This is a genomic window from Sabulicella rubraurantiaca (assembly GCF_017355885.1).
GTDB classification, from domain to species: Bacteria; Pseudomonadota; Alphaproteobacteria; order Acetobacterales; family Acetobacteraceae; genus Roseococcus; species Roseococcus rubraurantiacus.
Genome location: NZ_JAFEUU010000003.1, coordinates 1 through 111,968, shown reverse-complemented (window position 1 = coordinate 111,968; position 111,968 = coordinate 1). Strand labels below are relative to the sequence as shown.

Annotated in this window: 102 protein-coding genes, 1 tRNA gene and 2 pseudogenes (1 of these 105 running past the window's edge); 61 read left to right on the top strand and 44 right to left on the bottom strand. The window is 70.4% G+C overall.

The features are described 5' to 3' along the window. The 4 genes from JTJ31_RS07285 to putA all read right to left on the bottom strand — a co-directional run. Positions 1-425: the beginning of a Bug family tripartite tricarboxylate transporter substrate binding protein gene (locus JTJ31_RS07285; RefSeq protein WP_207537976.1), read on the bottom strand. 547 nt of this gene lie to the left of the window's left edge; 425 of the gene's 972 nt are visible here — the first part of the coding sequence; its start codon is at positions 423-425; the stop codon falls past the left edge of the window. 91 nt (positions 426-516) lie between these two features. Then, entirely contained in the window at positions 517-1,704 is a 1,188-nt protein-coding gene (locus JTJ31_RS07280; protein ID WP_207537975.1) for a uroporphyrinogen decarboxylase/cobalamine-independent methonine synthase family protein, read from the bottom strand. Positions 1,705-1,752: 48 nt separating this feature from the next. Beyond that, positions 1,753-3,708 (bottom strand): alpha/beta hydrolase domain-containing protein, encoded by a 1,956-nt coding sequence (locus JTJ31_RS07275; RefSeq protein WP_207537974.1) that lies wholly within the window; start codon positions 3,706-3,708, stop codon positions 1,753-1,755. A gap of 70 nt (positions 3,709-3,778) precedes the next feature. Next, complete coding sequence (gene putA, locus JTJ31_RS07270) at positions 3,779-6,856, bottom strand: bifunctional proline dehydrogenase/L-glutamate gamma-semialdehyde dehydrogenase PutA (RefSeq protein ID WP_207537973.1); 3,078 nt, start codon at positions 6,854-6,856, stop codon at positions 3,779-3,781. Between the two features lie 121 nt (positions 6,857-6,977). Here putA and JTJ31_RS07265 point away from each other — a divergent pair, with 121 nt between their 5' ends. Then, a complete protein-coding gene (locus tag JTJ31_RS07265) occupies positions 6,978-7,433 on the top strand; it encodes an Lrp/AsnC ligand binding domain-containing protein (protein WP_457852403.1) in 456 nt (151 codons plus the stop codon). On the opposite strand, the gene JTJ31_RS07260 is transcribed toward JTJ31_RS07265, so the two are convergent. Then, positions 7,430-8,731 carry a tetratricopeptide repeat protein gene (locus JTJ31_RS07260; RefSeq protein WP_236019998.1) on the bottom strand — a complete coding sequence of 434 codons (1,302 nt, stop codon included), beginning with the start codon at positions 8,729-8,731 and terminating at the stop codon, positions 7,430-7,432. The two genes, JTJ31_RS07265 and JTJ31_RS07260, sit on opposite strands and share 4 nt — an antisense overlap. Before the next feature lie 5 nt (positions 8,732-8,736). Further along, the gene (locus JTJ31_RS07255) at positions 8,737-9,666 is read right to left on the bottom strand and encodes a serine/threonine dehydratase (protein WP_207537970.1); all 930 of its coding nucleotides are present in this window, start codon (positions 9,664-9,666) and stop codon (positions 8,737-8,739) included. Here JTJ31_RS07255 and JTJ31_RS07250 point away from each other — a divergent pair. The 11 genes from JTJ31_RS07250 to JTJ31_RS07200 all read left to right on the top strand — a co-directional run bounded on the left by JTJ31_RS07250 (position 9,665) and on the right by JTJ31_RS07200 (position 19,966). Then, positions 9,665-10,198, top strand: coding sequence for an HPr kinase/phosphorylase (locus JTJ31_RS07250; protein ID WP_457852402.1), 534 nt, complete (start codon positions 9,665-9,667; stop codon positions 10,196-10,198). The genes JTJ31_RS07255 and JTJ31_RS07250 overlap by 2 nt on opposite strands. Then, entirely contained in the window at positions 10,195-11,169 is a 975-nt protein-coding gene (gene rapZ / locus JTJ31_RS07245; protein ID WP_328805691.1) for an RNase adapter RapZ, read from the top strand. The genes JTJ31_RS07250 and rapZ overlap by 4 nt, the downstream gene beginning before the upstream one ends. After that, positions 11,166-11,615 (top strand): PTS sugar transporter subunit IIA, encoded by a 450-nt coding sequence (locus JTJ31_RS07240; protein ID WP_207537968.1) that lies wholly within the window; start codon positions 11,166-11,168, stop codon positions 11,613-11,615. Before rapZ ends, JTJ31_RS07240 begins: the two co-directional genes overlap by 4 nt. A gap of 74 nt (positions 11,616-11,689) precedes the next feature. Continuing rightward, the gene (locus tag JTJ31_RS07235; protein WP_328805709.1) at positions 11,690-11,986 is read left to right on the top strand and encodes an HPr family phosphocarrier protein; all 297 of its coding nucleotides are present in this window, start codon (positions 11,690-11,692) and stop codon (positions 11,984-11,986) included. After that, positions 11,976-13,817: a phosphoenolpyruvate--protein phosphotransferase gene (ptsP, locus tag JTJ31_RS07230; protein WP_207537966.1), complete on the top strand. Its 1,842-nt coding sequence runs from the start codon at positions 11,976-11,978 to the stop codon at positions 13,815-13,817. Before JTJ31_RS07235 ends, ptsP begins: the two co-directional genes overlap by 11 nt. Positions 13,818-13,874: 57 nt before the next feature. After that, a complete protein-coding gene (locus JTJ31_RS07225; RefSeq protein WP_207537965.1) occupies positions 13,875-14,855 on the top strand; it encodes a DUF808 domain-containing protein in 981 nt (326 codons plus the stop codon). 68 nt (positions 14,856-14,923) lie between these two features. After that, on the top strand, positions 14,924-15,673 hold the full coding sequence (locus JTJ31_RS07220) for an electron transfer flavoprotein subunit beta/FixA family protein (protein WP_207537964.1): 750 nt from the start codon (positions 14,924-14,926) through the stop codon (positions 15,671-15,673). A 2-nt stretch (positions 15,674-15,675) separates the two neighbouring features. Further along, positions 15,676-16,608 (top strand): electron transfer flavoprotein subunit alpha/FixB family protein, encoded by a 933-nt coding sequence (locus JTJ31_RS07215; protein ID WP_207537963.1) that lies wholly within the window; start codon positions 15,676-15,678, stop codon positions 16,606-16,608. A gap of 46 nt (positions 16,609-16,654) precedes the next feature. Beyond that, positions 16,655-17,575 (top strand): 3-hydroxybutyryl-CoA dehydrogenase, encoded by a 921-nt coding sequence (locus tag JTJ31_RS07210; RefSeq protein ID WP_207537962.1) that lies wholly within the window; start codon positions 16,655-16,657, stop codon positions 17,573-17,575. Positions 17,576-17,840: 265 nt separating this feature from the next. After that, positions 17,841-18,791: a tripartite tricarboxylate transporter substrate binding protein gene (locus JTJ31_RS07205; protein WP_207537961.1), complete on the top strand. Its 951-nt coding sequence runs from the start codon at positions 17,841-17,843 to the stop codon at positions 18,789-18,791. Positions 18,792-19,078: 287 nt separating this feature from the next. Beyond that, positions 19,079-19,966, top strand: coding sequence for an NAD(P)-dependent oxidoreductase (locus JTJ31_RS07200; RefSeq protein WP_207537960.1), 888 nt, complete (start codon positions 19,079-19,081; stop codon positions 19,964-19,966). Between the two features lie 185 nt (positions 19,967-20,151). On the opposite strand, the gene mltG is transcribed toward JTJ31_RS07200, so the two are convergent. The 3 genes from mltG to JTJ31_RS07185 are packed head-to-tail and all read right to left on the bottom strand — an operon-like array spanning position 20,152 to position 22,700. Then, on the bottom strand, positions 20,152-21,114 hold the full coding sequence (gene mltG, locus JTJ31_RS07195; RefSeq protein WP_207537959.1) for an endolytic transglycosylase MltG: 963 nt from the start codon (positions 21,112-21,114) through the stop codon (positions 20,152-20,154). A gap of 33 nt (positions 21,115-21,147) precedes the next feature. After that, positions 21,148-22,431, bottom strand: coding sequence for a beta-ketoacyl-ACP synthase II (gene fabF, locus JTJ31_RS07190; protein ID WP_207537958.1), 1,284 nt, complete (start codon positions 22,429-22,431; stop codon positions 21,148-21,150). Between the two features lie 26 nt (positions 22,432-22,457). Beyond that, positions 22,458-22,700: an acyl carrier protein gene (locus JTJ31_RS07185; RefSeq protein ID WP_207537957.1), complete on the bottom strand. Its 243-nt coding sequence runs from the start codon at positions 22,698-22,700 to the stop codon at positions 22,458-22,460. Positions 22,701-22,996: 296 nt separating this feature from the next. On the opposite strand from JTJ31_RS07185, the gene JTJ31_RS07180 reads away from it, so the two are divergent. The 3 genes and pseudogenes from JTJ31_RS07180 to motA all read left to right on the top strand — a co-directional run bounded on the left by JTJ31_RS07180 (position 22,997) and on the right by motA (position 24,876). Next, complete coding sequence (locus JTJ31_RS07180; RefSeq protein WP_207537956.1) at positions 22,997-23,674, top strand: flagellar motor protein MotB; 678 nt, start codon at positions 22,997-22,999, stop codon at positions 23,672-23,674. A gap of 3 nt (positions 23,675-23,677) precedes the next feature. Then, on the top strand, positions 23,678-24,013 hold the full coding sequence (locus JTJ31_RS07175) for an OmpA/MotB family protein (protein ID WP_207537955.1): 336 nt from the start codon (positions 23,678-23,680) through the stop codon (positions 24,011-24,013). Further along, positions 24,010-24,876 (top strand): annotated as a pseudogene (gene motA, locus JTJ31_RS07170) (flagellar motor stator protein MotA). Before JTJ31_RS07175 ends, motA begins: the two are co-directional and overlap by 4 nt. A 4-nt stretch (positions 24,877-24,880) precedes the next feature. Here the strand turns inward: motA and JTJ31_RS07165 are convergent. Further along, complete coding sequence (locus JTJ31_RS07165) at positions 24,881-26,017, bottom strand: GGDEF domain-containing protein (RefSeq protein ID WP_207537954.1); 1,137 nt, start codon at positions 26,015-26,017, stop codon at positions 24,881-24,883. A gap of 355 nt (positions 26,018-26,372) precedes the next feature. On the opposite strand from JTJ31_RS07165, the gene JTJ31_RS07160 reads away from it, so the two are divergent. Then, positions 26,373-28,193 carry a putative bifunctional diguanylate cyclase/phosphodiesterase gene (locus JTJ31_RS07160; protein WP_207537953.1) on the top strand — a complete coding sequence of 607 codons (1,821 nt, stop codon included), beginning with the start codon at positions 26,373-26,375 and terminating at the stop codon, positions 28,191-28,193. Between the two features lie 13 nt (positions 28,194-28,206). Here the strand turns inward: JTJ31_RS07160 and JTJ31_RS07155 are convergent, their stop codons facing one another. Continuing rightward, entirely contained in the window at positions 28,207-30,285 is a 2,079-nt protein-coding gene (locus tag JTJ31_RS07155) for a TonB-dependent receptor (RefSeq protein WP_207537952.1), read from the bottom strand. 193 nt (positions 30,286-30,478) lie between these two features. On the opposite strand from JTJ31_RS07155, the gene JTJ31_RS07150 reads away from it, so the two are divergent. Further along, positions 30,479-32,200, top strand: coding sequence for a cation:proton antiporter domain-containing protein (locus JTJ31_RS07150; RefSeq protein ID WP_207537951.1), 1,722 nt, complete (start codon positions 30,479-30,481; stop codon positions 32,198-32,200). Here the strand turns inward: JTJ31_RS07150 and JTJ31_RS07145 are convergent. Further along, a complete protein-coding gene (locus JTJ31_RS07145) occupies positions 32,197-33,426 on the bottom strand; it encodes a metal-dependent hydrolase family protein (protein ID WP_207537950.1) in 1,230 nt (409 codons plus the stop codon). The genes JTJ31_RS07150 and JTJ31_RS07145 overlap by 4 nt on opposite strands. 98 nt (positions 33,427-33,524) lie before the next feature. On the opposite strand from JTJ31_RS07145, the gene JTJ31_RS07140 reads away from it, so the two are divergent. The 3 genes from JTJ31_RS07140 (at position 33,525) to acs (ending at position 37,590) form a co-directional block, all read left to right on the top strand. After that, on the top strand, positions 33,525-35,090 hold the full coding sequence (locus tag JTJ31_RS07140; RefSeq protein WP_207537949.1) for an ABC transporter substrate-binding protein: 1,566 nt from the start codon (positions 33,525-33,527) through the stop codon (positions 35,088-35,090). 172 nt (positions 35,091-35,262) lie between these two features. Beyond that, positions 35,263-35,529, top strand: coding sequence for a hypothetical protein (locus JTJ31_RS07135; RefSeq protein ID WP_207537948.1), 267 nt, complete (start codon positions 35,263-35,265; stop codon positions 35,527-35,529). Positions 35,530-35,649: 120 nt separating this feature from the next. After that, positions 35,650-37,590 carry an acetate--CoA ligase gene (acs, locus tag JTJ31_RS07130; protein ID WP_207537947.1) on the top strand — a complete coding sequence of 647 codons (1,941 nt, stop codon included), beginning with the start codon at positions 35,650-35,652 and terminating at the stop codon, positions 37,588-37,590. A gap of 79 nt (positions 37,591-37,669) precedes the next feature. Here acs and JTJ31_RS07125 read toward each other — a convergent pair whose 3' ends face one another. Continuing rightward, positions 37,670-38,641, bottom strand: coding sequence for a Bug family tripartite tricarboxylate transporter substrate binding protein (locus JTJ31_RS07125; RefSeq protein WP_207537946.1), 972 nt, complete (start codon positions 38,639-38,641; stop codon positions 37,670-37,672). Further along, positions 38,638-39,990, bottom strand: coding sequence for an LLM class flavin-dependent oxidoreductase (locus tag JTJ31_RS07120; RefSeq protein WP_207537945.1), 1,353 nt, complete (start codon positions 39,988-39,990; stop codon positions 38,638-38,640). Before JTJ31_RS07120 ends, JTJ31_RS07125 begins: the two co-directional genes overlap by 4 nt. Before the next feature lie 110 nt (positions 39,991-40,100). Here JTJ31_RS07120 and JTJ31_RS07115 point away from each other — a divergent pair, with 110 nt between their 5' ends. After that, the gene (locus tag JTJ31_RS07115; protein WP_207537944.1) at positions 40,101-41,072 is read left to right on the top strand and encodes a tripartite tricarboxylate transporter substrate binding protein; all 972 of its coding nucleotides are present in this window, start codon (positions 40,101-40,103) and stop codon (positions 41,070-41,072) included. 13 nt (positions 41,073-41,085) lie between these two features. Then, positions 41,086-42,273, top strand: a pseudogene (locus JTJ31_RS07110) (MFS transporter); the annotation flags it as partial. Between the two features lie 144 nt (positions 42,274-42,417). Here the strand turns inward: JTJ31_RS07110 and lhpI are convergent. After that, positions 42,418-43,329, bottom strand: a complete 912-nt coding sequence (gene lhpI / locus JTJ31_RS07105) for a bifunctional Delta(1)-pyrroline-2-carboxylate/Delta(1)-piperideine-2-carboxylate reductase (protein ID WP_207537942.1) — start codon at positions 43,327-43,329, stop codon at positions 42,418-42,420. 117 nt (positions 43,330-43,446) lie between these two features. On the opposite strand from lhpI, the gene JTJ31_RS07100 reads away from it, so the two are divergent. The 4 genes from JTJ31_RS07100 to JTJ31_RS07085 all read left to right on the top strand — a co-directional run bounded on the left by JTJ31_RS07100 (position 43,447) and on the right by JTJ31_RS07085 (position 47,919). Beyond that, positions 43,447-44,568 carry an amino acid ABC transporter substrate-binding protein gene (locus JTJ31_RS07100; protein WP_328805690.1) on the top strand — a complete coding sequence of 374 codons (1,122 nt, stop codon included), beginning with the start codon at positions 43,447-43,449 and terminating at the stop codon, positions 44,566-44,568. Positions 44,569-44,660: 92 nt separating this feature from the next. Beyond that, positions 44,661-45,863: an amino acid ABC transporter permease gene (locus tag JTJ31_RS07095; RefSeq protein ID WP_207537941.1), complete on the top strand. Its 1,203-nt coding sequence runs from the start codon at positions 44,661-44,663 to the stop codon at positions 45,861-45,863. A 119-nt stretch (positions 45,864-45,982) separates the two neighbouring features. Next, entirely contained in the window at positions 45,983-47,125 is a 1,143-nt protein-coding gene (locus JTJ31_RS07090) for an amino acid ABC transporter permease (protein ID WP_207537940.1), read from the top strand. A gap of 11 nt (positions 47,126-47,136) precedes the next feature. Then, complete coding sequence (locus tag JTJ31_RS07085) at positions 47,137-47,919, top strand: amino acid ABC transporter ATP-binding protein (protein ID WP_207537939.1); 783 nt, start codon at positions 47,137-47,139, stop codon at positions 47,917-47,919. A gap of 156 nt (positions 47,920-48,075) precedes the next feature. Here JTJ31_RS07085 and radC read toward each other — a convergent pair whose 3' ends face one another. Continuing rightward, positions 48,076-48,717: a RadC family protein gene (gene radC, locus JTJ31_RS07080; RefSeq protein ID WP_207537938.1), complete on the bottom strand. Its 642-nt coding sequence runs from the start codon at positions 48,715-48,717 to the stop codon at positions 48,076-48,078. Between the two features lie 249 nt (positions 48,718-48,966). Then, positions 48,967-49,842 (bottom strand): branched-chain amino acid aminotransferase, encoded by an 876-nt coding sequence (locus JTJ31_RS07075; RefSeq protein WP_207537937.1) that lies wholly within the window; start codon positions 49,840-49,842, stop codon positions 48,967-48,969. Positions 49,843-49,989: 147 nt separating this feature from the next. Between JTJ31_RS07075 and JTJ31_RS07070 the strand changes: the two genes are divergently transcribed. The 3 genes from JTJ31_RS07070 to JTJ31_RS07060 all read left to right on the top strand — a co-directional run bounded on the left by JTJ31_RS07070 (position 49,990) and on the right by JTJ31_RS07060 (position 52,697). Then, positions 49,990-50,274, top strand: a complete 285-nt coding sequence (locus JTJ31_RS07070) for a UxaA family hydrolase (protein ID WP_207537936.1) — start codon at positions 49,990-49,992, stop codon at positions 50,272-50,274. Between the two features lie 15 nt (positions 50,275-50,289). Next, positions 50,290-51,465: a UxaA family hydrolase gene (locus tag JTJ31_RS07065; RefSeq protein ID WP_236019969.1), complete on the top strand. Its 1,176-nt coding sequence runs from the start codon at positions 50,290-50,292 to the stop codon at positions 51,463-51,465. Positions 51,466-51,617: 152 nt separating this feature from the next. Beyond that, on the top strand, positions 51,618-52,697 hold the full coding sequence (locus tag JTJ31_RS07060) for an extracellular catalytic domain type 1 short-chain-length polyhydroxyalkanoate depolymerase (RefSeq protein WP_207537935.1): 1,080 nt from the start codon (positions 51,618-51,620) through the stop codon (positions 52,695-52,697). A 33-nt stretch (positions 52,698-52,730) separates the two neighbouring features. On the opposite strand, the gene JTJ31_RS07055 is transcribed toward JTJ31_RS07060, so the two are convergent. From JTJ31_RS07055 to JTJ31_RS07040, 4 genes are read right to left on the bottom strand one after another with little or no spacing between them, the layout of a single operon-like run. Further along, positions 52,731-53,594, bottom strand: coding sequence for a DMT family transporter (locus tag JTJ31_RS07055; RefSeq protein ID WP_207537934.1), 864 nt, complete (start codon positions 53,592-53,594; stop codon positions 52,731-52,733). After that, positions 53,591-53,854 carry a hypothetical protein gene (locus JTJ31_RS25185; RefSeq protein WP_207537933.1) on the bottom strand — a complete coding sequence of 88 codons (264 nt, stop codon included), beginning with the start codon at positions 53,852-53,854 and terminating at the stop codon, positions 53,591-53,593. Before JTJ31_RS25185 ends, JTJ31_RS07055 begins: the two co-directional genes overlap by 4 nt. Next, positions 53,851-54,690 (bottom strand): bifunctional methylenetetrahydrofolate dehydrogenase/methenyltetrahydrofolate cyclohydrolase FolD, encoded by an 840-nt coding sequence (folD, locus tag JTJ31_RS07045; RefSeq protein ID WP_207537932.1) that lies wholly within the window; start codon positions 54,688-54,690, stop codon positions 53,851-53,853. The genes JTJ31_RS25185 and folD overlap by 4 nt, the downstream gene beginning before the upstream one ends. A gap of 2 nt (positions 54,691-54,692) precedes the next feature. Next, on the bottom strand, positions 54,693-55,004 hold the full coding sequence (locus JTJ31_RS07040; RefSeq protein ID WP_207537931.1) for a YggT family protein: 312 nt from the start codon (positions 55,002-55,004) through the stop codon (positions 54,693-54,695). A gap of 135 nt (positions 55,005-55,139) precedes the next feature. Here JTJ31_RS07040 and JTJ31_RS07035 point away from each other — a divergent pair. Further along, positions 55,140-55,215: transfer RNA gene (locus JTJ31_RS07035), tRNA-Ala, on the top strand. Between the two features lie 118 nt (positions 55,216-55,333). On the opposite strand, the gene JTJ31_RS07030 is transcribed toward JTJ31_RS07035, so the two are convergent. The 4 genes from JTJ31_RS07030 to JTJ31_RS07015 are packed head-to-tail and all read right to left on the bottom strand — an operon-like array spanning position 55,334 to position 58,634. Beyond that, positions 55,334-56,296 (bottom strand): Bug family tripartite tricarboxylate transporter substrate binding protein, encoded by a 963-nt coding sequence (locus JTJ31_RS07030; protein ID WP_207537930.1) that lies wholly within the window; start codon positions 56,294-56,296, stop codon positions 55,334-55,336. Further along, positions 56,293-57,366, bottom strand: a complete 1,074-nt coding sequence (locus tag JTJ31_RS07025) for an amidohydrolase family protein (RefSeq protein WP_328805689.1) — start codon at positions 57,364-57,366, stop codon at positions 56,293-56,295. The genes JTJ31_RS07030 and JTJ31_RS07025 overlap by 4 nt, the downstream gene beginning before the upstream one ends. Beyond that, positions 57,363-57,920, bottom strand: a complete 558-nt coding sequence (locus JTJ31_RS07020; protein ID WP_207537929.1) for a carboxymuconolactone decarboxylase family protein — start codon at positions 57,918-57,920, stop codon at positions 57,363-57,365. The genes JTJ31_RS07025 and JTJ31_RS07020 overlap by 4 nt, the downstream gene beginning before the upstream one ends. 9 nt (positions 57,921-57,929) lie before the next feature. Beyond that, positions 57,930-58,634: an IclR family transcriptional regulator gene (locus tag JTJ31_RS07015; RefSeq protein WP_207537928.1), complete on the bottom strand. Its 705-nt coding sequence runs from the start codon at positions 58,632-58,634 to the stop codon at positions 57,930-57,932. Positions 58,635-58,723: 89 nt separating this feature from the next. Between JTJ31_RS07015 and JTJ31_RS07010 the strand changes: the two genes are divergently transcribed. The 4 genes from JTJ31_RS07010 (at position 58,724) to JTJ31_RS06995 (ending at position 62,635) form a co-directional block, all read left to right on the top strand. After that, on the top strand, positions 58,724-59,686 hold the full coding sequence (locus tag JTJ31_RS07010) for a Bug family tripartite tricarboxylate transporter substrate binding protein (protein WP_207537927.1): 963 nt from the start codon (positions 58,724-58,726) through the stop codon (positions 59,684-59,686). Between the two features lie 11 nt (positions 59,687-59,697). Next, the gene (locus tag JTJ31_RS07005) at positions 59,698-60,654 is read left to right on the top strand and encodes a tripartite tricarboxylate transporter substrate-binding protein (RefSeq protein ID WP_207537926.1); all 957 of its coding nucleotides are present in this window, start codon (positions 59,698-59,700) and stop codon (positions 60,652-60,654) included. Between the two features lie 3 nt (positions 60,655-60,657). Beyond that, positions 60,658-61,458, top strand: a complete 801-nt coding sequence (locus JTJ31_RS07000; protein WP_207537925.1) for an SDR family NAD(P)-dependent oxidoreductase — start codon at positions 60,658-60,660, stop codon at positions 61,456-61,458. A gap of 121 nt (positions 61,459-61,579) precedes the next feature. Beyond that, the gene (locus JTJ31_RS06995; RefSeq protein WP_207537924.1) at positions 61,580-62,635 is read left to right on the top strand and encodes an LLM class flavin-dependent oxidoreductase; all 1,056 of its coding nucleotides are present in this window, start codon (positions 61,580-61,582) and stop codon (positions 62,633-62,635) included. On the opposite strand, the gene JTJ31_RS06990 is transcribed toward JTJ31_RS06995, so the two are convergent. The 3 genes from JTJ31_RS06990 to JTJ31_RS06980 form a co-directional block, all read right to left on the bottom strand. After that, complete coding sequence (locus tag JTJ31_RS06990) at positions 62,619-63,554, bottom strand: LysR family transcriptional regulator (protein WP_207537923.1); 936 nt, start codon at positions 63,552-63,554, stop codon at positions 62,619-62,621. The genes JTJ31_RS06995 and JTJ31_RS06990 overlap by 17 nt on opposite strands. 22 nt (positions 63,555-63,576) lie before the next feature. Next, entirely contained in the window at positions 63,577-64,569 is a 993-nt protein-coding gene (locus JTJ31_RS06985) for a Bug family tripartite tricarboxylate transporter substrate binding protein (protein WP_207537922.1), read from the bottom strand. A gap of 86 nt (positions 64,570-64,655) precedes the next feature. Further along, positions 64,656-65,426: a LamB/YcsF family protein gene (locus JTJ31_RS06980; RefSeq protein ID WP_207537921.1), complete on the bottom strand. Its 771-nt coding sequence runs from the start codon at positions 65,424-65,426 to the stop codon at positions 64,656-64,658. A gap of 121 nt (positions 65,427-65,547) precedes the next feature. On the opposite strand from JTJ31_RS06980, the gene pxpB reads away from it, so the two are divergent. From pxpB to JTJ31_RS06950, 6 genes are all read left to right on the top strand, one after another. Continuing rightward, positions 65,548-66,318, top strand: a complete 771-nt coding sequence (gene pxpB / locus JTJ31_RS06975) for a 5-oxoprolinase subunit PxpB (protein WP_207537920.1) — start codon at positions 65,548-65,550, stop codon at positions 66,316-66,318. Beyond that, entirely contained in the window at positions 66,315-67,247 is a 933-nt protein-coding gene (locus JTJ31_RS06970) for a 5-oxoprolinase subunit C family protein (protein WP_207537919.1), read from the top strand. The genes pxpB and JTJ31_RS06970 overlap by 4 nt, the downstream gene beginning before the upstream one ends. Positions 67,248-67,267: 20 nt before the next feature. Continuing rightward, a complete protein-coding gene (locus JTJ31_RS06965) occupies positions 67,268-68,191 on the top strand; it encodes an aminotransferase class IV (RefSeq protein WP_207537918.1) in 924 nt (307 codons plus the stop codon). A gap of 406 nt (positions 68,192-68,597) precedes the next feature. After that, on the top strand, positions 68,598-69,065 hold the full coding sequence (locus JTJ31_RS06960; protein ID WP_207537917.1) for a glycine-rich domain-containing protein: 468 nt from the start codon (positions 68,598-68,600) through the stop codon (positions 69,063-69,065). Beyond that, positions 69,043-70,242, top strand: a complete 1,200-nt coding sequence (locus JTJ31_RS06955) for an aminotransferase class III-fold pyridoxal phosphate-dependent enzyme (RefSeq protein WP_207537916.1) — start codon at positions 69,043-69,045, stop codon at positions 70,240-70,242. The genes JTJ31_RS06960 and JTJ31_RS06955 overlap by 23 nt, the downstream gene beginning before the upstream one ends. Positions 70,243-70,348: 106 nt before the next feature. After that, positions 70,349-71,932, top strand: coding sequence for an ABC transporter substrate-binding protein (locus tag JTJ31_RS06950; RefSeq protein ID WP_408015398.1), 1,584 nt, complete (start codon positions 70,349-70,351; stop codon positions 71,930-71,932). Between the two features lie 18 nt (positions 71,933-71,950). Here the strand turns inward: JTJ31_RS06950 and JTJ31_RS06945 are convergent, their stop codons facing one another. Genes JTJ31_RS06945 through JTJ31_RS06930 form a run of 4 tightly spaced genes read right to left on the bottom strand, consistent with a single transcriptional unit; the run spans position 71,951 to position 75,678 of the window. Next, complete coding sequence (locus tag JTJ31_RS06945) at positions 71,951-72,919, bottom strand: Bug family tripartite tricarboxylate transporter substrate binding protein (RefSeq protein ID WP_207537914.1); 969 nt, start codon at positions 72,917-72,919, stop codon at positions 71,951-71,953. Positions 72,920-72,932: 13 nt separating this feature from the next. Continuing rightward, the gene (locus JTJ31_RS06940; RefSeq protein WP_236019968.1) at positions 72,933-74,084 is read right to left on the bottom strand and encodes a thiolase C-terminal domain-containing protein; all 1,152 of its coding nucleotides are present in this window, start codon (positions 74,082-74,084) and stop codon (positions 72,933-72,935) included. Continuing rightward, entirely contained in the window at positions 74,081-74,503 is a 423-nt protein-coding gene (locus tag JTJ31_RS06935) for a Zn-ribbon domain-containing OB-fold protein (protein WP_207537913.1), read from the bottom strand. The genes JTJ31_RS06940 and JTJ31_RS06935 overlap by 4 nt, the downstream gene beginning before the upstream one ends. After that, positions 74,500-75,678: an acyl-CoA dehydrogenase family protein gene (locus tag JTJ31_RS06930; protein WP_236019967.1), complete on the bottom strand. Its 1,179-nt coding sequence runs from the start codon at positions 75,676-75,678 to the stop codon at positions 74,500-74,502. The genes JTJ31_RS06935 and JTJ31_RS06930 overlap by 4 nt, the downstream gene beginning before the upstream one ends. A gap of 77 nt (positions 75,679-75,755) precedes the next feature. On the opposite strand from JTJ31_RS06930, the gene JTJ31_RS06925 reads away from it, so the two are divergent. After that, a complete protein-coding gene (locus JTJ31_RS06925; protein ID WP_207537912.1) occupies positions 75,756-76,544 on the top strand; it encodes an IclR family transcriptional regulator in 789 nt (262 codons plus the stop codon). A gap of 33 nt (positions 76,545-76,577) precedes the next feature. Here the strand turns inward: JTJ31_RS06925 and JTJ31_RS06920 are convergent, their stop codons facing one another. Genes JTJ31_RS06920 through JTJ31_RS06885 form a run of 8 tightly spaced genes read right to left on the bottom strand, consistent with a single transcriptional unit; the run spans position 76,578 to position 85,302 of the window. Further along, positions 76,578-78,098: an acyl-CoA synthetase gene (locus JTJ31_RS06920; protein ID WP_207537911.1), complete on the bottom strand. Its 1,521-nt coding sequence runs from the start codon at positions 78,096-78,098 to the stop codon at positions 76,578-76,580. Then, positions 78,095-78,958: a MaoC/PaaZ C-terminal domain-containing protein gene (locus JTJ31_RS06915; protein WP_207537910.1), complete on the bottom strand. Its 864-nt coding sequence runs from the start codon at positions 78,956-78,958 to the stop codon at positions 78,095-78,097. Before JTJ31_RS06915 ends, JTJ31_RS06920 begins: the two co-directional genes overlap by 4 nt. Positions 78,959-78,970: 12 nt before the next feature. Next, positions 78,971-79,417, bottom strand: coding sequence for a Zn-ribbon domain-containing OB-fold protein (locus JTJ31_RS06910; protein WP_207537909.1), 447 nt, complete (start codon positions 79,415-79,417; stop codon positions 78,971-78,973). Beyond that, positions 79,414-80,598 carry a thiolase C-terminal domain-containing protein gene (locus JTJ31_RS06905; RefSeq protein WP_207537908.1) on the bottom strand — a complete coding sequence of 395 codons (1,185 nt, stop codon included), beginning with the start codon at positions 80,596-80,598 and terminating at the stop codon, positions 79,414-79,416. The genes JTJ31_RS06910 and JTJ31_RS06905 overlap by 4 nt, the downstream gene beginning before the upstream one ends. A gap of 37 nt (positions 80,599-80,635) precedes the next feature. Beyond that, positions 80,636-81,610, bottom strand: coding sequence for a Bug family tripartite tricarboxylate transporter substrate binding protein (locus JTJ31_RS06900; protein ID WP_236019966.1), 975 nt, complete (start codon positions 81,608-81,610; stop codon positions 80,636-80,638). 11 nt (positions 81,611-81,621) lie between these two features. Then, entirely contained in the window at positions 81,622-82,605 is a 984-nt protein-coding gene (locus JTJ31_RS06895; RefSeq protein WP_207537907.1) for a Bug family tripartite tricarboxylate transporter substrate binding protein, read from the bottom strand. Between the two features lie 25 nt (positions 82,606-82,630). Further along, a complete protein-coding gene (locus tag JTJ31_RS06890) occupies positions 82,631-83,773 on the bottom strand; it encodes a CaiB/BaiF CoA transferase family protein (protein ID WP_207537906.1) in 1,143 nt (380 codons plus the stop codon). Beyond that, positions 83,770-85,302 (bottom strand): acyl-CoA synthetase, encoded by a 1,533-nt coding sequence (locus tag JTJ31_RS06885; RefSeq protein ID WP_207537905.1) that lies wholly within the window; start codon positions 85,300-85,302, stop codon positions 83,770-83,772. Before JTJ31_RS06885 ends, JTJ31_RS06890 begins: the two co-directional genes overlap by 4 nt. A gap of 499 nt (positions 85,303-85,801) precedes the next feature. Between JTJ31_RS06885 and JTJ31_RS06880 the strand changes: the two genes are divergently transcribed. The 3 genes from JTJ31_RS06880 to JTJ31_RS06870 are packed head-to-tail and all read left to right on the top strand — an operon-like array spanning position 85,802 to position 89,777. Next, entirely contained in the window at positions 85,802-86,605 is an 804-nt protein-coding gene (locus JTJ31_RS06880; RefSeq protein ID WP_207537904.1) for an SDR family oxidoreductase, read from the top strand. Between the two features lie 20 nt (positions 86,606-86,625). Beyond that, on the top strand, positions 86,626-88,773 hold the full coding sequence (locus tag JTJ31_RS06875; protein ID WP_236019984.1) for an acetate--CoA ligase family protein: 2,148 nt from the start codon (positions 86,626-86,628) through the stop codon (positions 88,771-88,773). Positions 88,774-88,790: 17 nt separating this feature from the next. Beyond that, positions 88,791-89,777 carry a Bug family tripartite tricarboxylate transporter substrate binding protein gene (locus JTJ31_RS06870; protein WP_207537902.1) on the top strand — a complete coding sequence of 329 codons (987 nt, stop codon included), beginning with the start codon at positions 88,791-88,793 and terminating at the stop codon, positions 89,775-89,777. 12 nt (positions 89,778-89,789) lie between these two features. Here JTJ31_RS06870 and JTJ31_RS06865 read toward each other — a convergent pair whose 3' ends face one another. Next, the gene (locus JTJ31_RS06865) at positions 89,790-90,677 is read right to left on the bottom strand and encodes a LysR family transcriptional regulator (RefSeq protein WP_207537901.1); all 888 of its coding nucleotides are present in this window, start codon (positions 90,675-90,677) and stop codon (positions 89,790-89,792) included. Between the two features lie 135 nt (positions 90,678-90,812). Here JTJ31_RS06865 and JTJ31_RS06860 point away from each other — a divergent pair, with 135 nt between their 5' ends. From JTJ31_RS06860 to JTJ31_RS06820, 9 genes are read left to right on the top strand one after another with little or no spacing between them, the layout of a single operon-like run. After that, complete coding sequence (locus tag JTJ31_RS06860) at positions 90,813-91,442, top strand: TetR/AcrR family transcriptional regulator (RefSeq protein ID WP_207537900.1); 630 nt, start codon at positions 90,813-90,815, stop codon at positions 91,440-91,442. Next, entirely contained in the window at positions 91,429-92,196 is a 768-nt protein-coding gene (locus tag JTJ31_RS06855; RefSeq protein ID WP_207537899.1) for an SDR family NAD(P)-dependent oxidoreductase, read from the top strand. The genes JTJ31_RS06860 and JTJ31_RS06855 overlap by 14 nt, the downstream gene beginning before the upstream one ends. 53 nt (positions 92,197-92,249) lie before the next feature. Further along, the gene (locus JTJ31_RS06850; RefSeq protein WP_207537898.1) at positions 92,250-93,449 is read left to right on the top strand and encodes an ABC transporter substrate-binding protein; all 1,200 of its coding nucleotides are present in this window, start codon (positions 92,250-92,252) and stop codon (positions 93,447-93,449) included. A 7-nt stretch (positions 93,450-93,456) separates the two neighbouring features. Next, complete coding sequence (locus tag JTJ31_RS06845; RefSeq protein WP_207537897.1) at positions 93,457-94,326, top strand: branched-chain amino acid ABC transporter permease; 870 nt, start codon at positions 93,457-93,459, stop codon at positions 94,324-94,326. After that, a complete protein-coding gene (locus JTJ31_RS06840; protein ID WP_207537896.1) occupies positions 94,323-95,258 on the top strand; it encodes a branched-chain amino acid ABC transporter permease in 936 nt (311 codons plus the stop codon). The genes JTJ31_RS06845 and JTJ31_RS06840 overlap by 4 nt, the downstream gene beginning before the upstream one ends. Then, complete coding sequence (locus JTJ31_RS06835; RefSeq protein WP_207537895.1) at positions 95,255-96,004, top strand: ABC transporter ATP-binding protein; 750 nt, start codon at positions 95,255-95,257, stop codon at positions 96,002-96,004. The genes JTJ31_RS06840 and JTJ31_RS06835 overlap by 4 nt, the downstream gene beginning before the upstream one ends. Next, the gene (locus tag JTJ31_RS06830) at positions 96,004-96,699 is read left to right on the top strand and encodes an ABC transporter ATP-binding protein (protein WP_207537894.1); all 696 of its coding nucleotides are present in this window, start codon (positions 96,004-96,006) and stop codon (positions 96,697-96,699) included. Before JTJ31_RS06835 ends, JTJ31_RS06830 begins: the two co-directional genes overlap by 1 nt. 12 nt (positions 96,700-96,711) lie before the next feature. Continuing rightward, positions 96,712-98,346 carry a class I adenylate-forming enzyme family protein gene (locus JTJ31_RS06825; protein WP_207537893.1) on the top strand — a complete coding sequence of 545 codons (1,635 nt, stop codon included), beginning with the start codon at positions 96,712-96,714 and terminating at the stop codon, positions 98,344-98,346. Further along, entirely contained in the window at positions 98,343-99,146 is an 804-nt protein-coding gene (locus JTJ31_RS06820; protein WP_207537892.1) for an enoyl-CoA hydratase/isomerase family protein, read from the top strand. Before JTJ31_RS06825 ends, JTJ31_RS06820 begins: the two co-directional genes overlap by 4 nt. A 2-nt stretch (positions 99,147-99,148) precedes the next feature. Here JTJ31_RS06820 and JTJ31_RS06815 read toward each other — a convergent pair whose 3' ends face one another. Beyond that, positions 99,149-99,586, bottom strand: coding sequence for a MerR family transcriptional regulator (locus tag JTJ31_RS06815; RefSeq protein WP_207537891.1), 438 nt, complete (start codon positions 99,584-99,586; stop codon positions 99,149-99,151). Positions 99,587-99,633: 47 nt separating this feature from the next. Here JTJ31_RS06815 and JTJ31_RS06810 point away from each other — a divergent pair, with 47 nt between their 5' ends. The 4 genes from JTJ31_RS06810 (at position 99,634) to JTJ31_RS06795 (ending at position 104,008) form a co-directional block, all read left to right on the top strand. Further along, a complete protein-coding gene (locus tag JTJ31_RS06810) occupies positions 99,634-100,446 on the top strand; it encodes a glutaredoxin family protein (protein ID WP_236019964.1) in 813 nt (270 codons plus the stop codon). Positions 100,447-100,504: 58 nt separating this feature from the next. Further along, the gene (locus tag JTJ31_RS06805; protein WP_207537890.1) at positions 100,505-101,377 is read left to right on the top strand and encodes a DUF305 domain-containing protein; all 873 of its coding nucleotides are present in this window, start codon (positions 100,505-100,507) and stop codon (positions 101,375-101,377) included. A 400-nt stretch (positions 101,378-101,777) separates the two neighbouring features. Then, positions 101,778-102,836: a radical SAM protein gene (locus JTJ31_RS06800; RefSeq protein ID WP_207537889.1), complete on the top strand. Its 1,059-nt coding sequence runs from the start codon at positions 101,778-101,780 to the stop codon at positions 102,834-102,836. Next, the gene (locus tag JTJ31_RS06795; RefSeq protein WP_207537888.1) at positions 102,833-104,008 is read left to right on the top strand and encodes a radical SAM protein; all 1,176 of its coding nucleotides are present in this window, start codon (positions 102,833-102,835) and stop codon (positions 104,006-104,008) included. The genes JTJ31_RS06800 and JTJ31_RS06795 overlap by 4 nt, the downstream gene beginning before the upstream one ends. A gap of 1 nt (position 104,009) precedes the next feature. Here JTJ31_RS06795 and JTJ31_RS06790 read toward each other — a convergent pair whose 3' ends face one another. Together JTJ31_RS06790 and katG are read right to left on the bottom strand one after the other, a co-directional pair. Then, positions 104,010-105,104: a glycosyltransferase gene (locus tag JTJ31_RS06790; protein WP_207537887.1), complete on the bottom strand. Its 1,095-nt coding sequence runs from the start codon at positions 105,102-105,104 to the stop codon at positions 104,010-104,012. Positions 105,105-105,156: 52 nt separating this feature from the next. Then, positions 105,157-107,379, bottom strand: coding sequence for a catalase/peroxidase HPI (gene katG / locus JTJ31_RS06785; RefSeq protein WP_408015391.1), 2,223 nt, complete (start codon positions 107,377-107,379; stop codon positions 105,157-105,159). Positions 107,380-107,624: 245 nt separating this feature from the next. Here katG and JTJ31_RS06780 point away from each other — a divergent pair, with 245 nt between their 5' ends. From JTJ31_RS06780 to JTJ31_RS06765, 4 genes are all read left to right on the top strand, one after another. Continuing rightward, a complete protein-coding gene (locus JTJ31_RS06780) occupies positions 107,625-108,827 on the top strand; it encodes a hypothetical protein (RefSeq protein WP_207537885.1) in 1,203 nt (400 codons plus the stop codon). Beyond that, positions 108,817-109,740, top strand: a complete 924-nt coding sequence (locus tag JTJ31_RS06775) for a DUF6384 family protein (RefSeq protein WP_207537884.1) — start codon at positions 108,817-108,819, stop codon at positions 109,738-109,740. The genes JTJ31_RS06780 and JTJ31_RS06775 overlap by 11 nt, the downstream gene beginning before the upstream one ends. Next, positions 109,734-111,134, top strand: coding sequence for a hypothetical protein (locus JTJ31_RS06770; protein WP_207537883.1), 1,401 nt, complete (start codon positions 109,734-109,736; stop codon positions 111,132-111,134). Before JTJ31_RS06775 ends, JTJ31_RS06770 begins: the two co-directional genes overlap by 7 nt. Before the next feature lie 116 nt (positions 111,135-111,250). Continuing rightward, positions 111,251-111,703: a cupin domain-containing protein gene (locus JTJ31_RS06765; RefSeq protein WP_207537882.1), complete on the top strand. Its 453-nt coding sequence runs from the start codon at positions 111,251-111,253 to the stop codon at positions 111,701-111,703. Positions 111,704-111,968 lie beyond the last annotated feature (265 nt).

Below are 111,968 nucleotides of genomic sequence, written 5' to 3'. Positions count from 1 at the left end.
ACGTAGTCGCGCAGATTGCGCGCGGGGCTGTTGCCCGGCACCACGAAGACGGTCGGGTAGTCCACCACCAGCGAGATCGGCGTGAAATCCGTACGGATGTCGAAGCCGAGATTGGGATAGAGCGGCGGCGCGGTGGCCAGCGAGTTGTCGGTCAGCAGCAGCGTCGTCCCGTCGGGCGGCGAGCGCACCACCGCGGTCCAGCCGATCACCCCGCCCCCGCCCGAGCGGTTGTCCACCACGAAGTTGCCGCCCGTCGCCTCACCCAGGCGCTGCGCCAGGAGGCGCGCGACGAAATCCGAGGTGCCGCCGGGCGGATAGGTGACCAGGATGCGGACCTGCCGGTTGCCCGGCCACGCCTCCTGCGCGGCAGCGGGCAAGGCGGGCAGCAGCAGCGCAGCGGCGGCGAGCAGCAATCGGCGGATCATGGGTTCCTCCTGTCCTGTGCCGGTTCCTCCGGCTTCTTCGGGGGTGCATCGGCCACCGGTCGCGGCGGCCGCGCGAGGCAAAGCCAGCACATCAGCCGAGCAGTCGGCGGGAGGCGATGTCCGCCCCCTCGCGCATCGAGCGCAGCTTGGCCCAGACCACGTCGGGGGCGACGCGGCCGCGCCCGGCGGCGGTGTCGAAGCCGCAATCCGTCCCGGCCATGAGGCGGGTCGGATCGCCGATGCTGTCGGCAATGCGCTCCAGCCTTTCGGCCACCACCTCCGGGTGCTCGACGAAATTGGTCAGCGTGTCGATCACCCCGGCGACGAGATACTGGTCGGAGGCGAGCGGCAGGCGGCGGAAGGCGCGGTGCTCATGCGCGTGGCGCGGATTGGCGAAGGGCAGCACGAAGCCCGCGACCCGCGCCTGGAGGATGGTAGGCAGGATCTCCTCCAGCGGCACGTCGGCATCATGCGGGGCCTCGTAATTGCCCCAGCACACGTGCAGCCGGATGCGGTCGCGTGGCAGTCCCTCGATGGCGCAGTTGATCGCCGTCACCACCTTCTCGCAAAAGGCGATGAAGTTCGCGAGCGGCTCGTCCCGGAAGGAAGCATGGCGTTCGAGGGCGAGGTCGGGGCAGTCGAGCTGGAGGGTGAATCCCGCCTCCAAGATTGCGGCATATTCGCTGCGCAGCGCGGTCGCCAGCGCCGCGAGATATGCTTCCTCGCTGTCGTAGTGGCGGTTCTGCACCACGGCTGCGACGATGCCGGGCGAGGGCGCGGCCAGGAAGGCGCCGGCGATGCGGTCGCGCGCCGGTTCCAGCGCGGCCTGGAACTCCTCGCACTCGGCGCGCATCGCAGCCTCGCCCACGTAGCGCACCGGGCCGATGGCGGCGGGCAGGTTCGTCGTCATGCTGGCGGTTTCCTTGCCGGCGTAAGCAGCCTGCAACTCCGCCTTGAACTCCGGATAGGCATCCACGTCCTGCCAGCCGGTGCGGCGGCTTTCGCCGCCCAGTCCGGTGAGGCGATCGCGCAAGTAGAGAACGAAGGATTCGCGCCCCTGCTCGCCGTTGTTGGGGATGTCGATGCCGGCACCGACCTGCTTCGGCACGATGGATTCCACCGCCGCGCGGGCGGCCTGAACGAGCGCGGCTTCGTCCACCGCTTCGCCCCGCGCGCGGCGAGCATGGAGCTGGGTCAGGGCGCGCGGGCGCGGCAGGCTGCCCGTGTGCGTGCAAAGGATACGCGTTCCGTCCGGCCGCAAGCCCGTTTCCTCCATCATCGTCGCGCCACTCCACCGCATGCGGCGGGGTGGCGCAATGGCGGTGCCTCAGCGGCGCAGCCGGTCCAGCGTGCCCGCGGCGGCGGCGCTCGCCATGGCATCGGCGTCCTCCGCCAGCAGCAGGCGCTCCGCCACCAGGCGTTCCGCCGCCTCGCGCACCGCGGCGACATAGGCATCGGGGGTCGGGTAGCGCTCCTCCAGCGAAGGGCGCGGGTCGCGCTGCGCCTCGCGCTCCGCCCGCGTCGCGGCGAATGGCACGACGCCGCCGGTGTTGGTGCAAAGCGCCCCGGCGCCGAACCCTTCGGCGCGCGGATTCCAGCCGAGATAGGTGGCGCGCGGCACCTCGATGGCCGGGACGCGGATGCCACCCAGCGCATTGCCATCCGCGTCGGCGCGCGGCAGCAGCACCGCGTATTCGCCGCGCACCGCGGGCGGCATCACATTGTTGTCCACGAGCTGCGCGGGCGCATGGCTGCCTGTGTAGCCGAGGCCGGGAATGGCGGCGTAGAGCCCTTCCGGCGCGGCCAGCGTGCCGTGGGCGCGCATGGGGAAGCGGCTGGCGGGCGGCTCCACCCCCTCGCGCATCCAGCGCTCCATCGCCACCATCAGGGCGCGCAGCGGCGCCCCGGCCTGGAGCGGGTTCACCGGCAGGGCGCAGCGATCGCTCCGCGCCACCGTGGCGGAGGCGAGGGCGAAATGCGGATGTCCGGTCAGCGCATAGGCCCGCACCTCGGGCGGCAGGTCGAGGTGACGGCCGCGCGTGTCGGTGACGAGCAGCGAGGCGCGGGCGCCCCAGAACTCGTATTCGCTGTCGGTCTGCATGATCAGCGGGCAGGTGCCCGTGATGCGGCAGCGGCGCAGCAGCCCGTCGCGGCGGCCGGTCAGGTGGTCCTCCGACTCTGCATAGGCGAAGGGGAACTGGTCCACCGGGTAGTGGCGGTCGCCATGCGGCGTCGGGTTGCGGCTGGGCTGGGCGAAGCGCGCATTGGTGAAGGAGCGCCGCGTGCCCGGGATATGCGGCAGCATGACGTCATAGACGCGCCGCCCCGCCTCGTCCTCGTTGAAGCCGCCATGCAGGAAGTCGCGCACCACGCGACCGGATTGGGAGACGCCGTGCAGGATGGCGCGGTCCACCGAGACGCGGCCGTCGCGCGCCAGCGGGTTCTGCAATCCCTTCTCCCAGCGCAGGAAGGAGGCGATGTCGCGGAAGGCGGCGAAAGCCATGCCCTGCACGGTCGGGTCCTTCGCCTCATAGATGAACTCGTAGAGCGCGGCGGCGTCGAAGCCCTCGGGGCGCGTGATCTCGATGCGGCGGTCGTCGAGGAAGCGGAAGGACAGGCCCGCCGGCGTCTGCCGCGCATCCTCGGTGCGCGCGCGCACGGTCAGCGTCGCGCCCTCCCGCCGCGCGGCGGGATAGGTGAGGGTCGCGGTAACCGGGCTGGTGCGGTTCTCGAACAGGAACTCCTCGCGCGAGGGAGCGGTGATGCCCGGCACCACCGGGGCTTCCATGCGGATGCCGGCGCCGCGCCCCTCGCCGGGCGGGATGTCGCTCTGCCAGCCCACCCAGACGATGCTGTAGCCCTGGCGCAGCAGGAAGCCGTTGCCCGGATTGCGCCCGAGCATGAGGTCGTTCGCTGCCGCGTCGTGATAAAGCTGCCCGGCCAGCTCGCGCCCGCGATTGGGCACCTCGACCAGCAGCGTGCCGTTGCCGCGGAACGGATCGGCGGGGCGGAGGATCACCGCCTCGGCCACCGCCTCCACCTTGCCCTGGGCGTTGCGCAGCGCGAGGCCGAGGTCAGCGATGCCGGCATTGCGCGCATCCTCGGGATCGAGGGCGATGGTGACGCGCGCAGCGATGCGCTCATAGGCGCCGGCGGAGCCGAAGCTCCGCCCCTCGAAGACGGGCTGCGGCGGACCAGAGGGCTCGAAGCGCAGCACCTCGGCCGCGGCCGGGGATGCGAGAAGCGAAAGCCCGAGCAGTGCCCCGGCAGCGCGTGGCGTCATTGGCGTGTTCCTCCGGGTGCGATGCTAGACACGGAAGGCCGCGCCGGGAAACGCCCCTACGGATCAGGATCTAGCCCCGCCCCGCCAGCAGCGCCGCATTGCCGCCCGCAGCGGCAGTGTTCACCGTCTCCACCCGTTCCAGCGCGAAGCGGCGGAGGTAGTCCGGCCCACCCGCCTTGGGGCCGGTGCCCGACAGCCCCATGCCACCGAAGGGCTGCGTCCCCACCACCGCGCCGATCATGGAGCGATTGACGTAGCTGTTTCCCGCCGGCACCGCGTCCAGCACCTCCCGCGCAAAGCTCTCGTTTCGGCTCTGCACGCCGAGGGTGAGGGCGAAGCCGCTCGCCGCAACACCGGCCAGGGTCTCGCCCAGCGCGTCGCGCCGCCAGCGTACGACATGGAGGATGGGGCCGAACACCTCCTCGCGCAGATGCTCCGGCCGCGCGATCTCGAAGATGTGCGGCGCGACGAAGTGCCCATCCCTGGGCGCCGCGCCGTCCAGGATCACCTTCGCCTCGCCGCGCATGCGCGCGATATGCGACAGGAGGCGCTCCCGCGCCTCGGCATCGATGACCGGGCCGATTTCCGTCTGCGGCTCGGCGGGGTGGCCCAGCGCCAATTCGCGCGCTGCGCCTGCGATCATCGCCAGCATGCGGTCCGCCACGTCGTCCTGCACGCAGAGCAGGCGCAGGGCGGAGCAGCGCTGCCCGGCGGAGCGGAAGGCGCTGGCGCAGACATCGTCCGCCACCTGCTCCGGCAGTGCCGTGGCATCCACGAACATCGCGTTGATGCCGCCTGTCTCGGCGATCAGCGGCACGATGGGGCCGTTCTTCGCCGCCAGCGCGCGGTTGATGCGCCAGGCCGTGTCGGTGCCGCCGGTGAAGGCAACGCCCGCGACGCGAGGGTCCTCCACCAGCGCCGCGCCCACCGCCCCGTCGCCGGGGACGAGGTGCAGCGCCCCCGCCGGGATGCCGGCCCGGTGCAGCAGCGCCACGGCACGGGCGGCGACCAGGGGCGTCTGCTCGGCAGGCTTCGCCACCACCGCATTGCCCGCGGCCAGCGCCGCCGCCACCTGGCCGAGGAAGATCGCCAGCGGGAAGTTCCAGGGCGAGATGCACAGCCACGCCCCGCGCCCGTGCCGCGTCAGCACGTTGCTTTCCCCGGTCGGGCCGGGCAGCGCCTCGGGGCGGAAGAGACGTCGCGCGCCATTGGCGTAGAAGCGCAGGAAATCCGCCGCCTCGCGGATCTCGGCCACGCCGTCGTCGAGCGTCTTGCCGCCCTCCCGCGCCAGCAGGGCAAGGAAGGCGTCGCGCTCCGCTTCCAGCAAATCGGCCGCCCGCTCCAGCATCGCGGCGCGCTGATCGGGCGGCGTGCGGTCCCAGCGCGGGGCGTAGGCATGCGCCGCCGCCATGGCGCGCGGCGCCGCCTCGGCGGATTCGGTCACCGTGCCGATGACGCGCCCGGTCGCGGGGTCATGCAGCTCGCGCGTCGCGCCGGGCAGGACCTGCCCATCCACCAGTGGCGCGGCGTGCCACGGGCCGTTCTCGCGCCGTACCCCCTCCACGAGGCGGCGCAGGCTGGCGGCGTGGCCGAACTCCACGCCGCGTGAATTGGGCCGGTCGCCGTAGAGGTCGCGCGGCAGCGGCAGGCTGGGACCGCCCTCGCGCGCCAGCGCCGCCTCGGGACGCTCCAGCAGGCGCTCCACCGGCACGGCGGGATCGGCGGCAAGCGAGACAAAGGAGGAGTTGGCGCCGTTCTCCAGCAGTCGCCGCACAAGATAGGCGAGCAAGTCGGCATGGCCGCCCACCGGCGCATAGGTCCGCACCGCGACCTCGGGGCGGAGCTTGCGCAGCTCGGCATAGAGCGCGTCGCCCATGCCGTGCAGGCGCTGGAACTCGAAGCCCTGCGCGTCGCCCGCGCGCTCCAGGATGGCGGCGACGGTCAGTGCGTTGTGGGTGGCGAATTGCGCGAAGATGCGCGGGCGCATCCGCAGCATCCGCGCGGCGCAAGCCATGTAGGCGAGGTCGGTGGCCGGCTTGCGCGTCCAGACCGGGTAGCCGTCCAGCCCGCGCTCCTGCGCGCGCTTCACCTCTGTGTCCCAATAGGCGCCCTTCACCAGCCGGATCATCAGCCGCCGGTCCAGCCGCTCCGCCAGCGCCTCGGCCCAGTCGAGCACCGCCATGGCGCGCTTGCCATAGGCCTGCACGGCGAGGCCGAACCCGTCCCACCCGGCCAGTTCCGGATCATCCAGCGCGCGCTCCATCACCTCCAGCGAGAGTTCCAGCCGGTCCTGCTCCTCCGCATCCACGGTGAAGTTCAGGTCGTGGGCGCGGGCGGCGCGCATCAGCCGGTTCAGCACGGGGACCAGTTCGCGCAGGACGCGCGGGCGGGCGGTGGCGATGAAGCGCGGGTGCAGCGCCGAGAGCTTCACCGAGATGCCGTGCCGTGCCGGCAGGGGCGCATTGCCCGCCGCGCGGCCGATCGCCTCGATGGCCTCGGCATAGGAACGCTCGTAGCGCCGCGCATCCTCCTCTGTGCGCGCGCCCTCGCCCAGCATGTCGAAGGAATGGCGGAAGGCGCGGCCGGCGGGCGAGGCCGCGCGGCCCAGCGCCTCCTCGATCGTCTGGCCCAGCACGAAATGCCCGCCCAGCAGCTTCACCGCCTGGCGCGTGGCCGTGCGCAGCGCGGGCAGGCCGATGCGCCGCCCGAGCGCGGCCAGCACGCCCTCCGGCGTCTCGCCGGGGCGGATCACCCGCACGGAGAGACCGAGCGCCCAGGCCGAGGCGTCGCCCAGCCAGGTGCCGCCCGTGCGCGGATGCGCGAAATCCGCGGAACCGAGGCGGTCCTCGATCAGCCGGTCCGCCGTCTCGCTGTCCGGCACGCGCAGCAGCGACTCCGCCAGCACCATCAGCGCCAAGCCTTCGCGCGTGTCGAGGGCGTACTGGCGCAGCAACTCCTCCACCCCGCCCAGGCCGCTGCCCGTCCGCACTGCGGCGACGAGGCGGCGCGCCAGCGCGTCCACCGACGCCTCGCGCTCGGGCGGCAGGGCTGGAAGCGCCTCGCGCAGCGGAGCGAGGGCGGCGTCCTGCGGCGGGGCGTAGGGGGCGAGGAGGCCCGGAGCGAAATCCGGTGTGGGGGCGAGGTCCATGACGGGTCCAGCGTGGTGTCCTTCCCAAACTGAACCGGGAACGGGCGGGCTTCATCCCTTTCTGGCGCTGGCGGGCCGCGGAAAACCCGGCCAAAATCCTGTCTCACCGGGGAAACTGCGCGTGATCGACGATACCGACCGGCGCATCCTGCGCCTTTTGCAGAAGGAAGGGCGGATCAGCCTGTCCGAACTGGCGGAGCGAGTCGGGCTCGGCGCCACCGCCACCTCCGACCGGCTGCGGCGGCTGCAGCGCGACAGCTATGTCCTGGGCTTCGGCGCGCGGCTGAATCCGGCCCTGCTCGGACGTGGCCTCCTGGTCTTCATCGAGGTGAGGCTGGAGCGCACGACGCCCGACGTCTTCGAGAGCTTCGCCCAGACGGTGCGCCGCGCGCCCGAGGTGCTGGAATGCCACATGGTGGCGGGCGGCTTCGATTACCTGCTGAAGACGCGGGTGGAGGACATGGCGGCTTATCGCCGCTTCCTGGCCGAGGTGCTGCTCGCCCTGCCCGGGGTGCGCGAGACGCACACCTTCGCGGTGATGGAGGAGGTGAAGGCGACGGCGGAACTGCCGATCTAGCTCCCAGCCCGCTCCAGCAGCGCCGCCGATGCTCGGTCGAACACCCCGTCCCAGGCCAGCGGCCCCGGCGCCATGCGGAACAGCCGCATGGAGGGATACCAGGGGCAATCCTCCCGCCCCGTCAGCCAGAGCCAGTGCGGCGCGCGGCCCAGCAACACCCAGACCGGCCGGTTCATCGTGCCCGCGAGATGCGCCACCGCGCTGTCGGTCATGATGACGAGATCGAGCAGCGTCAGCGCCGCCGCCGTGTCGGCAAAGTCGCGCAGATGCGGCGCGAGGTCGGTGACGGCGCCGCGCATCTTGTGCTGCGCCAGTTCCGCCTCGGGCGGTCCCTTCTGCAGGGAGAAGAGCCGCACCCCGGGCCATTGGAAGGCGTCGAGGAAGCGCCCCAGCGTCACGGCACGCCAGTGGTTGGAGCCGAAGGTGACGGAACCGGACCAGATGATCCCGACCTTCAGCCCCGGCCCCACGATATGCGGCCGCAGCCGTTCCAGCCGCGCCTCCTCGGGCGGCAATGCCGGCAGCGGCGCGACGTGGGGCGAGAAGAGCCCGGGCAGCGAGCAGACATGCAAGTGGAGATCGGCCGCCACCTCGGCGCCGGGGGCGACCACCTCATTCACCAGCGGCGCCACCAGCGCGGCGAGTTCGGGCTTCGCCTCCATGACGACGCGCCCGCCGCGCTCCCTCACCCAGGGCAGGTAGCGCAGGATCCAGATCGTGTCGCCGAAGCCCTGCTCGGTGAGCAGCAGCAGCGTCCGCCCCTCGAAGCGCGAACCGTCCCAGCGCGCGCCGGGGCGGGGCCGGTCGGGGACGAGGCCGGTAGTGATGCGGCACTCATACTCGGCGAAGCCGCGGCGCAGATCGCCCGCCGCCAGCCGCGCGCGGGCGAGGTTCCAGGCCGCCTGGGGGTGGCCCAGCCGCAGCGCCGCCTCGTATTCCGGAATCGCCTCCTCATGCCGCTCCGCGCGGGTCAGTGTGGTGGCGAGGTTGTAGAAGGCGGTGCCGTTCTGCCCCTGCAGGGCCACGGCGCGGCGCTGCGCCGCCACCGCCGTCGCATCCAGCCCCTGCGCGGTGAGGGTGTTGCCGAGGTTGCTCCAGATCGCGCCACGCCCGGGGTCGAGGCGCAGCGCGGCGCGGTAGCAGCGTTCCGCCTCCGGGTAGCGGCCGGCACGGGCCAGCACCACGCCCAGGGCGTTGTGCGTCTCCGGGTCACGGGGGGCGGCCCGGACCGATTCGGCGGCCAGTGTCACCGCCTCTTCCAGCCGGCTTTCCTTCAGCAGCGCTTCCAGCCGCTCCATCCGGCTCACGCGGCGACGCTCCCGGGGTCGGTGTTGCCGCCGCACAGCAGGATTCCGGGACGCGCCCCCGCAGAGGGCGTCCAGCGCCCGGAGAGCAGCGCGGCCAGGGCCACCCCCCCGCCCGGCTCGACGACCAGCCGCGCGTCGGCCCAGAGGCGGCACTGCGCGTCCCGGATTGCCTCGTCAGGGACGAGAATGCTCTGGAGACGTCCGGCGGCGTGCAGCCGCGCCGCGAGTGGGAACATCAATTCGCCCACCTGCCGCGCGCCCAGGCTGTCCGCCGCCACGCCGCCCACCGGCGCGGGCACGGGCCGCCCAGCCTGGAGGGCGTGGGCCAGGGTGGGGCAACCCTCGGGCTCCACCGCGACCAGCGCGGGGCCGGACTCTGCATGCCAGGCAGCGAAGCCGCCGATGAGGCCGCCGCCGCCCACGGCGACGAGAAGGTGCGTCAGTTCGGGCGACTGCTCCTCCCACTCGCGCGCCACGGTGCCCTGGCCGCTGATCACTTCCGCCTGGTCATAGGCGTGGACCATCAGCGCCCCCGTCTCGGCCGCGCGGCGCTCGGCCGCTTCGCGCGCCTCGTCATAGGCGGCGCCGCCCACCACAAGCCGCGCACCAAAGGAACGGATCAGCGCCTGCTTGGCCGGGGCGCTGATCGCGGGGACGAAGATCTCCGCCGCGATGCCGAGGCTCTGCGCCGCCGCGGCGACCGCCGCGCCGTGATTGCCGCCGGAGGCCGCGATCACCCCCGCCGCGCCCGCCCCGGCGGCGCGCAGGCGGTGGAAGGCGCCGCGCGCCTTGAAGGAGCCGGAAAGCTGCGTGTGTTCGAGCTTCAGCGCGCCGAGGCCGGGCAGGGTCATCACCGGGGTCCGCCGGATATCCGCCTCGATCAGGCGATGGGCGGCGGAGACGGAGTCGCGGTTCGGAAGAGTCATGGCTTCCGGGTGCAACCGCCAGTCCCTTCCGCGCAAGACCCAATCCTGCCATATTCAGGACAGTCCAAACTTCTGGACATTCGGAATGACTTTGCACGGAAGCGCCGTCGCCTTGGACGGGGAAGGGGTCTTGCTCCTCGCCCCACCCGGAAGCGGAAAATCCGATCTTGTCCTGCGCCTGCTGGAAAGCGGATGGCGCCTCGTGGCCGATGACCAGGTGGCGCTGCGCCGCATGGGCAGTGCGCTGCTGGCCGCGCCACCCCCGTCCCTTGCCGGCATGCTGGAGCTGCGCGGCCTCGGCCTCGTTTCCGGCCTCGCCTGGGCAGAGGCGCCGCTGCACCTCGTGGCGCGGCTGATGCCGGAAGAGGCGATCCCCCGCCTGCCCACCCCCGAAACCTGGGAAGCAGAAGGGGTGCGCCTGCCCCTCGTCGCGCTGGATGGGCGCGCCGCCTCGGCACCGGCGCGGCTGCGCGCCGCGCTGGATGTCGCGCGCGGACGCCTCGGCATGGTCGCGGGGGCGCTGGCGGCGTGACCCCACCCCGTCCCTTTGTGCTGGTGACCGGACTTTCCGGAGCCGGCCGCGCGACCATCTTGCGCGTCCTGGAAGACCTCGGTTTCGAGACGGTGGACAACCCGCCGCTCACCATCCTGGAAGGGCTGGTGGAGGACGGAACCAACCCGCTGGCCGCCGGCATCGACACCCGCACCCGCGGCTTCGAGCCGGGCGAGGCGCTGGCGGTGCTGGAGCGGCTGCGCGCCTGGCCCGGGCTCGCCGTCTCGCTGGTCTTCGCCACCGCGGAGGACGCGGTGCTGCTGCGCCGCTTCACGGAGACGCGACGGCGCCACCCCCTGGCGCCGGGCGGTCCGCTGGGCAGTCGGGTGCAGGACGGCATCGCGCGCGAGGCGGCCCTGCTGGCTCCGCTTCGCGACGCAGCCGACCTCGTGGTGGACACATCGGGCCTGCCGATCTTCCGGCTGCGCCAGATCATCGAGGCGCGGTTCCGGCCGGAAGGGACGCCGGGCCTTTCGATCCTCGTCCAGTCCTTCTCTTTCCCCCGTGGCCTGCCGCGCGAGGCGGATCTCGTCTTCGACCTGCGCTTCCTGCAGAATCCGCATTACGAGCCGACCCTGCGGCCGCTGACCGGGCTGGACCCGGCCGTGGGCGACTACGTACGCGCCGACCCGGATTTCCCCGGGTTCTGGGAACGTTTAACAGGCTTCCTCGACCCCCTGCTGCCGCGCTATGTGGCGGAGGGGAAGAAATATCTGACCATCGCCCTCGGCTGTACGGGGGGTCGTCATCGTTCTGTCTTCCTAACCGAGGCTTTGGCCGATCACCTCCGCCGGCGGGGCTGGCGCGCGGATTCCGCGCATCGGGAATTGGACCCGGTGCCCCATATCCACGCCCCGGCCACACCTGCGGGCCCCATTCCTTCCGACTCCCTGGGCCAGGAGGCCCCGACGAACACTTCCATGTCCCATTCGCGAGCAATGCCTTCATGATCGGCTTGGTCCTGGTGACCCATGGACGGCTGGCGCTGGAACTGCGCCACGCCATGGAGCACGTGGTCGGCCCACAGGAGGCGGTGGCAACGGTCTGCATCGGCCCTGAGGACGACATGGAGGGAAGACGCGCCGACATCCGCGGCCGCATTGCCGAGGTGGATCAGGGCGACGGCGTCGTCATCCTGACCGACATCCTCGGTGGCACCCCGTCCAACCTCGCCCTGTCGCTTGCCGATCACCGCAGGGTGGAGGTGATCGCGGGGGTGAACCTCCCCCTCCTGGTCAAGCTGGCGAAGATCCGCGGCACCGAGCCGTTGATGGAAGCGGTGGACCATGCCGCCCGCGCCGGGCGCAAATACCTCGCCGCTGCCTGCGAACTGCCGAACGGCGCCGCCGACATGGCGCCGTTGCCGGCCCGCGTTTCCGGGAATGGCGCGTCATGAACGAGTGGCCCGGCGAGGAGGACAGCTCCTCCACCTCTCCCACCTCCCCGCCCCTGGCGGAGTCGCCGTCCTGCATCAGTTGCGACGGAGGCGGCGGTGGCCTCGTCCTGCGCCGCGCCGTGCCCATCGTGAACGCGCGCGGCCTTCATGCCCGTGCCGCCGCCAAGCTGGTGGCGCTGGCTGAGCGATATTCTGCCTGCATGAACGTCTCTAGGGGGGGACAAACCGTGCCGGCCTGCTCCATCATGGGCCTGATGATGCTGGGTGCCGGCAAGGGGAGCGAGATCGTGATCGAGGCTGAGGGCTGGGACGCGAAGGAAGCGCTGGAAGCGGTGGCCGGGCTGGTGGAAGCCGGCTTCCATGAAGACTGAGAAGGCGGAACAAGCAGCCAAGGTCGAAACGAAGGGCGATTCGCCGCGCAAATCGCGGGGCGCCAAGGCGCCGGTGGAGCGCCGTTTCCTGGGCATCGCCGTCTCGCCCGGCATCGCCATCGCCCCCGTCTATGACCTTACCGAGGCGCCGGCCGAGGCGCCGCGCCGCTCCATCCCCGAATCCGAGGTGGAGGCCGAGCGCCAGCGTCTGACCGAGGCCGCCGCCTTTTCGCGCAAGCAGGTCAGCAAGCTGAAGACCCGGCTTTCCATCCTGCCCGAGGAGGCAAAGGAAGAGCTGGAGCCGCTGCTCGATGCCTATGTCCTCATGCTCGGCAATTCGCGCCTCCTGCGGAATGCGCGCCGCCGCATCGGCGATGAGTTGCTGTCCGCCGAGACCGCCGTGTCGGACGAGGCGGATTCCATCGCTGCCGCCATCCTCACGACCAAGGACGACGACAGGCAGGGGCTGAACCGCCGCGCCTACGAGGTGCGGGAGATCGCGCGCCGCCTGATCCGAAACCTCACCGCCACGCCCTTCCGCTCGCTGAAGGAGGTGCCGCACGGTGCCATCCTCGTCACCGACGAGCTCACCCCTGCCGATGCCGCGCTTCTGGAGCCGGGGCGCGTCGCCGGGGTGGCAACGGAGGAAGGTGGGGCGGACGGGCACACCGCCATCATGCTGCGCGCCCTGGGCATCCCCGCCGTGCTGGGCTGCCACGGGCTGACCGAGGCGGCGCAGCGCGGCGACCCTGCCGTGCTGGACGGGCGCGCCGGATTTCTCCTACTGCACCCGAACGCGGAATCCCTTGCCACTGCGAAGGAAGGCCTCACCGCCCAGGCGCGCGAGAAATCCCGCCTGTCCCGCCTGCGCTCCCTCCCCGCCGAGACCACGGATGGCGAGAAGGTCGAGCTGCAGGCCAATCTGGAGATTCCGGCCGAGCTGCCGCTGATCCACCAGGCCGGGGCGGAAGGGATCGGCCTGTTGCGGACCGAATTCCTGTTCATGAACCGCGAGGACCTGCCGGACGAGGACGCCCAGGTCGCGGCCTATCGCTCGGTGGTGGAGGCGATGGCGGGGCATTGCGTCACCATCCGCGTCCTCGACTGGGGCGGCGAGAAGGACATGGAGGCGCTGGCCCAAGGCGTGCCCGTCTCCACAGGGCCGAACCCGGCGCTGGGGCTGCGCGGCATCCGCCTGCTGCTGAAGCGCCCGGAACTGCTCGAGGAACAGTTCGCCGCCATTCTGCGCGTCGCCCCGTTGGGCGATGTCCGCATCCTGCTTCCCATGGTCACCGTGCCGGACGAGGTGGCGGCGGCCCGTGATATTTATGAGCGCGTGGCGAAGCGCCTGCGCCGCCGGGGCGAGACCCTGCCGGAAAAGCTGCCGCCGCTGGGGGCCATGATCGAGACGCCGGGCGCCGCGCTCGCCGCCGATGCCATCGCGCTGGAGGCGGATTTCTTCGCCATCGGCACCAATGACCTCGCCATGTACACGCTGGCGGTGGACCGTGCCGAGGCGGATGTGGCGCATCTGTACGACCCGCTGCACCCGGCGGTGCTGCGTCTGGTGCAGTTCGCCACGGAGGCGGCGCTGCGGCTGCGCATGCCGTGTTCCGTCTGCGGCGAGATGGCGGGCAACCCCTCCCTGGTGCCGCTGCTGCTTGGCCTCGGCATTCGGGCGCTGTCCATGAACGCCTCCGCCATCCCGCGGGTGAAGCAGGCGGTGCGCGTCCTGGACATCGACGATTGCGCCCGCTTCGCCCGAAGGGTGATGGAGCAAAGCGACCCGGCGCGCATCGCCGAGTTGGTGGACGGGTTCGGCAAACACTAAGGCGCCAGCCAACCATTCTGGTCCTGCACGGTTCGGGATGGTCGAGGAGAAAGGCGCATGGCCACCGGATTGCTCGCCCTGCTGGATGATGTCGCGACGCTGGCCAAGGCGGCCGCCGCCTCGGTGGACGACGTGGCCGCCATGGCGGGCAAGGCGGGGGCCAAGGCGGCCGGCGTGGTGATCGACGACGCCGCCGTCACCCCGCGCTACGTCACGGGCTTCTCGCCGGCGCGCGAATTGCCGGTGATCTGGCGCATCGCCCTCGGCTCCCTCCGCAACAAGCTGCTGATCCTGCTGCCGGCCGCCCTGGCCCTGTCCTTCCTGGCACCCTGGGCCATCACGCCGCTGCTGATGCTGGGCGGCGCCTATCTGTGCTTCGAGGGGGTGGAGAAGCTGCACGAGGCGCTCTTTCCCCATGCCGACACCCATGGCGAGGCGGTGCCGCAGGGGCTGGCGGAAGTCGCCGCCTTCGAGGACCGCAAGGTGACCGATGCGGTCCGCACCGACTTCATCCTCTCGGCCGAGATCATGGCCATCACCCTCGCGGCTATCCCGCCCTCGAGCTTCTGGACCCAGGCGACGGTGCTGGCGACCGTCGGGGTCGGCATCACCGTCGCGGTCTATGGGGTGGTGGCCTTGATCGTGAAGGCCGATGATTTCGGCCTGCACCTCGCGACGCGGCCCGGCGCCGGGCCGGCGACGCGGCGCTTCGGCCGCGCCATCGCCGGGGCCATGCCCAAGCTCCTGCGCCTGCTGGGCTGGGTGGGCACGGCGGCGATGATCTGGGTGGGCGGAGGCATCATCCTTCATGGGCTGGAGGAATACGGGTTTGGCGCGCCCTCACATCTGCTGCACGATTGGGGCGTGGCGCTGGCGGGGGCGCTGCCGGCCGGGGGCGCCGTCGTGGAATGGCTGGTCCATGCCGCCGGCTCGGCCGTGGTGGGGCTCCTTGTGGGCGCGGTGGTGATCGGCCTCCTGCGCCTCCTGCCCCGCCGGCACGTGGCGGCCGACGCTCCGGTCGGGCGGCCCTTGCCCTGAAAGGGGCCGAAGTCTAGGGTCCGGCTGCTCATTCTCGCGGCAGCGCAGCAAAAAGGCGGAACGGCCCCATGAAGCTTCTCGTCCCCGTCAAGCGGGTGGTGGACTACAATGTCAAGGTTCGGGTGAAGGCGGACAACACGGGCGTCGAGACGGCGAACGTGAAGATGTCCATGAACCCCTTCGATGAGATCGCGGTGGAAGAAGCCGTGCGCCTGAAGGAAAAGGGCGTGGCGACCGAGATCATTGCCGTCTCCGCCGGGCCGCAGGCTGCGCAGGAACAGATCCGCACCGCCCTCGCCATGGGCGCCGATCGCGGCATCCTGGTCGAGCATGACGGCGTGCTGGAGCCGATCGCCGTCGCCAAGATCCTGAAGGCTTTGGTCGAGAAGGAAGGCCCCACCCTGGTGGTGATGGGCAAGCAGGCCATCGATGACGACATGAACGCCACCGGCCAAATGCTGGCGGCGCTGCTCGGCTGGCCGCAGGGCACCTTCGCCTCCAAGGTCGAGATCAGCGGCCAGGAAGCGACGGTGACGCGCGAGGTGGATGGCGGGCTCGAGACCGTGAAGCTGGCCCTGCCGGCGGTGGTGACGGCCGATCTGCGGCTGAACGAGCCGCGCTACGCCTCGCTGCCCAACATCATGAAGGCACGCAAGAAGCCGATCGAGACGGTGAAGCCCGCCGATCTCGGCGTGGATGTCACGCCGCGCCTGTCCGTGCTGCGCGTGGAGGAGCCGGCGAAGCGCCAGGCCGGCGCCAAGGTGACCTCTGTCCAGGAGCTGGTCGAGAAGCTCCGCAATGAAGCGAAGGTGATCTGACCATGGCGGTCCTGCTACTTGCCGACCACGACGGGTCGGCCGTTTCCCAGCCCACGCGTTCCGCCGTCGCGGCGGCTGCCAAGCTGGGCGAGGTGCATGTGCTGGTGCTGGGCGAGGGCGCTGCCGCCGCCGCGCAATCCGCCGCCGCCCTGCCCTCCGTTGCCAAGGTGCTGCTGGCCGACGACGCCTCCCTGGCGCATCGCCTGGCCGAGCCGGTGGCGGCGCTGCTCGTCTCGCTGGCGCCGAACTACTCGCACCTCGTCGCCCCGGCCTCGGCGGCGGGCAAGAACGTGATGCCGCGCGTCGCCGCGCTGCTGGACGTTCAGCCCATCTCCGACATCTCGGGCGTGGTGGATGCCGACACCTTCGTGCGACCCATCTATGCCGGCAATGCGCTGGCCACGGTGAAGTCCGCCGACCCGAAGAAGGTGCTGACCGTGCGCGCCGCCTCCTTCGACCCGGTGCCCGCCACGGGCGGCTCCGCCCCGGTGGAGAACGTCGCCGCCGCCACGGGCGAGGTGAAGTCCTCCTTTGTCGGCGCCGAGGTGAGCAAGAGCGAGCGGCCGGAGCTGACGGCTGCGCGCATCGTCGTCTCGGGCGGCCGCGCCATGGGCTCGGCCGAGAATTTCCACCTGATCGAGAAGGTGGCCGACAGGCTCGGTGCCGCGGTCGGCGCCTCGCGCGCGGCGGTGGATGCCGGCTACGCTCCGAACGACCACCAGGTGGGGCAGACCGGCAAGATCGTCGCGCCTGACCTCTACATCGCCATCGGCATCTCCGGCGCCATCCAGCACCTCGCCGGGATGAAGGACAGCAAGGTGATCGTCGCCATCAACAAGGACGAGGAAGCGCCGATCTTCCAGGTGGCCGATTACGGGCTGGTGGCGGACCTGTTCAAGGCGCTGCCGGAGCTTGAGGCGGAACTCGCCAAGTGATGGCGCGTAGGGCTGGCGTGGCGGCTACGCGCCAGGGAGAAGCAGCATGACCATTCGCGTCGCCACCCTCCCCGACTCCGTGGTCGAGGTGCCGGAAATCGCCTCGCTGGGCATCATCGGCGCCGGGCAGATGGGCAACGGCATCGCGCATGTCGCGGCGCTGGCCGGGCTGCCGGTCGCCATGGTGGACATCAACCCGGCCGCGCTCGATAAGGCGCTGGGCACCATCGCGAAGAACATGGAGCGCCAGATCGGCCGCAAGCTGATCACGTCCGAGGATCGCGACGCGGCGCTTTCGCGCATCACCACTTCCACGGACTACGCCTCGCTCGGCGAGACGGATTTCGTGGTGGAGGCGGCGACCGAGAAGGAAGCCATCAAGCGCGAGGTGTTCAAGGCGCTCTGCCCACACCTCAAGCCCACCGCGATGGTGGCGTCCAACACCTCCTCCATCTCCATCACGCGGCTTGGCGCCTCCACGGACCGTCCCGAGAAGTTCATCGGGATGCACTTCATGAACCCGGTTCCGGTCATGAAGCTGGTGGAGATCATCCGCGGCATCGCCACGGATGAGCCGACCTTCCGCGCGGTGGATGCGCTGGCGAAGAAGCTGGGCAAGCAGACGGCGGTGGCCGAGGATTTCCCGGCCTTCATCGTCAACCGCATCCTGGTGCCGATGATCAACGAGGCCGTCTATGCCCTCTACGAGGGCGTCGGCGACATTCGCTCCATCGACACAGCGATGAAGCTGGGCGCGAACCACCCGATGGGGCCGCTGGAACTGGCCGACTTCATCGGGCTGGATACCTGCCTTTCCATCATGCAGGTTCTCTATGACGGTCTGTCGGACTCGAAGTACCGGCCCTGCCCGCTGCTGGTGAAGTATGTCGAGGCCGGCTGGTACGGCCGCAAGACCGGCAAGGGTTTCTACGACTACTCGCAGGACCCGCCGGTTCCTTCTCGCTGAGCTTCGCTCAGCGGTTTTTTGTGCCCTCATCGCGGCGGCCCTAAGCCGCCGCTACGCCGGGCGCGGCCTCCGGCCGCTTGGCTTTCGCGCCGCTTCGGTCGCGCTGATTGCGCGGTTCGCCTGGGCGCGCCGGCCGCCTTGCGGTCGGATTCTCCTTTGATGCGCGGCTTTTCTGTGTGAGGCGCCGCTTCCTGTTGCTGGCGGTGTCGCTGGCGTGGAGCGCCGCTCCGCGTCTAGGCTCCCGGCAAAACACCGGAGGCCGTCCATGCTCATCGCCCGCCGCGCGGCGTTGCTGACCCTTGCCCTGCCTGCCCACGCCCCTGCCCAGCCCGGCTGGGCGCCCACGCGCCCCGTCCAGCTGGTCGCGGGCTTCGCGCCGGGCGGCGGGTCCGACGTGATCGCCCGCACCATCGCGGAGGCGGCCGCGCCGCTCTATCCCGTGCCCCTGGTGGTGGTGAACCGCCCTGGCGCAGGCGGCGCTCTGGCGGCGGAGCAGGTGTCGCGTGCCGCGCCGGACGGGCACACGCTGCTTCTGGCCGGCGGTTCCGAAAGCACCTCCGTCCCGGCGCATCGCGACGTGCCCTATGACCCCAAGACCGGCTTCACCCCCGTCATCCGCCTGACGCGGCACGGGCAGTTCATCGTGGCGAAAGCGCGCGGCGGCCGCTTCACCGACATGCGGCAGGTGATCGAGGCGGCCAAGGCACGGCCCGAAGCCATCTCCCACGCCTCGGCCGGGGTGGGGACGCTGTCGCATTCCATCTTCCTGCTTCTCGGCCGCGCCGCGGGGGTGGAGATGCTGCACGTCCCCTTCACCGGCGGCGGGCCGTCCCTGCAGGCTGTCGTGGCCGGGCAGGTGGACGTTTCCGTGGCCGCACCGGAGGAGATGCGCGGCCTGGTGGATGGCGGGGAGCTGCGCGTCCTCGCCGTCGCCTCGCCCGAGCGCCTGCCCGCCTATCCCGATGCGCCGACGCTACGCGAACTGGGCTGGAACGTGCTGGCCGAGAACATGAAGGGCTGGGTCGGCCCGCCCGGATTGATGCCGGAGATCACCACCTTCCACCATGACCGCATGAAGCAGGCCATCGCCACGCCGACCTGGCAGCGCTTCCTGGAACGGGCCGGCGAGGCGGATGGCTACGCCGACGGCCGAAGCTTCCAGGCGGCGATGGACACGCTGCTCGACAGCATCCGCGCCGCGCTGGGCCGCGGCTGAAAGGACCATCGCTTCGCCCGGGCCGTCGCTTCTCGGCGTTATTCTTCGCGCCGCAGGACGAGAAGGGTGTTGGGCGCGAAGAGCGGGAACTTGCAGCCAGGGAAAATGGCTCGCATGAGCAGGGACTCAGCGAGCCCTTCGAGCCCGCGCAGGAAATCCGGGTTGGCTTGGCTGGATTGACGCCGGAGATCACCGCCTTTCACCATGACCACGTAAAGCGGGCCGCATCACAACCCGGTCTGCCTACTGGACAGCACCGTGCCGCCCCGCGTCTGAAAGGATCATCCATGCAGCCAATCGCCCCGCCCGCCCGGGCGGCTTTCATCGGGCTCGGCGTCATGGGCCGTGCCATGGCCGCCAATATCGCCAAGGCGGGCTACGACCTCGCCGTCTCCTCCCGCACCCGCGCCAAGGCCGAAGGTCTCCAGGCGCGCTGGTGCGAAACGGGGGCAGAGGCGGCGCGCGGCGCTGCGGTGGTCGGGCTCTGCGTGCCCGACACGTCGGATGTGGAGGCCGCGCTCTTCGGCCCCGGCGGCATCGCCGAGGGGGTGGAGCGGGGCGCGGTGGTGGTGGATTTCTCCACCATCTCCGCCTCAGCCACGCGCGGCTTCGCGGAACGCCTGGCCCAGCGCGGCGCGACCCTGCTGGACAGCCCGGTGAGCGGAGGGCCGCAGGGCGCCATCGACGGCACGCTGACCTGCATGGTCGGCGGCGACGAGGCTGCCTTCCAGGCGGCGCAGCCCTTCTTCGCGGCAGTGGGCAAGACGATCACCCGCCTCGGTCCCTCGGGCGCCGGGCAGGTCTGCAAATCGGCCAACCAGCTGATGATTTGCGCCAGCCTCGTCGCGGTGGCGGAGGCGCTGAGCATGGGGCGCAAGGCGGGGCTCGATCCGGCGGCGATGCGCGAGGCGCTGATGGGCGGCTCCGCCGACAGCGCGGTGCTGCGCAACCACGCCAAGCGCCTGCTGGACCGGAAGTTCACCCCCGGCTTCCGGGCAGAGCTGATGCGCAAGGATCTCCGCTTGGCCGCGGAGGCGGTGCGTGAAACCGGCACCTTCGCCCCCGCCACCGCCATGGCGCTGCCGCTGCTGGAGCTGCTGGTGAATCGCGGCGCGGGGGGTGAGGACGTGGTGGCGCTGGGGCGGTTGGTGGAGGAAATGTCGGGCCTCGGATAGGCGAGCCGCGCCGCTTCCAACCAACGCCCCGTCACAGAGGAGGCGCGCCGACGGAGAATCCGGCCGCAAAGCGGCCGACGCCGCCAGACCAACTATTCAGCCGGCGCACCCGCAGCGCGGCGAAGCCAAGCCGCCGGAGGCGGCGCCCGGCGTAGCGGCGGCTGAAAGCCGCCGCGTTGAGGGCATCAACGATTCAGCGCTCTCCAGCGCGCCACGTTCCGGTTGTGCTCCTCCAGCGTGCGGGCGAAGGCGTGGCCCCCCGTGCCGTCGGCGACGAAGTAGATGAACTCCGTCGCCTCGGGTCGGAGGACGGCCTCGATAGAGGCGCGGCCCGGCATGGCGATGGGTCCGGGTGGCAAGCCACGGTTGCGATAGGTGTTGTAGGGGTGAGGCTGGTCCAGGTCGGCACGGGTCAGCGGCCGGTCGAGCGGCATTCCGTTGCCGGCACCATAGGCCACGGTGGGATCGGATTGCAGCGGCATGCCGCGCCGCAGCCTGTTGATGAACACTCCGGCCACCAGCCCGCGCTCCGCCGCCACCCCTGTTTCACGCTCGACGATGGAGGCGAGGATCAGCGCCTCCCGCGCCGAGTTCAGCGGCAGGTTGGGCGCGCGGTCCTTCCACGCCTCCTCCAGCGCCGCGTCCATCGCGGTGGTGGCACGGCGGACGAGCGCGGCCCGGCTGTCGTTCAGGGTGAAGCTGTAGGTCTCGGGCAGCAGCGCGCCTTCGTTGATCGTCGGCACCTCACCCGACAGCCCCTCCGTGCGCTCGAGGAGGCTGGCGACCTGCCGCGCCGTCAGCCCCTCGGCGATGGTGAGGCGGCGCTGCACCGGACGCCCCTGGCGCAGGATGGAGAGGATGTCGCGGATGGAGGCGCCGGCCGGGATGCTGAACTCGGCGGCGCGCAACGGCCCCTCGCCGCGCGTGGCCAGCGCCGCCAGGGCGAAGAGCCGGGGCGACTCCACCGCGCCGCGCTCGGCGAGAGTGGTGGCGATGGCCTCCACCCCGCCGCGCGGGATCACGATGTTGGCAGGTTCCGCGAGGGGGCCTGGGGCGCTGGCCTCGCGCCAGGCAAACCAGGCGGCCGCGCCGCCCGCCACCGCGAGCAGGGCGCAGCCCACGACCATGAGCTTGAGGAAACGTCGCATCTCGGGCGCATTAGCGCCCGAGAGGGGAAAAAGTCACGGCGCCCGGCGGAAGATCACCGAAGCGTTGGTGCCGCCAAAGCCGAAGGAGTTGGACAGCGCCACGTCGATCGGGCGCTGCTGCGCCTCCTTGGGGACGCGGTCGATCACCGACTCGCGCGAAGGATCTTCCAGGTTCAGCGTGGGCGGGGCCACGTTGTCGCGGATGGCCTGGATGGAGAAGATCGCCTCCACCGCCCCCGCCGCGCCCAGCAGGTGGCCGACGGCGGACTTGGTGGAGGACATGGCGACCTTCTTGCCGTCCTCCCCGAACAGGCGCTCCACGGCCGAAAGCTCGATGTCGTCGCCCATGGGGGTCGAGGTGCCGTGGGCGTTGACGTATTGCACGTCGCCCGGTGCCAGCCCGGCGGAACGCAGGGCGGATTCCATGGCGCGGAACCCGCCGCTGCCATCCTCGGCCGGAGAGGTGATGTGGTGCGCATCGCCGGAGATGCCGTAGCCCACGACCTCGGCGTAGATCTTCGCGCCGCGCGCCTTGGCGTGCTCCAGCTCCTCCAGCACGAGGACGCCGGCGCCCTCGCCCATCACGAAGCCGTCGCGCTCCTTGTCCCAGGGACGGGAAGCGGCGGTGGGGTTGTCGTTGAAGCCGGTGGACAGGGCGCGGGCGGCGCAGAAGCCGCCAATGCCCAGCTCGCAGATGGCCGCCTCGGCGCCGCCGGCCACCATCACATCGGCATCACCCAGCGCGATCAGCCGCGCCGCGTCGCCGATGGCGTGCACGCCGGTGGCGCAGGCCGTCACGGCGGAATGGTTTGGGCCCTTGAACCCGTACTTGATGGAAACCTGGCCGGAGGCGAGGTTCACCAGGGCCGAGGGGATGAAGAAGGGCGACAGGCGCCGCGTGCGCCCCGACGCCACCAGGGCCGAGGCTTCCTGGATCGTCTCCAGCCCCCCGATGCCCGAGCCGATCATCACGCCGGTGGCGATGCGCGAAGGCTCATCCTCCGGCATCCAGCCCGAATCCTGGATCGCTTCCTCCGCCGCCACCCAGGCGAGCTGGATGAAGCGATCCATCTTCTTCTGGTCCTTGACGGGAATCCATTCGCCCAGGTCCAGGCCGCCCTCGTCCTTCTTCCCGTCCGGCACCTGACCCGCGATCTTCGCAGGCAGGTCCTTCACGTCGAAGTGGGTGATCGGCCCGATGCCGCTTTCGCCGGACACCAGCCGCTTCCAGACATGGTCCACGCCAAGCCCAAGCGGGCTGACGATCCCCATGCCGGTGACGACGACGCGCCGCGGCGCAAGCCCCTGAGCGAACATCCTTTCCCCCCGTCAGTCCCTATGCGTCAGGCCGAAGCCTGCGACTTCTCGATGAAGTCGATCGCGTCCTTCACGGTCTGGATCTTCTCCGCCGCGTCGTCCGGAATTTCCACGCCAAAGGCCTCCTCGAAGGCCATCACCAGCTCGACCGTGTCCAGGCTGTCGGCGCCCAGGTCGTCGATGAAGGAAGCCTCGGGGGTGACCTTGGCCTCCTCGACGCCCAGGTGCTCCACCACGATCTTCTTCACCTTCTCGGCGGTCTCGCTCATCTCGCTCGGTCTCCTGCTGCCGGGGCCGCCCCCCGGGTTCACAGTGGGAGGGGTGCGCCGCGTCTGTGCTGGCCGCCCGGTCCAGCCCCGGGCGGCATCGCGTTATCACGGAAGTGCCGGGCGCTCTAGGCCGCTTGGAAGCCCCTGGCAAGTCCGCAACTCCCCAGTCAGGGCGGCCCTTCGCGGGGCGCATGGCGGGGCGTGCGGACAGAACGCACGGGCGCCGCCGCCGCTGCGCTTCAGGCTTCGGTAACGGGGCTGCCCCAGTGTAGCGTCGGAAGACATGGGGCCCCAGCGTGGCGAAGCGGAAGGGCGCAGGAGGCGGCACCATCGTCCTCAGGCGGATTGAGGAGGGCGGGTACGGCCATCACGGCGGCGCCTGGAAGGTGGCCTATGCGGATTTCGTCACCGCCATGATGGCCTTCTTCCTGCTCATGTGGCTCCTGAACGCCACGACGGAGGAGCAGCGGCGCGGCCTTGCCGACTACTTCAACCCGATGCACGCCCTGGCCAATGGCGTTTCCGGGACCGGCCAGCCCTTTGGCGGCTCCACCCCCCACACCGCCGGGCGCATGGCTTCCGACACCGGGGCGATCCGGCTGGAGCGCGGCCCACGCCCCATCCTCGCTGAGCTGGAGGAGGAGGATGACAGCGCTGCGCCTGCCGAGCCCTTCGCCCGCCGCGAGGGCCCGCGTGGCGAGGAGGAGACCCCTCCCCCGCGCATGGCCACACCGGGCGGGGCGGAACTCGGCCGCGTCCTTCCCGGCCCGGAGGAGAGCGACGCCGCTCGCCTGACCGACGCCGCGTTGCGCGCCGAATTGGCACGGCGGGAGGAGGCCGCGCTTCAGGATGCGGCGGAGGCGCTGCGCGAGACGCTGCGCGACGACCCCGCGCTGTCCGCCGCCGCTGGCCAGTTCCTGGTGGAGGTGACGCCAGAAGGGCTACGCATCCAGCTTCTGGAAGCCGACGGCTAGCCCATGTTCAGCACCGGCAACGCCGCGCCGACAGAGCGGGCGCGGGCGGCGATCCGCGCCGTCGCCCAGGCGGCGCTTCGCCTCCCCAACCCCGTCTCCGTCTCCGGCCACACGGACAGCGCGCCCTTTCGCGGCGGAGGCCGCTCCAACTGGGACCTGGCGGCGGAGCGGGCCAATGCCGCGCGACGCCTGCTGACCGAGGCGGGGCTGCCCGAGGCGCGCCTCGCGCGCGTCAGCGGACACGCGGATCGCGAACCGCTGCTGCGCGACCAGCCGGGGGCAGCGGCCAATCGCCGCGTCGCCATCACCCTGCTGCGGCAAGCGGAGGCGCCGCGGTGACCACGCTGCTCGGCTTCGCCTTCCTCATCATCATGGTGTTCGGCGGCTACACCATCGCCGGAGGCCAGTTCGCCATCATCCTGGGCTCCCTGCCCTTCGAGATGATGATGATCGGCGGCGCGGCGGTGGGCGCCTTCCTGATGGTCAACTCGATGCAGGAGGTGAAGCACACGGCCGGCGCCTTCGGGAAGATCCTCAAGGGGGCGCGCTACCGCAAGGAGGACTACGCCGCGCTGCTGTCGCTGCTCTACTACTTCGTGCGCCTCGCGCAGACCAAGGGCGCCATGGCGCTGGAGCCGCATATCGAGAAGCCGGAGGAAAGCGCCGCCTTCCAGAAATTCCCGCAGATCCTGAAGGACCACCACGCCGCCCTGCTGATCTGCGACTAACTGCGCATGGTCGGCATGAACGCGGACGACCCGCACCAGTTGGAGGACATCATCGCGCGGGAGCTGAAGAAGCTGAAGGAGGAGGAGATGCACCCCTCCCACGCCATGCAGAACATCGCCGATGCGCTGCCGGCGCTTGGCATCGTCGCGGCGGTGCTGGGCGTCATCAAGTCCATGGGCTCCATCGACCAGCCACCGGCGGTGCTGGGCCGGATGATCGGCGGGGCGCTGGTCGGCACCTTCCTGGGCGTGCTGCTGGCTTATGGGTTGATGGGCCCCATGGCGGCACGGCTGAAGGCCATCGTCGAGGAGGAAAGCGCCTTCTACGAAGTGATCCGCGCCGTCATCGTCGCGCATCTGCACGGCAACGCCCCGCAGGTGAGCGTGGAAGCCGGGCGCAAGGTCGTTCCCTCCGCCCTGATGCCCTCCTTCGGCGAGTTGGAGGCGTCGCTGCAGGAACTCCAGATCGCCTGACAGCTCATTCGGCGCGGGCGGCGGCGCGTCCGACCCCGCCGCGACCGATCCGCTTGGCGCGGAGCAGCGCCTGGTCGGCGGCCTCCAGCAGCCCGGTCGGCGTCGCCGCGTCGCGCGGCAGCGCCGCGATGCCCAGCGTGGCGCCCAGGCGCAGCAAGCGCCCATTGATCTCGACCGGGCGGTTCAGCGTGTCGCGCAGGCGGTGCGCCACCGCCTCTGCCGCCTCGTCAGTGCCGGCCAGGACCACCACGAACTCGTCGCCGCCCAGCCGCCCGGCAATGTCGCCCGCGCGCAGGGCGGTGCGGATGCGCTGCGCCGCGGCCCGCAGCAGCGCGTCGCCCACCGCGTGGCCATGGGTGTCATTGGCCAGCTTGAAATGGTCGAGGTCGATGACGATGGCCAGCATCGGCAGGGCCTCGCTCGCCAGGGTCTCCAGCGTCTCCAGCAGGGCCCGCCGGTTGAGGAGGCCGGTCAGCGCGTCGGTGCGCGCCTCGTGCCCCAGGCGCCGCCGCTCGATGGCGGCGAGGCGGAAGCTTTCCAGGGCCCGCGCCATGCGCCCGATCTCGTCGCCGCGCTCCTGGCCCGGCACCGGGGCGCGGTCATCCCCCGCCTCCAGGGCGCGCATCCGTGCCGCCACCGCGTCGAGCGGCGCGATGACGGTCCGGCGCAGCAGCCAGGCGGCGAGGAACAGGGCGAGCAGCACCGCCAGCACGGCGGTGACCAGCGTGACCTGCCAGGCCCGCTCCGCCTTGCGCGTCGCCTCCTCCGAGATCTCGTCCATGCGGCGGTGCAGGCGGGCCACCTCGGCCTGGGCCACCCGGCGGAAGGCCTCGAAGGCCGGAACCCGTTCGTCCCGCAGCAACCGCAAGGCCAGCTCATCCTGGTCCGCCAGCAGCGCGGCCTCGATGCGCTGGCCGGCTTCGAACATGGTCTCGAAGTGGCGGCCGATGTCATCCAGGGCCGCGGTTTCCTGCGGAAGGATGTCCTGGGCGCGCGCGACAGCGTCGCGGAAGCGGCGCTGGGCCCTGTCCCGCTCTCCGAGGATGCGCTGGCGCGCCGGGATGTCCCGTTCTACGAACAAGGCCTGCAGGAGGTGTGAATCATCATGGGCGTGCAGCCCGGCGCGGATGACAAGGACCATTCCCGCCGCTTCCTGTTCCAGGACGCGGGAATAGGTCGCATCGTTGCGCGACAGCTGTGTGACGGCATGGAATGCCCCGCCGAGGCCAACCGCAGCCATCTGCGTCAAGGCCAGGAGGAGGCGTAAGCTGATGGTGAACCGGCCGATTGCCCTTCCGGAACGTCCCAGCCCCGCCTCCGCATCGATCCGCCCCGCCCCACGAGGAAAGTTTGCGCCACCGCCAGAGCGAAAATACGGGAGCATGGGAGTGACCTTTTGCCACCGTTCGGCGTCTTCAATCTAGCTTTTTGCAACCTTGACTGGAAGGCTCAACCTTGGGGGCAACGCACCGAGAGAGCTGGAGGGGAGAAACCGAATGCCTGCAGCGCCCCTGCCCGCCGACGAAGCGCAGCGCTTGGCCGCCCTGCGCTCCTATGACGTCCTCGACACGGCGGGCGAGCAGGCCTTCGACGATCTTGTCGCCCTCGCGGCGGAGCTGACCGGCGCGCCCATCGCCCTGGTTTCGCTGATCGATGCCGATCGCGCCTTCTTCAAGGCCCGGCACGGCATCGAGGCGCCGGAAGCCCCGCGCGACCTCGCTTTTTGCTCCCACGCCATTCTGGACCCGAAGCAGCCTTTGGCCGTCCCGGACCTGCGCGAGGATGAGCGGTTCCGCGACAATCCGCTGGTGACCGACGCCCCCTCGATCCGTTCCTATCTGGGCGTGCCGCTGGTGGGCCCGGAGGGTCACGCGCTGGGGACGTTCTGCATTCTCGACAACAAGCCGCGGCCAATGGATGAGACGACGGTGCGGCTGGTGCGCCGGCTGGCCCAGGCCGCCCAGGCCAACCTCGAGTTGCGGCGCGCGATGCGACGCCTCGGCACCTCCTCGGTCACCGATGCGCTCACCGGCCTGCCCAATCGCGCCGCCGCCATGACGGAGCTGGAATCCCTGTTGGCCGGGGGCGGGCCGGTGGCGGTGATCGCCATGGACCTCGACCATTTCAAGGAGGCCAATGACGCCCATGGCCACGCCGCGGGCGATGCGCTGCTGCGCGCCGCCGCCCAGCGCATCCGCTCCGCCGTGCGTTCGGGTGACCTGGTGGCGAGGCTGGGCGGCGACGAGTTCATGGCCCTGCTGCCCGGCGTCAGCGACTGGGACACGGCCAGCGGCATCGCCGAGGCGATCTGCACCACCGTGTCCCGCCCCGTCCTCCATGACGGGCGGCCGCTGCGACTGGGCGTCAGCGCCGGCGTGGCCCTGGCGCCGGAGGATGGGACGGAGGCGGGGCGGCTCGCCCGGCTGGCGGACGAGGCGCTGATCCGCAGCAAGCGCCGCCGCCGCGGCTCTGTGGGCCGGACGGAGCCGGAGGACGCGGCGCGCATGGCGCGGGAATCCGCCCTGCTCCTCGCCTTCGCGGAGGGGCTGCCGGAGGGGCTGGGCTGCGCGATGCAGCCGGTGATCGGACTGCGGGACGGCGAGGTGCGGGGGATGGAGATCCTGGCGCGCTGGACCCACCCGGAGCTGGGCAAGGTGCCGCCCGGCGAGATCTTCGCCGTGGCCGCGCGGCTGGACCGGGCCGAGGCGGTGTCGCGCCGCGTGCGGGAGATCGGCTTTGCTGCCTATGCGTCGCTGCGGCGCCAGGATCTGGCACCGGGCCGGATCGGGGTGAACCTCGCGGCCGGGGAGCTGGCGCGGTCCGACGTGGTGGAAACGCTGGAAAACCAAGTGGAGCAGGCCGGGCTCAGCCTGTCCTGCCTGACCGTCGAGATCATGGAGGATGCGGTGCTGGACCGCATCGCCCATGCCACCGTGTCGCGCCTCGCCGCGCTGCGCGGCAAGGGGGCGCGGATCGTGCTGGATGATTTCGGCACCGGCACCTCCGGCCTCGCGCAGCTTCTCCGTATCCCGCTGGATGCGCTGAAGCTGGATGGCTCCTTCATCCGCCGTCTGGGCACCGACCCGCGGGCGGAAAAGGTGGTGACGGGGATGATCCGCCTCGCCCAGGCCATGGGGCTCGACGCCATCGCCGAGGGGGTGGAGGATGAGGCGGAGGCGCGCACCCTGGCGCGGATGGGCTGCGATGCGGTGCAGGGGCATTTCTTCGCCCCGCCCCTGGAGCCCGAGGCGCTGACCGCTTGGCTACGCGGCCGGCTGGAGGAGCGGAAAAAGGTGGTGCCGCTCCGCAACGCATGATGGCGCGACCCCCTCAGAAGCTGCGCGACAGTCCGGCGAAGATGCCGCGCCGCAGCCCGTATTGCGGCGCGCCGACGCCGATTCCGGTGCCGTCGCGCAGCTGGTAGCGGCGGTCGAACAGGTTCAGCACGTCCAGCCGCGCCGTCCATCGCCCGCCATCCGGCCCCTCGAAGCGGTGCGCCACGCCCAGATTCACCGTCATGTAGGGCGTGACCGACTCGCTGTTGGCGAAGCCGCGCCGCATGCCTGAGCCATAGACCAGCGTCGCCGAGAGCGTGCCGCCCTCCCAAGCGCGCCAGGACGCACCGGCCGAGGCGGAGACGGCCTGGTCGTGATCGGTCCGGACGAATTTCCGCGCCACCTGCGCCAGCTCCGCCGCCGACCAGAAATACTGGTTGGAGACGAGGCCCTTCCCCTCGGAGCGCGACAAGGTGAGGTTGCCGTGGAAGCTCCACCTCTCGCCGCGCCAAGCGGCAGTCAGTTCCGTGCCGTACACGCGCCCGCGCGCGTAGTTGTAGGGCGAGAACACATAGGCCGTGCCGAACTGACCCAGGTCCTGCAGGTCGCGCACGTCGCGAAAGAACGCCTCCGCGCCCAGGGTCAGGCGCTCGCCGATGCGGTGGCGCAGGCCGAGATTGAGGTAGTGCGCGCGCTCCGGCCGCACCGGGCCGGCCCGCGCCACCTCCGGCTCCAGCGTCGTGCCGGCGTAGCGGGCCAGGTCGGGCCGCACCAGGAGTTCCGCCGGCGGCGGGGTGAAGTAGCGCGCATAGCCGGCGGAGAGGGTGGTGGCGTCCGTGACGTTCCAGACCACGTTCAGGCGCGGCGATAATTGCGAGCCGGAGGCGGGGCCGCGCACCCCGTCCAGACGCGCGCCGAAATTCACCGTCACCCGCTCCAGCGGCCGCCATTCATCCTGGAGGTAGAGCCCGCCGAGACTCTGCGTCACGCGTCCGCTCTCGGTGATGGTGAAGGGTGCGTCGATTGTCCCGCCCGCCCCGTCCAGCGGCAGCACGGTGCTGGCGAGGGCGTTCGTCGTCTCGTCTCGCGACAGGAAGAAGCCGGCGCGCAGTGTGTGTCGCTCCGACACGCGCCAGGCGGCATCGCCCTGCAGCCCGATGGCGATGTTGCGCCGCTCCACCGTCGAGGCGACGCCCGTGCCGAGGAGGTCGACCATGACATTCGGCAGGTAGGAGATGCTGGTGCGCCGGAGGAAGCCGGAAAGCTGCACGTCCAGCGCGTCGCGGCTGTGCTGCAAGGCCAGCACGCCGAAGGCGGTGCGCTGCCATTGCCGGCCACGCGGGTCCAGCCCGTCGAAGCTGTTGCGGCCAAAGGCGGTGAAGGGCGATGGTCCGCTTGCCTGCACCGGCACCTCGTAGCGCGAGGCATTGCCCCCGGCGATGAGGGAAAGGCGCGTGCGGTCGTCCAGCGCATAGGCGGCATTGAGTATGCCGCGGAATTGCTCCGTCGCGTTGTTCGGCACGGTGCGCGCAGAGGTCGGGTTCTCGAAGCCACGGTCGGAGCGCAGCATGGAACCGGACAGGAAATACTCGAAGCGCCCCACGCCACCGCCATAGGACAGGCCAGGCTGGAAGGTGCCGAAGGAGCCCCCATACAGGCTGGCCGAGCCGCCCGGATCCTGCGCGCCGGAGCGCAGGCGAATATCCACGACGCCCGCGGTGCGATAGCCGAACTGCGCCGGCAGCGCGCCGGTGATGAGGCTGACGGAGCGCAGCCCGCGCGCATCGAAGAGCTGGCCGAAGCCGCTGATCGCCTCCGGCATCGTCACGCCATTGATGCGGTATTGCAGGTTGCGGTGGTCGCCGCGCACGTGCAGCTCGCCCTGCGGCGCCTGTACCACGCCCGGCGCCTGAAGCAGCACCTGGTTCAGCGGCGCCTCCTCGCCCTGCGGCAGGCGCTCGATCGCCTCGCGCGTGATCTCGGTGACGCTGGCGCCGAGCGAGGGGGCGATGCGGTTGCGCCCCTCCTCGAAGCGGCGCGACTGCACGACCAGTTCGGGAAGTTCCATCACCGGCTCCTGCGCGCGTGACGCATCGAGGGGGAGCAGGAGCAGGGCAGGAAGCAGGCGGCGCATGGCGTCTCCGTCAGTGGAATGACTGCACATCTGTTCATCTCTGCAAAGGGAAAACCTGTAGAGATGTGCATATTTGCAAGCAAATTCAATAACTTAACCATGACCGTTGCGGGGCCGTGCCGCAAGCCCGCGCCCGCTTCCGGCGTGACGGCACGAGGGGCATCTTTGTCGCGGCGACGGAAAGGATGTGCGCTTGGTTGGGCCAGAACTTCGGGAAGCGGCGGTGCTGCTGGGCGCAGCGGGGTTGGTGGGGGTGCTGGCGCATCGCCTTCGCCTCAGCACGGTGCTGGGCTTTCTCCTGATCGGGCTGGTCATCGGGCCGCATGGGCTGGGCCGCTTCGTCGGCGAGGTGCCCGCACTGTCCTTCCTGGTCCTCCATGAGGCCTCGGTCCGTCTCGCGGCGGAGCTGGGCGTCGCCTTCCTTCTCTTCATGATTGGGCTGGAAATGTCGCTGGACCGGCTGTGGCGGATGCGTGCCCTGGTCTTCGGCCTGGGGGGCGCACAGGTGCTGGTGACCGGGTTGCTGGTCGCCGTAGTCGCCCGGCTGTCCGGCAATGACGCTGCCGCCGCGCTGGTGGTGGGTGCGGCACTCGCCCTTTCTTCCACCGCCATCGTCATGCAGATGCTGGCAGAGGGCGGGCGGCTGGGAACGCCGGTGGGGCGGGCCGCCTTCGGGGTGCTGCTGTTCCAGGACCTCGCCGTGGTGCCGATCCTGTTCGTGGTCGGCGTCCTCGGCGCGCAGGAGGCCAGCGGGCCGGCCGCGCTGATCCTGGGCGTGGCGGGGGCGATGGTGCGCGCGGCGATCGCCATCGTCCTCATCACGGTTGCGGGACGGCTGCTGCTGCGGCCGCTGCTGCGGCTCATCGCCGACACGGGCAGCCACGAGGCCTTCCTGGCCGTGGTGCTGCTGGCGGTGCTGGGCACGGCGGCGGCGACGGAGGCGGCGGGGCTTTCCCTGGCGCTGGGTGCCTTCTTGGCAGGGCTGCTGCTGTCCGAGACCGAGTTCCGCCACCGCGCCGAGGTGGATCTCGGCCCGTTCAAGGGGCTGCTGCTCGGCGTGTTCTTTGTCTCGGTCGGTCTCGGCCTCGACCTGGCCGCCATTCTGGAAGAACCCGTCTGGCTGCCGCTTTCCGTGCTGGGCCTCGTGGCGCTGAAGGCGCTCGTACTGCTCGCGCTGCTGCGGATCGCCGGCGAGCCGGGCGCCGTTTCGGTGGAAACGGCGGTTCTGCTGGCCCAGGGCGGCGAGTTCGCCTTCATCGTCCTGGCGCTGGCGCAGGGCAAGGAGGTGGTGCCGTCCGAAACCGCACGGTTCATGGCGCTGGTGACGGGGCTTTCCATGGCCGCCACGCCGCTCCTCGCCATGCTGGCGCGGAAGCTCGGGCGGCGGCTGGAGGTGCCAGAGGATGCGGCGCGGCCCGGCCCGGCGGAGGCGGGTTTGGCCGACCACGTCATCATCGCCGGCTATGGCCGGGTCGGCCGCGCCGTCGGCGAGATCCTGGATGCGCAGCGCATCCCGCATGTCGCGGTGGATACCAATTCGGCGCGGGTGCGACGCCTGCGGAAGGAGGGCGCGACCCCTTTCTTCGGCGATGCAGCCCAGGAGGAGATGCTGGCGCTGCTGGGCGCGGGCCGCGCCGCCGCGCTGGTGGTGACGATGGATCAGCCCGCCACCGCGCTTAAGGTGGTGCGCGCCGCGCGCGCCGCCTGGCCCCGCCTGCCCATCCACGCCCGCGTCCATGACGAGGCGCATGGCCGCACCCTGCTGGAGGCGGGGGCCAGCGCCGTCGCGCCCGAGGTAACGGAAGCCAGCCTGCAACTGGGCGAGGGGCTGCTGACGGCGCTCGGCGTGCCGGAGGCGGCGGCGCGCGCCGCCATCGCGGAGCGGCGCGACGCTGTGCGGCGGGTCCTTCTCTAGGCCCGGCCGCCCTTCACGAAGCGCCCATTCTGCATGATGCGCGCGATGCGCTCCCCCTGCCCGGCCAGCACGGACAGGTCGCGCAGCGGATCGCCGTCCAGCATCAGCAAATCGGCGAAGGCGCCGGGGGCGATGCAGCCGATCTTCCCCTCCATCCGCAGGAGCTTCGCCGCCTCCAGCGTGGCGGAGCGGATCACCTCCGGCACCGGCAGCACCTCGGCGCGGATGGCGAATTCCTCCGACTGGCGGCGATGCATGTCACCCAGGAGGTCGGTGCCAAAGGCCATGGGCAGCCCGGCCTCGCGCATCACCTCCAGCGAGCGCAGCCCGGCCAGGCGCACGTCGTCGATCTTCGCCACGCTTTCCGGCGGCAGGCCGAGCGAGGCACCCTCCTCCTTCAGCGCCTGATAAGTGACGAGGGTGGGGCAGGCCATCGCCCCGGCGGCGGCGGCTTCGCGCGCGGTGTCCGCCTGGATGAGGTTGCAATGCTCCAGCGAACGGACGCCGCTCCGCACGGCGCGGGCGATGGCGTCGTCCGTGTAGAGATGCGCGGCGACGTAGGTGCCAGCCATCGTCGCCTCCTCCACGATCGCGCGCATCTCCTCCTCAGAATACTGGAGATAGGCGATCGGGTCGGTGGGCGAGGCGACGCCGCCATTGGCCATGATCTTGATGTAGTCGGCGCCGGCCTTCAGCTCCTCTCGCGCCGCGCGGCGGCATTCTGCCACCCCGTCGGCGACGCGGCCCAGGCTGCCGAGCCGCCCCGCGAACCACGTCATCGGCCGCGTGTCGTGCCGACCGCGGAAATCGCCATGCCCGCCCGTCTGGCTCAGCGCCTTGCCGCATAGGACGAGGCGCGGCCCCTCGAACAGCCCCTCCTCCCAGGCCAGGCGCAGCCCGATCGTCGCGCCGCCCAGGTCGCGCACCGTGGTGAAGCCGCGCATCAGCATGCCGCGCATGATGCGCGCGGCGCGGTGCGCCACCAGCGCGTCGGGCAGCAGGGCGTTGGCGCCCACATTCACCAGGGTGCCGATCACGTGGACGTGACAGTCCACGAGGCCGGGCATCACCACCGCGCCCTTCAGGTCCAGCCGGTCGGCGCCCGGCGCGTGGATGGGGCGGTCCGACACCTCGCGGATGGTGTCGCCCTCGACCAGGATCGCCATCCCCTCCAGGGGACGGTCCCGGCTGCCGTCCACCAGGGCGGCGTTCTCGATCAGGATCATGGGGCGAATTGAACGTCCCAAGTGTTCCCTCGACAAGGCCGGTGCCGTCCGGCGATGGTAGGCACAGGCTTCACGAACCCGAACGGGAGACGCTGAGAATGAAACTCACCGCGCTTCGCGGCGCCCTGGCGGCCGCGCTCCTTGCCGGCAGCGCGCTGGCCGCCGCCGCCACCACCTTCACCTGGGCCACGGCCAACGACATCCTCGGCCTCGACCCGCACGCCAACAACCATGGCGTCACCAATGCGATGAAGAGCAACGTGTACGAGCCGCTGGTGCGGCGCGATGCCGACGGCTCGCTTTCCGCCGCGCTGGCGGAGCGGTGGGAGACGCCGAGCCCGACGCTGTGGCGCTTCCACCTGCGTCGTAACGTGCGCTTCCATGGTGGCGAGCCGTTCACGGCAGCCGACGTGGTGCACAGCGTCGAGCGTGTGCGCCAGAACGACATGGCCTACACCGCGCAGAGCATCGCCGCCGTGCGCGCCGTGGACGACCACACGGTGGAGATCGAGACGCGCGGCCCGAACCCGGTGCTGCTGCAGGACCTCACCCTGCTCTTCATCACCAGCAAGGCCTGGATCGAAGCGAACAACGCCTTCTCCGTGGCCCGCGCCGGGCAGCCCGGCGCCGCCACCACCTTCGTCCAGCTCAACGCCAACGGCACCGGCGCCTTCCGCGTCACCGAGCGCCTGGCCGACGAGCGCACCGTGCTTGTGCCCAACCCGAACTGGTGGGACCGCGCGGATCACGGCATCACCCGCGCGGTGTTCCGCCCCGTCGCCTCCGCCCCCACCCGCGTCGCGGCGCTGCTGAGTCGCGAGCTGGACGTGATGTACCATGTGCCGCTGCAGGACGTGCCGCGGCTGCAGAACCAGCAGGGGGTGCGCCTCGTCCAGGGGCCGACGGCGCGCACCATCTACCTCGCCATGGACGTGTCGCGGCCGGAGAGCATCGAGCAGCCGGGCACGCCCAACCCGATGCGCGACGTGCGCGTGCGCCGCGCCATGTACCAGGCGATCGACATGGAGACGATCCGCCGCGTCGTCTTGCGCAACAGCACCACCGCGACCGGCCTGCCCATCGCCCCTGCCATTGTCGGCTTCGACGCGCAGAGCAACGAGCGCCTGCCCTTCAACGTGGAGGAGGCGCGCCGCCTGCTCACCGAGGCCGGCTACCCCAACGGGTTCCGCGTGACACTGGGCTGCCCCAACAATCGCTACATCAACGACGAGGCGATCTGCCAATCCGTCGTCGCCATGCTGCAGCGCGCGGGCATCCAGGCGCGGCTGGACTCCATGCCCTTTGGCCGCTTCCTCCAGCGCGGCGCCAACAACGAATTCCAGTTCTGGATGCTGGGATGGACACCGGGCAATTTCGACATCACCAACCCGGCGCGCGAGCTGCTCGGTGAGGGCAGCTTCAACTGGGGCAAGTTCAACGATCCCCAGATGAACGAGCTGGCCACGCGCATCGGCAACACTGCCATCGGCCCCGAGCGCGATGCCCTGGCCCGGCAGTACTGGGCCCGGTTCCGCGAGCTGCTGCCCATGATTCCGCTGCACCAGGAGCCGCAGATCTTCGGCGTGCGCGACACGGTGCAGGACTTCACCCTGCGCGTGAACGAGGATCTGGAGCTTCGCAACGTGCGGATGCGCGCGCGCTGACGACACGGGCGCCGTGTTCCGATCGGGGCACGGCGCCGCATTCGCCCCGGTTTTGCCACGGGGGCCGCGAAAACACCCCGAAGACGCCGAAACCTCGCCCCGGCGCCCTCGCAACCTCCTCTCACGCGCCGCTCCATTCCGGATCACCGGCGCGGGATGAGGGAGTTCTGACATGACCGTCCGCCGCTCGCTTCTCGCCACCGCCCTGCTGCTCGGCGCGGTTCCCGCCTTCGCCCAGACCCAGGCCCCGGCTGCGGGCGCCGCCCAGGCGCCCCGCCCGGCCGTGACGCCATCCGCCACCGTCCCGGCGCCCGCGACGGCAGCGCCCCGCGCCACCGTGCCGCAGACCACCCAGACGACCGAGCAGCGCCCCGCAACGACGACAGGAAGCGCGGTCACCACCCCCGCCCCTGCCCCCGCTGCGCCGCGGGCCAACTGACACTCCGCCCCCTGGCCGGCCTTCGGCCAGGGGGCACCCTTTCGCGCCCATTGACGGCGCGCGAGGCGCCATGCGGATATCCTGGTCAAGCAGTGCAAGACCAGGGAAGGAACGCGCCGCATGGCCGACGACACGCTGATTGCCGTGAAGGAAACCATCGCCTCCACCGCCCAGGTGAACGAGGCGAAGCGCCGCGACATGGCCGAGCGCGCCGCCCGCGACCCCGAGGGTTTCTGGCGCGAGGAGATGCGGCGAATCGCCTGGATGAAGGCGCCGACCAAGATCAAGAACACCAGCTTCGAGGGCGATGTCTCCATCAAGTGGTTCGAGGACGGGGAGCTGAACGCCTCCGTCTCCTGCCTGGATCGCCACATCGAGGCTGGGCGTGGGGATCAGGTGGCGATCCTCTGGGAAGGCGACGACCCAAACAGCGACAGCAGGACCACCTACCGGGAATTGCACGCGAAGGTCTGCCAGCTCGCCAATGCCATGCGCGGCCTGGGCGTGCGGAAGGGCGACCGCGTCTGCATCTACCTGCCCATGATCGTCGAGGCGGCGGTGGCGATGCTGGCCTGCGCGCGGATCGGCGCGGTGCATTCCATCGTCTTCGGCGGCTTCTCGCCGGACAGCCTCGCCTCGCGCATCCAGGATTCCGAGTGCACCGTGCTCATCACCGCGGATGAGGGGCGGCGCGGCGGGCGCAAGGTGCCGCTGAAGACCAATGCCGACGAGGCGCTGAAGACCTGCCCCAGCATCCGGCACGTGATCGTGGCGAAGAACACCGGCACGCCGGTCGCGATGCAGGAAGGGCGCGACCACCACTGGGCCGCGCTCTGCGACAAGCAGCCCACGAGCTGCGAGCCGGAGCGGATGAACGCGGAGGATCCGCTCTTCATCCTCTACACCTCGGGCTCCACCGGGAAGCCCAAGGGGGTGCTGCACACCACGGGCGGGTACCTGGTCTGGGCCAGCTTCACCCATGACATCGTCTTCGATTACCGCCCCGGCGAGATCTACTGGTGCACCGCCGATGTGGGCTGGGTGACGGGCCACACCTACATCGTCTACGGCCCGCTCGCGAACGGCGCGACGACACTGATGTTCGAGGGCGTGCCCTCCTGGCCGGATAGCGGGCGCTTCTGGCAGGTGGTGGACAAGCACCAAGTCAACATCTTCTACACCGCCCCCACCGCGATCCGCGCCCTGATGCGCGACGGCGAGGGGCCGGTGAAGAAGCACAAGCGCACCAGCCTGCGAGTGCTGGGCAGCGTGGGCGAGCCGATCAACCCCGAGGCGTGGCTCTGGTACTATCGCGTGGTGGGCGACGAGCGCTGCCCGGTGGTGGATACGTGGTGGCAGACCGAGACGGGCGGCATCCTCATCTCGCCCCTGCCGGGCGCGGTGGCGCAGAAGCCCGGCTCCGCCACCCTGCCCCTGCCTGGTGTGCAGCCGGCGCTGGTGGACGGGGACGGCAAGCTCCTGGAAGGGGCGGCGGAGGGCAACCTCGTGATCACCGATTCCTGGCCGGGGCAGATGCGCACCGTCTATGGCGACCATGCGCGCTTCGTGCAGACCTACTTCTCCACCTTCAAGGGGATGTATTTCACCGGCGACGGCGCGCGGCGCGACGCGGATGGCTATTACTGGATCACCGGGCGCGTGGACGACGTGATCAACGTGGCCGGGCACCGCATGGGCACGGCGGAGGTGGAATCCGCCCTCGTCGCCCACCCGAAGGTGGCGGAGGCCGCGGTGGTCGGCATGCCGCACGACCTGAAGGGCCAGGGCATCTACTGCTACGTCACGCTGGTGGCGGGCGAGGAGCCGACGGAGGCGCTGCGCAAGGAACTCGTGGCCTGGGTGCGCAAGGAGATCGGTCCCATCGCCACGCCGGATGCGATCCAATGGGCACCGGGCCTGCCCAAGACCCGATCGGGCAAGATCATGCGGCGCATCCTGCGCAAGATCGCGGCCAACGAGACGGACAGCCTGGGCGACACCTCCACCCTCGCCGATCCGGCGGTGGTGGAGGAGCTGGTGGAGAACCGGGTGGGGCGCTGAGAACTCCCCACGAAATCTGCCGTGCAGATTTCGTGGGAGCCCCGTGGGCGCTGAGCTTTCGCGGGCAGCGCCCCGGGTCCTACTCCTTCTCGATTCCGGCGACGCGCACCACCTCGCCCCAGCGGCGGCGCTCCTCGGCCAGCATGCGGTCCATGTCCTCCGGCGTGCCGCCCACCGGCTCGCAGCCCCAGGAGGCGAGGCGGTTGCGCACCTCGGGGGTCTGGAGGATGCGGTCCACCTCCGTGGCGATGCGGCGGCGGATCTCGATGGGCGTGCCGCCGGGCGCGGCATAGCCCACCCAGGCCGCCGCCTCGTAGCCGGGCACGCCCGCCTCCTCCATGGTCGGCACGTCCGGCAGCAGGGAGAAGCGCTGCCGTCCGCCCACCGCCAGCGGCTTCAGCGTGCCGCGCGCGAAATCCTCCAGGAAGGCGGGCGCCTGCTCGATCACCAGCTGGATGCGCCCGGCCAGCAGGTCGGTGCGCGCCGGGGTGCCGCCGCGATACTGCACCATCTCCAGATCGAGCCCGCCGACGCGGGCGCGGAACTGCTCCACCGTCAGCCGCGACGCCATGCCGGAGGTGGCGAAGTTGATGGAGCCGGGCCGCGACCGCGCCAGCCGGATAAACTCCTCCACCGTATTGACGCCGAGGCTGGCGGGCACGGCCATGACGTAGGGGATCAGCGCGATCATGGAGACGCCGATCAGGTCGCGCTCCGGGTCATAGGGCAGGGTGCGGTAGACGAACTGGTTCACCGCCATCGGTCCTGGGCTGGCGGCGAAGAGCGTGTATCCGTCGGGCGCCGCCTTCGCCACGGCGTCGGCGCCGAGGATGCCGAAGGCCCCGGCGCGATTCTCCACCGCCACCTGCTGCCCGAGCGGCCCGGCCAGGCGCTCCGCCACCAGCCGGGCGCCGAGATCGGTGGTGCCGCCGGGCGCGAAGGGCACCACGACGCGCAACGGCCGCGTCGGCCAGTTGCCCGGCGCCTGGGCGCGGGCGAGCCCGGGCGCGAGCAGCGAAAGGGCGAGGGCGGAGCGGCGGGTCGGGCTCATTCGGCGGCCTTTGCGGTCTGGGGGAAGAAGCGGTTCGCCGGCCGGGCGAGGCCGAGATTGTCGCGCAGCGTCCGGCCTTCATACTCGGTGCGGAACAGGCCGCGCCGCTGCAGCTCCGGCACGACGAGGCGGATGAAGCGCTCCATCCCCGTCGGTACGACGGGGGCGGCGACCATGAATCCGTCGCAGGCCTCCTGGCGGAACCACTGCTCCATCTGGTCCGCGACTTCCTTCGCGCTGCCCTTGAACAGATTACCGGCCATCTGCGGCAGGATGGAGCGGTAGGCCTGGCGCACCGTCATCTTCTGCTCCAGCGCCTTGGCGACGATGGCCTTGCCGATGCCGGTCGGGCCGACATGCTCGCCGGAGAGGTCCGGGAAGGGACCGTCCAGCGGATAGTCGGACATTTTCGTGCCGGTCATCTTGGACAGGTAGTCGAGCCCCACGGCGGGCGGCACGAGGTCGTCCAGTTCGTCCGAGATGCGCTGCGCCTCTGCCGCCGTCTCGCCGACGATGATCGTCACGCCGCTCAGGATCTTCAGGCTGTCGCGGGAGCGGCCGTATTTCTCCAGCCGGTCCTTCAGGTCCTTGTAGAGAACACGCGCCCGCTCGATCGTGCCCTCGATTGCGAAGACGCAATCGGCGTGGCGGGCGGAGAGCTCCTTGCCCGTCTCCGACTGGCCGGCGGAGAAGACGACCGGATGGCCCTGCGGCGGACGCGGCGCGTTCAGCGGACCGGCCACCTTGAAGTTCTTGCCCTCGTGCTTCAGTGCCCGGACCTTGCTGGGGTCGAGGAAGCGGCCCGATGCCTTGTCCTGCGGGAAGGCGTCGTCGGCCCAGCTATCCCACAGGCCCTTCACGATCTCGGCGAACTCGAAGGCGCGCTCGTAGCGGTCGCTGCGCTCGACATGCGCGTCGTGGGAGAAGTTCAGCGCATCGCCGGGGTTGGAGGTGGTGACGAGGTTCCACCCCGCGCGCCCGCCACTGATGTGGTCGAGCGAGGCGAAGCGCCGCGCGACGTGCCACGGCTCGTCATAGGTGGTGGTGGTGGTGGCGACGAGGCCGACATGCTTCGTCACCATCGCAAGCGCGGAGAGCAGCGTCACCGGCTCGAACACGCCCGGCCGGTCGGAGGGCGAGGTGGCAGCGAAGAGATCCGGCTTGTCCATGTTCCGCACGCCATTGCCGTCGGCGAGAAAGAGCAGGTCGAGCTTGCCTTCCTCGGCGATGCGGGCGAGGCGGATGGCGTTCTCGATGTTGCTGGCCGGGCGGTCCCAGGCATCGGGATGACGCCACTCGCCGACATGGCTTCCCTGGGCATTGGCGTTGGCGGCGATGATCATCGGCATGGGCAGCGATCTTCTTCGGTCTTTCCTTGCGCCGCAGCATCCACCTCTTCTTCGCCATGGCGCAAGGCCCCGAAGCCTCGCTAGTCTCGCGACAACGAGGAGGAAAGACCATGTCCATGAACCGCCGCGCCACGTTGCTGGCCGCGCCCGCCCTGCTTCTCGCGGGCCGCGCTGGGTCGCAGGATTTCCCGACGCGTCCCATCCGCATCATCGTGCCCTACACACCGGGCGGCGTGTCCGACATCACCGCCCGCCTCATCGCCGAGCCGATGGCGGCGCAGCTTGGCCAGGCCGTGCCGGTGGAGAATCGGGCCGGCGCCGACGGGGTGATCGGCACGGACGTGGTGGCGAAGTCACCGCCAGACGGCTACGTGCTCGGCCTCGTCTCCGTGGGGCATCCGGTGAACGCGGCCTTCTATCGCCTGCCCTTCGACACGGTGCGCGACTTCACCTTCCTGACGATGACCACGCGAACGCCGCTGGTGCTGGTGACGGCGCGCGGCTTCCCCGCCAACAACCCGGCGGAGCTGGTGGAGCACGCGAAGCGCCAGGGCGCAGGGCGCGTCACCTTCGCCGGCACGGCGGGCGTCGTGCGCCTCGCCCCCGTGCTCTTCGCGCAGCGCGCGGGAGTGGAGATGACCTATGTACCCTATCGCGGCTCGACCCAGGCACATCCGGACCTGATCGCGGGGCGTACCGACATCATGTTCGACACGGTGCCCGCCGCCCTGCCTCACATCCAGGCCGGCACGTTGAAGGCGCTCGCCACCACCGGCGCGGCGCGCGCTCCGCAGCTTCCCGACGTGCCGACCATGGCCGAGGCGCTGCTGCCCGGCTTCGAGGCCTCGACCTGGGGTATGGTGATCGGCCCGGCCAGGATGCCACGCCCGGTGCTGGACCGGCTGCACGGCACGATCGTCACCGCGCTGCAGCGGCCGGAGGTGGTGGCGCGCCACCGCACCTTGGGAGCCGAGGTGGTGCACTCCACCCCGGAAGAGGCGCGCGACTTCGTGCAGTCGGAGATGGAGAAATGGGGCGCGGCGGCGCGCGCCGCCGGCATCCAGCCCGGCCAGGCGGGGTAGCCACCGGCCGCGGCGGAGGCATGATCGGCGCGTGTCCCATCGCGCGCTGATCCTCACCTTCGGGCTCGCCGGCTTCGCGGCAGCCTTCGCCACCAGGCTGACCGACCCGCTGGTGGCCGTGCTGTCGGTGGATTTCGCGGCCGATCCGGCGCGGGTGGCGCTGCTGGCCACCGCCTTCGCCCTGCCCTTCGCGCTGGTGCAGCCCGTCCTCGGCCCCGTGGCGGATGCCTGGGGCAAGCAGCGTGTGGTCCGCTTCGCCCTGGCTTTCCAGTCAGTGTTCCTGTTCGCCTCCGCCCTGGCGCCGGCCTTGCTGGTGCTGCTGGTCCTGCGCGCGCTGACCGGCATGGCGGGCGGCGGCATCTTCCCGGTCACCCTGGCCCTGTTCGGCGACCGCGTGCCCATGGCCGAGCGGCAGGTCGCCATCTCCCGCTTCCTGGCCTTCGCGATCGCCGGGCAGATAATGGGGGGCTTCGCCGCCGGGTTGCTGGAGCCGATCCTGGGCTGGCGCGGGCTGATGGCGCTGTGCGGCAGCGCCTCCGCCCTCGCGGCGCTGGTGGTGTGGCGCGACCGCGCGGCGCCGGAGGCGAGCGGCGTGCTCAGCCTGGGCGGAGCCCTGACCCGCTACCGCGCCCTGCTGTCGCATCGCCCCGCCACGCGGCTGTTCCGCGCGGTGGGGGTGGAGGGGATGCTGGTCTTCGGCGCCTTTCCCTTCTTCGCTAACCATCTCCACGAAGCCGGCATGGGCGGCACGCGGGAGGCCGGGTTCACCGTCGCCGCCTTCGGATGCGGCGGCTTCCTCTACGCCGTGCTGGCCCCGCTGCTGGTGCGGCGCCTGGGGCCGTGGCGGATGATGCGGCTGGGGGCGGGGCTCGCGGCGCTGGCCATGCTGGGCTTCGCCGGGGCGCCGGGGGCCGCGATGTTCGTGGCGGCGGGGCTGCTGCTCGGTCTCGGCTTCTTCATGCTGCACAACACGCTGCAGACCCGCGCGACGGAGGTGGCGCCGCAGGCCCGCGCCTCGGTGGTGGCGCTGCACGCCTTCCATTTCTTTCTGGGGCAGGCGGCCGGGCCGCTGCTGTATGGGGCGCTGCGCGCCACGCTGGGCGTGCCCTTCGCCCTGGCCCTCGCCGCCATCGGACTAGGCCTGCTGGGCTGGGTCATGGGACGCCCTGGAACGCCCAGCGAACCCTTGCACGGGACGTGACCGGCAGAAACAGGGCAAATCAATCCACTGCGCCGAGTCGCGCGAACGAATCGCCAACTAAGCGAATCGGATCGTTGCGACGCCGTGATCCACAAGCTGTGGGATGATCCAGACCTTCGGACCACAAGCGCGTTCCCTGAAGGTTCATGCCCCCACGGCCAGCACGGCGGCCGCGAGATCCTCGCCGGCCCATCCCACCGACTTGAACAGGGTGATCTCCTCGGGCCTGGTCCGGCCCAGATGGGTGCCCCGGCACAGATCGGCCAGTTCCGCCACCACATGCGCCTCGGCCACCACGCCCTCGGCGATAGCCTGCACCACGTCGCCGCCCTCGGCCAGCACGCCGGCGCGGGTGTCGGCGACGACAAGAGCGCGCCGCACCGCCTCCGCATCCACCTCGCGCATGCCCTTAGTGAAGGCGCCCACGAGGTCGAGATGCTGCCCGGGCTGGAGATCGCGCCCATGGATGATTGGCGCCGTGGCGAGGGTGGCGGCGCTGACGATGTCGAAGCCGCGCGGATCGGGCGTGGCTGCAGGCCGCGCCGGCACTCCATGCTTCCGCAACCCGTCGCAGAGCGAGGCCGCCTGCTCGGGCCGGCGGGACCAGATCGCGACCTCGTCCAGCTTCCAATGCTCGTGATGCGCCTCGGCCAGCGCGGCGGCGACCTTGCCGGCACCGAGCACCAGCAGGCGCCGCGAATCCGGCCGCGCGAGAAACGATGCGGCTAAGACAGAGGCGGCGGCGGTGCGCCGGTCGGTCAACTCGCCGCCATCCAGCAGGGCCAACGGCACGCCCGTCACCGCGTCGGAGAGCAGGTACTCGGCATGGACGGCGGGCAGGCCGCGCGCTGCGTTGCCCGGCGCGACATGGACGATCTTGACCCCCGAATGAGTCGCGTTGAGCGCGGGCATCAGCAGCAAGGTTCCGCCTTCGGGCAGGGCGTGGCGGTGGCGCAGCGGCGCGGTGCACCCGTCGTGGAACATGGCGCGCAATGCGGCAACAAGCCTTGGCCAAGGCAGCGCGGCGGCCACCGCCGCCTTGTCCAGTTGCCGCAAGAGCGAGCCTCCCCCATTGCGTGATTGATCGGGAATCCTTCATAGCGCAGCATCGTCCAGCCGACGAACCGGTCCCGCCGGGGGCCCGGAACCAAGCATTTTGGGGAGACTTCGAACGTGACGACGCCCAAGCGGCATATTCTCGCCGGCGCATTCGGCGCCGCCGCCATTCTGGCCACCGCCCTTCCCGCCGTCGCGCAGCAGCGCCCGGCGCAGCAGCCCGCCGCCCCCGCGGCGCAGGCCCAGCCCGCCCCGGCCGCGCAGCCCCAGCAGCAGGCCACGGCCCCCAGCGGCTCCACCATTGACGCGATCCGCGCCCGCGGCACGCTGGTCTGCGGCGTGACCACCGGCCTCGCCGGCTTCGCGGCGCCGAACAGCCAAGGCGTCTGGGCCGGCTTCGATGTGGATTACTGCAAGGCCGTCGCCATCGCGCTGTTCAACGACGCGAACCGCGTGCGCTACGTGCCCACCACCGCGCAGAATCGCTTCACGGCGCTGCAGTCGGGCGAGGTGGACATGCTCGCGCGCAACACGACCTGGACGCTGTCGCGCGACACCTCGCTGGGCTTCGATTTCGGCGGCATCAACTTCTTCGACGGCCAGGGCTTCATGGTGAAGCGCGCGCTGAACGTGCAGAACGCCCGCCAGCTGGATGGCGCGACGGTCTGCGTGCAGCCCGGCACCACGACCGAGCAGAACCTAGCCGACTGGGCCCGCGGCGCCCGCATCCAGATCCGCCCCGTCGTGATCGAGCGGCTGGAGGACAACGTGGCCGCCTATATCGCCGGCCGCTGCGACGCCTACACCACGGACGTGTCCGGCCTCGCCTCCACGCGCGCCGTGCAGCAGAACCCCAATGACCACGTCATCCTGCCCGACGTGATCTCCAAGGAGCCGCTGGGCCCGCTCGTGCGCCATGGCGACCAGCGCTTCGCCGACCTCGTGCGCTGGGTGCATTTCGGCCTTGTCGCCGCCGAGGAGTTCGGTGTGACCTCCCAGAACGTGCAGGAGATGGCGCAGAACGACCCGCGCCCCGAGGTGCAGCGCATGCTGGGCCGCACCGGCGGGCTGGGCCAGATGCTCGGCGTGGACAATCTGTGGATGATCAACATCATCCGCACCCTCGGCAATTATGGTGAGATGTTCGAGCGCAACCTGACGCCGATCGGCCTGCAGCGCGGCCCGAACGCGCTGTGGACCACGCCGGGCGGCCTCCAGTACGCGCCTCCCTTCCGGTGAGGCGAACGACGCGGTCCGGCCCTTTCCGGGCCGCGTCACTTTCTTCCGAGGGCGAATACGCCCCGGCGACGTGAACAGGGATAAGGCTTTCCATGTCCGACGTACCCGCCGACCCGCGCTACGCGCGACAGGCGCCCCGCCGCCCCCTGCGCCTGTCCTGGTCGGATGAGCGCGTCCGCAACATCGTCTGGCAGGCGCTGGTGGTGGGCGGGGTGCTGGCGGTGTTCTACTGGCTCTACCGCAACACCTCCTACAATCTGGAGGTCCGGCGCATCGCCACCGGCTTCGGCTTCCTGGAGCGGGAGGCGGGCCTGCCCATCGCCGAATCCCTGATCGAATACGACCCCTCGATGACCTATTTCCGCGCGCTGCTGGTCGGCGTGCTGAACACGCTCAAGGTCGCCATCGTGGGCATCGTGCTGGCGACCATCCTCGGCACGCTGCTCGGCATCGCGCGGCTGTCGCGCAACTGGCTGCTGGCACGCATCGCCGGTGCCTATGTGGAACTCGTCCGCGACCTGCCGCTGCTGCTCCAACTGCTGTTCTGGTACGCGCTGCTGCAGGCCCTGCCCGGGCCGCGCCAGGCGCTGAACCCGGTGGAAGGCGTGTTCCTCTCCAATCGCGGCCTCAAGCTCCCCTTCTTCCGCTGGGAGGACGCACATAGCTGGGCGATGATCGCCTTCGTGCTCGGCGTGGTGGGCACCTTCCTGTACCGCCGCTGGGCTCGGGCGCGGCAGATGCAGGACGGGCAGCCGCGTGCCGTTTGGCCGATCGGCGCGGCGCTGATGGGCGCCCTGCCGCTGGCGGTGTGGTGGGCGTTGGGTGCCCCCTTCCAGCCAGATATCCCCTTCCTGCGCGGCTTCAACTTCCAGGGCGGCCTGACCGTCAGCCCCGAGTTCTTCGCGCTGCTGCTCGGCCTCACCCTCTACACCGCCGGCTTCATCGCCGAGATCGTGCGCGCCGGCATCCTGGCGGTGAACCAGGGCCAGTGGGAGGCGGCGCAGGCGCTGGGCCTGCCGCGCGGGCGCGTCATGTCGCTGGTGGTGCTGCCGCAGGCGCTGCGCGTCATCATCCCGCCCATGACCAGCCAGTTCCTGAACATCACCAAGAACTCCTCCCTCGCGGTCGCCATCGGCTACCAGGACATCGTGTCCATCGCCAACACGACACTGAACCAGACCGGCCAGGCGATCGAGGGCATCGCCATCATCATGCTGGTCTACCTGACCATCTCGCTGAGCATCAGCCTCTTCATGAATTGGTACAACGCGCGCATCGCGCTGGTGGAAAGGTGACGCCGATGAGCGCGTTGTCCCTTCCCGCTTCGCTGGCCTGCGGCCAGCAGCACATTCTGACTTCGCTGGCCTTCGGCCAGCTACGTGCGGCGCGCATCGCGCTGGTGGAGCGCTGAGCCATGAGCGACGTCGCCCTCAACGAGAACATGCCCAACGACGCGCTGCCGCGCACCGCGCCGAAGCGCTTCCTCGGGCCCGCAGCCTGGGCACGGGAGAACCTGTTCAGCACCTGGTGGTCCACCGCCATCACCCTGGCGCTGGCCTACCTGCTGATCCGCTACGCCGTGTCCTTCGTGGACTGGGCCTTCGTCAACGCGATCTGGACGGTGCCCTACAACGCCGCCGGCCAGCCCGACGCCAGCGCCTGCCGCGACAACAAGGGCATCGGCGCCTGCTGGGCCATCATCGCAGACAAGCACCGCTTCATCCTCTTCGGCACCTACCCGTATGACGAGCACTGGCGGCCTTTGCTGGTCTGCATGCTCTTCGTTGGGCTCTACATCGTCTCCGCGATGCGGCGCTTCTGGAACTGGCGCCTCGCGGTGATCTGGGCGGTGACGCTGACCGCCATCGGCATCCTGATGTGGGGCGGCGTGTTCGGCCTCACCTATGTCCCGCAGGAGCGCTGGGGTGGGCTGCCCATCACGCTGATCCTCGCCACCTTCGGCCTCGCCTTCGCCTTTCCGCTGGCGATCCTGGTGGCGCTGGGACGGCGCTCGCAGCTTCCGGCCATCAAGGCGCTCTGCGTCCTCTACGTCGAGCTGATCCGCGGCGTGCCGCTGATCTCCCTGCTCTTCATGGCGAGCGTGATGTTCCCCCTCTTCCTTCCCGAGGGGATCAACATCGACAAGCTCCTGCGCGCGCAGATCGCCATCATCCTCTTCGCCGGCGCCTATCTGGCGGAGGTGGTGCGCGGCGGCCTCCAGGCCCTGCCGAAGGGCCAGTACGAGGCAGCCGACGCGCTGGGTCTGTCCTACTGGAAGAAGACCGGGCTGATCATCCTGCCGCAGGCGCTGCGCCTCGTGATCCCGCCCTTGGTGAACACCTTCATCGGCTTCTTCAAGGACACCTCCCTCGTGCTCATCATCGGCATCTTCGACCTGCTGACCGCGGGCAAGACGGCGCTGATCGAGCCGCAATGGCAAGGCTTCGGCGTGGAGGTCTACATCACGCTCGGCCTGATCTACTTCATCTTCTGCTTCGCGATGAGCCAGTATAGCGCCGGGCTCGAGGCGGAGTTCAACCGCCACCGCCGCCGCTGAGGAGACCCCGCATGTCCGCCGCCGAAACCCTCACCTCGGCCGTCAAGGCCAATGCGCCGCCCGCCATTTCGCTGGAGCGAGTGAACAAGTGGTTCGGGTCGCTGCATGTGCTGCGCGATGTCAACCTCAGCGTCGCCCATGGCGAGCGCGTCGTGGTCTGTGGCCCCTCCGGCTCGGGCAAGTCCACGCTGATCCGTTGCATCAACCGGCTGGAGGAGCACCAGGAAGGGCGCATCACCGTGGACGGCATCGAGCTGTCCGACGACCTGAAGGCGCTGGACGCGATCCGGCGCGAGGTCGGGATGGTGTTCCAGTCCTTCAACCTCTTCCCGCATCTCACCATCCTCGAGAATTGCACCCTCGCCCCGATCTGGGTTCGCAAGATGCCCAAGAAGGAGGCCGAGGCGCTGGCGATGGAGTACCTCACCCGCGTCCGCATCCCGGAGCAGGCGAACAAGTATCCGGGCCAGCTCTCGGGCGGGCAGCAGCAGCGCGTCGCCATCGCGCGCGCGCTGTGCATGCAGCCCAAGATCATGCTCTTCGACGAGCCGACCTCCGCCCTCGATCCCGAGATGATCAAGGAGGTGCTGGACACGATGGTGATGCTGGCGGACACCGGCATGACCATGATCTGCGTGACGCACGAGATGGGCTTCGCGCGCCAGGTGGCGGATCGCGTGGTGTTCATGGATCGCGGCGAGATCGTCGAGCAGGGCGTGCCCGAGACGATCTTCAACAACCCGCAGACCGAGCGCCTGAAGCTGTTCCTTTCGCAGATCCTGCGGGGGCATTGATTTTGGCGGCACGAAGGCTTGGCCTTCGTGCCCCTCAGTCGCCGGGCGCGCCGCATCCGCGGCGCTTGGCTTCGCCGCGCGTCGGATGCGCCGGCTAAATGGTTGGTCTGGCGGCGCCGGCCGCGTTGCGGCCGGACTCTCGGTCGGCGCGCAGCCCTACATCATTCCCATCTGCTGCAGGCTGACCCAGCTGCCGCTGCCCATGATGACGTGGTCATGCACCGCGATGTCGAGCACGGCCGCCGCCGCCTTCACCGAAGCCGTCATCTCGATGTCGGCGCCGCTCGGCGTCGGATCGCCGCTCGGGTAGTTGTGGACCAGGATCAACGCGGTGCTGTGCAGTTCCAGAGCGCGCTTCACCACCTCGCGCGGAGAGACCGGGGCGTGATTCACCGTGCCCCGGTGCAGCACCTCGTCGGCGATCAGGCGGTTGCGTGGGTCGAGGAACAGGACGCGGAACTGCTCCGTCCGCTCTCGCGCCAGGGCAGCGGTCAGGTATTCCATCAGCCGGTCCCAGTTGGACAGGATCGGCATCTCCATCACCTCCGCCTGGACGAGGCGCAGCGCGGCGGCATGGACCAGCTTGATCGCCGCCGCCCCGTTCACTCCCAGCGACGGCTCCCTCGCCAGATGGTCCGCCCGCGCCGCCAGCACCCGGCTGAAGGAGCCGTGGCGGTTGATCAGCGCCTTCGCGAGCGGCTTGGTGTCGCCCATGCGGAAGGCGGCATAGAGCAGCATCTCCAGCCGCTCGTAGTCGGCGAGGGAGTCGGGACCGCGATGCACCAGCTTGTCGCGCATGCGCTGGCGGTGGCCCTGCGGCCGGTGCCGGGGAAAGGGCGGCCAGGGCTGCTGGCCGGCGCGTCGGCATAGGCCTCGGGCGGAGCGAAGAGGTGCTCATCGGGCACGGCATGGCGGAAGCCTGCGCTGGCCTCGGCCACGCCCATCGGCACGGTTCCCGCGCCGTTTTGCGGATACTCCAAACCCAGCCCCCGGCTTACCCTGCCATTAGGGTAACCTTGGGTTGCGCCGGGACGTCAAGCCGCTACGCTATTCTGCGGCCTGGGCCTCGCTCACCACCCGCGGTTGCGACTGCATCCAGGCCCAGTAGAGCTCGCGCGCCCGCGTCGCCACGGGGCCGACCGGCAGGGCGCGGCCATTCATGGCGTTACAGGGCTGCACCTTGGCGTAGTTGCCGGTGGAGAAGATCTCATCCGCCGTGTCCAGCTCCTCCGGCCGCACGGCGCGCTCCTCCACGGTCATGCCGTCGGCCCGCAGGAGGCCGAGGATGCGCGAGCGGGTGATGCCGGCCAGGAAGGTGTGGTTCGCCGCCGGCGTCACCACCACGCCATCCTTCACCAGCCAGATGTTGGAGGCGGCGAACTCCGCCACATGCCCCAGCGCGTCGCAGAGCACCGCCATGTCGGCGCCGCGCTCCACTGCCCAGGCCGTGGCGCGGGCGCCATTGGGATAGAGGCAGGCCGCCTTGGCATCCGTGGGCGCCATGTCCGTCGCCGGGCGGCGGAACGGCGCCAGCATGGCGGAGAACCCGGCCCAGGCCGGGATGGGTGCCTCGTAGAGCGCCAGCAGGAAATCCGTGCTCTCCGGATCGGGCCGCGAGGCGCCCAGGCCGCGGCGGATGAAGAACATCGGCCGGATGTAGAGCGTGGCCTCCGGCCCCATGCGGCGGATGCCCTCGCGGCACAACGCCTCGATCTCCTCGGGCGTCTTGATGGGCTTCATCCCCATGACGCGGGCGGAGCGCACGGCGCGGGCGCAATGCTTGTCGAGATCCGGCGCCCAGCCGGTGATGGAGCGCGCCCCGTCGAAGATGACGGAGCCGAGCCAGAAGCAATGGTCCATCGGGCCGATGATCTTCGGCTCCTCGGTGCTCCACTGCCCATCATACCAATACACGCCGGCCATGCGCGTTCTCCTGTCCCTTGGCCCGATCCTGCCATGTCAGGCGGGTGCCTTGAAGCCCTCCGGCGCGCGTTCCGCCTCCCGAGGGGATGTTGCCGCCCCGGCCGAATGGGTCCAGTCTTGTAACTCAGTCAAAGAGGAGGGCGCGCGATGACCATCCATTTCGTCGTGCATGACGAGGGGGATTCGGTAGGGGTGGTAGTGGTCGAGGGGCTAAAGGCCTCCAACCGCATCAACGGCTGGATCATGGATCAGGACAAGATGATCGAGTTCGACGCGAAGTCGGACATCCCCATCGGCCATAAGCTGGCGATCAAGCCGATCAAGGCGGGCGAGACCATCATCAAGTACGGCGTGGATATCGGAAAGGCCGTGTCGGACATCCAGCCCGGCGAGCACCTGCACGTCCACAACGTCAAGACCAAGCGCTGGTAAGGAAAGACGCGAGCAATGGCGATTGACCTGAAGGGTTCCAGCTTCGAGGGCTGGCGCCGCGAGGACGGGCGCATGGGCGTGCGCAACCACGTCATCATCCTGCCGGTGGACGACCTGTCCAACGCGGCGGCCGAGGCGGTGGCGAACAACATCAAGGGCGCGATGGCGATCCCGCACGCCTATGGCCGCCTGCAATTCGGCGCCGACCTGGAGCTGCATTTCCGCACGCTGATCGGCACGGGCTGCAACCCCAACGTCGCCGGCGTGGTGGTGATCGGCATCGAGCCGGGCTGGACCGGCAAGATCGTCGAGGGCATCGCCGCCTCGGGCAAGCCGGTCGAGGGCTTCGCCATCGAGCAGAATGGCGACATCAACACCATCGCGAACGCCTCGCGCGCCGCCTACAAGATGGTGAAGCACGCCTCGAAGCTGAAGAAGACCAAGGCCCCGCTGGTGGAGCTGTGGGTCTCGACCAAGTGCGGTGAGAGCGACACGACCTCCGGCCTCGCGTCCTGCCCCACCGTCGGCAACGCCTTCGACAAGCTGTGGGAAGCCGGGCACACGCTGGTCTTCGGCGAGACGACGGAGCTGACGGGCGGCGAGCACCTGGTGAAGGCGCGCTGCAAGACGCCCGAGATCGCCGAGAAGTTCCAGGCGATGTTCGACCGCTATCAGCGCGTGGTCGAGACCAACAAGACCAACGATCTTTCCGAGAGCCAGCCCACCAAGGGCAACATCGAGGGTGGCCTGACCACCATCGAGGAGAAGGCGCTCGGCAACATCCAGAAGATCGGCAAGAAGTGCACCGTGGACGGCGTGCTGGACAAGGCCGAGCGTCCGGACGGGCCGGGGCTGTGGTTCATGGACTCCTCCTCCGCCGCGGCGGAGATGGTCACGCTCTGCGCCGCCTCGGGCTATGCCGTGCACTTCTTCCCGACGGGCCAGGGCAACGTGATCGGCAACCCGATCCTGCCGGTCATCAAGATCACGGCCAATCCGCGCACCCAGCGCACCATGGGCGAGCATATCGACGTGGACGTGACCGGGCTGCTGCAGAAGCGCATGAACATGGATGACGCCGGCGAGGCGCTGCTGGACTGCATGATCCGTACCGCCGATGGCGAGCTGACGGCGGCCGAGCTGCTCGGCCACCGGGAGTTCAGCCTCACGCGCCTCTACGAAAGCGCCTGAACCGGATCGGAGGGGCGCACCCGGCGCGGGTCGCCTCTCCCCCCCCTTCATGTTGCAGCGCACACTTTTTATGTTGCAGCGCACAACGAGACTCCCCACGTCACGTTCCTTCAGGGGCGCCTTCTCGCGCCGCTATTGAAAGGAACAGGCCGGTGCGCAAGCCCTTTGCCTCGCTTGACGATCTGGTTCGCCGGCACGTCGCTTCTTCCGGCCACTCCGGCCCCTCCCCCCTGTCGCGTCTTGTCGGGTTCGGCGCCAATCCGGGCGCGCTGGATGCCTATGCCTTCGTGCCGCCCGGGGCGCGCGGCCTCGTGGTCATCCTGCATGGCTGCAAGCAGGATGCGCGCGGCTATGACCGTGGCACCGGCTGGACCACCCTGGCCGAGCGTGAGGGTTTTGCCGTCCTCGCCCCCGAGCAGCGCGGCCCCAACAACCCCATGCGCTGCTTCAACTGGTTCGACCCGGAGCGCGGCGCGGCCGAGGCAGAGAGCATCGCGCAGATGGTCCGCCACCTCGTCGCCACCGAGGGGCTGGATGGGCGGCGCGTCTATGTGTCCGGGCTTTCCGCCGGCGGCGCCATGGCGAATTTCCTGCTCGCCACCCATCCGGCGCTGTTTGCAGGCGGCGCCATCCTGGCCGGGCTGCCCTTCGGCGCGGCGCGCAGCATGGAGGAGGCATTGCTGGCAATGCGCGGCGGCACCCGCCATGCGCCGCGCGAATGGGGCGACATGGTCCGCCGCGCCTCCGGCCATCGCGGCCCCTGGCCCATGATCTCCATCTGGCAGGGCGCCGCGGACACCACCGTGGCCCCGCGCAACGCCGCCGACCTCGCCGCACAGTGGCTCGACCTGCACGGCATCACCTGGGCGCCGCGCTCCAGCGTCATGGTGGATGGCGCGCGCCGCCTGCAATGGCACGACGAGGCGGGGCGACCGGCGGTGGAGGCCTGGACGCTCGAAGGGCTGGCGCATGGCGCGCCCATCGGCCCAGGGGTGGAGGAGGCGGTGCGCCGTGGCGGCGTGGCCGGTCCCTTCATCCTGGATGCGGGCATCCATTCCACCTGGCACAGCGCCGCCGCCTGGGGCCTTGCCGATCCAGAGCGGGTTATCCCCGACGCGCCAGAGGCCACGCCACGCCCGCGCGAGATGCCGCTGATGCCCGACCCGCTGGAATGGGCGCAGATGTCGCCGGAACAGGTGATCGAGCGGGCGATGCGGCTGGCGGGGCGTTAGAAGCGCCACTTGGCTGTGCGGCCGGGCCGGGGCTCAGCCCCGCGCCCGCGCCCGGAACATCAGCAGCAGCCCGCCCAGCGTCAGCGCGCCGCCCACCAGATCGCCCCAGATCAGCCGCTCCCCGAGCAGGGACCAGCCGATCAGCGCCGCCACGGGCGGCGAAAGGAGCTGCAACGCCGCCGCGTTGCTGGGCCCGAAGCGGCGGATCACGATGAAGAACAGCGCGTAGCCCCCGATCCCGACCACGACGCAGGAATAGACCATGCCCAGGATGAAGGGGGTGGAGGCGGTCATGGGCAATGGCCCGCCGAAGGGCACGGCCAGGAGGATCAGCACCAGCGCCGCCACCGCCGTCTGGCCGAGATTGGCCACCCACGGGTCCATCCGCGCCCGCGCTGGGGCGTAGATCAGCACTCCGGCCGCCTGCAGCAGGGCACCCAGCAGCGTCAGCCCGATGCCCCAGGCCTCTGCCGCCGCCAGCCCATCGGCCGAGCGCGACAGCCCCAGCACCGCGACGCCCAGCCAGCCCAGGGCAAGCCCCACCCAGCCCAGCCGCGCCATCCCCTCGCCGCGCAGCGCCGAGCCGAGCGCGACAAAAAGCGGCGAGGTAGCGGCCAGCAGCGCCACCAGCCCGGAAGGGACGTGCTTGGACGCCACCCAGGCGCAGGCGAGGTAACCGCCCATGCCCAGCGTCCCCATGCCGAAAAGCCGCCATGCGTCGCCGCTGCGCGGGAAGGAGGCGCGGCGCAGCGACCGGATCACCGCCAGGGCCGGCACCGACAGGGCGAATCGCAGGGCCAGCGCCCAGAGCGGCGACCATTCCAGCGCCACGACCCGGGCCGCGTTGAAGGCCGAGCCCCAGATCAGGATGTAGAGGGCGGCGAGGAGAAGGCTCACCCGGCGCGGTCGCGCAGCAATGCCTCCAGCCGCGCCAGCGCCTCGCGCATCTCGGCGGCCTGTTTCTCGGCCCGCGCCAGGGCGATGCCCAGCCCGCCGATCGCCACCAGTGCCAGGGCCGAAACCAAGCCCGCCATGGCATAGAGCATCCGCGCGCGCGACCAGCCATCGCCGCCCAGCGGCGAGGCCTCCCAGGCCAGCTCGAGGCACATCAGCACCGCCAGCACGCCCACGACCTGCAGGATGCGGTGGAGGATCACGCGCGCCTCGCCAGCGCGGCTTCCAGCGTGTTCTCCAACAGGCAGGCGATGGTCATGGGGCCGACGCCGCCCGGCACCGGGGTGATGGCGGCGGCCATCTTCGCCGCCTCGGCAAAGGCGACATCGCCGACGAGGCGCCCATCGGGCTGGCGATTGATGCCCACATCCACCACCACGGCGCCGGGCTTGATCCAGCCGCCGCGCACCATCTCCGGCCGCCCGACCGCCGCCACCAGGATGTCGGCGCGGCGGCATTCGGCCGGCAGGTCATCGGTACGGGAGTGGGCGATGGTCACGGTGCAGTCGGCGCCCAGCAGAAGCTGCGCCATGGGCCGCCCGACGATCTGCGATCGCCCCAGCACGATGGCGCGCGCCCCACGCAGCTTCACCCCGGCCTCCCGCAGCAAGTGCATCACGCCGCGCGGCGTGCAGGGCACGAGGCCCGGCAGGCCAGACGCCAGGCGCCCGGCATTGACCGGGTGGAACCCGTCTACGTCCTTAGCCGGGTCCACGGCGGCGATCGCCGCCTCGGCCCGGATCTGTGCCGGCAGGGGAAGCTGCACCAGGATGCCGTCCACCGCTGGGTCGGCGTTCAGCGCTGCGATCTCGCGCAGCAGGGCGTCCTCGGTCGTGTCCTCGGGCAAGTGCAGGGTGCGGCTCTCGAACCCCGCCTCCCGCGCCGCGCGGTCCTTGTTGCGGACATAGACGCCGCTCGCCGGATCCTCTCCCACGCGGACCACGACGAGGCCGGGGCGGAAGCCGAGGCCGGCGACGCGCTCCTTCAGCCCGGCGCGTAGCCGCGCCGCCAACTCCTTGCCGTCGAGGATTCTCGCCATGGTCAGAAATACACCCCGCCGCGGATCATGTAGCCCTGGATGGCCGCGACCAGCAGCATGGCGGCCTGGATCAGCAGCAGCACTACGAGAGGCGACAGGTCGATGCCGCCCAGGTTGGGCAGCCGGTCGCGCACCGGGCGCAGCGCCGGTTCGGTGACGCGGTAGAAGAAGTCGCCAATGGTCCAGACCACGCGGTTGCGCGTGTCCAGGATGCCGAAGCCGGTCAGCAGCGACAGCACGGCGGCGATGATGATGGCCCAGAAATACAGGTTCAGGCCGGCCATCACGAGGAAGAACAAGGCATCGAGGATCATGGTGTCCGGAGTTTCCCTGGCGTGGCCCGGTTTGTCGCGGATAGGGGGGCTGGCCGCAAGGGGCGCTGTTGACTCCGCGCGCGGAACGGGCCACACACCGGCCCCACGCCGCGCCCCATCGCGGCGCGTGGATACGGGGCTGTAGCTCAGTTGGGAGAGCGCGTCGTTCGCAATGACGAGGCCAGGGGTTCGATTCCCCTCAGCTCCACCATCCTCCCCCGCTGTAAAGTGCTGAGTCCGTTGAACCACAGAGCGTGAATAGCTTTTGTGACGGCCCTCAACTCAACCAGGGTGTTGGCAGCTGGGTCCAAGGCCGGATGAACACTCCCTCAGTCCGGCGCGATCCGGTTACGGCGGATCACATCGGCCCATTTCGCGTTCTCGTTGCGGATGAAGGCGCCGAACTCCTCAGGCGAGTTGCCGCCCGGGATGGCGCCCTGCTGGGTCAGGCGCTCGCGCAATTCAGGGTCCTGCAGCGCCGCGATCATGGCGCGGCGGAGGGTGGCGAGCGGCCCTTCGGGCATGCGGGCCGGGGCGACGAAGCCGTGCCAGTTGCTGGCATCCACCGAAGGAAGGCCGGATTCACGGAAGGTCGGCACGTCGGGAATCCAGGGCAGGCGCGTCTCCGTGCCCACTGCCAGCGCGCGCAACCCGCCCGCCTGGATGTGCGGCAGCAGGACCGGCAGGTCGGCGAAGCCCAGCTGCACCTCGTTGCGCAGGATCGCCGTCGCGAGCTGGCCGCCACTGTTGTAGGAAATGTGGACCAGCTCGATCCCCGCCGCGGCACGGAATTGCTCGGCCGCCAGATGCGGCATGGAGCCATTGCCGGTTGAGCCGTAGTTGAGTGTGCCAGGCCGTGCCCGCGCCCCTTCGATCAACTCGCGCAGCGTCCGGAAGGGCGAGGAAGCGGGCACCACCAGCGGTTCCGGCACCAGCACGCCCAGGGTGAGCGGCGCGAGGTCGCGCACGGGATCGTAGGGCGTGCGGCGGTCGAGATTGGGCGCGATGGCGAGGCCGCCCGCGCTGGCGATGCCGAAGGTCAGCGCATCGGTGGCGCGGACGATCAGGTCCACGCCCGTCACGCCGCCCGCGCCGGCGCGGTTGTCCACCACGACCGGCTGGCCCAACGTCGCGGCCAGATGTGGCGCGACGATGCGCGCCACGATGTCGGTCGGGCCGCCCGCCGCGAAGGGAACGATCAGTCGCAGCGGGCGTGCGGGCCATGCCTCCTGAGCGAAGGCCGGGGCGGAGAGCGGGGTGAGGGCAGCGGCGAGGAAGCTGCGACGATTCATGGCGTGTCGTTCCTCCGTTGTGGGTCCAGTCCCGGAATGTCGAGCCGGTAGAAGCGGGCAGCGCTGCGCCAGAACAGGTCCTGCTTCTCGTCGGCGCTGGCGCCCGCGGCGATGCGCTTCATCGCGTTCCAGCCCACCCCATAGGAGAAGCCACCCTTGTCCACCGGGAAGTTGCTCTCGAACATGCAGCGCGACGCACCGAAGGTCTCGATGCAATGCTCCATCCAGGGCCGCCACGCCTCGGCAAGGGTGATGGAATCCGGCGCGCGCTCGCCACGTTCGAGGCCGAAGCCCGGCAGGCGCATGCCCAGCCCGCCCAGCTTGACCATCACGTTCGGGCAGGTGGCGAGGTCGCGCATCGCCGCCGACCACTCGCGGAACACTTCGTCGCGCCGTCCGGCATAGCGGCCGATGCCCAATATGCCGCCGCAATGGTCCAGCACCACCGGCGTGCCGGGGAAGGCTCGCGCCAGGGCAGCGACGCGCGGGATCTGGTGGAAATAGACCCAGGCGTCGAAGGAAAGCCCGAGACGCCCCAGCTCGGCATAGCCGGCGCGGAAGCCCGGGCTGTCCAGCATGTCCTCCGGCGGCGCGTAGGCCGGGTTCAGCATGGTCGGATCGGGATCCCAGGTCGCGGTCAGGCGGATGCCGCGCAGCCTGCCGCCGCCTGCCCGCTCATGCGCCTCCAGCACGGGCCGCACCGCCGCACCGAGGCGCAGATTGGCCGTCGCGACGAGGCCCGCGCAGGCGCGCAGTGCGCCGTAGCGGCCGCTGGCACACATGGCGGCGACGCCGTTGGCGAACTCCGTCTCGCCCACCGCGCGCATCTCGGGCGGGCCGTCGGCGCGCAGCATGGAGCGGGCGGATTGCACGTAGACCGTGGCGCGCACGTCGTGTCCGCTGGCGATGTCGGCGCGCAGCTCGTCCAGCAGGTAGCGCCAGCCCGGCTCGTCCCACAAATGGTGATGGGGGTCCACGATGGGCTGCGCTGGATCCAGCGCCTCCTCCACCGTCGTGGCGAGCCACTCCTCGCGCACCGGGATCTGGTGGGTGTGGGAGGGCGCGCTCACGCCGTTTCCTCCAGCTCGGGCGCGAAGCTGCCGGGCAGGCCCAGCTCGAAGGTGTTCAGCGTCAGCGCGACGAGGCAGTAATAGCCCAGGATCCCGACCAGCTCGACGAGGCCGCGCTCGCCCAGCACCGCCAGGGAGGAAGCGTAAAGCGCTGGCGGAACCCGTCCGGTCGCGAGGAGGGTGCGCGACACCTCGTACACCGCGCGTGCGCGATCATCGGGAAGCATCGGCTCGCGCCGCGCGGCGATGGCGGCCACTACCTCCGGCGCGATGCCGGCCTTCAGCCCCTCGCGCTTATGCGCCGTCCATTCGTGGTGCGAAGTCCAGTGCCGGGCGCAGACCAGGATGGCCAGTTCCGAGAGGGAAGGCTCCAGCGTGGTCTGGTAGCGCAGCAGCTCGCCCAGCTTCTGGCCGCGCCGCGCCAGTTCGGCGTTGCGGATCCAGGCGATCATCGGCGCCGGCACGCGGCCGCGCACCCCGGCCACCGCCTCGGCGCAGGCTTCGCGCTGCTCGGGGCTCATTGCCTCCTCGGGGGGAAGTTCCAGGCGCGGCATGGCGTCTCCTCAGCGCAGGGGGGCGGGATCGCCGCCCAGGGAACGGGTCAGGGCAATGGCCTCGCGCAACACCAGCGCCGCGCAGCGCGCCTCGGCGGCCACGTCGCCGCGGAACAGCGGCAGGGTGATGCCGACCGATCCGGCGACACGCCCATGCGCGTCCAGCACCGGCGCGGCGATGGCCATCACCTCGGGCAACCTCTCGCCGCGGCTCACGATGGGAAGGGTGGGGCGCGGCGTGACGTCCATTCCCAGCAGGGCGCGGCCATGCGCACCGATGCCGAGGGGCGCCACCTCTCCGACCCGCGCGACGGTGCGGACCGGCTGCGGGCTGTCCAGCCGGAACAGGCAGCGCCGCGCCGCGCCCTCGCGCACGAAGAAGGCCGCGCTTTCCTGGCTCTCCGCCCGGAGCCGCTCCAGGGCGGGCAGCACCACCTCCTCCAGCCGCAGGGAGCGGCGGAACCGCTCGCCCAGCACCAGCAGCTGCGGGCCGAGCGCGAAGGCGCCGGAAGCCTGTCGCGCAACGAAGCCATGCGCCTCCAGCGTCGCAAGCAGGCGCAGCGCCGTGGACAGGTGCAGCCCGGCGCGCCGCGCGATCTCGGCGGGCGGGAGGGCGCCATCCTCATCCGTGAAGGCGGCGAGCAGGGCGAGGGCGCGCTCCACTGCGCGCACTCCGCCATCGGTGTCTCGCGGCGCTGGGATCGCGACGGGCATGGCGCGATCCCTATCACGGACTTTCATCTGATGAAAGCAACTTGCGCGGAACGGGAGTAGGGCATAGACCGGCGCCAGGAGGAAATTCCATGCCCGCCATCGCCCGCCGGCTGCTGCTGGCCCTCCCAGCCCTTTCCTGCCCCGCCGTCGCGCAGACGGCGCGGCCCCTGGTGCTGCTGGTGCCCTTCGCGCCGGGCGGCGCCTCCGACATCGCGGCCCGTGCCTTCTCCACCCGCCTCGCCGAGCGCCAGGGCCGCCCCGTGGTGGTGGAGAACCGACCCGGCGCCAACGGCCAGCTGGCCGCGCGGATGCTGGCGCGCGCCGCGCCGGACGGGCAGACGCTGCTGGTGGGCTCCATCGGCGTCTTCGCGCTGAACGCCGTCCTGTCGCGCAATCCGGGTTATGACCCGCTGACCGACTTCGCTCCCGTGACGCTCGCCATCACCACACCGAACATCCTGGTCGTGAACCCGCGCCGCGTCCCGGCGCGCAACCTTTCCGAACTCGTCGCCTGGATGCGCGCCAACGCGGCGGAAGTCAGCCACGCCACATCCGGCATTGGCTCCTCGCCCCACCTGACGATGGAGCTCTTCACCCAGCGCACCGGGACGCAGGCGGAGCACGTCCCGGCCCGCGGCGGCGCGACCGCGGTGATCGACCTCGTCGCGGGCACGGTGCCGCTGTCCTTCCAGGGGCTGGGATCGGTGATCGGGCCGGTGCGCGAGGGACGCCTGCGCGCCCTCTTCGTCACCTCTCCCGCCCGCGCGCCGTTGCTGCCCGATGTGCCCACCGCCGCCGAGGCGGGGCTGCCGGATTTCGAGGTCGGCTCCTGGCAGGCGGTCATGGCCCCCGCGGGAACCCCGCCCGCCCTGCGCGCGCAGCTCGCTGAGGAGATCACGTCCATCCTGCGCGAGCCCGCCGTGTCCGGCCCGCTGGAGGCTGGCGGCTACACCGTCGTCGGCGGCACGCCCGAGGAATACGACGCCTTCCAGCGCGCGGAGATCGCCCGCTGGCGCCGCGTCGCCGAAGCCTCCGGCATCGTGCTCGATTGAAGAACCCAGCCATGCTCCGCCGCACCCTGCTGCTCTCGCCCGCCCTCGCTGCGCCTGCCCTCGCCCAGTCGACCTGGCCCAGCCGCCCGGTCCGCGTGGTCGTGCCCTTCCCGCCCGGCGGGTCCAACGACGCCATCGCGCGGCCGCTCGCGGAATCGCTGGCGCGGCAGATGGGCCAGACCTTCGTGGTGGAGAACCGGGGCGGCGCCGGAAGCACGCTGGGAACGGCGGAGGTGGCGCGCGCCCCGGCGGACGGCCACGCGCTGCTCGTCACCTCCTCCACCTTCGCCACCTCCGCCGCCGTGCAGCCCACGCCCTATTCCGCCCCGCGCGACCTGCAGGCAGTAGCCATCGTCGCCGAGGCGCCGCTGATGATGCTGGCTTCCCCCGGCTTCCCCACCGCGACGATGGGAGAGGCCGTCGCGCTGATCCGCTCGCGCCCCGGCGCCATCACCTATGGCTCGGCCGGGCCCGGCAGCATCGGGCACATGGCGGGCGCGCTCTTCGCCTTGCACGCGGGCGGGCTGGACATGGTGCACGTCCCCTATCGCGGCACCGGCCCGGTGCTGAACGACATGCTGGCCGGCACGGTGGATCTCACCTTCACCTCGCTCTCGGCTTCGGCCGGGCTGGTCGGGTCCGGGCGGCTGAAGCTGCTGGGCTGGACCACGGAGACGCCCGTTGCCGGCTGGCCTGCCGCACCGACGCCGCGCGCCTCGGGCCTGCCGGACTACGAAGCCGGCATCTGGTGGGCCGCCATCCTGCGGCGCGGCACGCCGGACACGATCCGCGAACGGCTGAACGCCGGGATCCGTGCCGCCGTGGCGGAGGAGCGCTTCGCCGCCTCCCTGGCCAGCGAGGGCGCGACACCCGGCGCGCTTTCCGCCGAAGCTGCCGATGCGCGCATCGGGGCCGAATTGACCAAGTGGCGCGACGTGGCGTCGCGCGCGAACATCAGGACGGAGTGAACCATGGCGCGTCGTTTCGAAGGCAAGGTGGCGCTGGTCACCGGGGCGGGCTGCGTCGGACCCGGCTGGGGCAATGGCCGCGCCATCGCGGTCGGATTGGCGCGTGAGGGCGCGCTCGTGGTCGGCGTGGATCGCAACCCCGACTCCATGACCGAGACCGCAGAGCGCATCGCCGCCGAGAGCGGGCGCTTCGAGACGGCAACGCTGGACGTGACCGACGGCGCCGCCATCGCACGCCTCGTGGCCGACATCGCCGCGCGGCATGGCCGGATCGACATCCTGGTGAACAATGTCGGCGGCTCGGCCGCGGGCGGACCGGTCGAGATGGCGGAGGAGGTGTGGGACCTCCAGATCGACGTGAACCTCAAGAGCGTCTTCCTGACGCTGAAGCACGTCCTGCCGGTGATGGAGAAGCAGGGTGGCGGCGCGGTGGTGAACCTCGCCTCCACCTCCGGCATCCGCTGGACCGGCGCGGCACAGGTCGCCTATGCGGCCTCCAAGGCCGGGGTCATCCAGCTCTCGCGCGTCGTGGCCGTGCAATACGCGCCCAAGAACGTGCGGGTGAACACGGTCGTGCCGGGCCAGATGCACACGCCGATGGTGGAGGTGCGGCTGGCCGGCCAGCGCGCGGGCGGCGATGTGGAAGCGCTGGTCAAGCAGCGCCTGTCGCGCATCCCGCTCGGCTTCGCGGGCGACGGGCGGGACACGGCGGCGGCCGTGCTGTTCCTTGCCTCCGACGAGGCGCGCTTCGTCACCGGCACGGAGCTCATCGTCGATGGCGGCATGTCCGTGCGGTGCGGCTGACCAATCCCAGCCCACGCGCCGGGCTGCAAGGCTGAGGCATAGCGGATAGGCCATATGCGGCCTGAGGCATGGCCACCGTCCCTGCTAAATTCTCACCTGGATCGTGCCGGAGGCCTTGGCCGTGGAGATTGCCTACTTCAATCTAATGTCCATCAACCACGAGGCGGAAAGCCCCGCGGAGGTGATGGCGAAGACCACCGCCTCCGTGCAGCTGGCCGAGAAGCTGGGCTTCGACGCCGCCTGGTTCGCCGAGCATCATTTCACCAGCGCCTCGGTCTGTGCCTCCCCGCTGCTGATGACGGCGCATTGCGCCGCGCTCACGCGCCACATCCGGCTGGGGCCGGCGGTGGTCGTCCTGCCGCTGCACCACCCACTGCGCGTGGTGCAGGAGGTGGGGATGCTCCAGACCCTGGCGCCGGGGCGGTTCCTCCTCGGCATCGGAACCGGCCACCAGCCGCATGAGTTCCGTTCCTTCGGCGTGGACCTCGCGGCGCGTTCGGCCATCCTGCAGGAAGGCTGGGACATCCTGGAACAGGGCCTCGCCACGGGCCGCGTCGCGCATGAGGGCACGCATTTCCGCATTCCGGAGACGCCCCTTTGCATCCGGGCGCCCATGCCGCCGCTCTACCTGGCGGGCGCGGATCCCGTGCTGCTCGGGCGCGGGGCACGCGCCGGCGCCACGCCGCTGATCAGCCAGGGCCTGCGTCCGGCCGAGGCAGCGCTGCCGCTGAAGGCGAAGGCCGAGGCCGCCTACCGCGCCGCGGGCTTCACGGGGGCCGACATCCCGCTGGGCGTGCAGCGCTACGTCTTCGTGACCGACGACCCCGCCGAGGCCCGGCAGGCGGCGGAAGGCCTGCTGCGCCTCGCCCGCACCACCCTCTCCCTGCGCGACGAGGTGCCGCCACGTGACGGGGTGCTGATGCGCTCCGTTCCCTTCGAGGGCGAGCCGAGCGTCGAGTGGCTGCTGGAGAATGCGCCGATCGGCAGCGCCGAGAAGGTGGCACGGATCCTCGCCCATGACGCGCGGGTGCTGCGGCATTCGCATTTCAGCCTCTACATGGGCTTCTCCGGCCTGCCGCAGGGACCAGTGCTGGCGGCGCTGGAGCGGCTGGGCCGGGACGTCCTGCCCGCGCTGCGCCGTGCTGCCCCTTCCGCCGCGCTCAGCCCCGCGGCTTGAGCGCGCCGCTCACCACGACGCGCCGGACCTCCGTCTGGAGGAACCGGATCACCGCGCGCACCGCTGGCGAAGCGGGGCGCTCGGCTGAGGTGGCGAGGACGAAGCTGTGCAGCAGCTCGGGCTCCGTGATGCGGGCGGCGGCAAGCAGCCCGCCCGACAATTCCAACCCGAAGGCGTGCCAGGCGGCGATGGTGTAGCCCAGACCCTCCGCGACCAGCTGCCGCGTCGCCGAGAGTGAGTCCACGTCCTCCACGCTCACGGGGCGCAGCCCCGCCGCCGCATAGGCCTCGTCCAGCTCGCGCCGCAGCCCGTGGTGCCGGCCCGGCAGAAGCAAGGGAAGCGCCGCGGTCGCGGCGAGGCCGATCCGGCCCTCGCGGTCCAGCAGCCCTTCCAGCGCCGCGTCGCCCGGGCGATGGATCAGGAACAGATTGGCGTCGAGGAAGGGTTCGGTCTGCAGCGCCGCGCTGGAGCGGTAGGGATTCAGCACGGCGATATCCACCCGCCCGCTGCTGACCCATTCGTGGATCGTGCCGGTGAACCCGTCCATCAGGTGGCACTGCACCTCCGGCAGCTCGGCGCGCAGGTGCCGGAACAGGGCGGGAGCCAGCGCCGCGATGACGGAAGGCGGCATGGCGATGCTGACCCGCCCGCGCGGAACGCCGCGCGCGGCGATGGCGTCCTCGCGGATGCGGGCGAGTTCCGTGAGGACCGGCCCAACGGCGGCGGCGAAGCGGCGCCCTTCCTCCGTCGCCACGACGCCGCGCCCGTTGCGGTAGAGCAGCGCGACGCCGAGATCCTCCTCCAGCGCGCGGATCTGTCGGCTGAGGGCGGGCTGGGTGATGCCGAGCACGGCGGAAGCGCGCGAGAAGCTGCCTTCCTCGATGACGCGGCGGAGAAGCTGGAGCTTCCTCAGATCCAACCGCGCGCGCCCTCTCCCTGCGTCACTCGGCCCGCGCCCCGACGCGGTTGACGACGTCGCGCCAGATGGGCACGTCGCGCGCCAGGCGGGCGCGCATTGCCTCGCCATCCGCCACGGCGGGGGTGAAGCCCATGGCGATGACGCGGCTCTCGATCTCCGGCTCTCGCGCGATCCGCATGATGATCTCGGTCATCCGGTTGACGATGGCGCGCGGGGTCCGCGACGGCAAGAGCATCCCGTACCAGGTCGTGCTGTCGAAGCCCGGCAGGTCGCAAGCCTCGGCGAGGGTCGGCACTTCGGGCGCCGCCGGGACGCGCGTCGCCGAGGTGACGCCGAGCAGCCGCACCCGCCCCTGGCGATAGAAGTCGATGACCGGTCCGGTCTGGTAGAAGAACACGTCCACGTCGCCTTGGAACAAGGCGGTCATGGCGAAGGGGCCGCCGCGATACGGCACGTGCACGATGTCGATCCCCGTGACGGCGCCGAACTGCGCGCCCGCGAGGTGGGTGGAGGCGCCGATGCCGGTGCTGGCGTAGTTGAGCCGGCCAGGCGCGGCGCGCGCCGCCGCGATCACCGTCTTGCAATCGGTGAATTGCGGCCGCTGCTCCGTGCTCACCGTCATGAAGTTCGGCGCCTCGAACAGCGTCGCGACGGGGATGAAGTCAGCCTGGGTGTCCACCGGCATGCGCGGGAAGACGGCGGGGTTGATGGCCAGCATCGCCGAGGTGGCGATCAGCATCGTGTGCCCGTCCGGTGCGCTGCGCGCCGCCGTCTCCATGCCGATATTGCCCGAGGCCCCGGCGCGGATGTCGATCACCACCGGCACGCCCAGCTCCTGCTGGAGCCGCGGCTGGATCAGCCGCCCGTAGATGTCCGGGGCCGTCCCCGCCGGGAAGCCGCTCATGAGCATCAAGGGCCGCCCCGGAATGGGGAATTCCTGCGCTGCCCCAGGGGTCGTCGCAGCCGCCCACGCGCATGCAGCCACCAGCGCCGCACGCCAGATCTTGCCAACCATTCTGCCTCGCTCCTCAGCACAACAATCCGTGGCCGTGCGAGCCGGCGCATTCCTCCACGCCGGGGCGCCTCGCGGTGCCCCGGCGTTTACAAGCCCATTTCCGGGAGCGGCTTCAGCTGCGCCCCCGCCTTCTCCAAGCCTTCGCGCACCATCCGCGCCGCGGCGACGGCGCCCGGGCCGTCGCCGTGCAGGCAGATGGTTTGGATGTCGAGGCGCATCCGCGACCCGCCCCGCGTCTCGACTTTGCCTTCCAGGACGAGGCGCAGCGCCTGGTCGCGGATGCGGATGGGGTCGTGATGCACGGCATCGGGCAGCGAGCGCGGCGAAAGCTGGCCATCCGGCTCGTAGAGGCGATCCGCGTAGCCTTCCAGCGCGCAGCGCAGCCCAGCGGCGCGGGCCGCCTTCTCGATCTCGGTGCCCGGCAGCGCCACGAGGATCAGCCCCGGATCCACAGCACGCACCGCATCCGCGATGGCGCGGGCCATGGCCGCGTCGCTGCTCGCCACCGTATTGAGTTGGCCGTGCGGCTTCACATGCGTCACCTTCCCGCCATGCAGCGCCGCCGCCCCGGCGAGGGCGCCGGTCTGGTAGGCGGTCATCGCCTCCACCTCGCGCGCGGAAAGCCGCATGGCGCGGCGGCCGAAGCCCTGCAGGTCGGGAAAGCCGGGATGGGCGCCGATGCTGGTGCCCGCCTCCATCGCCATCCGCACCGTCTCGGCCATGATGACAGGATCGCCCGCATGGAAGCCGCAGGCGAGATTTGCGCTGTCGATCAGGGGAAGGAGCGCGGCGTCGTCGCCCATCTGCCAGGGGCCGAAGCTTTCGCCGAGATCGGCATTGAGACAGATCGTGACCACGGCGGAAGCCTGCCATCGACGCGCCCGATGCCGCAACGCGGCGAATCTGCCAAGAAATGCCTAACGCCTATGCTGCCACGGCATAGGCGAAGCGGGGCGGAATGCGCTCAAGCTTCCGTGCATGTGCGCCCAGCCTGCCGCGCCCCCCGCCCTGCTCCACGATCCGCCCCGCCTGCTCCTGCTGGGCGACGCCGCGCTCACCGTGGAATTCGCCGCCGCCTGGTCGCCGGAGGCGGCCGCGCGGGTCCGGCGCCTCGCCGCGCGGGTCGCGGTCCTCGCAGCGGCTGAGGAGGGCATCCGCGAATACGTGCCCACGCTGCGCTCCGTCACCATCCATGTGGACCCGTCGCGGCTCAGCCTCCGGCGCCTGCAGGCGATGCTGCGCGACCTGCCCGAGGGTGCGGAGGCGACGGCAGGGGAGGCGACTGAATGGTGCCTTCCCGTGCGCTATGGCGGCGAGCAGGGGCCGGATCTGCCGGAAATCGCCAGCACCCTCGGCATGGCGGAGGACGAAGTGGCGGAACTGCACACGGCGGGGCACTACGAGGCGGCGGCGGTCGGCGGCTATCCGGGCTTTGCCTATCTCACGGGGGTGGATGGGCGCCTCGCCCTGCCGCGCCGCGCCTCGCCCCGGTTGTCGGTTCCCGAAGGCTCGGTCGCGGTCGCGAATGGCTTCACCGGGGTCTATCCGGCCACGGCACCGGGTGGCTGGCACCTGCTGGGACGCACGCCGGTGCCCCTCTTCGCGCCGGACCGGCCGGGCCGCCCCGCCCTGGTGATGCCCGGCGACACGGTGCGGTTCCGCGCCATCTCACCGGAGGAGTTCGAGGGCCTGTGGTCGGCCTTCCGGGACGGGCGGGCCGACCCCGTCACCGCGTGCCGCGCCCCGTGACGCTCGGTTTGCTGGTCGAGGAGGCGGGGCTCTTTTCCACCGTGCAGGATCTGGGCCGGCAGGGCTTCCAGAGCCTGGGCGTGCCGCCTTCCGGCGCGCTGGATCCGGTGGCGCTGCGCCTCGCCAACCTCGTGGTGGGGAACCCGCCTGGCTGCGCGGGCCTGGAGATGTGCCGCCTCGGCGCGACGCTGCGCGTCACGGTCCCGAGCTTGCGCGTGGCGCTTGCCGGGGCGCCGCCGACGGGCGACCTGCCTGTCCTGCGGAGCCTTACGCTGCGCGAGGGGGAGGTGCTTCGCATTGGGCGTGTCGCGGGCGGGGCCGCCTATCTCGCGGTCGAGGGTGGGTTCGACCTGAAGCCCGTGCTCGGCAGCCTGTCCACCTATGCGCGCGCGCTGATCGGCGGCTTCGAGGGGCGCCGGCTGGAACCCGGCGACGTGCTGCCCCTCCTCCGGCACACGGCTTCGTCCCGGCGCGAACGCGCCCTGCCCCACCCCCTCCCCGCCGAGCGCGACCGGCCGCTGCGTGTGGTGCTCGGCCCGCAGGCGGATCACTTCACCGAGGAAGCCTTCGACGCGCTGCTGGGCGAGGGCTTCACCGTGACGGCCGAGGCGGACCGGATCGGGCTGCGCCTCTCGGGTCCGCGCCTGGCTCATGCCGGGCCGCCGGAGATCGCCTCGGACGGCAATGCCACGGGCGCGGTGCAGGTGCCGGGCAGCGGGCAACCTATCGTGCTGCTGCCGGACCGGCACACGGTTGGCGGCTATCCGAAGATCGCCACCGTCATCACCGCCGACCTCGCGCGGCTTGGCCAGTCCTTGCCCGGCACGGTGCTGCGCTTCGAGGCCGTCGCGCCCGAGCAGGCGCGCATCGCCCTGCGTCGGCAGGAGGCGGAGATCGCTGCGCTGGCGGCGCGTCTGCACGAGACCTGATCCCACGGAGGAGCCGACCCATGAATGCCGATCCCGCACTGAAGCCGCGCGTCTTCCTGGGCGGAGGCTTGGTTCCCGCCGAGGCGGCGACCCTGCCCATCGACAGCGCTGCCGTGAAGTACGGCGCCAATGTCTTCGAGGGAATCTGCGCCTATGCCGGCGTCGCGGGCGGACCCAGCAGCTTCTTCCGCCTGCCGGAGCACCTGGAGCGCCTGCGGCATTCCATCCGCATCATGGAGATCGATGGCGGCGAGGATCAGGCCGAGTGGGAAGAGGCGCTGCGCGAGACGCTGCGCGGCAACAACATTCGGGGCGACGCCCATCTGCGCCTGAGCGTCTTCGTCGTGGGCGAGGGCGGCTGCGAGACGCGCGGCCCGGCGCTGGTTGCCTGCTCCGCAACCCCGCGCGCGGCGCAACCGCTGGAAGCGCGGGCGGGCCATGCGCGCGTCGCTTCCTGGCGGCGGGTGGAGGATGCGGTGATGCCACCGCGCGTGAAGGCGGGCGCCAACTACCACAATGGCCGCTCCGGCCTGCTGGAGGCGCGGCGCGACGGCTATGACGAGGCGCTCTTCCTCACCGCCGCCGGCAAGGTGTCGGAGGCGGCGAATTCCTGCTTCATGATGGTTCGCGCGGGCACGCTGGTCACGCCGCCCGCCACCGCCGCCATCCTGGAAAGCGTGACGCGCGCGACGCTGCTCGAACTTGCCCGCGACGTGCTGGGCATTCCGACCGAGGTGCGGGAGATCGACCGCTCCGAGCTTTACGTGGCGGAGGAGGCGTTCCTGTGCGGCAGCAGCCACGAGGTGAAGCCGCTCCTTTCCATTGACCGCTTCGCGCTGGGTGAGGGTGGGGTCGGGAAGGTGACCCGCGCGCTGTGGAGCCTCTATGACCGCGTGGTGCGCGGAGGCGAACCACGCTTCGCCCACTGGCTCACGCCGGTCTGAGCCTTTCCTGACGCGCCACCGCCCTGCAAGGGACGATAGGCATGACCGATCGCTCCCTTCGGTTCTGCATCCTCACACCGATCGTGAGGGCGAGCCTATGAGTGGGGCACCGGCGGGGAACGGCCCCACCGGATGGCACCAGAAAGGAGATCCCGCCATGACCAACCCCACCATTGCCCGCCTCGTCGCCGCCCGCCTCGCTGAACCTGCGGCGAACCGCCTGGCCTTCTGCCTCGCCAACCCCGCCTGAGCCCAAGGAGATTTTGCCATGACCACCACGATCGCCCGCCTCGTTGCCGTTCGGCTCGCCGAGCCTGTGACCACCCGCTTGGCCCTCTGCTTCGCGTGACCTGCCGCAGGGGCCCGCCCGTTGGGGGTGGGCCTCCGCCCCTCCCGGAGAGCCGCCATGCCCCTCGACCCCGCCACGGACCGCGACGCCCTCTTCGCCTATCGCCACCCGGGCATCCTCGCCCGCTTCGTTCGCGAGCATGGCGTCGCGCCCGAACGCGCCGAGGAGTTGTTCCGCGACGCACTCGCCTGGCTCTGGCTCTGCCGCCGCTTCCGCGAGCGACGCGCCGAGGGCTCGCTGCCTGCGGACTTCGCCCTCGGTATGCATCCCGAGCTGCTGGCACTCGACGAGATGTGGCACACCATGATCCTGTTCACCCGCGATTACGCCGCGCTGTGCGAGCGTCACCTCGGCGGCTTCGTCCACCACGATCCCGCCCCCGAGGGTCCGCGCGAGTTGCCCTCCGACGAGGCTTTCGCCGCCGAGATCACCACCCTCTACACCTTCGTCGCCGAGGAGCTGGGCGAGGAGACGCTGCTGCGCTGGTTCGAGGAGCGGCGCCATGCCCAGCTCCACGCCGCGTGAGCCGGCCCTTGCCGGCGGTGTCGTCCTGCGTGCGCTCGGCGCCCTGCCGGAGGACGGCCCGACCCTCTTCCGCTCGGCGCAGGGCGCCCGGGTAACCGACGCGGAGGGCCGTTCCTTCCTCGACCTCCACAACGCCGTGGGCGCCGTGATCCTGGGCCACGGAGATCGTGGCGTGGCGCGCGCCGTCGTGCGGGCAGCGCGCCTGGGCCTTGGCGGCGTCCCCTCCCTTGCAGCCATGGAACTCGCCGAGCGCCTCGCCCCGCTGCTGCCAGCGCGCTTCCGCACGGCCTTCTTCAAATCCGGCTCGGAGGCGCTCTCCGCTGCGCTGCGCCTCGCCCGTGCCGCGGTGGGTCGCGACCTCGTCCTCGCCACGAGCTACCATGGCTGGCACGACTGGGCGGCGACCGCCCCGGCCGGCGTGCCCGCGGATACACGCGCACTCACGCTGCGCGCGCCTCACGGCGACCTCGCCGCGGTCGAAGCGCTGCTCGAGGCGCATGCCGGCCGCATCGCCGCCATCGTCGCCGAACCCATGCTGTTCGAGACGACACCCAGCGCCTGGCCGGCTGAGCTTCGCCGGCTCGCCGACCGGCACGGCACGCTGCTGATCTTCGACGAAACCATCACCTTCCTGCGCGTCGCCGCGGGAGGGGCGACGCGTCTCTCGGGGATCGCGCCCGACCTGCTCTGCTACGGCAAGGGGCTCGCGAACGGATTGCCGCTGGCCGCCCTGTCCGGAGCGCCGGAATTGATGCGGCGGCTCGAGCGCGACGTGATGGCGCTCTCGGCGGCCGCGCTGGAGGGTGTCGCCCCCGCTGCCGCCCAGGCCGTGCTCGACCGCTTCGAGCAGGAGGACGTTCCCGCCGCCCTGGCTCGGCGTGGCGAGGCGCTGCGGGCGGAATTCGAGAGCGCCCTCGCCGAAGCGCGGATGGAAAGGGCTTACCGGCTGGTGGGTGGGCCCTCTCGCATGGCGCTGCGGTCTCCCGGCGGGAGGCGCGAGGTGTTCCGTCTTGGAACTGCCCTGCTGCGCGAGGGCGTGCACGCCCCGGTCGGAATCTCGCCTTCTCTTGCCCTCGGGCCGGCGGAGATCGCCGAGGCGGGGGCCGCCTTCGCCCGTGCGTTGAAGCGCCTGCCGCTTGCCACGGAAGCGCCCGAGCCCGCCTTCCGCATGCGCTGAGAGTTCGCACCCGGACCTCTCCTCCAGGCGCTGGCGTTTTGCCTGGACGGATTTCCGGCAGTTGGGACAAGCTTCCGGATGCAGACCTGAGGTGTTCGCGATGCGCCTGACCCGTCGCTCGAGCTTTGCCGCCGCGGCGGCGCTGGTAGCCGCCCATCCGCTCCCCACACCATCCCTGGCCCAAGGGACGGCCCGCAACACCTTGCGGTTCATCCCGCAGAGCAATCTGGCCGCCGTCGATCCGGTGGCCACCTCGGGCTACATCGTCCGCAACTACGGCTTCATGGTCTACGACACGCTCTTTGCCGTGGATCCCGACTTCCGCGTCCAGCCGCAGATGGTCGAGGGCCATGAGGTCTCGGGCGATGGCCGCACGTGGCGGTTCCGCCTGCGCGAGGGGCTGAAATTCCACGACGACCAGCCCGTGCGCGGCGCCGACTGCGTTGCCTCGATCCGCCGGTGGGGCGCGCGCGACACCATGGGCCAGACGCTCATGCTGGCGGTGGATGAGATCCTCGCGACGAGCGACCGTGACTTCGAGATCCGCCTGAAGCGCCCCTTCCCGCTGATGCTCGACGCGCTGGGCAAGCTTTCCACCCAGGCGTTGTTTGTCGTGCCGGAGCGCGTGGGGCTGAGCGACCCCATGGTGCCCAACACGGAGACCATCGGCAGCGGCCCATTCCGTTTCGTGCGCGACCAGTGGGTCCCGGGCAGCCTGGCCGTGTTCGAGCGCTTCGCAGGCTATGTCCCGCGCACCGAGGTGGCGCGTGGCGCGGCCGGGGGCAAGCGCGTGCTGCTGGACCGCGTGGAATGGCGCGTCATCTCCGACCCCGCCACCTCCGCGGCGGCGCTGCAGACCGGGGAGGTGGATTGGTGGGAGCAGCCGGCCTTCGACCTGCTGCCCGTCCTTTCGCGCAATCGAGACGTCCGCATCGAGCTGACCGACCCAATCGGTTCGCTCATGATGATGCGCTTCAACCACCTCCATCCGCCCTTCAACAATCCACGCGTCCGCCGTGCCGTGCAGGCTGCGGTGAACCAGCGTGACTATCTCGAGGCGGCGGTCGGCAATCCGCGCTACGCAAGCGAATGCCGCAGCTTCTTCGCCTGCGATACGCCACTCGGCAACGACCAGGGCACGCAGGCCATGCCGGGACGGCTCGACGAGGCGAGCCGCATGCTGCGCGAGTCAGGCTACGCTGGCGAGAATGTCGTCATCATCAGCCCATCCGATTTTCCGACCATCAACGCCATGAGCCAGGTCACCGCGGATCTGCTCCGGCGCTTGGGAATGCGGGTGGAGCTGGTGGCGACGGATTGGAGCAGCGTTCTGGCCCGCCGCGCCAACCGCAACCCGCCCGACCAGGGCGGCTGGAGCATCTTCCACACCTCCTGGGTCGGGCCGGATGTCGCGACTCCCGTCGTGCATCTTCCCTTGCGCGCCCATGGCGCCGCCGCCTGGGCCGGCTGGCCGACCGACGAGACGCTGGAGGCGCTGCGCATGCGCTTCCTCGACGCGACTGACGCTGCCGAGCAGCGCGCGATTGCGGCAGAGATCCAGCGCCGCGCCTTCGAGACGGTGCCCTTCGTCCCGCTCGGCCAGATGAAGCAGCCGACCGCCTATCGCCGCAACGTGCAGGGCATCGTCAACGCGCCGGTGCCGTTCTTCTGGGGCATCCAGAAGGGGTGAGGCGGCTGGGCCAGCGCCTCACTCGGGCGTGACGCCGGCTCGTGCCATCAGCTCGCGATTGGCGTCGAGATTCCGGCGGATGCTTGCGGCCATCGCCGCGCGCCCAGGGGGCGCCGGCTCCAAGCCCAGCTCCTCCAGCCTTGCGCGCGTGGCGGGCTCCGCGAAGATCGTGACGAGCGCTTCTTCCAGCGCATCGACCACGGCCGGCGGCGTTCCCGCAGGCGCCGAGACGCCGAGCCATGCGTCGAACAGGAAATCCGTGAAGCCCAACTCGCCCAGGGTCGGCACGGCGGGCATCGACGCGATGCGGCTGCGTGCGGGCACGCCGAAGCCCTGCAGCCGGCCCGCTTCCACATGTGGCTTCGCCGAGGCGAAGGTGGGGAACATCAGATCCACGCGCCCGGCCAGGATCTCGGTGATCGCGGGGCCCGAACCGCCGAAGGGGATGTGGAGCATCTCCACCCCAGCGCGCCGCAGGAAATCGACCATCACGAGATGGGCGGTGGAGCCGATGCCGAAGCTCGCATAACTCAGCTGACCTGGGCGGCGTCGCGCCTCGTCCAGCACGGCCGAAAGGCTCGGCCAGCGCGGGTGCCCCACCAGCATGAACAGCGTGTTGCCGATCATCGTCAGATGCTCGAAATCGGCGATCGGGTCGTAGCCCGGGTTGCGCTGCGCATGCGGGACGGCGGCGAAGGTCGTCACGCTCCCGAAGAGCAGCGTATGGCCGTCGGGCTGCGCCCGGGCCACCTGCCGCGCGGCGATGGCCGTCGCGGCGCCGGGACGGAAATCGGTGAGGAAGCTGCCGCCCAGCCGCTGCGCCAGCCCCTGGGTGATGATGTTGCCCAGCACCGTCGGCAAGCCACCGGCGGTGTAGGGCATCACGAGCGTCACGGGGCGCGCGCCCGGAAAGGAAGACTGTCCTGCCACCGGAATGGCGGCGAGCATCGGCGCGGTCAGGAGGGCGCGCCGGGACAGCGCCGTCATCCGTCTTCCTCCGTCATGAGGGGCGCTCGCGGCCAAGGACCAGTGTGCCGCTGGCCGCGAACATGCCGCCGACGCCATGGCTCACGGCAATCTCCACCTTCCCCACCTGCGCGTCCGCCGTGCCGCGCACCTGGCGGACGCTCTCCTGGATGGCGAACATCCCGTACATGCCAGTGTGGGTGTAGGAGAGACCGCCGCCATTGGTGTTCACGGGCAGCTTGCCGCCGGGCGCGGTGTTCCGTTCGGCCACGAAGCGCGCCGACTCGCCGCGCGGCACGAAGCCCAGATCCTCCAGCCCGAAGAGCGGCAGGTGGGCGAAGGCGTCGTAGAGCATGAGATGGTCCACATCGGCATGGGTGATGCCGGCGCTGCGGAAGGCCTCTGGGCCCGCGACGCGGAAGGCGCGGGAGGTGGTGAAATCCTCCATCTGGCTGATCATCTGCGCCTCGACGCTCTCGCCGCTGCCCAGCAGATAGACGGGCGGTTGCGGGAAGTCGCGGGCGCGGTCGGAGGAGGTCATGATCAGCGCGCCGCCGCCATCCGTCACGACGCAGCATTGCAGGATGCGGAACGGGTAGGCGATCATCCGGCTGTTCAGCACGTCCGCCACGGTGATGGGATCGCGGTAGAGCGCGCGGGGATTGCGCGAGGCCCATTCGCGCTGGACGACGGAGACCATCGCGATCTCCTCCTCCGTGACGCCATAGGTCTTCATCCAGCGCAGCACGGGAATCGGAAACAGCGTGGGCGGCCCGACGGGGCCGAAGGGCGCCTCGAACTGGCCGGGCAGCGAGCCGGGCTCGGGCGGGCGCGTGGCGCCCGCCACACGGGAGCGTCCGCTCTCGCCATGGGTGATGAGCACGGTTTTGCAGTAGCCCGCCATGATCGCCGCCGCGGCGTGGCGGACATGCAGCATGAAGGAGCACCCGCCCACGCCCGTGCCATCCACCCAGCGCGGCGTCAGGCCGAGGTAATGCGCGAGCGCCTGCGGACGGAAATTGCCGACGCAGGCCAGGCCATCCACGTCGGCAGGCTTCAGCCCGGCATCCGCCAAGGCGTTGAGTGCCGCATCGGCGGCGAGCCCGATCTCCGAGAGATGCGGCACGATGCCGAGTTCCGTCGTCTCCGCCGCGCCGACGATGGCGACGCTTCCGGGCGCGATCACGATGCGCGTCCCTTGGCGGGCCGGAAGAGGGGCAGCGTGATCTCCTCGTCGAGCGGCGTCGGCGCAAGCTCCAGTTCCATGTCGAGCACCAGTGCCTCGGGCGTCTGCGGGCAATCCACGATGTTGGTCATCAGGCGCGGCCCTTCCTCCAGCGTGACGACGGCGATGGCATAGGGCGGCGTGAAGCCGGGGGCAGGCCGGTGATGGATGACGTAGGAGTAGAGCGTCGCCCGGCCCGAGGCACGGAACACCTGCACGTCGCGCGTACCGGTGAAGGGACTGAACGGGCGTGGCGGGAAATAGGCCCGGCCCGTGTCGCCGCAGCGCTGGAGCAGAAGCTCCCCGCGCCGGAGCCCATCCCAGAAATGCTGGGTCTCGGGGGTGGGGAGCGGCTTGGGCCGCTGCGATGCCGCGCTCATTCCGCCGCCCGCGCGGCCGGGCGCTTCTCCTGCCGGGGCAGGAGGGAGCGCGCGATGATCTGCTTCATCACCTCGATCGAGCCGCCGGCGATGCGCGACATGCGCGCATCCGCCCAGGCGCGGGCGATCGGATACTCCCACATGTAGCCGGCGCCACCGTGAAGCTGGACGCACCCGTCGAGCACGCGGCCCTGGATCTCCGTTGCCTGCATCTTGGCGATGGCCGCGTCCACGGAGTCGAGCTTGCCCTGGAGATGGACCTCCAGGCAGCGATCCACGTAGGTGCGCAGCATCGCGATCTCCGCGCGCATCTCGGCCAAGCGGAACTGCGTGTTCTGGAAATCGGCCAGGGTCTGGCCGAAGGCGGGGCGACCGGTGACGTAGGCGATGGTCTGCTCCAGCGCCACCTCCGCCGCGGTGACCGCGCGCACGGCCTGGACCAGTCGCTCCTGCGCCAGTTCCGTCATCAGCTGGGTGAAGCCGCGCCCCTCCTCGCCGAGAAGGTTCGAGACGGGAACCCGGACGCCGTCAAAGAACAGCTCCGACGTGTCCATCGCCTTGCAGCCGACCTTCTTCAGCGGCTTGCCCCGCGCGAAGCCCGGGCGGTCCGTCTCGACGAGGATCAGGCTGACGCCGCGGGCACGCGCCGTTGGATCCGTCTTCGCGGCGACCACGATGACATCCGCGCCCTGGGCATTGGTGATGTAGATCTTCTGCCCCTTCAGGACGTACTCGTCGCCCTCGCGGATCGCCGTGGTGCGGATGGATTGGAGGTCGCTACCGCCTTGGGGCTCCGTCATAGCGACGGCGGCAAGCGCCTCGCCGCGCGCCATGCGGGGAAGCCAATGCCGCTTCTGCTCCTCCGTGCCGTAATGCAGCAGGTAGGGCGCGACGATGTCGGAATGGAGCGAGAAGGCCGGGCCCGAGGCGCCGGCGCGCGACATTTCCTCGATCACGACGGCGCTGTGGAGGAAGTCGCCCCCCATGCCGCCGTATTCCTCCGGAATGTTGCAGAGGAGCAGCCCGGCGGCACCGGCCTTGAGCCACGCCTCGCGCGGGACGACGCCCGTCTCCTCCCACGCGGCGTGATGGGGCATGATCTCGCGCTCGACGAAGCGACGGACCTGCTCCCGGAACATTTCATGCTCCGCCGTGAAGACGGTTCGCGGGATCATGGGGCGCTCCTCCACTTCGTTCTGGCCATTCTTTTTGGCGAATAGTATTTTGGCAAGCGAAAACTTGGAGGTCGCTCGTGGCGGATGCAATTGCGCTGGAGGAAAGCGGACGCAGCAAGGGGGAGGTGCCGGCCGTGGCGGCGGCTATCCGCATCCTTCGCCACCTCGCCGCGGCGCAGGCCCCGCTGGGCGTGACGCCGCTGGCGCGCGCCCTCGGCCTCAACCCCTCCACCTGCTTCAACATCCTGCGCACCCTGGCCCAGGGCGAACTTGTCCGCTTCGATCCGGACAGCAAGACCTACGCGCTCGACCTGGGCCTCGTGGACCTCGCGCGGGCTGCTTTCGCGAAGGGCGCGGAGCAGGCGCGCATCCTGCCGATGATGCGGCAGCTGGCGATGCGCCGGGGCGTGACCGTCACCTTCTGGCGCCCGGCGGGGCCGGATCGGATGGTGCTCACCCAGGTCGCCGAGAGCGACCAGGTGATGCGCATCCGCATGGGCGTCGGCCAGCGTCTGCCGCTGCTGATCGGCGCCATGGGCCGCATCGCCGGCGCCTTTGGCGGGCTCGGCGAGGCGGAGCTGCGCCGCCGCTTCGAGGCGCTGCGCTGGGACCAGCCCCTCGGCTTCGAGGAGTTCCTCGGGCAGGTGGAAGTGGCGCGGGAGCGCGGCTGGGCGCTAGATGAAGGACATTACGTCGCGGGCGTCACCACATTGTCGGCCCCCGTCCCGCTCGACGATGGCAGCGGCCTCTGCGTGGTCAGCGCGACCATGTTCGGCGCGCAGCACGCAGCCTCCGGAAGCGACGTGATCGGCGCCGACCTCGCCCTCCTGGCCAAGGATATCCGCCGGGCACTTTCGTTCGACTGAAGGAAAGCCATTCCTCCTGAAGAAGGGCCGATTTCAGATGCGGCGTCCGGACCCCGCCCAGTGCGGTTCCCGCAGCACGCGCTTCAGCAGCTTGCCCGAATCGTCGCGCGGGAAGCTGTCATGGAACTCGAAGCGGCGCGGGATCTTGAAGTTGGCGAGGCGCGGCCGCAGCGCGGCGCGCAGCCCTTCCTCCGTCAGCCCGGGCGAGGCACGCACGGCGGCGCAGATCGCCTCCCCATACTCGGCGTCGGGAATGCCGAAGACGGCGCAGTCCAGCACGCCCTCTACGCCGATCAGCGCGGCCTCGATCTCGGCCGGGTAGATGTTGACCCCGCCCGAGATGATCATGTCGCGCTTGCGGTCGCACAGGAACAGGTATCCGTCCTCGTCGCGGTAGCCGACATCGCCGACGGAGATCAGCCCGTCGCGCTCCACGCCCCGCCGGTCGGAATCGCGCTTGTGGTAGGTGAAATCCGGCATGCAGGCGAGGCCGGCGAAGATCTCGCCCGGCTCTCCCGGAGCGCAGTCGCGTCCCGCTTCGTCGAGGATGCGCATCGTCGCGCCCTCCACCAGCCGCCCGACCGTGCCCGGACGCTCCAGCCATTCGGCGCTGGTGCAGGCAGTGACGGCGCCGAGATCGGTTGCGCCATAGAATTCGTGCAGCACCGGTCCCCACCACTCGATCATGGCCCGCTTCACCTCGGGCGGGCATGGTGCCGCGGCGTGGGTGACGTGTCGCAGCGAGGACAGGTCGTAGCGGCGCCTCACCTCCTCGGGCAGCTGGAGAAGCCGCACCATCATGGTCGGGACCACGAAGGTGGTGTCGATGCGGTGCCGCTCGATCAGCGCGAGGAATTCCTCCGGGTCGAAGCGCGGCATCAGCACCAGGATCTCCGCCAGGTGCGCGGAGCGCAGCCCGAAGCTGTTCGGCGCGCTGTGGTAGAGCGGCCCGGGCAGCAGGGCGCGGATGCCGGGCACCAGCCCATAGAGCTGGGCCCGGTTGCGCCCCATGCCCGCCACCTGCTCGGGCGTGGGCGGTTGGCGGCGCACCCCCTTGGGCCGCCCCGTGGTGCCCGAGGTGTAGATCATGCTCTCGCGCGCCGGCTCGGGTGGCCCGTCCCATTCCTCGTGCCGCGCGAGGAAATCCTCCCACTCCTCGCCGGCCGAGGCCACTCCGCCTGATGCCAGCCCATAGGCCGTGGCGAGTTCTGGCGGGGTCCTCACGGTCAGCACCGTGATGCCGGGCGGCGCCTCCGAAAGAAGGGGCAGCAAATCCTCATGCGCGACGACGACCTTGGCGCCGCAATCGCCGAGGAGATACGCCACCTCCTCCGGCTTCCAGTGCCAGTTCACCGGCACGGCGTACCCACCCAGGATCGTCGCCGCGATGCTCGCCTCGACGAAGGGGAAGTCGTTCCGCAGCAGCAGCGCGACGCTGTCCCCGGGACTGACGCCGAGGGCGCGCAGCCCCGTGGCGGCGCGGCGCGCGCGGGACAGCAGCGCCGCGCGCGTCAGCCGCCGCTCCCCGCTGAGCAGCACGCCGTCCGCCGTCATGCCTCGAACTCGGCCCGCCCGTTGTTCAGCACCACGACGTCGCGCGCCGGCACCCGAACGCGGAAGGCGGCCGCCCCCGAGCCGAGGCGCCAGATCTCCGTGCGCAGCGTCTCCCCGGGATAGACCGGCGAGGTGAAGCGGAGGTCCAGCCGCCGCAGCTTCTCCGCACGCCCACCGCACAGAAGCTGCGCGATCGACCAACCGGCGACGCCATAGGAGGCGAGGCCATGCAGGATGGGCTGCTTGAACCCTGCCTGCGCCGCCACGTCCGGATCGGCGTGAACCGGGTTGAAGTCGCCGCTCAGCCGGTAGAGCAGCGCGGCGTGTGGCCCCAGCGTCCAGTCGAAATGCGCCTCGGGCTCGCCCTCCGGCACGGGATGCGGCTGCCGGATCGGGCCGGTGGGCCCGCCGAAGCCGCCATCGCCGCGCAGGAAGGAGGTGCTGGTGATGGAGCAGAGCAGCTCCTCTGTTGCCGCGTCACGCACCTCGCGCGTCGTGTAGAGGAGCGCACCGCGCCCCTGCCCCTTGTCGATGATCTCGTCGATGCGCAGACGTCCCACGACGCGGCCTTCGGTCGGCAGCGGGCGGTGGATCGTCAGCCCCTGCTCGCCGTGCAGCACCTTTGGCCAGTCCACGCCGGTGTCGGGCTCGCGCAGCCAGAAGCCGGGACCGGCCAGCACGACGCCCATCGTCGGCAGCGCCACCAGCCCCTCCTCGTAGACGTGCCGCAGCTGGCCGCGATCCATCGGATCCTGGCCGAGCCCTAGGCCGAGCGCGTAGAGGATCGTGTCCTTGAAGCTGTATTCCTGCACGACGTCGGGGAAGGGGCGCGCGCGCAGCTTGTCGTAGTTGATCGCCATTCCTCTCCCTCCTCAGCCGACGATGCGCCACTGGACCAGCGTGTAGGGCGGGCTGGCCTCGTCATGCGGCTCGAACACCGCTTCCACCTCCGCGCCGATCCGCGGCTCCGCGCCGGAACCGCCGACGAGGTTGCCGATCATCCGGATGTTGTCCGCCTCCGGCAGCTCCACCAGCACGATTGTGTAGGGGCCATGCCCGGTGAGCGCGGGGTGCACCGGATGGTGCGGCGTCTCCCAGGAATAGATGCTCCCGCGCGGCTTCACCTCCACCCAATCCAGGTCGAAGGAATGGCAGCGATGGCAGATCCACTCAGGACCCCATTGGTGGCGGCCGCAGCCCTGGCATTTCTGCACCAGCAGGCGGCCTTCGCGTGCCGCCTTCCAGTAGGGGGCGGAAAGCGGCTCCTCCGTCGAGGGGGCGGGGAGGCCGGGCGGCAGGGCGTGCTTCGTCGTGCTCACAGGGTTCCCTCCGTACCGAGGATGAGGCTGCTGACCGGCGTCACCATCGGGCCGCCGATGACCATCGCGATTTCAGGATCGGGCACCTGGTTGATGGCGGTGCGGCGGAGCTGCCGCACGGCCTCGTTCACCAGCTCGAGCCCGTGCATGTAGCACTCCGCCAGGTTGCCGCCGCTGGTGTTCAGCGGCATCCGCCCGGTCGGCGCCAGCAGGTTCTCCTTGACCAGGAACTCGTTCGCCTCCTCCGGCTTCACCAGCCCGTGCTCCACGAGGCCGAGCAACACGCCGCCCGTGAAGTTCTCGTAGGCCTGGAGGACGTCGATGTCGCCGGGGCCGCATTTCGCCATCTCGTAGAGATTGCGCGCCACGGTGGGGAAATGGGCGGAGGCATAGTGCGGCGCGTTGTGCACGGGCGCCGCGCTCCGATGATGGCCGCCCTGCGCCGCGCCGAGCAGGTAGACGGGCGGATGCGGCAGGTCCTTCGCCCGGTCGGCCGGCACCACCAGCACGGCGGCCGCGCCGTCATTCTCCTGGCAGCAATCGAAGAGACGATGGAAGGGTTCGATGATCCAGCGCGAGGAGTCGTACTTCGCCTCGTCCAGGGGGCGGCCCTGCATCACCGCGCGCGGATTGGACTGCGCGTGGTGATAGGAGGCGAGGGCGATGGCGCGAAGCGCCTCGTGGCGGATGCCGTTCTCCGTCATGAAGCGCGTGATCTTCATGGCGAAGCGCTGCGCCGGCGACATCAGCCCGTAGGGCCAGAGGAAGGCGTCCTCCCCCATCGCCATCGGCGCCTGCGCGCCCTTGCCATAGCGCGCGAACTGGCCCTGCGCGAGGGAGCGGAAGGCGATGACGCAATTCGCCATGCCGGAATGCACGGCGGCCGCCGCATTGGCCACCGCGGCCGCAACTCCGCCGCCCCCGCCGCCCCAATGCATGTTGGAGAAGCGCAGCTCATGGATGCCGAGCGCGGCGGCAAGCCGCGTGGCTTCCGACCGGTCATTGCCATAGGTCGCGAACCCGTCCACTTCGCGCGGGTCGATGCCGGCATCGGCGCAGGCGGCCAGCACCGCCTTCAACGCGAGCTTGAACTCGGCATCCGGGGACTGGCCGTGCTTGTAGTAGGTCGTTTCGCCGATCCCAGCGATGGCTGCCTTGCCGCGCAGCGTGCGCTCCGTCATGCGGTGTGTTCCTTCGTCGCCATTCCTGTCTCCTCGGTCAGTCGATGCGGAAATTGGTTGCGTTCGCGAATTCGCGCCATTTCGCCACCTCGGCGATGACGAAGCGGCGGAACTCCTCGCCGCGCAGCGCGAGGGGCAGCGCGCCCTGCCGGGCCAGGAAGTCGCGGAAGGCCTCGCTGGCCACGATCTCCGCCGTCTCGCGTTCCAGCCGCGCCGTCACGGCCGGTGGAAGGTCGCGCGGGCCGAACAAGGCGAACCAGGTCTCGGCCTCGACGTTCCGCACGCCTTCCTCGGCCATGGTCGGGACATCGGGCAGGCCCGGCAGGCGCTCCGGGGCCGCCACGGCGAGGGCGCGGGTGCGCCCGGCGCGGATCATCTCGATGCCCGGGTTCGGATACTCGAACATGAGATGCACGCTGCCGGCCAGGAGGTCCGCCAGGGCCGGGGCGCCGCCGCGATAGGGCACATGCGCGATGTCGGCCCCGGTGGAGATCTTGAACATCTCGCCAAGCAGGTGCTGCACCGTGCCGATGCCTGCGGAGCCATAGGTGATCTGGCCGGGACGCCGCTTCGCGTCGGCGATCAGCTCCGCCACGTTGCGCCAGGGCGCATCCGGGCGGCAGACGAGCGTGCCGACGATCTTGGCGAGGCCATGGATCGGCGTGAAGTCGTTCTCCGGATCATAGCCTGGATTCCGCAGCAGCGAGGCGTTGGACGCCTTGGTGCCCTGGGTGCCGATCATCAGCGTGTAGCCATCCGGCGCGCTGCGGGCGACGGCGCGCGCCGCGATGGAGCCGCCGGCCCCGGGCCGGTTCTCCGCGACCACGGACTGGCCCAGGCGCTGCGTCAGCCCGGTCGCGGTGAAGCGCCCGACCGCATCGGTGAAGGCGCCCGGCGCGAAGGGGATCACCAACGTGATCGGCTTCTCGGGCCAAGCCTGCGCGCGGGCGGCTGGCGCGAGTGCAAGGGCCGGGAGCGAGAGTACCGCGACGCGGCGCGTGATCGGCGTCATTCGTGCCTCCCTCATCCCAGCTCGAGCACGAGGCCTTCGCGGCGGATCACGTCCCGCCACTTCGCGATCTCGCGCGAGACGAAATCTCCGAACTGCTCCACCGTCGTGGGGTGAGGGGCCGAGCCCGCCTGCGCGAAGCGTGTCCGTGTCTCCGGCTGGGCGAGGACCTTGCTCACCTCCGCGTTGCAGGCCGAAGCAGCCTCCGGTGGCGAGGCGGCGAGGCCGAACAGGCCGACCCAGGTGGACACGTCGTATTCGGCCATTTCGGGTGCCGTCTCGCGCAGCGCCGGCACGTCGGGCAGGAGCGGGCTGCGCTCGGCCGATGTCACGGCCAGGGCGCGCAGCCGCCCGGCCTGCACGTGCTGGCTCGCCGCGATCAGGTTCTCGAACATGAACTGCACATTGCCCGCCAGCAGCTCCACCAGCGCGGGGGCCGAGCCGCGGAACGGGACATGCGCCGCCTCGGCCTGCGCCAGCTGCAGGAACCACACGCCGGACAGATGCGGCGACTGGCCGATGCCGGACGAGGCGTAGTTGAGCTGCCCCCGGCGCGCCCGCAGCAGCGCGATGAATTCCGGCACGGTCGTCGCCGGCACGGAAGGATGCACCACTAGCACGTTCGGCCCACGGATAAGGCCCGAGACCGGCGCAAAGGAGGCAGGGGTGTAGGGCAGCTCACGGAACAGTGTGTAGGCGATGGATTGAGGGCCGATATTGCCCACCAGCAGCGTATGCCCGTCCGGCGCGGCGCGCAGGAACTCCACGGTGCCCGTCACGCCGCCGCCGCCCGAGCGGTTCTCCACCACCACGGGCTGTCCCCACGCGGCCTGGAGCTGTGCGCCGACGAGCCGCCCGCCGATATCGGTGATCCCGCCCGGCGGGGCCGGAACGATGATGCGCATGGGACGCGAGGGCCGCCAGTCGCTGGCCCGCGCCCGCGCGGCCAGGCCCGAACCCGCAAGGACGAGGGCAAGGCGACGGGTCAGATGATGCATGGGCGACCTCCTCTGTCTTCTCGCTTCAGGCCACCACGCCCAGCGCGGCGAGCCTCTCGATCTCCTCCGGCTCCACGCCCCAGCGCGTCAGTGTGGCGGGGTTTCCACGGTCAGGGGCAGGCGGCGCGGGCGTCGGCGAGGGCGCCCGGCTGAAGCGCGGCGCGGGGGCGGGCTGCACGACGCCGCCCACCTCCACATAGGCGCCGCGCGCCTTCGCATGGGGATGGTGCGGCGCCTCTTCCATGGTCAGCACGGGCGCGAAGCAAGCGTCGCTTCCCTCCAGCAGGGCGCACCATTCGTCGCGGCTGCGCGTGCGGAGATGGGCGGCGAGCACCTCGCGCGCCGCGGGCCAGGTCGAGGGGTCGAGGCGGCGGGGAAACGCGTCGTGTGGCAGGCCGATGCGCTGGAGGAACTCCGCGAAGAAGCGCTCCTCGATCGGCGCGACGGCGACCAGCTTGCCGTCGGCGCACGGATACACATCGTAGAAGAAGGCTCCGGAATCGAGCAGGTTGGTGCCGCGTTCCTCCGCGTGACGTCCGCTGGCGAGCAGGCCGTGGAACATCGTCATCAGCGCGGCGGTGCCATCGGCCACGGCGGCGTCCACCACCTGCCCGCGTCCCGAGACGCCGCGTTCCAGCAGCGCCGCAAGCATCCCCACGACGAGGTGAAGCGCCCCGCCGGCAAAGTCGCCCAGCAGCGCGAGAGGCGGGGCAGGGAGCCCGCTGCGCCGTCCGATCGCGTGCAGCGCGCCGGTCAGCGCGATGTAGTTGAGGTCGTGCCCCGCGCAGCGTGACAGCGGCCCCTCCTGCCCCCACCCCGTCACCCGGCCATAGACCAGGCGCGGATTGACGCGATGACACTCCGCAGGCCCAAGTCCGAGCCGCTCCATCACGCCGGGACGAAACCCCTCCACCAGCGCATCGGCCTGCGCCGCGAGGCGAAGGGCGAGGGCCTGGCCCTCGGCGCTTTTCAGGTCCAGCGCAACGGCGGGGCGGCCGCGATTCAAGAGGTTCCGCTCGGGGGGCTGTCCGGAGCCGAGATCGGCAGGTTCGGGACGTGCGATGCGCAGCACCTCGGCGCCCATTCCGGCGAGGATCATCGCCGCCATGGGGGCCGGCCCGATCGCAGGCATCTCGAGGATGCGCAGCCCGGCGAGCGGACCGCTCATCCGGCCGCCGGCTCCGCCTGACGTTCGTCGCGCAGCTCCGTCTTGCGGATCTTGCCGGTGGGGCTGCGCGGCAGCGGCTCGGAGCGGATCTCGATGCTCTTCGGGCATTTGTAGCCGGCGATGCGCGCGCGGCAATGCGCCATCAGCTCGGCCTCCGTCAGCTCGTGGCCGGGGCGCGTGACGACGATGGCGTGCACCGCCTCGCCCCAGCGCGGGTGCGGCACGCCGAAGACCGCGCATTCCAGCACCGCGGGATGGTCGTGGATCGCGTTCTCGACCTCGGCGGAATAGACGTTCTCGCCGCCGCTGATGATCATGTCCTTCAGCCGGTCCACGACGTAGAGGTAGCCGTCGTCGTCGAGGTAGCCGGCGTCCCCCGTGTGCATCCATCCGCCGCGCAGGGCGCGCGCCGTTTCCTCGGGGCGGTTCCAGTAGCCCTTCATCACGGTGGGGCCGCGCACCTGGATCTCGCCCACCGTGCCCGTCGGCACCTCGCGATCCTCGGGGTCGGCGATGCGGAGCTCGACATTGGGCAGGACCTGCCCGGCGGAGCGAAGCCGTGGCGAGCCGGGGACGTGGTCGCGCGCCGGAAGCATGGTGGCGACCGGCGAAAGCTCGGTCTGTCCGTAGGACTGCACCAAGCCCACTTGCGGCAGGCACCGGATGAGCCGCTCAATCAGCGCGACCGGCATGGGCGAGGCGCCGTAGCTGACCACGCGGAGGCTCGACAGGTCGCGCCTGGCGAAATCCGGATGGTCGAGCAGCGCGGTGACCATGGCGGGCACCGTCACGGCATGGGTCACGCGCTCGCTCTCGATGGCGCGCAGCACCTCTCCCGCCTCGAAGCGCGGCAGGACGACATGCCGCCCGCCATGGAGCGTGGTGGAGAAGACGCGGGCGCCCGCCCCCATGTGGAAGAGCGGGCCGCAATGGAGATGCGCCATTCCATCGCCCATGCCGAGCGGCGCCGTCGTGTTCAGCGCGTTCAGCACCAGCCCGGCATGGGTCAGCGCCACCCCCTTGGCGCGGCCCGTGGTGCCGCCCGTGTAGAAGAGGCAGGCCACGTCATCGCCGCCACGCCCTGCATCAGGCATCGGGGAGAGGGCCTGCATCCTGCGCTCCGCCTCCTCCTCCGTCAGCAGGATGGGCCGGACCGGCAGGGTCCCGACAAGTTCGGCGGCGATGGCGGCATGGGCCTCGTCCACCAGAAGCAGGCTAGGTAGCGCGTCCTCCAGCATCTCCCGCATCTCGGGCAGCGCGAAGCGGCTGTTGACCGGCGCCAGGATCCCGCCCGCCCAGGGCACGGCGTGATAGGCTTCGAGGTAGAGGTGCCCGCTATCGGCCAGGATCGAGACGCGGTCCCCGTCCTTCAGCCCCAGGGAGCGGAACAATGCGGCGAGGCGTGCCACGCGATCCGCATGTTCTTCCCAGGAAAAGCTTCGGCCGCGATGCACCACGGCGACGGCGGCGCGGCGGTTTCTGGCCGCGCGGCGCAGGCCGGAGGTGACGGAAAGACCGGCTGCCGTCACGCGCTTCTCCGGGATGCCAGCTTCGGTCCGTGCCGCGCCATCATGGGTAGCGCCTCCTCCCTCGTTGGGGGTGAGGCTAGGGCGTGGCTGCGCTGGCATGCAAGCGCTTATTCTTTCTGAAGAAGAAAATTCTTAGTGCCGAATGCCCGCGAGCGGCGGCTTGGGCCTGCTCTGCCGGCAATCTCCATGCTTCGACGGTCGGCGCAGCCCGCGGCCCAGAAGGGCGCGAACCTCTTGGTGCCTCAAAGGCATGAGCCGCATTCTTTGTGAAATCTCATTCTATTTGTCGAATATATTAGCGCTCCCCTAGATTGGCTGCCTTGGGCACCACCGCGGCCGATGATGGCCCAGACACCGCACGAGGCTTGATGCCGCTCCTGCATCAACCCATGCGGCAATGGAACTGGCCTTTTCCGCCATTCGCTCCCTAGCGTGCCGATCCGGAGCCTGCCTGACACGGGACATCATCCGCGCAGCAGCACCTAGGGAGAAAACCAGCATGTCCGTCCCGTCGAAGCGCGACGTCTTTCGCAAGGATCTGCTGGCCGGCCGGACCGCGCTGATCACGGGTGGCAGTTCCGGCATCGGCTTCGGCATCGCGGAGGTCTTCGCATCCTATGGCGCCAGCCTGGTGCTGACCGGGCGCGACGAGCAGAAACTCGCCGCGGCTGAGGAGCGCCTCGCGCCGCTTGGAACGCCGGTCGTGACGGTCGCCTCGGATGTCCGCGACTACGCGGCGACCCAGGCCGTGATCGCACAAGCGGTCGAACGCTTCGGCGGGCTCGACATCCTGATCAACAACGCCGCAGGCAACTTCAACTGCCCCTTCGAGAAGATGACGCCCAATGGCTGGCGCGCGGTGGTGGATATCGACCTCAACGGCACCTTCAATTTCTGCCATGCCGCCTTCGAGGCCCTGAAGGCGTCCTCGCATGGCGGGCGCGTCATCAACATCACGCTGGCCCAGGGCGTGTCCGGCTGGCCGGGCTCCTCGCATGCCGCCTCCGCCAAGGCGGGCGTCACCGCACTGACGCGCAGCCTCGCCGTCGAATGGGGGCCGCATGGCATCCGCGTGAACAACGTGCTGCCCGGCCCGATCAGCGGCACGGAAGGACTGCGCCGCCTCTACGAGGATCGCGGCGAGGGAGAGAAGGAATTGTCCCGCGTCGCGCTCGGCCAGTTCGGCGAGACGGACGACATCGCCCTGAGCTGCGCCTTCCTTGCCTCACCAGCCGGCGAATTCATCACGGGCTGCGACATGACGGTGGATGGCGGCCGCTGGCTCAAGCGGCAATGGCTCTAGGAGAAACGGACTTGGACGGGATGAAGCCCACCGACGCCGCGGAGCGGCCGCTCCACGACTCCGCATCGCTGCGGCCGCTGCTGGATCCGCGCAGCATCGCCATCGTCGGCGCATCGCCGCGCCCCGGCTCGTTTGGCGGGAACGTCCTCGTCAATCTGCGGAAGCACTATGGTGGGACGATCCTTCCGATCAATCCGCAATACGACCAGATCGGCGACCTGCCCTGCTTCCCTGACATCGCCTCGCTTCCCGAGCGTCCGGACCTGCTGGGCGTGGCCGTCCCGGGCGCGAAGGTTGAGGGGGTGCTGCGCGATGCCGCCGCAGCGGGGGTCGCCGCGGCGGTCGTCTTCTCCTCGGGCTTCGCCGAGATCGGCACGGCCGAGGGCGGCGCCATGCAGCGGCGGATCAGCGCGCTCGCGGCCGAGACGGGAATCCGCGTCCTCGGGCCGAACTGCACCGGCATCGTTCAGGTGCGCTCCGGCGCCGCCTGCAACATCCTGCCCAGCGTGCGCGACCTTCCCCTGGTTCCGGGCGGCGTCGGTCTGGTCGGCCAGAGCGGTGCGCTGGGCTACGTGGTCTTCCAGGCCATGCATCGCGGCGTCGGCTTCAGCCGCCTCATCTCGACCGGCAATTCCTGCGACGTGGACATCGCGGACCTCATCAACTTCCTCGTGGATGACGAGGACACGAAGGTGATCGCCTGCCTGTTCGAAAGCGTGCCCAGTGGCCGGCGCCTCCTGGCGGCGCTGCAGCGCGCCTTCCGGGCCGGCAAGCCGGTGGTGGCCTGCAAGGTGGGCACCACCGCCGCCGGAAGCCGCGCGGCCTTGTCGCATTCGGGCATGCTGGCGGGCGACGCGGCGACCTACGCCGCGGTGTTCGACCGCACGGGCGTGGTCCAGGTCGAGGCGCTGGAGGAATTGCTGGAGACCGCCCTGTTCTTCGCCCGGGCCGGTCGGCCCAGCGCGGGGGGTATCGGCATCCTGTCCGGCTCGGGCGGCTCCGTGGTCATGGCCGCGGACAAGGCGGAGCGGCACGGCGTCGCCATGCCGCAGCCGGGCGAAGCCGTGGTCGCGGCGCTTCGCGACCGGCTGCCGGACTTCGCCACCATCGCCAACCCAGCCGACATCACCGCGGAATCCATCCGCGACGAGACGATGTACACGGAATGCGTCCGCATCTTCGCCGAGGATCCCGGCTTCGCCAGCGTCGCCGTCCTGATGCCGTCGGCCCATGGCCAGGCCGCCGTGACCCGGGCGCAGTCCATGGAGGCCCTGGCTGCGAACCTCGACAAGCCGCTCTCGCTGGTCTGGATGAATGAATGGCACGAGGGGCCGGGCACGCGCATCTACGATGCCAGCGAGAGGCTGGCGATGTTCCGCTCGCTCGATCGCTGCATGCAGGCCTACCGGCGTTGGTTCGACGGCGCGCGGCGGCGGCCGATCCTCGAGGCGCGGCCGGAGGTGTTCCCGCCTCATCCCGCCGCTGCCGAAGCGAGGAAGCGCCTGTCCCGCCACGCCGCAGGGGCAAGCCTGACGGAGCGCGAGTCGAAGGCCATTCTTTCGCTCTACGGCCTTCCTGCGGTGGGCGAGGTACTATGCCGGAGCCGGGACGAGGCGATGGAAGCGGCGGAGCAGATCGGCTTCCCCGTCGTCGCCAAGGTCGAGGCGCCCTTGATCCGGCACAAGACCGACATCGGTGGCGTGCGGCTCAACCTGCGCGACGCCGCTTCGGTCGGGGAAGCCTATGACGCCATCATGGCCGCCACCGCGGGCGTACCGAAGGTGGAGGGCGTCGTCATCCAACGCATGATCCCGCCTGGGGTCGAGATGCTGCTCGGCGCGCGGCAGGACCCGCAATTCGGCCCGTTGGTGGTCTTCGGCTTCGGCGGCACGCTGGTCGAGATCATGGGCGATGTCGCCGTGCGGCTGGCGCCGGTGACGCCGGCCGAGGTGCGCGAGGCGCTGGACGGGCTTCGCATGCGGCCGGTCCTCGATGGCGCGCGTGGCGAGGCGCCGCGCGACATCGGTGCCTTCTGCGACATGGTCGCCGCCCTGTCCCGGCTCATCGCCGACCAGGCCGACCTCGTCGCCGAGATCGACGTGAACCCGGTGATCCTGCATGCCGAGGGCGGCATCGCGGTGGACGCGCTCATCGTCCGCGCCGGATGACCGGAAGGGAGGAAAGAATGACGAAGATCACGATGCGCTGGTCCCGGCGCGGCCTGCTGGCCGCATCGGCCAGCCTGCCCCTGGCGCGGCCGTCACTGGTCCGTGCGCAATCCTGGCCCTCGCGGCCCGTCCGGATCATCGTGCCCTTCCCGCCGGGCGGCGCCATCGATGCCATGATCCGCATCGTGGCGCCGGCGGTGGAGCCGGCGATCGGCCAATCCGTCGTGATCGAGAACCGGTCGGGTGCGGGAGGGGCGGTGGGAACCGAGGCTGCGGCGCAGGCGCGCGACGGCCACACGCTGCTGATGACCGCCCTGACCCATGTCACGCTGGCTGCGCTGATGCCGCGGCTTCCCTATGACCCCTTCGGGGATTTCGTGCCGCTGGCACCGGTGGGCACCGTGCCGAATGTCGTCGTCGTGCCGGCGAACTCGCCGATTCGCGACATTCAGGGACTGGTGTCCGCCGCCAAGGCTCGGCCGGGGCAGATGACCTATGGTTCGGCCGGGACCGGCACCTCGCTGCATCTCTGCGCGGCGCTGTTTTTCTCACGGGCCGGCATCGAGATGACGCATGTACCCTATCGCGGCTCCGCGCCGGCCGTGACCGACCTGATCGCGGGACGGACGGACGTGATGTTCGACAGCGCGACCTCCGCCGCGCCCCATGTCGCCGGGGGGAAGCTGCGGCCGCTCGCCGTGACCACGTCGCGCCGCAGCACGCTGCAGCCCGACCTGCCGACCGTGGGCGAGGCCGGGGTGCCGGGATACGCGGTGGATTGGTGGTATGCGCTGCTGGCGCCGAGGGGCCTGCCCGACGAGGCGCGGCGCAGCTTCGGCGCTGCGGTCAAGGCAGCCCTGGGGGCGCCAGAGGTGCGGGAGCGCTTCGCCGCGATCCAGTGCGAACCCATGGAAGGCGATGCGGAGAGCCTCGGCGCCATCATCGCCCGCGACCGGGCGACCTGGTTCGACGTGGTCCGGCGCCTCGGATTGCGGGAAGGGTGAGGAACCGCCGCGTCAGCCCTTGCTGATCTCGGCGCACAGCGCGCGAAAGGTCTTCAGCACGGGCGATGGGTCCTGCTTGCGGTAGGCGGCGTAGAGCTGGGTGAGGGGCGGCTGCGTGCCGGCCAGGCGCCGATAGGCGAGGTCACGCAGCTTCATCTGACGCAGCGATGCTGCGACCAGCGTGATGCCGAGGCCCATGGCCGCCAGCGCCGCGGCGGATTGCATGTCTTCCGCCTCCTGCACGATGCGCGGGGTGAAGCCCGCTTCGTGGCAGAATTGCGTGATCTGATCGGCGATGCTGGGAGTGGAGTGGCCGCGGTAAAGGATGAAGCCCTCCCCCGCGAGGTCGCTCAGCCGGATCGCGCTGCGCCCCGCCAAGGGATGCTCCGCGGCCAGGGCAACCAGCAGGGGCTCCTCCAGGATCAGATCATGTGCGAGATCCTCGTCGCTGGTGAGGGAGCGGACGAAGCCGATGGCGATCCGGTGCTCCTTGAGAGCGCGGATCTGCTCGCCCTTCGGGCTTTGCCGGAGTTCGAGCGAGACGCCCGGGAAGCGGCGGCGGAACTCCTTCAGGATCACCGGCACGATTCCGAACATGGCGGAGCCGGTGACGCCGACCGCGATGTCGCCAAGATCGCCGCGGGACGCGCGCTGCGCCGCGACTGCCGCCTGCCTGAGCCGGGCGAGGACGGGACGAAGCTCGTGCAGGAAGACGCGGCCGGCATCGGTCAGGGCGACACGCTGCGTGCTGCGATGGAACAACTCGACACCCAGCTCCGCCTCGAGGGCCTGGATGTGGCGGGTCAGTGGCGGCTGCGACAGGTGAAGACGATCCGCGGCCCGGCCGTAGTGCAACTCTTCTGCAAGCACCACGAAGCTCTCGAGCTGGTTCAGCTTCATGCGGCAGGAGCGAACCAGATGCGGTGCAGGGGGGCAAGCCGGAGCTGGCTCCCGCAATGACTGAGCGCTCACTCATTTTCCTTGACGGGCGCATGGCGGCCGGCCCAGCCTCATCGCCAGGGAAGGGAGGACGTCATGGCCAGTCCGCGCAAGATCGCGGCCCAGGTGAAGGACGCCGATCTGGTCACGGAGCGTCGCGCCCATATCGCCAAGGCAGCGGCGCGCGTATTCCGTGAGCGGGGCTTCCACAACGCCACCATCCGTGACGTCGCGGTCGAGGCCGGACTCTCCCAGGGCAGCCTCTACAACTACGTCCGCAGCAAGGACGACATCCTCTACCTCGTCCACCAGGACCTGACCTCCGGCTATGCGCGCGAAGTGGAGGCGGCGATCGCCGGGCTGACCGAGCCGCGCGCCCGGCTGCGCGCCGCTCTGACCGCCTTCGTCCGTGCGATGCGCGAGCGCCATGGCGACATCGCGCTGATCTACCAGGAGACGCACGCGCTGGAGCCGGACTCGAAACGGGCCGTGCTGGCGCAAACCCAATCCTTCATCGACTTCTTCGCGCGGCTGATCGAGGAGGCGCGCGGGGCCGGGATGCGCCTGCCCGGCGCCGGTCCCCTCGCGGCGGACATCACGACCTTCCTGCCGGTCATGCTGGCGCTGCGGCGCTGGCGCCTGCGCGACCTCGCGCCCGGAGAGGCCGCGGAGGCGGAGGTGGTCGGCTTCCTTTTGCGCGGATTGGGGGCGGATGATGAGGCTTGAGGGTGGCCGGATGCTGGTGGTGGGCGGCAGCCGCGGCGTCGGCCGCGCGATCGCCTTAGAAGCGGCGCGGCGCGGCGCGGATGTCGCGATCCTGTTCCGCAGCCGGCGCGACGAGGCGGATTCGGTGCTGGCCGCAATCCGCGCGGAGGGAAGGCGGGCCGAGGCCGTGCAGGCGGATCTCGCGGATCCCGCCGAGACGCGCCGGGCCGTGGATGAGGCCGCCGCCGCGCTGGGCGGCCTCACCCACCTCGCGCATGCGGCCGGCGCGATGGGGCAGTGGGCGGCCGTGGCCGAGATGCCCGCGGAGGATTGGCAGCGCTACATCGCCGTGGACCTCAATGGCTGCTTCTTCGCGCTGAGCGCCGCCATCCCCCACCTGCGCCGGTCGGGAGGCGGGGCGATCCTCGCCATCTCCTCCATCGCGGCGCAGATGTGCCAGGCGCGCAACGCCCAGGGCGCCGCCGCCAAGGCAGGGGTCGAGGCGCTGATCCGGGTCACGGCGAAGGAGGAGGCGCGGCACCACATCCGCGCCAACGCGCTCGCCATCGGCCTCACGGATACGGACATGGCTAGGACCGCCTTCGATGCCTGGGGCCCGGAGACGGCCGCGCGGATCGTGAAGGGCATCCCGCTCGGGCGCATCGCCACGCCCGAGGAGGTGGCCGGCGTCGCCTGCTTCATGATGGGGGAGGAGTGCAGCTACCTCACCGGCAAGGTGCTGCAGCTTGATGGGGGACAGATCATCGCCGGATGACCGGCCAACCAGGGCAGCCGGAAAACCGGCGCCCGTCGCAGGAGGAAACGAGCATGAGCACCCTGATGATCGCCCGCCGCCCGGCGCTTGCCGCGCTGCTGGCCGCACCCGCCCTGGTCCGCCCCGCCGCGGCCCAGTCGGGTCCCATCCGCATCGGCGTGCCCACCGCCATGACCGGCACCTGGGCCGCGCTGGGCGCGCAGGTGGTCCGCACCTGCCGCCTCTGGGCCAAGACGGTGAACGCCGACGGAGGCCTCCTGGGCCGCCCGGTCGAGTTCCTCTTCGAGGACACGCAGGGCGTCCCGGCCAATTGCCTGCGCAAGGCGCAGGAGATGGTGGAGCGTGACCGCGTCAACATCCTGCTGGGCCTGATGGCCTCCTCGGAAGCGCTGGCCGTCATGCCGAAGCTCGCGGAGTGGAACGCGCTCTTCATCTCCTCGGTGAACGGTGCCGGTTCCATCACCGCGGAGCATTGGGTGCCCAATGCCTTCCGCTCCAACATCTCCGGCCCCATGGGCGCGCGTGCCCTGGCGCTCTGGCTGCGCAACGCGCCGCAGGAGAGCTTCTTCTCGCTCTCCCTCGACTATGCCTGGGGCCGCTCCTCGGTGGAGACCTTCGAGGGGTTGCTGCGCGGCATCGGCAAGCGGTCAATAGGCAGCGTCTTCGCGCCGGTCGGCACGCGCGACTACTCCTCCTTCATCACGCGCGTCCGGCAGGCGAACCCGCAGGCTCTCTACATCGCCCTGACCGGCGACGACGGCACGGCCTTCCTGCGGCAAGCGGCGCAGTTCCGCCTCTTCGAGCGCATGCCCGTGGTGACGGAGACGGTGGACATGCTCTTCACCCGCCCGGCTGGCGACGCGGCGATCGGGCTGGTCGGCGGGAGCCGTTACAGCTTCGCCTTCGACCATCCGGCCAACAACGACTTCGTCCAGCGCTTCCGCGCCGAGCACAACGAGCTGCCCGACACCTATGACGGCGAGCAGTGGCAGGCCTGCCAAGTGCTGGCCGAGGCCGTTCGCAAGGCGGGGCGCACGGAAACGGAGGCCGTGGTCGCCGCGCTGCGCGACCTGGAGATGACCTCGGTGAAGGGTCCGCTCAAGATGCGCGCCTGCGACGGCCAGGCGGAGCAGCAGGGCTTCGTGGTCCGCGTGGCGCGGCGCGAAGGCATTCCACATCCCGCACCCGAGGTGATCGCGACCTACAGCGCCGCCGAGGTCACGCCTTCCTGCCGCGCCTCCTCATTCAGCTGAGGCCGGGGTGGATCCGCTCGCGCTGCTGACGCTGCAGGCGCTGAATGCGCTCTCGCTCTCGGCCCTGCTGTTCTTCATCTCGCTGGGCCTGACGCTGATCTTCGGCATCATGCGGGTGGTGAACTTCGCCCATGGCGCCCTGTTCATGCTGGGCGCCTATGTGGGCGTGACGGCGCACAATGCGAGCGGCTCCTTCCTGCTTTCCCTGGTGGCGGCACCCCTCGCCGCGGGCCTGCTCGGCCTTGCCTTCGAGCGCACCGCGCTTTCGCGCCTCTATGCGCGCGAGCATTCGGCCTTCCTTCTCGTCACCTTCGGCCTCGCCCTCGCCCTGACGGAGGCCATCCGGCTGCTCTGGGGCGCCGATGCGCGGCAGGCGGAACTGCCCGACGCTCTTTCGGGCATCGTCTTCGTGATGGACGAGCCCTTCCCGGTCTATCGCCTCTTGCTGATCGGCGCGGGCGTGCTCTGCGGCCTGGGCTGCTGGGCCGGGCTGCAGCGCACGCGGCTCGGGCTGCTGCTGCGGGCGGCGTCGCAGAACCCGGTGATGACCGCGGCGCTGGGCAACGATGTGGGCCGTGTGCGGGCCTTCGTCTTCGCGCTGGCCTGCGCCCTCGCCGCGCTGGGCGGGGCGCTTGCGGCGCCGCTGCTTTCGGCTTCGCTCGGCCTCGGCTCCAACGTGATCATCGACGCCTTCGTGATCGTGATGATCGGCGGCATGGGCTCCTTCCTCGGCACCGCGGCCGGCAGCCTGCTGGTGGGCTTCGCGCAGACCTTCGGCAACTACTACCTGCCCGAGCTTGCCCTGGGCATGACCTACGTGGTGATGATCGCCGTGCTGGTGCTGCGTCCCGGCGGGCTGTTCGGGAGGCCGGAATGAACCTGTCCGACCCGCGGCTCGTGCTCGCCTTCATCGCGGCCGCTGGGGCGCTGGGCCTCGTCCTTCCCGCCCATGCCACCACCCTGCTGACCGAGGCGCTGATCCTCTGCCTCTTCGCGCTCTCGCTCGACCTGCTGGTGGGCCATGCACGGCTCACCTCCTTCGGCCATGCGGGGCCGTGGGGCTTCGGCGCCTATGTGGCGGCCGGGATGCTGCTGGCCTGGCAGGTGCCGCTGCCGGTCGCCGTGCTGGCGGCCGGCGCGCTGACGGCGCTGCTCGCCATCCCGGTGGGCTGGCTTTGCGTCCGGACCGGCGGCGTCGCCTTTGCCATGCTGTCGCTGGCCTTCGCGCAGCTCGGCTACGCGGTGGTGTTCAAGTGGAACGCGGTGACCGGCGGGTCCGACGGGCTGCCCGGTGTGCCGCGCGCAGGTCTGGGCGAGTTCCTGGCGGGGCGCGAGGGCTATCACCTCCTCGTCGTCGCCTTCCTGGGTGCGGCCTATCTTCTCGCCTGGGGCTTCGTACGCTCGCCGCTGGGACGGGTCGTGGCGGCGGTGCGCGAGAACGAGCAGCGCGCCGAGGCGCTCGGCCACGATCCCCGCCGCATCCGCCTGGTCGTCTTCGTGCTTTCCTACTTCCTGGCCGGGGTGGCCGGCGCGCTCTATGCCGGCTTCGCGCGCTACGTCTCGCCCGAGCTGTTCTTCTGGACCGTCTCGGGACACGTGCTGGTGATGGTGGTGCTGGGCGGCGCCGGCACGCTGGTCGGTCCCATGCTCGGTGCGCTGGCGCTGTTCTACATGGAGCACCAGCTCTCGGCGCTGACCGAGAGCTGGGGCCTCGCCCTGGGGCTGCTCTTCATCCTCGTGGTGATCTTCGCGCCGCGCGGGCTGATGGGATGGCTGCAGGCGTGGCGGCCCAGGCGGAGGGACGCATGACCCTCCTCCAGTGCCGGGGGTTGTCCCGCGCCTGGGGCGCCTTCCGCGCCGTGTCCGACGTGGATCTGGACCTCGCGGAGCGCGAGATCTGCGCGGTGATCGGTCCGAACGGCGCGGGCAAGACCACGCTCTTCGCCATGATCGCCGGCAATCTGCGCAAGAGCGCCGGTACGGTCCGCCTCGACGGCGAGGATGTCACCGGGCTTCCCGCGCCTGCCCTCGCGCGGCGTGGCGTTGCACGATCCTTCCAGATCACGGCCATCTGTCCCGGGCTTTCTGCCGTCGAGAATGTGCGCCTCGGCGTGCAGGCGCGCGATCCCCTGCGCTGGCGGCCCTTCGGCGGCGCCGCGCGGATGCGCACGGGCGAGGCACGGGCGATGGAATGGCTCGACCGGCTCGGCCTGGCAGGCCGCGCGAAGGAGCTGGCGGGCGAACTGGCGCATGGCGACCAGCGCCTCCTCGAAGTGGCTGTGGCCCTCGCCCAGGAGCCGCGCCTCTTGATCCTCGACGAGCCGACCCAGGGCATGTCGCTGGAGGAGACGCGGCGCACGGTGGAGCTGCTGCGCCAAGTGATGGCGGAAAGCGCCACCGCCGTGCTGCTGGTGGAGCACGATCTGGAGGTGGTCTTCGCTCTGGCGCCGCGCATCGTCGTGCTGCACCGGGGCCGCAAGATCGCCGACGGACCCGCCGAGGCGGTGCGGGCGGATGAGGCAGTCCAGCAGGCCTATCTCGGAGGTCTGGGCTGATGCTGGAGATGCAGGGGCTGCGCGGCGGCTACGGTCCGGCCCAGGTGCTCAACGACGTTTCGCTTTCGGTGCGCGCGGGCGAGGTGACGGCGATCCTGGGCCGCAACGGCGTTGGAAAGACGACGCTGCTGCGCGGGCTGATGGGCCTGCTGCCGCGGCTGTCGGGCCGCGTCACCCTGGCGGGCGAGGCGCTGGCCGGGCTGCCCACGCATCGCGTCGCGCGCGCGGGCATCGGCTATGTTCCCGAGGGAAGGCAGATCTTTCCCGAATTGACGGTCACGGAGAACCTTGCGGTGGGCCAGCGCAGCCCCTCGCGCCTCTGGCCGGCGGAGCGCCTCTTCGGCCTGCTTCCGAATCTGCGGGAGCGGCAGCGCAATGCCGGCCGTTCCCTTTCGGGCGGGGAGCAGCAGATGCTGGCCATCGCGCGCGCTCTCGTCACCGATCCGCGTGTGCTCCTGCTGGACGAGCCGAGCCAGGGCCTCGCCCCCATGGTGGTGCAGGAACTGGCGCGCATCCTGCGCCACCTCGCCGGGGAAGGCGTCGCGGTGCTGCTGGTCGAGCAGAATCTGCGCCTGACCGAGACGGTGGCCGACCGGATCGCGATCATGGCGCGCGGGACCGTCGTGCATGACGACACGGCAGCCGGCTTCCGGGCGGCGGAGGACGAACTCCGCCACCGCTGGCTGACGCTCTGAGGAGGATGCGGAATGCGCTTCACCCCCCGAACCGATCCGGCCCGTGCCCAGCGCTGGCGCGAGATCGGGCAATGGACCGGCGAGACACTGCACGATTTGCTGAAGGCGGCGGCCGCGCGCGCACCGGAAAAGATTGCCATCACCGACGGGGAGCGGAGCCTTTCCTATGCCGCGCTGCGCGATGCCGTGGACCGCATGGCCGCACGCTACCGGGAGCTGGGCATCGGGTTGGATGACGTGGTGGCGATCCAGCTACCCAACTGGCTGGAATTCGCTCCGGCCTTCTTCGCGCTGGAGCGCGTGGGGGCGGTCGCGGTCACCGTCTCCACCGATTTCCGTGCACGGGAACTCGAATACATCCTGCGCTTCAGCGAGGCGAAGGGCTTCGTCACCTGCGGCGCGTATCGCGGCTTCGACCACCTCGCCATGGCGCTGGATCTTCAAGGGAAGCTGCCCGGCCTGTCGCTGCTTGGCAGCTTCCGGGCGGAGCCGCGCGCGGGGGTGACGGCGCTCGACTCAGTGATGCGTGAGGAAGGCCCGCCGGAAGGCTTCGCGCCGCACCGCCAGCCCGCGGATGCGGTGATGCGCATGGCCTTCACCTCCGGCACGACGGGCAACCCCAAGGGGGTGATGCACAGCCACGAGACCACCCTCCCCGCCGCGCGCATCCTGAACGGCGATCTGGGCCTGGGCGCGGAGGACCGGATGATGATCTGGCTGCCGCTCGGGCTGAACTGGGGCTACCTGACCCTGGTGCAATCCATCATGGCGGGCGCCACCGCCGTGCTGCTCGAACGCTTCTCCGCGGCGCCTGCGCTTTCGCTGCTGGCCAGCGAGCGCTGTACCTATGTTCCGACTGCACCAGCCTCGCTCACCGCCGTCCTGGCGCTGCCGCAGATGCACGAGGCCGATCTCTCGGCGCTGCGCCTCGTCGTCTCGGGCGGGGCCTCCGCGCCGGTCGAGACGATCCGGGCCTGGCGCAAGGCGGCACCGGGGCACTTCCTGGAGCTCTACGGCATGCTGGAGGACGGCTTCCACACCTACACCAGGCCGGGCGATGACCCCGAGGAGGTGGCGGGATCCGTCGGGCGCGTCGCGAGCCACATGGGGCTGCGCCTCCTCGACCCGAAAGGGCGCGACGTGCCGGCGGGCAGCGAGGGCGAGATCTGCGCCGAGGGTCCCTCCGTCCATCTCGGCTACCACGCGAACCCGAAGGCGAACGAGGAGAGCTTCACCGAGGATGGCTGGTTCCGCACCGGCGACCTCGGCTTCATCGACGGGCGCGGGAATCTCCGCATCAGCGGCCGCGTGAAGGAGATGATCAATCGCGGCGGCAAGAAGTTCTTTCCGCGCGAGGTGGAGGAGGTGCTCTACACCCATCCCGCCATCCTCTTCTGCGCCATCGTAGGCCTGCCCGATGCGCGGCTCGGCGAGCGCGCCTGCCTGTGCCTCGTCCCGCGCGACGGCCACGCCGCGCCCACGCTGGAGGAGGTCATTGCCTTCCTCGGCGACGGCTTCGCGACCTACAAGCTGCCCGAGCGGCTGGTTGTGATGCGGGAACTTCCCTTCACCCCCACCGGCAAGATCCAGCGTCACAAGCTGGCCAAGGCCATCCTCGACGCCGACAGCACGGAGACGACCGCGTGACCTACGACCAACTGCCACATATCCGCGCCGACCGGCCGCATCCGCGCGTGCTCCGCCTCACCCTCAATAGGCCGGAGGCGCTGAACGCGCTCACCCCCGAGATGCACCGCGCGCTGACGGAGGTCTGGCGCGAGATCGACGCGGATCCTTCCGTTTCCGTCGTCATCCTGACGGGCGAGGGGCGCGGTTTCTCGGCCGGCGGCGATCTCGACCTCGTCTCCACCATGCGCGAGGATTTCACGACGCGTATCCAGGTTTGGAAGGAAGCGCGCGACATGGTCTACAACATGATCGGCTGCTCGAAGCCGATCATCTCAGCGATCAACGGGCCGGCCGTGGGCGCGGGGCTCGTCCTGGCGCTGATGGCGGATATCACCATCGCGGGCCATTCGGCGAAGCTGATCGACGGGCACACGAAGCTCGGCGTCGCTGCGGGCGACCACGCCCCCATCATCTGGCCGCTGCTCTGCGGCATGGCGAAGAGCAAGTACTACCTCATGACCTGCGAGCCGCTCGATGGCCGGGAGGCAGAGCGCATCGGGCTCGTCTCCCTTGCCGTGCCGGATGCGGAACTCCAGGCGAAGACGGAGGAGACGGCGGTGCGCCTCGCCGAAGGCCCGCAAAGCGCGCTGCGTTGGACGAAGCACAGCATGAATCTCTGGCTGCAGCAGGCGCGGCCCATCTTCGAGGCGGCGGTGGCGATGGAGTTCCTGGGCTTCACCGGTCCCGAGCTTCCCGAGGGCGTCGCTGCGCTGAAGGAACGGCGCCAGCCGAAATTTCCCGAGGGAAGCCCCGTTTAGCGTCAGGCGTCGAAGGAAGCCAGGATGGGGCAGGGTCCGGTGCTTCCTTCCCCGCATTCCTTGGCCAGACGGCGGAGGGCATCGCGGGCGCGCTGAAGCTCGGCAATCTTGGCATCGAGGGCTTCGACGCGGTTCTTTGCAAGCTCACGGGCGCGGCTGCGATCCTCGCTGGCATCGAGGTCGAGCAGCTCGCGGATTTCCTCCAGCGTGAATCCCGCCATCTGCGCCTGCCGAATGAAGCGGAGGCGCCGCAGATAGGCTTGGCCGTAGTGGCGGATGCCACCGGCGCGGTCCGGCGTCTCCAGCAGGCCCCTGCGCTGGTAGAAGCGGATTGTTTCCACGCCCACGCCCCCGGCCGCGGCGAGCTCGCCGATGGTCAGCGCGGCGGTGCCTTGGGAATGGGAGGCGGGCCGCGAATTGCCCTCTTGACTCCGTACCATGGTACAGAACCTATATCCGGGCCGACGTGATTTCAAGGAAACCGGACATGTCGGCCACAACCATTCCCTCACCCACGGTGAGCCGCGACGCGGCGGCGAAGAAGGCGGTCATCCACCGCATGGTGATGCCCGGCCATGTCTGTCCCTACGGGCTGAAGGCCAAGGATCTGCTGCGACGCTCCGGCTATGAGGTCGAGGACCATCACCTCACCACGCGCGAGCAGGTGGAGGCGTTCAAGGCGCAGCACGGCGTGGCGACCACGCCACAGATCTTCATCGGCGGCGCGCGCATCGGCGGCCATGACGATCTGCGCCGCTTCCTGGGCAAGACCGTCGTCGACCCGAAGGCGACCAGCTACCGCCCAGTGATCGCGCTCTTCGCCATGACCGCCTTGATGGCGATGGCGGCGAGCCATGCCGTGACCGGCAGCCCCTTTACCCTTCGCGCGGCGGAATGGTTCATCGGCTTCTCGATGGTCGTGCTGGCGCTGCTGAAGCTCCAAAACATCGAGGGCTTCGCCACCATGTTCCTGAACTATGACCTGCTGGCGCAGCGCTGGGTGCCTTACAGCTACGTCTACCCCTTCGCGGAGGGGTTGGCGGGGGTGCTGATGGTGGCAGGCGCACTCACTTGGCTATCGGTGCCCGTGGCGTTGTTCATCGGCACGATCGGCGCGGCCTCCGTGTTCAAGGCGGTCTATCTCGACCGGCGCGAACTGAAATGCGCCTGCGTCGGCGGGTCGAGCAACGTGCCGCTTGGCTTCGTCTCGCTCACCGAGAACCTGATGATGATCGCCATGGCCGTCTGGATGGCGCTCTCCGCGTCCGGACTGGGAGCCGGTGCAGGCCACGCGATGTGAAGCCCGCTGCCTCGTGCGGCAAGCCACTTCCTTATCCCAAGGAGCAAGGAAACAAGCCATGCGGACCACCCTGCTGAGCGTCGCCACGATCCTCGCGCTCGTCGTGTCCAGCCCCGGTCATGCCAGCGTGTCGGAGGAATATGATCCCCAGGATGCGGCGGCGACGCTGACCTGGTGGGACGCGCGCATCCTGCCGCGCGGCGCGGAACCGCGCGTCGCTTTTGCCGCAGCGATCGAAGCCGACCGGGATTATGTGCGCGGCATGCGCCCGCACCACGCGGGCGCGCTTTCCATGTCCGAGACGTATTTGCGCGACCCGGCGGCGCGGAACCCGGCGCTGCGTTCCCTCGCCCGTGCCATCATCGTCAACCAGACGCACGAGATCCGACTGCTGGACGAAGTGGCGCGTCTGCTCGACGAACCCGTCACCACGGCAAGCCTGGGCATTGCCCGCGCAGCGGTGCGGCCAATCGGCACGGAGGGGTTGGCGAATCAGTGGCGCTACATCCGCGCGCCCATCCCCAACCTCGCCTATGTCGGCGGCGAGGTGGGCGAGCGCGACGTGCGCTTCGCCAAGGCGATGATCATCCACCATTCGGCTGCGCTCGACATGGCGCGTCGCTTCAACGTCAACCCGCAGGCGCGCAACACCTTCCTGGCGCTGCTCAACGTGGACATCGTCACCGACCAGTCGCAGGAGATAGCGCTGATGCGCAACATCGTCGCGGCCTATCCTGGCGATGCGGATCTGGTGCGCATCGACCCGTCCGAGATCCACGGCATGGAGGGCCATCGGGAGATGGGCGGCCATGCTGCGCATACCGCTCCTGCGCCGGCGCATGACCATGGAATGGCGCAGCCGCGCACGGAGCGCCGGTTCACATCGCGCCGCCCCGCCGCTGTACAAGGGACGCAGCAGCATCACCACTGAACGAGGGATCCCGTCACGAAGCAGGCGGCGTTCGGCACCTTGGTCGAGGCGGCGATGAAGTCATCCACAGGCTTGCATCCCGCTCCGCCGGCTCTGGTCACTCTGCGGCGCGACGACAGCGCTGAGCGCCGACGGTGAATCATAAATCAGGCTTTGTCGCAGGGTTTTCCCATGCCTGCGCATGCTAATGTGGAAAAAATAGATAATCTTACTTATTGACTTGCCTTGTGGACGATTCTTGCCCGAGCATTACGTCAATGCATAAAAGGGCACGTCCTCGATCCGGCTCACGACACCACCGAGGTGTGGGGCTGCTTTGGTGGTGAAGCGCATTTCCATCTCGAGAGCCGCCGCTCAAGCGCTCGGTCCGTTTCCGCTGGTCAGGACAGCGGCCAAGCGCGTGGACCAAGCCGCAGCCCAGCTGCGGCATTCGGTCGCACGCTGGGCTCCGGGCGTCATCCAGCCCAAGCCTCGTCAGTTGACCATCGCCGTCACGGCGGATTGCAACCTGCGCTGCAAGGGTTGCCGCTACGGGCGCGACTTCATGGCTGGCGAACGCCTTTCCTTCGAGACGATCCGCTCCGTGCTCGACGATGCGCGGGAGGCCGGGATCGACCGCGTGCGGTTCTATGGGGGCGAGCCGCTCCTGCATCCCGAGCTGCCGGCCATGGTCCGGCATTCCATCGCCCTCGGCCTGCGCCCCTACGTGACCACCAATGGCACGCATCTCGGCCCGAAGATCCCTGCACTGTTTGACGCGGGCCTACGGCTCGCCACCATCGGCTTCTACGGCATCGGCCAGCGCTATGATGACTACACGCGCCGCCGGGGACATTTCGAACGTCTCGAACGCAGCCTGTCGGAGGTCAGGAGCCGCTACGGCAAGGCTTTCGAGCTGCAGCTCAACTTCGTGCTGATCCGCGAGACCTGCAACCTCGCCGATCTGGAACTGGCTTGGTCCTTCGCCCGCAAGTACGACATGTTTTTCCACATCGACCTCGCGAACTACGCCGCCCCGTTCTTCGTGCAGGACCGCGAGGCCGATCTTCAGCTTCAGCCCGACGACCGTCCGCGCGTCGAGGCGGTGACACGCGCCCTGCTTGCCCTCAAGCGATCGGAGCCCGAACGCTTCCTGCACTCGGTGGAATTCATCCGATCGGTGCCTGACTGGCTGCTGAAGGGGCCGGACATGCGCGTCCCCTGCGATGCCTATGAGCTGCTCTGGATTGGCGCCGACGGCACCTTGCAGCTTTGCGACGTCGCGCTGCCGCTCGGCAACGTCAACATCCATCGCATGCGTGACTTGTTGTTCACTGAGGCGCACGCGCAGGCCGCCCGCGACGGCTTCAAGCTCAACTGCCCGAACTGCACCTGCAAGGCGCAGACGCGCATCCAGAAGGACGTCCCATCCATGCGCCGCTACGGCCGCATGCTCGCAGGGGAGGCGACACAGGCTTGACCCGGATCCTCACGATCGATCATCGCTCCGGAGCCACGCTCCGGCGCCTGACGGACAATATGCGCGATGCGGCCCGTTCCGCCGCCCGTTCCATGCCGGCCCTCAAGCGGAGCTTGCGGCAGATCGAGCAGGGCATCGGCCTGGTGGAGCACTCGATCGGCCAAGTGGTCCCTTCGGTGATCCAGCCCCGGCCGCGGCGCATCACGGTCGCTGTCACCGCGAATTGCAATTTGCGCTGCACCGGATGCCGCTACGGCCGCGACTTCATGGTGGGCCAGCAGCTTTCGCTGGCTGAGGTGCGCGGCATCCTCGACGATGCCAAGGCGGGCGGGATCGAGCTGGTCCGGCTCTATGGCGGCGAGCCGCTGCTGCACAAGCAGCTGCCGGACATGATCCAGCATTCGGTGGGCCTCGGCCTTGCGACCTATGTCACGACGAACGGCACCCTGCTCCGGCAGAAGATCGACGCGCTTTTCGAGGCCGGGCTGCGGAACATCACCATCGGCTTCTATGGCACCGAGGCGAATTACGACAGCTACGTCAACCGCAAGGCTTCCTTCGCGCGGCTGGAGGAGGGGCTGACCTACGCGCGCGCCCGCTACGGAAATGCGCTGTCGCTGCAGCTCAACTACCTCATCATGCGTCCGACCTGCACGGTCGAGGCGCTGCGCGCGGCCTGGGACTTCGCCGAGCGATTCGACATGAGCTTCCACACGGACCTCATCCACTACTCCCTGCCCTATTTCACCGATGGCCAGGAGGGCGGGCTGCACTTCACGCAGGAGCAGGAGCCGGAGATCCGCCGCGTCGTCGCCGAGCTCAGCCGCCTCAAGCAGACGAATCCGCTGCGGGTGCGTGAGAGCCTGGCGAGCATCCACTCCATCCCGGACTGGCTGCTCAAGGGACCGGACATGCGCATCCCCTGCGACGCGAGCAACCTCATCTGGGTCGGCGCCGATGGCTCGGTGCAGCTTTGCTACGTGACCTTCAAGATGGGCAATATCCGCGAGAATCCACTGCGGGACATGCTTTTCACGCCGGGGCATCGCCAGGCGGCGCGCGACGCGTTCCAGCTGAATTGCCCGAACTGCCACTGCGAGCGCGACAGCCGCATCCAGAAGCATCTACCAAGCCGAATCCGCTACGCCACCTTGCCCCAGGAAACCACGTGACCTAGGCGGCGCCGCGATACAGCCTGTTATAGGCGGACCATTCGGCATCGAAGGAAAAGGCGGCGGCCCGCCGCAATGCAGCGGCGCCGAGGCGCGCCCGCTCCTCCGGATGCGCAGCCAGGTGCCTGATCGCCCCAGCGAGCGAGGAAGGGTCGAAGGGCGGTACGAGCAGCCCGCCCGCGTCATCGCCGGTGCCGACCATGTAGGGGATCCCGCCGACATGGGTTGCGACGACCGGCACTCCGCAAGCCATGCCCTCGAGAAGCACCAGCGGCGCCGCTTCGTGGGCTGAGCACAGCGTGATCAGGTCCAGGCCACGCATCAGCGTCGCCATGTCCGTCGCCTGGGGAAGGAAGCGGATATTCTCCAGCCCGGCGGCATCCCGCCTGACCTGCTCCGCCAAGTGTCCTTGGCCCACCAGCAGAAAGACGACCTGTAGCGCCGTGCGGGCCAGCATGGTCGCGGCCTCCAGCAGGTCGGCGTGCCGCTTGATGGGATCGAAACGCGCCACATGCCCGACGAGGACCGCATCGTCCGGGATGCCTAGCTTTCCTCGCCAGGCTTGTGGCGGCGGGGCGGGAAAGAACTCGCTCTGGTCCACCCCGTTCCAGATCGTCGAGCATGGGCCGAGCCAGCCTGCCCTGCGGAGCCGCTCGGAGAGCTCGTCGGAAACTGCCGCGACCTCGGCGATGTGGGAGGCCAGGCGGTTCAGACACCGCGCGCGGGCGGTGGCATGGGTGGGCCAGGTGTGGAATGTCGCGACGGTCCGTGGCGGCCGCCTGAGGAGAAGCCGGGATGCCAGGGCGGCGTAGAACAGCGCCGTGTCGTTGTGCGCGTGGACGATCTCTGTATCCAGGCGCTGAAGCAACCGCGCCAGCCGCCAGGCGAAGCGCAGGTCCAGCCCACCGCCCCGCGGAAGGAAGTGGGTCCGGACCGCACCCGGATCGAAATCGGTTTCCGGGCTGCGGAAAGGGTGGTCGAACAGCACCAGCGCGTGATGCTGCCCTTCGCGCAGCCCCCGTCGCGCGAGCCGCAGCGCCGCGCGTTCCTTGCCGCCGATGGCGAGGCCGCTGAGGAGGTGGACGACCTTGGTCATCCTGTCCTGAGGGATGCGGGCGGCGGGACGAGGCCCGCCGCGCCACGTTGCTTCACGGCCGCCGCAGGTCGAAGCGGTCGGCGTTCATCACCTTCGTCCAGGCGGCGATGAAGTCTTGCACGAACTTCCGCCCGGCATCGGCCGAAGCGTAAACCTCGCTCAGCGCGCGAAGCTGCGAGTTGGCGCCGAAGGCGAGGTCGGTGCGCGTCGCGGTCCACTTGCGCTGGTCGGTCTTGCGGCAGGTGCCAGCGAAGGTCTCGTCCCCTTCCCCGTCCACCATCTTCCACGCCGTGCCCATGTCGAGCAGGTTCACGAAGAAGTCGTTGGTGAGCTGCCCCGGCCGGTCGGTGAGGACGCCGTGCTTCGAACCGCCGTGGTTGGCGCCCAGCACGCGCAGTCCGCCGACCAGCACCGTCATTTCCGGCCCGTTGAGGCCGAGAAGCTGCGCGCGGTCCACCAGCAGCTCCTCCGTCGGCACGTTGAACGAGACCTGGAGGTAGTTGCGGAACCCGTCAGCCTTGGGCTCCAGCACGTCGAAGCTCTCGGCGTCGGTCTGCTCGGCCGAGGCGTCGGTGCGGCCGGGGGCAAAGGGCACCTGCACGTCGTGGCCCGCATCCTTCGCCGCCTTCTCCACCGCGGCGGTGCCGCCGAGGACGATCAGATCGGCCAGCGAGACCTTCTTGCCGCCCTTCGCCGCGCCGTCGAACTCCGCCTTGATGCCCTCATAGACCTTCAGCACCTTGGCTAGGCGAGCAGGCTCGTTCACCTCCCAGTCCTTCTGCGGCGCGAGGCGGATGCGCGCGCCATTGGCGCCACCCCGGTGGTCCGAGCCGCGATAGGTGGAGGCCGAGGCCCAGGCAGTCGCCACGAGCTCGGCGGTGGACAGGCCAGAGTCGAGGATCTTCCGCTTCAGCGCAGCGACGTCGGCCTCGTCGATCGGCGCATAGTCGGCCGCCGGGATCGGGTCCTGCCAGATCAGATCCTCCGCCGGGACCTCGGGGCCGAGGTAGCGGACCTTCGGCCCCATGTCGCGGTGGCACAGCTTGAACCAGGCGCGGGCGAAGGCGTCGGCGAACTCGCCCGGATTGGCGCGGAACCGCTCGGAGATCACGCGGTATTTCGGGTCCACCTTCAGCGCCATGTCGGCCGTGGTCATCATGGTCGGCAGGCGCTTGTCCGGGCTGTGCGCGCCTGGCGCCATATCCTCGGGCTTCTGGTTGATCGGCTGCCACTGCTTGGCGCCGGCCGGGCTTTCCACCAGCTCGTACTCGTAGTCCAGCAGCATGTGGAAGTAGCTGTTGTCCCACTGCGTCGGGGTGGGCGTCCAGGCGCCTTCCAGACCGCTGGTGATGGTGTGGTCGCCGAAGCCGCTCTCATGGCCGCTCTGCCAGCCCAGCCCCTGCTGCGCGATGTCCGCGCCCTCAGGCTCCGCGCCGATCTTCTTGGCGTCGCCCGCGCCATGGCACTTGCCGAAGGTGTGGCCGCCGGCGGTCAGCGCCACCGTCTCCTCGTCGTTCATGCCCATGCGCGCGAAGGTCTCGCGCATGTCGCGCGCCGATGCGGCCGGGTCGGGCACGCCGCCCGGGCCTTCCGGGTTCACGTAGATCAGGCCCATCTGGATCGCGGCGAGCGGGCTTTCCAGCACCTTCTCCGCCGAGGGGTCGATGCGCGTGTCGCCGAGCCACTCCTCCTCGGTGCCCCAGTAGATGTCCTTCTCGGGCTCCCACACATCCTCGCGCCCGCCGCCGAAGCCGAAGACCGGACCGCCCATGGATTCGATGGCGACATTGCCGGTGAGGATCATCAGGTCGGCCCAGGAGAGCTTCTGGCCGTATTTCTGCTTGATGGGCCAGAGGAGGCGCCGCGCCTTGTCCAGATTGGCGTTGTCGGGCCAGGAATTCAGCGGCGCGAAGCGCTGCCCGCCGGAAGAGGAGCCGCCACGGCCATCGCCCGTGCGGTAGGTGCCTGCGCTGTGCCAGGCCATGCGGATGAAGAACGGGCCATAGTGGCCATAGTCGGCGGGCCACCAGGGCTGGCTGTCGGTCATCAGCGCGCGCAGATCCTGCTTCACCGCCTCGTAGTCGAGGGTCAGGAATTCCTTGCGGTAGTTGAAGCCGTCGCCCATCGGATTCCCGGTGCGACCCTTCTGGTGAAGGATGTCGAGCGAAAGCTGGTTCGGCCACCAGTCGCGGTTGGTCCGCCCGAGCAGCGAGCGCAGCGCGCCCGGCTTCTTCATGGGGCAGCTCAGAGGGCCGCTTGGTTGATTCGTGTCCATGGAGTCGTTCCTTCCTGAATCGCTGGAGCGCAGCCTAGGGAGGGTGCGTAATCGCTGGAAACGATTTTTCCTGATTGATGTCATCGAGAAGTTCGATTGACCCGCTTTGCTGCGGGCTTCCAGCCTGGGATGCCGGGCTAGCTTCCAAGTGAGGATCCTGTCCTGGTGCAACCCTTCACTCCGGCAGGGTCTTTTGAGCGTCGCGGCTAGGACAGCGCGTGGCGAGAGGGAGGCCAAGGCAGGCCATGGCGAACGAAACGAGCGGAACCGGCATCGGGCAGCCCATGCGCTACCTCGACAAGGCGATGATGGCGCTGCGCGACATGGGCCTGCCCCTGCCGGAACCCGGCGCGGCAGAGCAGAACCCGATCATCGGGCTTCTGCAGAAGGTCAGCGACCTCGACCCCGACCGCGTGGCGCTGATCGCGCGCGTGCTGGTCCAGGCGACGCATTTCAACGAGATGGTGCGCGAACAGGTGCGCGGCGTGGAGATCGGAACCCGCTACGAGGACATCACCAATGCCTTCAACTCCATCCGCGACGACGCGCGCGAGATGGTGAAGCAGGTGGAGGATGGACGCATCTCGACGGTGGAGCGCCTGTCCAACATCTGGCAGAAGGTGACGCGCGGCGACATCGCCGGCCGCTTCGACGCGATCCGCGGCACCTATGTCGAGGTGACGCGCGACACCAAGGAACAGGTGGACCGCGAGCACGCGATCCTCGAAGCCTATCGCGACTTCCGCGGCGCGCTGAAGGAGGCCGAGGTGATGGCCTACGAGGTGCTGCAGAAGGCCGAGGCGCGGCTGCGCACGGCGCGCGAGGCGATGGACCGCGCCTCGCAGGAGGTGGAGGCCGCCAGCCAGGCCGCGCCGCCCGAGCGCGCCCGGCTCGAACTGACGCGGGACGAGGCGCTGCGCAAGCTCCAGGCCGAGGAGGGGGTGTATCAGGTCGCGAAGGACCTCTCGGACAACCTCACCGTCTCCTACAACACCTCCGAGGTGATCATGGCGCGGCTGGTGCAGACCACCAGCGCCAAGGAGCGGGTGTGGCAGCAATCCGTCGCCTTCTTCTCCACCAACGAGGCGGTGCTGACGGCGCTCACCGCCACCTTCACCGGGCTGCACGGGCTGCACGAGAGCACGCGCACGCTGGAGGGCATGAAGTCCGGGGTGAACCAGAGCCTGGAGGTGCTGGCCGAGATCGGCGGCAAGGTGCAGGAGGAGGCGCTGCGCGCCGGCTATGGCCCGACCATCCGCGCGGAGGCGGTGAAGCGCCTCGTGGATTCCGTCGTCGCCTACCAGGAACGCTCGCGCGAGATCATCGACGAGATGCGCCGCGCCGCGACGGAGAACAGCCAGGAGATCAGCCGCTCCGTCGAGGAGGCGAAGCGGCGCCTGGCCCGGCTGGCGCGGGAGGGAACGGCGCTCCCCGCCAATGCCGCCTGACGCCCCGGCCCTCGATGAGACCATGCTGGCGATGGACGTGGTGGACACGCTCCGCCACGCCGAGCGGCTGGTCGAACGGGAGCTTCGTGGCGAGGAGCGGCGCGACCGCCTGAAGGCGCGGCTGCGCGAGATCTACGCCACCCAGGGCATCGAGGTGCCCGATCGCATCCTCGATCAGGGTGTTGCCGCGCTGGAGGAGCAGCGCTTCACCTACCAGCCCACGCCGCCCTCCTTCGCGCGTACCCTGGCGATGCTCTGGGTCACGCGCGCCCGCTGGGGCCGCACGCTCCTCCTGACGCTCGGCGCGGTCGTCCTGCTGGGGGCGGGGTGGTATTTCGGCCTCCATCTGCCGGCCGAGCGTCGGGAGGCGGCGCAGCGCATCGAGCTCTCCACCGGCATCCCCGAGGCGCTGCGCGCCGAGCGGGAGCGCATCGCCGCCACCGGCAATGCAGAGGCGCTGGGCGAAGCCGACCGTCTGGTGGCCGAAGGGCAGGCCGCGGCGCAGGCTGGTGCCCTGGAGGATGCGCGCGATCGTCTGGCGCGGCTGCGCGAATTGCAGGCCACGCTGGCGCGCGACTACACGGTGCGCATCGTGTCACGCCCCGGCGAGCCTTCCGGCGTGTGGCGCGTGCCGCAGGCCAATCCGCGCGCGCGAAATTTCTACCTGATCGTCGAGGCGGTCGGGCGCGACGGTCAGCCGGTGGAGATCCCCGTCACCTCGGAGGAGGATGGCCGCCGCGCCGTCACCAGCCGATGGGGGCTGCGCGTCTCGGCGGAGGAGTTCGAGCGCGTGCGGCGCGACAAGCTGCAGGATGGCGTGATCGGCGACCCGGTGGTCGGGCGCAAGCGCGCCGGCACGCTGGCGCCGGAATGGAGCATCAGCACGACAGGCGGGGCGATCCTGCAATGGTAGTCGAGACGCTCGACGGCCGTCAGCTTTTGCAGCGCTTCGACGAGCGGCTCCGGCGCGCCGAGCGCGAGGCCGCGGCGGCCCAGGCCGAGGCGGATCGCATCACGGCCCGCCTGGACACGCTCCGTGCTGCTGATGCCCGTGCGGTGCGCGACCTCGCGCGGCTGCGCCTCGCCGCGCTGGGCGAGGGTGGTGATGCCGATCTTCATCGCCTGGGCGATGCCGAGCGCCGCGTCCGGGCGCTGCTGGAAGAGCGCGAACGCGCCACCGAAGCTGCCGAGGGCGAGGCGGAATCCCGCCGCGCCGCGATGGAGGAGCGGACACGGGAGCGCGACGCGGCCGCAGAGCGGCTGCGGGCGGTGGAAGCGCGCTTCAAGGCGGCGATGGAGGAGGCCCGCGCGCGGCTTGCCGCCGACCCGGAATGGAACCGGCTGCGCGACCGGGCGCAGGAGGCAGCGCGCATCGCCGGCCATGCCGCGCAGAAGGCGGGCTTCGCGCGCGAGGACCGGGCAGCCAAGGGCGCGCCCTACCTCGCCGATCCGCTCTTCGCCTATCTGTGGGAGCGCGGCTATGGCACCGCGCGCTACCGCGCCGGGACGCTGACGCGGATGCTGGACGGGTTCGTGGCGCGAGTGGCGCGGTTCGAGCCGGCGCGCCGCGCCTTTGCCCTGCTCGACGAATTGCCCGAGCGCCTGGCGGAGCATGCGCGCCGCATGGAGGAGGAGGTCAGGGAGGCCGGAGCTGCCCTCCTCGCGCATGAACGCCGCAACGCCGCCGACCTGCCGGAGGAAGGGGAAGCCGCCACGCTGCGCGCCGCCCTGGAACAGGCGGAGGATGCGCTGGAAGCCGCGCATGCCGCGCTGGCGGAGACGGAGCGCCGCCGCGCGGCCCTCGCTGCCGGCGAGGATGCGGCGACGCAGGAGGCCTCGGCCCTGCTCGCCCAGGCGCTGGCGGCGGAAAGCCTGCGCACGCTGCGCGAGGCGGCGGAGCGCACCCCGACACCCGAGGATGACGCGCTGGTGGCGCAGATGATCCCGCTGCGGCAGGAGCGGGCGGAGCTGGAACAGCAGATCGCCATGCGGCGGCTGGAGGCGCAGACCGCCCGCGAGCACGTGGAGCAGCTGCTGGCGCTGCGGCAGGAGATGCGGCAGCGCGGCTACAGCCAGGATCATTGGAACATGGGTAGTGAGGCGCTGCTCGGGTTGCTGCTGGGGCAGGTGCTCGCTGGGGCGCTCAGCCGCGGCGGGTTCTGGGACCGGATGGAGCAGCACCGAATCCCGGGTGGAGGTGGACCTTGGGGTGGGCCCTGGGGCGATGGCGGCGGCTTTGGTGGAGGCGGCTTCCGGACAGGCGGCACCATCGGAGGCGGGGGGTTCCGGACCGGCGGATCCTTTTGATCTCTGTCTAATAACACTCTATCGTCGTTGAAATATTAGGTATTTGACGCAGAAAGGCGCGGAATCTACGTTGATCGTAGAAGCCGGCGCCTCGCCGGGCGACAGGAGGATGAACCATGCCGGATGGCGACGTGCGCAAGGTCGATTGGCGCTCCAAGGGAATTCGCCGCGTGAAGAGCGCGGAAAAGAGCTGCGATACGCCAGAGACGTTGGGCATGAACCGTGAAGTGGCGATCAGTGGCTCTCGCACCGGCTCCACCGCGCTCTGGGCCGGAACGAACCGCATCCGCCCTAATTCACGCACGGGCGCGCATCATCATGGTGCGCTGGAGAGCGTGATCTACATTATCAGTGGCACGGCGCATATGCGCTGGGGCGACCGGCTGGAGTTCATCACCGAGGCCAAGGCGGGCGACTTCTTCTTGGTGCCGCCCTACGTGCCGCACCAGGAGATCAATGCCTCCGCCACCGAGGAACTGCATTGCGCCCTGGTCCGCTCGGGTATCGAGGAGGTGGTGGTGAATCTGCCCGACCTCGAGCCCGTCGCCGAGCCGGAATGGGTGGACTGACACTACGACACGCGGTGCCCGTCGGGGACGCGTCGGGCACCACTTAGGTTGAAGGCAGGCCGGGGTTGTGTGCGCACCCAGTCATGCCACGTGATGTTGGCCAAGGTGCCTTCGCTCCCATAGACGTCCTCTATCGCCTTCATCGCCTCTATTGTCTGGGCCGATCATGCTGGATCGGTAGCATGGCCTCACTCCCGCAGCACGGGACCCACCGAGAGCCAAAGGACCCAGACCATGACCACCATCTCCTCCCCCGCCCCCGCCT

Excerpts from the sequence above, each read along its gene's own strand:
- JTJ31_RS07280 (WP_207537975.1), bottom strand. The coding sequence starts at position 1,704 with ATGATGGAGGAAACGGGCTTGCGGCCGGACGGAACGCGTATCCTTTGC.
- JTJ31_RS07275 (WP_207537974.1), bottom strand. The coding sequence starts at position 3,708 with ATGACGCCACGCGCTGCCGGGGCACTGCTCGGGCTTTCGCTTCTCGCA.
- putA (WP_207537973.1), bottom strand. The coding sequence starts at position 6,856 with ATGGACCTCGCCCCCACACCGGATTTCGCTCCGGGCCTCCTCGCCCCC.
- JTJ31_RS07260 (WP_236019998.1), bottom strand. The coding sequence starts at position 8,731 with ATGGAGCGGCTGGAAGCGCTGCTGAAGGAAAGCCGGCTGGAAGAGGCG.
- JTJ31_RS07250 (WP_457852402.1), top strand. The coding sequence starts at position 9,665 with ATGGCTTCCGGGTGCAACCGCCAGTCCCTTCCGCGCAAGACCCAATCC.
- JTJ31_RS07255 (WP_207537970.1), bottom strand. The coding sequence starts at position 9,666 with ATGACTCTTCCGAACCGCGACTCCGTCTCCGCCGCCCATCGCCTGATC.
- JTJ31_RS07240 (WP_207537968.1), top strand. The coding sequence starts at position 11,166 with ATGATCGGCTTGGTCCTGGTGACCCATGGACGGCTGGCGCTGGAACTG.
- ptsP (WP_207537966.1), top strand. The coding sequence starts at position 11,976 with ATGAAGACTGAGAAGGCGGAACAAGCAGCCAAGGTCGAAACGAAGGGC.
- JTJ31_RS07225 (WP_207537965.1), top strand. The coding sequence starts at position 13,875 with ATGGCCACCGGATTGCTCGCCCTGCTGGATGATGTCGCGACGCTGGCC.
- JTJ31_RS07220 (WP_207537964.1), top strand. The coding sequence starts at position 14,924 with ATGAAGCTTCTCGTCCCCGTCAAGCGGGTGGTGGACTACAATGTCAAG.
- JTJ31_RS07215 (WP_207537963.1), top strand. The coding sequence starts at position 15,676 with ATGGCGGTCCTGCTACTTGCCGACCACGACGGGTCGGCCGTTTCCCAG.
- JTJ31_RS07210 (WP_207537962.1), top strand. The coding sequence starts at position 16,655 with ATGACCATTCGCGTCGCCACCCTCCCCGACTCCGTGGTCGAGGTGCCG.
- JTJ31_RS07205 (WP_207537961.1), top strand. The coding sequence starts at position 17,841 with ATGCTCATCGCCCGCCGCGCGGCGTTGCTGACCCTTGCCCTGCCTGCC.
- JTJ31_RS07200 (WP_207537960.1), top strand. The coding sequence starts at position 19,079 with ATGCAGCCAATCGCCCCGCCCGCCCGGGCGGCTTTCATCGGGCTCGGC.
- mltG (WP_207537959.1), bottom strand. The coding sequence starts at position 21,114 with ATGCGACGTTTCCTCAAGCTCATGGTCGTGGGCTGCGCCCTGCTCGCG.
- fabF (WP_207537958.1), bottom strand. The coding sequence starts at position 22,431 with ATGTTCGCTCAGGGGCTTGCGCCGCGGCGCGTCGTCGTCACCGGCATG.
- JTJ31_RS07185 (WP_207537957.1), bottom strand. The coding sequence starts at position 22,700 with ATGAGCGAGACCGCCGAGAAGGTGAAGAAGATCGTGGTGGAGCACCTG.
- JTJ31_RS07175 (WP_207537955.1), top strand. The coding sequence starts at position 23,678 with ATGTTCAGCACCGGCAACGCCGCGCCGACAGAGCGGGCGCGGGCGGCG.
- JTJ31_RS07165 (WP_207537954.1), bottom strand. The coding sequence starts at position 26,017 with ATGGTCCTTGTCATCCGCGCCGGGCTGCACGCCCATGATGATTCACAC.
- JTJ31_RS07160 (WP_207537953.1), top strand. The coding sequence starts at position 26,373 with ATGCCTGCAGCGCCCCTGCCCGCCGACGAAGCGCAGCGCTTGGCCGCC.
- JTJ31_RS07155 (WP_207537952.1), bottom strand. The coding sequence starts at position 30,285 with ATGCGCCGCCTGCTTCCTGCCCTGCTCCTGCTCCCCCTCGATGCGTCA.
- JTJ31_RS07145 (WP_207537950.1), bottom strand. The coding sequence starts at position 33,426 with ATGATCCTGATCGAGAACGCCGCCCTGGTGGACGGCAGCCGGGACCGT.
- JTJ31_RS07140 (WP_207537949.1), top strand. The coding sequence starts at position 33,525 with ATGAAACTCACCGCGCTTCGCGGCGCCCTGGCGGCCGCGCTCCTTGCC.
- JTJ31_RS07135 (WP_207537948.1), top strand. The coding sequence starts at position 35,263 with ATGACCGTCCGCCGCTCGCTTCTCGCCACCGCCCTGCTGCTCGGCGCG.
- acs (WP_207537947.1), top strand. The coding sequence starts at position 35,650 with ATGGCCGACGACACGCTGATTGCCGTGAAGGAAACCATCGCCTCCACC.
- JTJ31_RS07125 (WP_207537946.1), bottom strand. The coding sequence starts at position 38,641 with ATGAGCCCGACCCGCCGCTCCGCCCTCGCCCTTTCGCTGCTCGCGCCC.
- JTJ31_RS07120 (WP_207537945.1), bottom strand. The coding sequence starts at position 39,990 with ATGCCGATGATCATCGCCGCCAACGCCAATGCCCAGGGAAGCCATGTC.
- JTJ31_RS07115 (WP_207537944.1), top strand. The coding sequence starts at position 40,101 with ATGTCCATGAACCGCCGCGCCACGTTGCTGGCCGCGCCCGCCCTGCTT.
- JTJ31_RS07095 (WP_207537941.1), top strand. The coding sequence starts at position 44,661 with ATGTCCGACGTACCCGCCGACCCGCGCTACGCGCGACAGGCGCCCCGC.
- JTJ31_RS07090 (WP_207537940.1), top strand. The coding sequence starts at position 45,983 with ATGAGCGACGTCGCCCTCAACGAGAACATGCCCAACGACGCGCTGCCG.
- JTJ31_RS07085 (WP_207537939.1), top strand. The coding sequence starts at position 47,137 with ATGTCCGCCGCCGAAACCCTCACCTCGGCCGTCAAGGCCAATGCGCCG.
- radC (WP_207537938.1), bottom strand. The coding sequence starts at position 48,717 with ATGCGCGACAAGCTGGTGCATCGCGGTCCCGACTCCCTCGCCGACTAC.
- JTJ31_RS07075 (WP_207537937.1), bottom strand. The coding sequence starts at position 49,842 with ATGGCCGGCGTGTATTGGTATGATGGGCAGTGGAGCACCGAGGAGCCG.
- JTJ31_RS07070 (WP_207537936.1), top strand. The coding sequence starts at position 49,990 with ATGACCATCCATTTCGTCGTGCATGACGAGGGGGATTCGGTAGGGGTG.
- JTJ31_RS07065 (WP_236019969.1), top strand. The coding sequence starts at position 50,290 with ATGGCGATTGACCTGAAGGGTTCCAGCTTCGAGGGCTGGCGCCGCGAG.
- folD (WP_207537932.1), bottom strand. The coding sequence starts at position 54,690 with ATGGCGAGAATCCTCGACGGCAAGGAGTTGGCGGCGCGGCTACGCGCC.
- JTJ31_RS07040 (WP_207537931.1), bottom strand. The coding sequence starts at position 55,004 with ATGATCCTCGATGCCTTGTTCTTCCTCGTGATGGCCGGCCTGAACCTG.
- JTJ31_RS07030 (WP_207537930.1), bottom strand. The coding sequence starts at position 56,296 with ATGAATCGTCGCAGCTTCCTCGCCGCTGCCCTCACCCCGCTCTCCGCC.
- JTJ31_RS07020 (WP_207537929.1), bottom strand. The coding sequence starts at position 57,920 with ATGCCGCGCCTGGAACTTCCCCCCGAGGAGGCAATGAGCCCCGAGCAG.
- JTJ31_RS07015 (WP_207537928.1), bottom strand. The coding sequence starts at position 58,634 with ATGCCCGTCGCGATCCCAGCGCCGCGAGACACCGATGGCGGAGTGCGC.
- JTJ31_RS07010 (WP_207537927.1), top strand. The coding sequence starts at position 58,724 with ATGCCCGCCATCGCCCGCCGGCTGCTGCTGGCCCTCCCAGCCCTTTCC.
- JTJ31_RS07005 (WP_207537926.1), top strand. The coding sequence starts at position 59,698 with ATGCTCCGCCGCACCCTGCTGCTCTCGCCCGCCCTCGCTGCGCCTGCC.
- JTJ31_RS07000 (WP_207537925.1), top strand. The coding sequence starts at position 60,658 with ATGGCGCGTCGTTTCGAAGGCAAGGTGGCGCTGGTCACCGGGGCGGGC.
- JTJ31_RS06985 (WP_207537922.1), bottom strand. The coding sequence starts at position 64,569 with ATGGTTGGCAAGATCTGGCGTGCGGCGCTGGTGGCTGCATGCGCGTGG.
- pxpB (WP_207537920.1), top strand. The coding sequence starts at position 65,548 with ATGTGCGCCCAGCCTGCCGCGCCCCCCGCCCTGCTCCACGATCCGCCC.
- JTJ31_RS06965 (WP_207537918.1), top strand. The coding sequence starts at position 67,268 with ATGAATGCCGATCCCGCACTGAAGCCGCGCGTCTTCCTGGGCGGAGGC.
- JTJ31_RS06960 (WP_207537917.1), top strand. The coding sequence starts at position 68,598 with ATGCCCCTCGACCCCGCCACGGACCGCGACGCCCTCTTCGCCTATCGC.
- JTJ31_RS06955 (WP_207537916.1), top strand. The coding sequence starts at position 69,043 with ATGCCCAGCTCCACGCCGCGTGAGCCGGCCCTTGCCGGCGGTGTCGTC.
- JTJ31_RS06945 (WP_207537914.1), bottom strand. The coding sequence starts at position 72,919 with ATGACGGCGCTGTCCCGGCGCGCCCTCCTGACCGCGCCGATGCTCGCC.
- JTJ31_RS06935 (WP_207537913.1), bottom strand. The coding sequence starts at position 74,503 with ATGAGCGCGGCATCGCAGCGGCCCAAGCCGCTCCCCACCCCCGAGACC.
- JTJ31_RS06930 (WP_236019967.1), bottom strand. The coding sequence starts at position 75,678 with ATGATCCCGCGAACCGTCTTCACGGCGGAGCATGAAATGTTCCGGGAG.
- JTJ31_RS06920 (WP_207537911.1), bottom strand. The coding sequence starts at position 78,098 with ATGACGGCGGACGGCGTGCTGCTCAGCGGGGAGCGGCGGCTGACGCGC.
- JTJ31_RS06915 (WP_207537910.1), bottom strand. The coding sequence starts at position 78,958 with ATGGCGATCAACTACGACAAGCTGCGCGCGCGCCCCTTCCCCGACGTC.
- JTJ31_RS06905 (WP_207537908.1), bottom strand. The coding sequence starts at position 80,598 with ATGACGGAGCGCACGCTGCGCGGCAAGGCAGCCATCGCTGGGATCGGC.
- JTJ31_RS06900 (WP_236019966.1), bottom strand. The coding sequence starts at position 81,610 with ATGACGCCGATCACGCGCCGCGTCGCGGTACTCTCGCTCCCGGCCCTT.
- JTJ31_RS06895 (WP_207537907.1), bottom strand. The coding sequence starts at position 82,605 with ATGCATCATCTGACCCGTCGCCTTGCCCTCGTCCTTGCGGGTTCGGGC.
- JTJ31_RS06890 (WP_207537906.1), bottom strand. The coding sequence starts at position 83,773 with ATGAGCGGTCCGCTCGCCGGGCTGCGCATCCTCGAGATGCCTGCGATC.
- JTJ31_RS06880 (WP_207537904.1), top strand. The coding sequence starts at position 85,802 with ATGTCCGTCCCGTCGAAGCGCGACGTCTTTCGCAAGGATCTGCTGGCC.
- JTJ31_RS06875 (WP_236019984.1), top strand. The coding sequence starts at position 86,626 with ATGAAGCCCACCGACGCCGCGGAGCGGCCGCTCCACGACTCCGCATCG.
- JTJ31_RS06870 (WP_207537902.1), top strand. The coding sequence starts at position 88,791 with ATGACGAAGATCACGATGCGCTGGTCCCGGCGCGGCCTGCTGGCCGCA.
- JTJ31_RS06865 (WP_207537901.1), bottom strand. The coding sequence starts at position 90,677 with ATGAAGCTGAACCAGCTCGAGAGCTTCGTGGTGCTTGCAGAAGAGTTG.
- JTJ31_RS06860 (WP_207537900.1), top strand. The coding sequence starts at position 90,813 with ATGGCCAGTCCGCGCAAGATCGCGGCCCAGGTGAAGGACGCCGATCTG.
- JTJ31_RS06855 (WP_207537899.1), top strand. The coding sequence starts at position 91,429 with ATGATGAGGCTTGAGGGTGGCCGGATGCTGGTGGTGGGCGGCAGCCGC.
- JTJ31_RS06850 (WP_207537898.1), top strand. The coding sequence starts at position 92,250 with ATGAGCACCCTGATGATCGCCCGCCGCCCGGCGCTTGCCGCGCTGCTG.
- JTJ31_RS06840 (WP_207537896.1), top strand. The coding sequence starts at position 94,323 with ATGAACCTGTCCGACCCGCGGCTCGTGCTCGCCTTCATCGCGGCCGCT.
- JTJ31_RS06835 (WP_207537895.1), top strand. The coding sequence starts at position 95,255 with ATGACCCTCCTCCAGTGCCGGGGGTTGTCCCGCGCCTGGGGCGCCTTC.
- JTJ31_RS06830 (WP_207537894.1), top strand. The coding sequence starts at position 96,004 with ATGCTGGAGATGCAGGGGCTGCGCGGCGGCTACGGTCCGGCCCAGGTG.
- JTJ31_RS06825 (WP_207537893.1), top strand. The coding sequence starts at position 96,712 with ATGCGCTTCACCCCCCGAACCGATCCGGCCCGTGCCCAGCGCTGGCGC.
- JTJ31_RS06815 (WP_207537891.1), bottom strand. The coding sequence starts at position 99,586 with ATGGTACGGAGTCAAGAGGGCAATTCGCGGCCCGCCTCCCATTCCCAA.
- JTJ31_RS06810 (WP_236019964.1), top strand. The coding sequence starts at position 99,634 with ATGTCGGCCACAACCATTCCCTCACCCACGGTGAGCCGCGACGCGGCG.
- JTJ31_RS06805 (WP_207537890.1), top strand. The coding sequence starts at position 100,505 with ATGCGGACCACCCTGCTGAGCGTCGCCACGATCCTCGCGCTCGTCGTG.
- JTJ31_RS06790 (WP_207537887.1), bottom strand. The coding sequence starts at position 105,104 with ATGACCAAGGTCGTCCACCTCCTCAGCGGCCTCGCCATCGGCGGCAAG.
- katG (WP_408015391.1), bottom strand. The coding sequence starts at position 107,379 with ATGGACACGAATCAACCAAGCGGCCCTCTGAGCTGCCCCATGAAGAAG.
- JTJ31_RS06780 (WP_207537885.1), top strand. The coding sequence starts at position 107,625 with ATGGCGAACGAAACGAGCGGAACCGGCATCGGGCAGCCCATGCGCTAC.
- JTJ31_RS06775 (WP_207537884.1), top strand. The coding sequence starts at position 108,817 with ATGCCGCCTGACGCCCCGGCCCTCGATGAGACCATGCTGGCGATGGAC.
- JTJ31_RS06770 (WP_207537883.1), top strand. The coding sequence starts at position 109,734 with ATGGTAGTCGAGACGCTCGACGGCCGTCAGCTTTTGCAGCGCTTCGAC.
- JTJ31_RS06765 (WP_207537882.1), top strand. The coding sequence starts at position 111,251 with ATGCCGGATGGCGACGTGCGCAAGGTCGATTGGCGCTCCAAGGGAATT.